Source organism: Intrasporangium sp. (genome assembly GCF_035280925.1).
Taxonomy (GTDB): Bacteria; Actinomycetota; Actinomycetes; order Actinomycetales; family Dermatophilaceae; genus Intrasporangium.
Map to the genome: position 1 here is coordinate 1 of NZ_DATEEY010000029.1, position 112,792 is coordinate 112,792.

Consider the following 112,792-nt stretch of genomic DNA (forward strand, 5'->3'; position numbering starts at 1 on the left):
GGCGGCGAGGGTCCGTGGGGCGGCATGGGACGCGGCCGGCCCGGCCCGCCGCCGTGGGTGCACGACCTCATCCGCAGCTTCGGCGGTCCGTCGTTCGGGCCGGAGCAGCCCCAGAAGCCGCGACGGCCGCGCGCGCGCCGCGGTGACGTCCGCACCGCAATCCTCGACGTCCTCGCCGGCGATGAGATGAACGGCTACCAGATCATCCAGGAGATCGCCGACCGCAGCGGCGGCGCATGGAAGCCGAGCCCTGGTTCCGTCTACCCGACCGTGCAGCAGCTCGAGGACGAGGGCCTCGTCGAGGGACGCGAGGTCGACGGCCGTCGGCTCCTCCGGCTCACCGACGAGGGCCGCAGCTACGTCGAGGAGCACCCCGACGAGATGGCCGCCACGTGGGCTGCCTTCGAGTCCGGCGAGGAGGAGCCCGAGGACGAGGGCGGCTCGTCCGGCTCGGGTGGTGGCGGCGGAGACGGGATCATGCCCGTCGTCGGCCAGGTCATGGGCGCGATGTGGCAGGTCGTCACGACCGGCACCTCGCAGCAGCGGGCCGAGGCGACGGAGATCCTCTCCGAGACCCGGCGCCGGCTCTACCAGCTGCTGGCTGACGGCGATCCCGAGTGATCCGAACGCATCACGCGTAGGTGACTCCCCCAGGACCTCGTGCGAAGGTCCTGGGGGTTTCTTCTTCTCGTGCCGGGCGGGAATGCTCCACCCCTGGTTCGTGTTGCATACCCCATGGGGGTATAGTTGAGCAGAGCGAGAGGAGCGAACATGTCTGACCAGTCCGAGCGGGCCACTCGACCCGCCCACGAGACGACGTCGCACGACGGCCACCACGGGCACGGCACACTCCAGCAGGACGGCGGTCACGACGCGCACGGCGGTCACGACGCGCATGGGGCGATGGGCCATGCCGGCCATGGCGACCACGTGGCGATGTACCGGCGACTCTTCTGGATCATGCTCGCCCTGGCGGTGCCGACGGTCCTGCTGAGTGAGATGTTTGCCTCGATCGTCGGCTACTCACTCCCCCATGTCGGTGGCCTCACCTGGATCCCACCGATCCTCGGGACGATCATGTACGTCTGGGGCGGCAGGCCGTTCCTGACCGGCGCCGTGGGTGAGGTGAAGGCCCGCAAGCCCGGGATGATGCTGCTCATCGGCATGGCGATCACCGTCGCGTTCGTCGCCTCCTGGGGTGCAACCCTGGGCGTCTTCTCGCACGAGCTCGACTTCTGGTGGGAGCTCGCGCTCCTCATCGTCATCATGCTGCTGGGCCACTGGCTCGAGATGCGGTCGCTGGCGGCCACCTCGTCCGCCCTCGACTCCCTCGCCGCGCTCCTGCCCGACCAGGCCGAGCGGGTCGACGGCGACACCGTGACCACGGTCTCCCCGAGCGAGCTCCGCGTCGGGGATGTCGTCATCGTCCGGCCGGGCGGCCGCATCCCCGCGGACGGCGACGTCGTGGACGGCTCGGCGGACATCGACGAGTCGATGATCACGGGCGAGTCCCGCGCCGTCCGTCGAGAGGTCGGCGACCAGGTCGTCGCCGGCACGGTCGCAACCGACAACGCCCTCCGTGTGCGAGTGGATGCCGTAGGCGATGACACGGCCCTGGCCGGCATCCAACGGCTCGTCGCCGAGGCGCAGTCCTCGTCGACCCGGGCGCAGCTGCTCGCCGACAAGGCGGCGGCGTGGCTCTTCTGGTTCGCACTCGGGGTCGCCGTGATCACCGTCGTCGTCTGGAGCGCCTTCGGCACTCCGGAGGACGCCCTGACCCGGGCCATCACCGTCCTCGTCATCGCCTGCCCCCACGCCCTCGGGCTGGCCATCCCGCTCGTCGTCTCCATCTCGACGGAGCGCGCGGCGCGCGGCGGCGTCCTGGTCAAGGACCGCGGCGCGCTCGAGCGCATGCGACTCGTGGACACGGTGCTCTTCGACAAGACCGGGACGCTGACCAAGGGCGAGCCGGCCGTGCACGACATCCTCGCCACGTCGCTGGCCGAGGACGAGCTGCTCACGCTGGCCGCCTCGGCTGAAGGCCCGAGCGAGCACCCCCTGGCCCGAGCGATCGTTGGCGCGGCACAGAAGGGCGGGCTTCCGCTGGCCCGGGCGGCTGACTTCAGGTCGTCGAGCGCGGTCGGAGTCACGGCGACGATCGACGGACGGACGGTCAGCGTCGGTGGGCCGCACCTGCTCACCGAGCACGGCGTGGCACCCCTCGACCAGACGCGGGCATGGGCCGACGCCGGATCAACGGTCCTCCACGTCCTGGTCGACGGTGAGGTCGCCGGCGCACTGGCGCTGGCGGACGAGATCCGCGAGGAGTCGCGACAGGCCGTCGACGCCCTGCACCGCCTCGGCATCCGGGTGGTCATGATCACCGGCGATGCGGAGCCCGTTGCGCGCGCGGTGGCCGCAGAGCTCGGGATCGACCAGGTCTTCGCGGGCGTCCGCCCCGAGCACAAGAGCGACAAGGTGACCGAGCTCCAGCGGGAGGGACGCACCGTCGTCATGGTCGGCGACGGCGTCAACGACGCGCCCGCGCTCGCCCAGGCGGATGTCGGGCTCGCGATCGGTGCCGGCACCGACGTCGCCATCGCCTCCGCGGGGGTCGTCCTCGCCTCCGACGACCCGCGCTCCGTCCTGTCGGTGATCGAGCTGTCCAAGGCCGGCTACCGCAAGATGAAGCAGAACCTCTGGTGGGCCGCCGGCTACAACCTCGTCTCCGTGCCGCTCGCGGCGGGCGTCCTGGCGCCGATCGGGTTCGTGCTGCCCATGGAGGTCGGTGCCCTGCTCATGTCGCTGTCGACCGTCGTCGTCGCCCTCAACGCACAGCTGCTGCGCCGTCTCGACCTGCGCCCGGAGGCGAGCGCCGCAGCGGTGCAGTCGGAGTCGCCACCCGTGCCCGTGGACGCCTGACCCGCGCCGTTCGGGAACCTCCCGGGCTGCCGGTCAGAGGTCGCGGTGCTCAATCATCTCCTCCGTGTCGCCGCGGCGCAGGTTGAGGATGGCGACGACGAGGCCGCCCCACACCACGAGGATGGCGATCGCCATCATCACGATGGCTCCGGTGCTCATGCTTCCTCCCTCTCTTGACCGTGGACAGGTGTGTCAGGGCGCCAGGGGATCCGCGCCAGCAGGAAGCCGGCGACGAGTACCAGCAGGGCCGCCAGCCAGCCGAAGACGAGGACCATCCACCCCGGGTAGTCGCCGTAGGTCTCGTCGAGGACCGCGAGCAGCTCGGTGATGAGCACGTAGCCGAGGACAACCGGGGTGATGACCGACATGAGCACGATCCACCACCCGCGGACCGGCACGGATCCGTCCCTGTTGAGGTGGTCGCGCAGCTGCGGCAGCCCACGGACGACCCAGGCGACGACGAGCATGCTGACGACCGCGACGAGGAGGATCCCGAAGCGGTTGATGAAGTGGTCGACGATGTCGAGGACGTAGATCCCGCTCGTGGTGCTGAAACCGACGAGGCTGATGATCGCGCAGGGGATCGTCACGACCAGGGTGGCCCTGAGACGGGACGTCTCGAACTTGTCCCGCACCGCGGAGATGACGACCTCGAGGACACTGACGAGCGAGGTGAAGCCTGCGAGCACCAGGGAGAAGAAGAACAGGAAGCCGAGCAGGGCTCCTGCAGGCGCCTCGTTGACGATCGCCGGGAACGCGACGAAGGCGAGCCCGATGCCCGAGGTGGCCACCTCGCCGACGGCGACGCCGGACGCCTGCGCCATGAAGCCCAGGGCTGCGAAGACGCCGATGCCGGCGAGGATCTCGAACCCGGAGTTGGACAGGCCGACGACCATCGCGGAGCCCGTCATGTCGGTGCGCCGCTTCACATAGCTCGAGTACGTGATCATGATGCCGAAGCCGATGGACAGCGAGAAGAAGATTTGCCCGTAGGCCGCCGCCCAGACCGCCGGGTCGCCGAGGGCCGACCAGTTGGGCGCGAACAGGGCATCCAGCCCCGCCGACGCGCCGGTGAGCGTCAGCGCCTGGATGACCAGGGCGACGAACGCCAGAAGGAGGACGGGGATGAAGATCACGGACGTGCGGCCGACGCCCTTCTGGACGCCGAGCGCCATGACGACGATCAGGGCCCCCCACACGGCGAGCAGCGGCAGGATGATCCCCGGGACGAAGTCGAGGGACACCCCGGGGTCGCCCGCCTGGAGGTAGTCGCCGAAGAAGTAGGCGTCCGGGTCGTCGCCCCAGGTCCTGCCGAAGGAGAAGAACGCGTAGCTCAGCGCCCAGGCGATGACGACGGCGTAGTAGACCGCGATCATGAAGCAGACGCCGACCTGCCACCAGCCCAGGCCCTCCGTCCCCCTGGACAGTCGGGCAAAGGAGAGCGGTGCCGACCCGCGGTACTTGTGGCCGAGCGCGTACTCGAGGAAGAGGAACGGGATGCCCGCCGTGAACAGGGCCACGAGGTAGGGCAGCATGAACGCCCCTCCGCCGTTCTCATAGGCCACGTAGGGGAACCGCCAGATGTTCCCCAGACCCACGGCCGAGCCTATGGCGGCGAGGATGAACACCCGCCTGCTCGAGAACATCCCACGATTGGCTTCGCGCACGTCGTCAGCTGCGGTGCTCACGTACCCTCCCGGATCGAACCAGACTGGTTCCACCAGCATGGCTCGAAAGCGTGCTGTTGACCAGCGCCGACGTGACCGGCGCGCCGCAGTCCGCGAAGATGGCCGGGTGAACGTCAACTCTGGCGGTGATTCTGCGTCGGGCCTGCTCATCGCCGGAACCTCCTCGGACGCAGGCAAGTCCGTCATCGCGGCCGGCCTGTGCCGGGCGCTCGCGAGGCGCGGGGTCCGCGTTGCCCCGTTCAAGGCCCAGAACATGTCGAACAACTCGATGGTCTGCGCCGACGGCGAGATCGGGCGCGCCCAGTGGCTCCAGGCCGTGGCCGCGGGGGTCGAGCCGACCACTGCGATGAACCCCGTCCTGCTCAAGCCGGGGACGGACCGGCGCGCCTTCGTCGTCGTCCGTGGCCGTCCCGCCGGGGTGCTCGAAGCCGGGGAGTATGCCGCTGGGCGCGGTCACCTTCGCGAGGCCGCCTTCGCCGCCTACCGGGAGCTGGCCGACGAGTACGAGCTCGTCGTGTGCGAGGGAGCGGGCTCGCCGGCCGAGATCAACCTGCGGAAGGGCGACTACGTCAACCTCGGGCTGGCAAGGGAGTTCGGGTTGCCGGTGGTCGTCGTCGGCGACATCGACCGTGGCGGCGTCCTCGCGGCGCTCCACGGCACCTGGGCCCTGCTCGATGACGCCGACCGTGCGCTGCTCGCGGCGTTCCTCATCAACAAGTTCCGCGGCGACGTGTCGGTCCTGGAACCGGGACTCGACGAGATCACCCGCCGCACCGGGATCCCCTTCCGTGGGGTGATCCCGTGGCTCCTCGACGTGTGGCTCGACAGCGAGGACACCCTGGCCGTGGGGAACTGGCGGGCGCCGACGACGGCCTCACCCACGGCGCGGGACCGGCTCCGGGTCGCGGTCGTGCGCCTGCCTCGGATCTCCAACGCCACCGACGTGGACGCCCTGGCGGCAGAGCCGGGTGTTGACGTGCTGCTCACCGTGGACCCCTCCGTCGTCGAGGCTGCGGACCTCGTGGTGCTGCCCGGGTCGCGTTCCACCGCACGTGATCTCGCCTGGCTTCGTGAGCGCGGCCTGGCCGCGGCGCTCGTGGCGCGGGCGGCAGCCGGGCGGCCCGTGGTCGGCATCTGCGGTGGTTACCAGATGCTGGCGCGCGAGATCCGCGACGACGTCGAGGGCGAGGTCGGGCTCGTGCCGGGGCTGGGGCTGCTGCCGGTCCGCGTCGAGTTCGGCACGGACAAGCTGCTGCGACGGCCCACGGGGACGTGGCGTGGCCACCTCGTGGACAGCGCCTACGAGATCCATCACGGCATCGCCCAGGCCGTTTCCGAAGGGGAGCCCGAAGCGGAGCGCTTCCTCGACGGCTGGAGGGCCGGGGCGGTGTGGGGAACGATGTGGCACGGCACCTTCGAGAGCGACGGCCTCCGGCGCGCCTGGCTCAGCGATGTCGCGGCGCAGGCCGGCTCGGGCTGGCAACCGGCCGCGGACGCACCGGGCTTCCGCGAGCGCCGCGAGCTCATGCTCGACACCCTGGCCGACGCGTTGGAGGCACACGTCGACATCGCGGCCCTGCTCGCGCCGACCCGCGCGGCACGGAAGGAGCTGGCCCGATGATCAAGCGAATTCGAGTCATCGGCCTCGGCGTGGGCCACCCTGACCACCTCACTCGCGCTGCGGTCGCCGCGCTCAACACCGTCGACGTCTTCCTCCTCGCCGAGATCGGCGAGGGTGCGGCCGCCCGGAGGGCTGCGCAGCGTGCCCTCTGCGCCGAGATCGTCCCGGCGAACCATGGCCACCGGTTCGTGGAGGTCACCCGCCAGCGAACTGAGGCCGACAGCGAGACGAGCTCACCGGCATACGACCGCGGTGAAGCAGCGCTGGGAGGTCGCGTGGAGGCGAGTGTGGCCGCGCTCGGGCAGGCCGGCCCGCGCGAGGTGACGCTGGGCCTGCTCACGTGGGGCGATCCCGCGCTGGCCCGTGCGACGCTCGGGCTGGCGAACGGCCTGGCCGCCCACTTCCACGCGGATGTCGAGGTGACCCCGGGTCCCGAGGCACCCCAGCTGCTCGCTGCGGCTCACCGAATTCCTCTGGGGGGTGACGGAGCCGACGTACGCCTCATCTCCGGACAACGCCTCGTCGACTCCTACGAGCCGGCGATGGGCGACGCCGTGGTCGTCGGTGACGACCGCCTGCAGTGCCTTGAGCTCTCGGACCTCTTCCCGGATCTCGAGCTGTACTGGGGCGCGAACTTCGGGACTCCGGACGAAGTGCTCGTCTCCGGGCGGCTGTCGGAAGTCGCGGACGAGCTGCGCGCGGCGCACTCACGGGCGGCGGAAGCGCCCGGGTGGGTGTTGGACGCCTACGTGCTGCGACCGCCCGCGGGAGAGTCGGGGCAGCCGTCACCGTCCTGGCCAACCGTCGACTCGCTCTCGGACGGGGTCCTCACGCTGCGGCCGATGACCACGGCCGACTGGGACCTGCTGCTCGCCGAGAACAACAACGACGAGGCGATGAAGTGGGGGTTCACCGCCGAGCGGATGACGGAGCAGGGCGCACGGCAGGCGGCCGCACGGGCCGTGCGGGACTGGAGGAGCGGTCGGGCCGCACGCTTCGCCATGGTCGACGTGGCGTCGGGGGTCCGCGTGGGCATGATCTCCGTGCTGCGGATGGGACCGCCGGAGGTGGCCGTCATCGGCTACGGCGTGCTCCCCGAGTTCCGCGGCCGGGGGCTGACGGTGCGCGCGCTGGAGCTGCTCGTCGACTGGGCGTTCGCGACGACCTCGATCGCGCGCCTGGAGCTCGGCCACAAGCTCGACAACGTCGCCTCGGGCGTGGTCGCGTCACGGGCGGGCTTCGTGCGCGAGGGCGTGCTCGCCGGGCGGCTCAAGAACCCGGACGGAACCTTCTCCGACGAGGTGTCCTACGCTCGGCTCAGGCCGGGCCGGTCGGTCGGCTCCGCGACATGAGCCGGGCGCGGTGGGTGACGTCGGCAGCGGCTGCGATGACCGCGGACCCGAGGGCAGCCAGGTCGTGGTCGCCGACGAACACGACGGCCACGGCGGCCCGGCAATGGCCGTCGTCGTCGAGCACGGGCGATGCAACCGACTTCATGCCCGGGAGCACCTCGGACTCCGAGTAGGCCCACCCCCGCTCACGGCACTCGGTCACCTCGGGACGCTCGGGCTTGCCGTCGGCGACACCGGTCGCTGCGCCGGCGAGGAGCGCCAGGCCAGGGGCACCCCGGTGCACCGGGTGGCGCTTGCCGGGTCGGTAGGTGACGTGCGCGATGGCGGATCGCGGCTCGACCACCGACACGGTGACGGCCTCGTCGTGGTCCCGGATGACCAGGAACGCGGTCATCCCGGTGTTGTTGGCCAGCGCCTCGAGGACCGGCTGCGCCGCCGACCGGACCTCCGGGACGACGTTCGTGGCGAGGACCGCGAGTCCGGCCCCCGGCAGCCAGGCGCCCGAGGAGTCACGGTCGACGAGTCGGCGGTTCTCGAGCGTGCGAAGCATCCGGTAGGTGATCGAACGGTGCAGGCCGAGGGCCCGTGCGACGCCGGAGGTCGTCATCGGCTCGGCCGCCGCGGCAACCAGCTCGAGGGCGCGCAGGCCCCGGTCAAGGGTTTGCGAGGCGGGAGCGCCGTCGCCCACCACTGCGCCGGCGGTGATGGTAACGGTTGGGGACTCGGGTCTTGTCACCGCTCGCCACCCCTCCTACTTTGGACCTGATATCGAAAACCTCTGTTCGAATATTGAACACGAGGCGCAGAGTCCCCGCCAGATGTCGCACTGCTCTCCGTGCCTGACCAACGCCACAACGACGTGGCAGATGGGATGATTCATGACCCCCCGTATCGCTCCCCCATCCTCCCGGCGCACGCTGATCCGGGTGTCTGCCGTCGTCGCGAGCGCCGCGCTCGTCCTCGCCGGCTGCGCCGAGAGCGACGAGACGCCCACCCCGGCAGGCACCGCCGGGGGCGGCGCCGAGCAGGGCCCCATCAAGATCGGCGCGGTGCTCGACATCACCGGCGCCGGCGCCACCCTCGGCGTACCCGAGCGACAGACCCTCGAGATGCTCGCCGAGCAGGTCAATGCGGACGGCGGCGTCAACGGGCGCCAGATCGAGCTGACCATCGAGGACAACCAGTCGACCGAGGACGGCGCGGCCAAGGCCGTCAACTCCCTCATCTCGAGCGAGCAGGTCGACCTCATCCTCGGCGCGTCGCGCACCGGGCCGAGCCTCGCGATGCGTCCCATCGCCGAGCAGGCCGAGATCCCGATGATCTCGCTGGCGGCGAACCAGGCGATCGTCGACGGCAGCACGTGGGTCTTCAAGACCGCGCAGAACGACCGGGTCGTGATCGAGAAGCTCGTTGACGACATGACGGCCAAGGGCTACAAGCGGATCGCGCTCGCCCGCGACGCCTCCGGCTTCGGCGAGGGGGTGGCCGAGATGCTCGCCGAGATCGGAGAGCCCTCCGGCATCACTGTCGTCGTGACCGAGAAGTTCGCGCCCGACGCGACGGACTTCACCGCGCAGATGGTCAAGATCCGTGACGCGAACCCGGACGCCACCCTCATCTGGGGCATCCCGCCGGCTGCCGGCCTCGCCCAGAAGGCCTACCGCCAGCTCGGGATCGACGCCCCGGTGTACCAGTCCCATGGCATCGGCAACCAGGCCTTCCTCGACACGGCCGGCGACTCGGCCAACGGCCTGCTCGCCCCGCTCGGGCGCATGCTCGTCGCCGACCAGCTGCCGGAGAACGACCCGCAGAAGCCCGTCGTCACGAAGTTCATCGCGGACTACAAGGCCAAGTACGGCCAGAACCCGTCCACCTTCGCCGGACACGCCTACGACGGCTTCATGATCGCGGTCGAGGCACTCAAGACGGCCGGCACCGACAAGGCCAAGCTGCGCGACACGATCGAGAAGATCTCGGACTGGCCCGGCGTCAGTGGCGTGTTCACCATGACGCCCGAGGACCACTCGGGTCTGACGAAGGAGGCCCTCGTCATGGTGGAGGTCAAGGACGGGACCTGGTCGGCCGCCGGTAGCTGATGAGCGACTTCCTCCAGCTCGTCTTCTCGGGCCTGGCCCAAGGGGCGATCTACGGCCTCGTGGCCCTCGGCTTCGTCGCCGTCTTCTCGGTGCGCGAGATTGTCAACCTGGTCCAGGGTGAGTACGCAGCGCTCGCCGGGCTCACGGCCATCAGCGTCGTGGGCACCGGCCTGCCGCTGTTCGTCGCCGCCGCCGTCGCGGTGGTCGTCGTCGTCCTCGTCGCCGTTGCGCTCGAACGGCTGACCATCGCGCCGATCAAGCGGATGACGCCGCTGCTGTCGATCATCCTCACACTCGGCGTCTCCACCGCCGTCAAGGCCGCGATGCTGCTCATCTGGGGCCCCGAGGCGCTTCGCCTCGAGCCCTTCCCCGGGTCCGACTTCACCATCGGCGGCGTGAGCATCCGGGCCCAGGAGCTCTGGATCCTCGGTACGGCCGCGGTCCTCGGCTTCCTCGTCGTGCGGTTCTACGAGCACACCCTGCAGGGCAAGGCGCTGCGGGCGTGCGCGGAACAGCCCACGGCCGCCCGGCTCGTCGGCATCTCACCGCGCACGGCGACGATGGTCGCCTTCGCGATCGCGGGGCTGGTCGGGGCGACGGCCGGCGTCGTCGGGGCGCCGATCTACCTCGCGTCCTGGACCTCCGGTCTGACACTCGGGCTCAAGGGCTTCGTCGCGGCCACCCTCGGCGGACTCGTGTCCTTCCGTGTCGCCATGCTCGGCGGGCTCATGCTCGGTGTCCTCGAGAACCTCGTGGCCGGCTACGTCGCCTCCGGTTACCGCGACGCCGTCGCCTTCGTGGTGCTCCTCCTCGTGCTGCTGATCCGGCCCCAGGGGCTGGCACTCAAGGCGAGTGGGGTGCGCGTGTGACCGCCGTCTCGGGCCGGGGCCAGCTCCGCCGTATGCCGCTCACCTCCTCGCGCTGGGGCCGCTGGGTGCCGTTCGTCCTCCTCACGGTGGCCCTCGTCGTCTTCCCGCTCGTCGCGTCGACCGCCGTCGTCAACGTCGGGGTCTACGCGCTCATCTACGGGCTGGCCGCCATCGGGCTGTCCCTCCTGATGGGCCTCGCCGGGCAGGTCAGCCTCGGCCACGCGGCGTTCTTCGCGGTCGGCGCCTACACGCAGGCGCTGCTCGTGACCAAGGCCGGCTGGTCGATGTGGCCGGCCGCCGTCGTCGCGACCGTCGCGGCGATGGTCGTGGCGCTGCTCGTGGGCCTTCCCCTGCTCCGGCTGCGCGGGCACTTCCTGGCCCTCGCCACGCTGGGTCTCGGGATCATCGTCACGGTCGTCGTGCGGGAGCTCGAGATCACCGGTGGTACGTCAGGGCTCTACGGGATTCCCAAGCCGGAGTTCGGCGGTCGGCTCTACAACTCGGCCCAGGAGTACTTCTGGCTGCTCTCGCCCTTCGTCGTGGTGGGGATGCTGCTTGCCACCAACCTGGTCCGCAGCCGGATGGGGCGGGCGCTCGGGGCGGTGAACGACTCCGAGGTGGCCGCGGAGTGCCTGGGTGTCGACACGTTCGCGCTGCGCCTTCGGGTCTTCGTCCTCGCCGCCGGGTACGCAGGTCTCGCCGGCGTCTTCTACGCCCACTGGCTCGGCGTCGTCTCACCGGAGGCGGCCGGATTCGAGCTGAGCGTCGAGATGCTCCTCATGGTCGTGCTCGGTGGCCTCGGGAGCGTTTGGGGCGCGCTGACGGGCGCCATCGCCGTCAGCGCCATGGACGAGGGGGCGAGGGACCTCATCACGGCCCTCATTCCGGGCGCGAGCGGCGAGGTGCAGCTGCTCGCCTTCGGCGTCGTCCTCGTCCTCGTCATCATCCTCGTGCCCGGGGGTCTCGCCCAGCTGTGGCACCAGCTCACCGCGGCGCGTACTGCACACTCGACTGATGGGGCGGCGGCGGCAGGAACTGCACCATCCACCGAGTCCACCCCTTCCCCGAGCGTGCCGAACGCGGCCCCGTCCGGTAGCCGGCTGGCCGGGCTGCTCGAGGGGGCTGACCTCCCAGAGCGGGGATCGCCCCTGCTTCTTGTGCGGGACCTGACGAAGCGGTACGGCGGCGTCACCGCACTGGACCACGTCGATCTCGACGTCGCAGCGGGCGAGATCGTCGCCCTCATCGGCCCCAACGGCGCGGGCAAGACGACGGCCTTCAACATGATCAGCGGGGTGCTGCCGCCCACGTCGGGCACGGTGACCCTGCGCGGTCGGGAGGTCCAGGGCCAGCGACCGCACGTCGCCGCCTCACTCGGTGCGACCCGCACGTTCCAGAACCTCCAGGTCTTCAGCAGCGCCACCGTTCTCGGCAATGTCAAGGTCGCCCGCCACCTTCGGAGCCGGGCCGGGATCCTTCGCGGGATGGGGGGACTGGCCCGGAGCGAGGAGCGCAGCATCGACGCGGCCGCACGCGAGGCCCTGGAAGCATTGGGCCTCACCGACCACGCGGACCGTCCGGTCGCCGACCTGCCCTTCGGCATGCAGCGCCAGGTCGAGATCGCGCGGGCGCTCGCGCTCGGCCCGGCCCTGGTCATGCTCGACGAGCCGATGGCCGGGCTCTCCGGATCCGAGCGCACCAGCCTGTCGGAGCTCTTGCGCGAGGCGAGCCGGGCCGGGGTCGCGGTCCTCATCGTCGAGCATGACGTCGAGGCGGTCCTCGCGCTCGCCGATCGGGTCGCCGTCCTCGATGACGGCCGGCTCATCGCGCTTGGCGGGCCGGAGGAGATCCGCAACGACCCGGCTGTCATCGCCGCCTACCTCGGCGTCGCCGCCGAGGACGAGAGCCTGGTGCGGCAGGCGGCCGCGCGGGTCGAGGGCGAGGTAGGGGCATGAGCGCCGCCCCGAACCGGGCAGGGATGGCGCAGGACCCGGCTCAGGCGGCCGGTGGCCTGCGTGTGGAAGGGCTGCGAGCGGCATACGACCGGCTTGAAGTGCTCCACGACGTCACGGTCACCGTGGATCGCGGCGAGCTGGTCGCCGTCGTCGGCGCCAACGGGGCCGGCAAGTCGACCCTGCTGCGGTCCGTCTCGGGACTGCTCCGTCCCACTGCCGGCACCGTGACGCTGGGGGGCGAGGACGTCACGCGGCTCGGGGCCGAGCAGATCGCCGCGCGCGGGCTGACGCACGTGCCGGAGAACCGTCTCGTCTTCCCATCGCTCACCGTCGAGGACAACCTCGCCCTGGGTGGGTGGGTGCGGATGCGGGACAAGGGGTATGCCGCTCGGCGGGCTGCCGCTCTGGAGCTCTTCCCCCGCCTCTCGGACCGGATCAGCCTGCCGGCGGGCGCCCTCTCCGGCGGCGAGCAGCAGATGCTGGCCATGGCTCGTGCGCTCATGGCGGATCCGTCTGTCATCGTCCTCGACGAGCCGAGCCTTGGCCTGGCACCGAAGGTCATCGGCGAGATCGTTGCGGCCCTGGCCCACCTGCGCGACGACCGCGGACTTGCCGTGCTCCTCGTCGAGCAGAACGTGCGGGCGGCCTTCCTGGTCGCCGATCGCGTCGTCGTGATGGACCGCGGCAGGGTCGTCGCCGAGGGAACACCGCATGAGCTGGCGAGGGACGACCGAGTCCGGCAGGCCTATCTCGGCGGCGGCACGACGTCCTCGAGCGCCCTTCTCGATGTGGTCGAACCGGAGACCAAGGAGGAGTCATGACAGCGGAGTCCAGCAAGCCGTTCGCCTCGTCCGCCGACCTGGTCGAGAAGGTCGAGACCGTGGAGGTGCTCGGCGAAGGCGTCTATGCCCTGACCGCAGAAGGGGACCCCAACGTCGGCGCGATCGAGGGCGAGGACTTCCTCGTCTGCTTCGACGTCCGGGCCACGCCGGCCGCGGCGCGTGAGTGGCTGGCCAAGCTGCGCGAGCACACCGACAAGCCGGTGCGCCATGTCGTGCTGTCCCACTACCACGCCGTGCGAGTGCTCGGGGCCAGCGCCTTCGAGGCAGAGGAGATCATCGCCCATGAGTCGACGCGGCGCCTCATCGACGAACGGGGCGAACAGGACTGGCAGAGCGAGTTCGGCAGGATGCCGAGGCTCTTCAAGCAGCCGGAGGAGATCCCTGGACTGACCCACCCCACGATCACCTTCGCCGATGAGCTGTGGATTCCCCTCGGGGGAAACCGTGGCGACCTCATCCTGCGCTGGTGCGGCCGTGGCCACACGGAGGGTGACGTGGTCGCGTGGTTGCCCAAGCAGGGCGTGCTCTTCGCCGGCGATCTCGTCGAGTCACAGGCCGCGCTCTACACGGGTGACGCCTTCCATCGCGACTGGGCGACCCACACCCTCGATGCAGTCGCGTCGTTCCGGGCCGAGGCGCTCGTCGGTGGCCGCGGTGCCGTCGCTCGCGGACGGGAGGCGGTCGACGCCGCTGTCGCCCAGACGCGGCACTTCCTCGAGGTGCTCATGGAGCAGGTCACGGCGGTGCACCGCGGGGGCGGTTCGCTCAAGGACGCCTTCGACGCCGCCCACGCCGCGCTCGTCGACGAGTACGGCCGCTGGCCGATCTTCGAGCACTCGCTCCCCTTCGACGTCTCCCGCTACTGGGACGAGCTGAACGGGATCGAACGACCGGTGATCTGGACGGCGGAGCGTGACCGCGAGGTGTGGGACCAGCTGCAGCCATGAGCGTCCTCGTCCTCGGGGCCGGGCCGGTCGGCCAGACCGCGGCCCTGGCCCTGGCCCGATGGGGCATCCCGGTCGTGGTCCTCGACCAGCGACCGGGACGGGACCTCGTGGGGTCGAAGGCGATCTGCCAACAGCGCGACGTCCTGGACTTCTGGGCCGAGCTCGGCGCCCGGGCGATCGCCGACGAGGGCCTGACGTGGTCGCGAGCCCGCACCTTCCACCGGGACGAGGAGCTCTTCGTCGTCGAGCTGAGCGATCCGGGGCGATCGCCGTTCCCGCCATTCGTCAACATCTCCCAGGCCCGGACGGAGGAGGTGCTTGACGAGGCGATCGCCTGCCAGCCGCTCATCGAGGTGCGGTGGTCGCATCGCATCGCGGCGATCTCCCAGTCCCCCACCTCGGTGACGGTGCACTGCGAGACTCCCGACGGCGAGGTCGAGGTGACGGGTGACTACGCGATCGCCTGCGCCGGGGCCCGAGCCTCCGACATCCGGACCATGCTCGGTGTCGACTTCGAGGGGACGTCGTTCAGCGACGCCTTTCTCATCTGCGACATCGAGGCGACCTTGCCCGGCTGGGAACAGGAGCGCCGGTTCTACTTCGACCCGGTGTGGAATCCCGGTCGGCAGGTGCTGATCCACCCGTGCCCCAAGGGCCTCTACCGGATCGACTGGCAGGTGGAACCGGACTTCGACCTCGACGCCGAGCGCTCCTCGGGGCGGCTCGATCACCGCATCCGGCAGATCATCGGCGAGTCGCCGTACCGTGTCGACTGGTCGTCGGTCTACCACTTCCACGCGCGGATCGCGTCGCGCTTCCGGGTGGGCCGGGTCCTCCTGGCCGGAGACCTGGCCCACCTCGTGGCACCCTTCGGGGCCCGCGGCCTCAACTCCGGCGTGCCCGATGTCGAGAACGCTGCCTGGAAGATCGCGTGGACGCTGCGGGGCTGGGCTGGCCCGGAGCTGCTCGAGAGCTACGCGACGGAGCGGCGCGCTGCGGCGGTCGAGAACCTCGAGGTCACGACGGCGACGATGGACTTCCTCGTGCCGCACTCGCCCGAGGCCAGGGCACGGCGTGCCGACGTGCTCAAGGCTGCCCGTCACGACGTGACTGCGCGGGCCCACGTCGACTCCGGCCGCCTCTCCGAGCCCTTCTGGTACGTCGACTCGCCGCTGACCACAGCCGCTCCCGACCGCACGTGGCCGGGGCGGCCCGCACGCGGCGCGCCGCCAGAACCGGTGCCCGGGGTGATCCTGCCCGACGCTCCGGTGGACCGGGCCAGCCGGACCGGCAGCACCCACGTCCGACAGCTGGCCCGAACCGGTCTGCTCGCCCTGGCCGGCCCTCGAGCCGACCTCGCGGCTGTGACAGCAGCCCTGCGCGAGGGCGCGGGAACGGCACCACACACGGTTCTGGCCCTGGGGGAGGCCGAGCCAAGCGGCATACTGCTCGATTCGCTGAAGGCGCACCCTGCGGACGTCTGGCTCGTGCGGCCTGACGCGCACACCTGCGCCGTCGTGCGCGAGCCGAGTGAGCTGACAGCCGCTGCTCGCCGCGCCCTCGGCCATCCTGGCTGACTCAGCCGGCCCGCTCGACCCAGGCGAAGGGCACCGAAAGGACGCCATCGGGCACCCGGACTCGATAGCGCGTGCGCCCGCGCTCGACGATGTGCCCCACCACTCCGTCGAACTGGCCGGGTGCGGCGACCCGGACCACGGCGCCGGGACGCAGACGACCGGGCAGGAGCTGGGGCAGCCCCAGCTGAAGGGCATCCAGCTCGGCCACGTAGTTGGGGTGCATCGGGACCCGCTGCCCGAGGTACGTCCAGTCGAGGACGCGCGCCTGCTCCAGGCCGGCACACCGGGTGCAGATGGCCACCCTCGTCGGCATCCGGTGTCGGGTCGTCTCGTGCCCGTTGGCGCACCTGCCCAGCCAGGCACCGGTGACTCCGGGGGCCTCCACGGAGGAGCAGCGCTGGCCGGAGCAGCCGATCTCGAGCGCTTTGGCGCGCCAGACCGCGTCGTGGCCGTGGCCCGGGCCGACCAGCGCATGGGCGATCTCGTGCAGGATGGTGTCCCGGACCTCGGTCTCGGGATGGAGGCGGGTCAGGTGCGTGCTCAGCGAGATCTCCCGTCTCGCCGGACGGCACGCGCCCGCTCTCGTCCTCGCCCGGTCCAGGTTGAGGACCCAGTCGCTCAGCCCGTGTGAGGCCATGAGCTCTCGGCCCAGTTTCAGTGCAGCGCTCAACTCCATCGTCATCCCAACTGGTCGGTGCCCCGGCCAGAAACCTAGGGGACGGCGCCGACAGCGTCTGAGCCCCCCTGCCGCACCCCGCTCCGCAGATGCGGTTCGGAAGCGAGCCGTGGGTGTTTGTGCAGCGAGAGAAACCGCTCCGGCGCAGGGAGATCGGTCCCGCCATCCTCGATCCACGTCAGGGTGGAGCGTCGGGCACGGCCGATGAGCTCCGCCGCCCGACCGAAGTCGATCGCCGAGACGGCGAGAGGGCAGAGCGGCGGCAGCACCCGAACGGCAACCTGGCCGGCCATCGCGACGACGTCGTGGATGGCGCGCTGCTCCAGCAGCAGGGTCAGGGCGTGCAGGGCCATCGCGGCCGCCGACCGTGGTGGCTCGGCGAGTGCGCACGGCGTGCCGGTCGGGAGCAGGTAGACGACCTCCGCTCCCAGCGCCACGGCCTGCGTCACGCCGGCATGTGGTGCGAGGGCACCGTCGACGAGCAGCCGATCACCGAGCCTCACCGGAGGAAAGACCCCCGGGATCGCGGCACTGGCGAGCACCCCGGTGACGACCGACCCCTCGCTGATGAGCACGTCGCGACCGCTCATCAGGTCGGTGGCGACGAAATGCACCGGGATGCTCGCATCGGCAAGGACGTCGAACCCTGCGTGGCGGCGGACCAGGTCGCCCAGCCGATCGGGAGACGACACCGCCGCGTCCCGGCCGAGCAGGGCGCCGAGCACCCGACGCAGGTCGACGGGGAACGCGTCAGCTCGCCGCAGGGAGCGCCAGACGTCGGCCAGCGCCTCGAGCGACGCCGAGGAGGTCCCGTTTCCCGCGACCCAGGCCGCGTTCATCGCTCCCGCCGAGGTTCCCACGAGCAGGTCAGGCCGGATGCCCTGCTCGGCCAGGGCCTGGAGCATCCCCACCTGGACGGCGCCCAGGCTGCCCCCACCGGAGAGGACGAAGGCGGTGGTCCTGGCGCTCATGTCCGTTGGTGGCGGCCGGGAGGCAGGCCCTTACCGTGAACCACGCCACACCGGTGGCTCCCACCCCCGTGTCTCCGACTGGCGCTCGGCACCGAGGCTTCCCGCGCACGGACGTACGGCGCGTGGCGTGGTGACCACGTCAGCGATACTCCTCCTCGTCGATGCCGGCGAGGCGCGAGGGATGCACCTCGGCCCCCAGGGTGAAGAAGCGTTGGAAGCTCATGATGAGCGGACGCCAGCGGGTCGGGTCGATGCGCCGGTCGCTGCCAGCCGTACGGATCGACGGGTGCACGTGCACGTGCTCGACGTTGACCTGGACGACGGCGTGGTCAGTCAGGGTGACGGCCTCGAGTGTGGCCTCCATGGCCACCGGGCACTCAGCGGCCAGGGGCGCGGCGACCCGCCGACCAGGCAGCGGCGTCAGCCCGGCACGGGCGAACTTGTCGCGCGAGTGGACGTAGCCGTTGGCGGCCTTCCACGGCGGGACGGGATCCGCGCCCGTCGTCAGCGCCAGGCGATCGACGGCCCCGACCTGGTCGGGACCCGGGAGGTTGAGGACGCACTCGCCGGTGCGCTGCAGGTTCGCCAGGGAGTGCGACGTGAGGCCGAAGCCGAGGGTGGCCGTGTGTCCGAGCCAGAAGGCGGACGAGATCGGGGCCAGGTTGGCGCTGCCGTCCTCGTTGAGCGTCGAGACCAGGACGACAGGCGTGCCCCAGTAGAGGATCGCCGGATCGACGAGGTCGTGGGAGTGAGTCGGGGCTGCATCAGGCGCGGGCACCAGCTCTGCCGCCATCACCGCAGTCGTGGTGGGGTATGTCATGCCCTGAAGACGCCGGAGGTGCCGGGGCCGTGAGGTCGCCCCTCTCACGGGTCGAGGCGGGCTGCCGTGCAGTGATCCGCGGGACGGCGTGGCCCGTACGCCCGAGCGTTGACGACGTGGTCGCTGGGTGCACCGATGCCGTCCGCATGGCGAGAGCCATGGGACGTCCGACCCCTGACCGGCTCGGTCGCGTCGAGGTGTGCCAGACGCCCCAGCACGTGCGGAGGCCCGGTCGATGGCCGAGGGGCGCTGTCGACGCGGCACGATGGAGGCCATGACGACCGCAGAACCACGGCGCGCATCGCCGAGCGACCGGCCGCTGCCGCCATACCTCACCGCCACCGCTGACGAGCTCACCGCGGAGCGGGTCGCAGGGGCCGACGAGGACGTCCACTTCACCGAACGCGTTGCGGCCGCAGTGATCGAGCGCCTCACCAGTCCGGGCGACCTCGTGCTGGACCCGTTCGCCGGGTTCGGCACCACCTTGGCCGTGGCAAACCGCCTGGGTCGCAGAGCAGTCGGCGTCGAGCTGCTACCCGAGCGCGTGGCGCTGATCCGCGACCGGGCACCGGGTTGCACCGTCATCGAGGGAGATGCCCGCGGCCTGCATGAGCTGGTCGCCGAGCCCGTCGACCTGTGCCTCACCTCACCGCCATACATGACGGCCAATGCGCACCCGCACAATCCGTTGACCGCGTACGAGACCATCGACGGCGAATACGGCACGTACCTCGAGCACCTCGCCCGGCTCGCTCGAACCGTTCGCGAACTGCTTCGGCCCGGCGGGCACCTGGTCGTCAACGCGGCCAACATCCGGTACGTCGGTCAGACGACAGCGCTGGCGTGGGACGTCGCTCGGGCGGTCGGCCGCGTCCTGCCGTTCCTCGGCGAGACGGTCATCGTCTGGGACGCGCTCCCCCACGACCTGACCGGTGACTACCTGCTCACCTTCCGCCGCGACGCGTGAGCGAGCTTCCCCTGGAAGCCGGCTCAGCGGCATACGGCCGATTCCGTATGCCGCTGAGCTGGGACCGCGCGTTCGCCGCCTTGGGCGCTTGGCTCAGCGCGCGTGCTTGGCGAGCTGGAGCCAGGTGTCCACGACCGTGTCGGGGTTGAGGGACATCGACTCGATCCCCTCGTCGAGGAGCCACTCGGCGAGGTCCACGTGGTCGGACGGACCTTGGCCGCAGATGCCGACGTACTTGCCCTGCGCCTTGCAGGCCTGGATTGCCAGGCTGAGCATGCGCTTGACGGCAGGGTCACGCTCGTCGAACGATCCGGCCACGAGCGCCGAGTCGCGGTCGAGGCCGAGGGTCAGCTGTGTCATGTCGTTGGAGCCGATGGAGAAGCCGTCGAAGTGCTCGAGGAAGGCGTCCGCGTCGACCGCGTTGGACGGCACCTCGCACATCATGATCACCTGCAGGTCGTTCTCGCCGCGGCGCAGTCCGTGCTGGCCGAGCAGGTTGATGACGCCCTCCGCCTCGGCGACGGTGCGCACGAAGGGAATCATGAGCTTGACGTTCGTCAGGCCCATGTCGTCGCGGACCAGCTTCATCGCCTCGCACTCCATCGCGAAGCACTCGGCGAAGTCGGGCGAGAGGTACCGCGAGGCGCCCCGGTAGCCGATCATCGGGTTCTCCTCGTGCGGCTCGTAGCGCTCGCCGCCGATGAGGTTGGCGTACTCGTTCGACTTGAAGTCGGACAGGCGGACGATGACCGGCTCGGGAGCGAAGGCGGCAGCGAGCATCGCGACCCCCTCCGCGAGCCGCCTGACGAAGAAGTCGCGCGGGCTGTCGTACGCGGCGATGAGCTCGGTGATCTCTTCGCGGAGCGCGGGCTCCTGGTCGTCGAGCTCGAGCAGCGCCCGCGGGTGGATGCCGATCTGGCGGTTGATGATGAACTCCAGCCGGGCGAGGCCGATTCCCTTGTGCGGCAGGCGAGAGAACTCGAAGGCCTGCTCGGGGGTGCCGACGTTCATCATGATGTTGACCGGGATCTCGGGCATCTCGTCAAGGGCCGTCTCGGTGACGGTGAAGTCACGCAGCCCGTCGTAGACGAAGCCGGTGTCGCCCTCGGCGCAGGAGACGGTGACCTCGCGGCCGTCTGTGAGCTCGGCCGTGGCCGCGCCCGTGCCGACGACCGCCGGGATGCCGAGCTCGCGGGCGATGATCGCGGCGTGGCAGGTGCGCCCGCCGCGGTTGGTGACGATGGCGCTGGCGCGCTTCATGATCGGCTCCCAGTCGGGATCGGTCATGTCGGCGACCAGCACCTCGCCGGGCTGGAACTCGTGCATCGTGGAGACATCGGTCAGCACGCGGACGGCGCCGGCGCCGACCTTCTGTCCGATCGCCCGGCCCTCGACGACGACCGGACCGCGCTCGTTGATCCGGAAGCGCTGCAGCGTGGAGGAGCTGACGCGGGACTTCACCGTCTCGGGGCGCGCCTGGAGGATGTAGAGCCTGCCGTCGACTCCGTCGCGGGCCCACTCGATGTCCATCGGGCGGCCGTAGTGCTCCTCGATCTTGACGGCGTGGCGGGCGAGCTCGGTGACCTCGTCGTCGGAGAGGCTGAACCGACGCTGGTCGGCGGCGTCGACGGGCACGAACTCCGTCGTGCGGCCGACCGACGCGTCGTGCGTGTAGACCATCTTCGTCGCCTTGGCGCCGATGCCGCGCTTGAGGATGGCGGGACGGTCCGCGGCGAGGGCCGGCTTGTAGACGTAGAACTCGTCCGGGTTGACGGCCCCCTGGACGACACCCTCACCCAAGCCGTAGGCGCTCGTGATGAAGACGGCGTCGGGGAAGCCGGACTCCGTGTCGATGGTGAACAGGACGCCGGAGGCACCGATGTCGGAGCGGACCATGCGCTGGACGCCCGCGGAGAGCGCGACGACCGAGTGGTCGAAGTTGCTGTGCACGCGGTAGGCGATCGCGCGGTCGTTGTAGAGGGAGGCGAAGACGAGCTTGATGGCGTGCAGGATGTTGTCGATTCCGCTGATGTTGAGGAAGGTCTCCTGCTGGCCCGCGAACGAGGCGTCGGGCAGGTCCTCGGCGGTCGCGCTGGACCGGACCGCCCAGCTCACCTCCTCGCTGCCGGCCGAGCCGACGAGCTCGGCATAGGCGCCGCGGATGTCCTGCTCGAGGTCCGCGGGGAACTGCTGGGCCTCGACCGCGTCACGGATCTCCTTGCCGACCTCGGCCAGACGCCGGACGTCGTCGACGTCCAGCTCGGCGAGCAGCCCGTTGATCCGGTCGGCGAGGCCGTGGTTGGCGAGGAAGCGGCGGTAGGCGTCCGCCGTCGTCGCGAAACCGTCCGGGACCGACACACCCGCTTTGGACAGGTGCTGGACCATCTCGCCGAGGGACGCGTTCTTGCCTCCGACTGACTCGACGTCGTCGAGGCCGAGCTCGCGGAACCAGAGGATGTTGGCGGTCATGGGTTGTCCTTTCGTGGCGGAGACGGTGGCGGTGCCGCCCCTCAGGCGAGGTTGTTCATTCGTCTGGTCTGCATGATCACGGCTGCCATCTCCTCGACCGACATCGACGCGGAGTTGATCGAGGGGATGCGGTGGTGGTGGTAGAGAGCCTCCGCCCGTCTCAGCTCATAGCTGCACTGGGCGAGCGAGGCATAGGTCGAGCCGGGTCGGCGCTCGCCGCGGACCTGGCTCAGCCGGGCGGCGGTGGAGACGAGGCCGAAGCATCGCTCCGCATAGGCACGGATCGGCCGCGGTAGGTCGCTCGAGCGGAAGTCCTCCTCGACGAGCGGGTAGTTGGCGACCTTGATGCCGTGCTGGAGGGCGAGATACATCGAGGTGGGCGTCTTGCCGCAGCGTGATGGGGCGATGAGGATCAGCTCGGCCTGGGCGAGGTTCCGCAGGCTCTGACCGTCGTCGTGCTCCATGGCGAACTCGACCGCCTTCATCCGCTGCTCGTAGCGTCGCGGGTCACCGAGCCCGTGCAGTCCGGCGCGGTTGTGGCTGGCGTTGACGTGCAGCACGCGCTCGATCGCGTCGAGGTGCGAGCCGAAGAGGTCGATGAAGGCGCACCTGGTCTGCTGCAGCTCGGTGCGTACCTCCTCGTCCGCCACCGTGGAGAAGACCAATGGCGTGACGGAGTCCGTCATCGCGGCGTCCACCTCGGCCACGACCTGGCGCGCCACCTCCACGGTCGTGATGAAGGGAATCTTGCGCCGCAGGAAGCGGACGGTGGGGAACTGGTTGAGCATGAGGTTGCCCAGCGTCTCGGCAGAGATCCCCGTCCCACCAGCGAGGAAGAACACCGGTGTATCGGCGACGCGGTCGGGTGCGCTCACTTCGCCACTGTGCCACAGCGGACGAGCACGATGGTGCTGCGTCCGCGCCTGCGGAACGGTGGGGAGTGCTCCCCATCGCCGTCGCCCCCGGCCGCGGCTGGGGTCGCGGGGAACGAAAGGGGGACGAAGGTGGCGATCTACAGGAAGGGCGCGGATCCCGAGGCGCTCGACCGGTCGAGGTGCTCGGCTGCCACGGCCCCACCGTCTCACGGCATCGGCGCGGTCACGGCAGCGGAGTTGCCGTCCCGGGGCGAAATGGACTGGCCACGTTGAGCGCGAGCGGCAAAGGTGGCCGGGTGCGACTTCATGCGGACCAGCTCGAGCTGAGTGACGAGACCGTGGCTGCCCTCGTCGCCGAGCAGCTACCAGACCTGCGCGGCGCGCGTCTCTCCCGCGTGCCGTCCAACGGCACGGTCAACCTGCTCCATCGGCTGGGCGAGGAGCTCGTCCTGCGCTTCCCGATGCAGGGCGACGACCCCGACACGGTGTGGGCCGAGCTCACCGAGGAGGCGGACAACGCGCGGCGGCTCCTCGGCCGGCTGCCCGTGAGCTCGCCCGAGCCCGTGTCGATCGGCGAGCCGGGTCACGGTTACCCCCTGCCGTGGGCGGTCTACCGATGGTTGCCGGGGTTGCCGGCTTCGCAGGCCGACCTGGCGGGCTCGGTCCCCTTTGCCGAGCAGCTCGCCAGCCTCGTCCTCGCCCTGCGAGAGATCGACACCGAGGGCCGGGCGTTCATGGGCGAGAGACGCGGCGGCCGGCTCAGCGACCATGACGCGGGCGTGAGGCGTTGGCTCGGCCAGTCGCATGGACTGATCGACGTGCCGGAGGTAGAGGCGCTCTGGGCGAGGCTGGCTCGCACGCCCCGGGACGACGCGCCCGACACGTGGACGCACGGTGACCTCATGCCCGACAACCTCCTCGTGCAGGGCGGTCGTCTGTCGGCTGTCATCGACGTCGGACTCGCCGGTCCCGCTGACCCAGCCCTCGACCTCCAGCCGGCCTGGAATCTGCTCGGCCGAACTGCCCGGCGAGCATTTCGCGAGGCGCTCGCGGTCGGGGACGCCGAGTGGGACCGTGGCAAGGCGTGGGCGCTGGCCCAGGCGAGCGGCTGCCTGCCGTACTACCGGGTCACGAATCCTCCGATGTCGCGCCTCGCGCACCGCACCCTGACGGCCCTCCTCGAGGACTCCTAGCACGGCAGTCCCATCCGGACAGGCAATGTCGATGGTCCTGCCAAGAAGTTGTGGAAGGCAATGACCCCAAGTCGTGCCTGAAACGCTCAGACGCACACGTCCAGACGGCCGGCACTCTCGACGTTGGGCCGGGGGCCGGAACCCGCCGTGGGCAGGTGGTCAGCTCAGCGGCATACGGCATGGCCTCGACACGGGGAGCTAGCCGGCATCCGTCCCCCGCTCCTGCCGACGATCGGAGAGGTCAGGTAACGGAGGGACCGGCGGGACCTGGAAGCCCTCGATCGGTCGTCCGTGCGTGTGCTCGTACCACCTGGCGTAGGCCGCCACCGCGGTTGGCAGCGTCGCAAAGATCAGCTCCGGTCCGACCTTGTCGATGAAACCCGCGGCGTCGAGCGAGTCGCGCATGTCCTGCTTCACTCGCGCCATGGCAAACCGGATACCGTCGCCCTCCAAGGTGATCCGCAAGGTGTCGAGCGCATCCACGGCCGTGAGGTCGACCTCCGTGTTCGCCTCGGCGTTGAGCAGGAGCCACTCCACCGACCCGACCCGTTGTGCGTCGGCCACGGCTTGGAGAGCGCGCTTCACGAAGTCGTGGGAGTTGGCGAAGAACAGCGGCGAGTCGTAGCGGTAGACGACGAGCCCCGGCACCTGCACGGCGTTCGAGTAGTCGTCGATGTCGTGCATCCCAGCGACGTTGTGGACGTAGCCCAGCACGCCGTCGTGCGGGTGCACGATCCGGCGCAGCAGGTCGAGCACGGAGAGGCCGACGGCGACACCGATGCCCGGCAGGACCCCCAGGACGAGGACCGCGGCGGTGGTCGACAGCGACAGGACGAGCTCGCTGCGCCGGAAGGCGGTGATCCGGCGCAGCTCCGCGATGTCGATGAGTCGCAGTGCCGCGTACACGACCACGCCGCCGAGGGCTGCGGCGGGAAAGGTGGCCAGGACCGGGCCGAGCCAGAGTAGCGTCGCAACGATCACGACGACCGAAACGAGGGAGTGGAGCTGCGTGCGCGCACCCATGGAGTCGGCGAGGGCGGTGCGGCTACCGCTCGAGCTGACCGGGAACCCCGACACCAGGCTCGACGCGACGTTGCCCGCGCCGAGGGCGAGGAACTCCTGGTTGCTGTCGATCGTCTCGCGACGCTTCAGCGCGAAGGCGCGCCCCTCGAGCACGTTGTCGCTGTACGCCACGGCAGCGACTCCGAGGGCGGCCGGGAGCAGCGTCCAGATCTCGACGTCCCCGAGACGGGGCACGCTGACCGGCGGCAGCCCACGGGGCACCGCGCCCACGACCGCGACGCCTTGCTCGACGAGCCCGAAGACCTGCACGACGGCCGCTGCGGCAAGCATCGCGATGAGCGGCCCGGGCCATCGTTTCGCCCATCGCCCGAAGGCGAGCAGCGCAATGAGGACGGCCATCGCAAGGGCGAAGGTCGGCCAGTGCAGCTCGTCCAGACGCGTCACCGTGTCCCAGAGCTGCTCGAGGAAGGACTCACCAGCGACGTCGATGCCGGTGATCTTGCCGAGCTGACTGACGATCATGAGCGCTGCGATGCCGGCCATGTAGCCGACGAGGACGGGCTTGGACAGCAGCTCTGCGAGGAACCCGAGGCGAGCGAGCCAGGCGAGCACGCAGACGATCCCGACGGCCAGGGCCAGCAGGGCCGCGATCTCGGCGTGACGACCGCCGGCCGCTCCCGCGATGGCGCCGACCCCGGCGGCGGTCATCAGGGCCGTCGTCGACTCGGGACCCACGGACAGCTGCCGCGACGAGCCGAGCACGGCGTAGACGACCAGTGCTGGGGCCGATGCCCACAGCCCCGTGATGGCCGGCAGGCCGGCCACCTCGGCGTAGGCCATCACCTGCGGAATGAGGTAGGCCGAGACGGTGACGCCCGCGAGGATGTCGCCACGGAGCCAGACCCGGTCATAGGACAGGAGCACGCCCAGCCCCGGAGCGAACCGCACCCACCGGGCCTTCCGTCCCTCGGTCACCTGCCGAACCTACCGGGCCACAACCGGTGTGACGCAGCAGACGCGTGCGTTGGGCCACAAGTCGCCGCCGCCGACGCCGCCGTGGAGTGGACTGGGACCAAAGGAAGAAGGCGTCATGAGCACCACCTGCGAGCCCAGGATCCGCTGGCTTGCCACGCGGGCCGCCAGGCGCGTGCCGACAACCTACTTCGTCATCGGGGACTTCGGCGGGGACTTCGACGGGGACTTCGTCGACGACGTCCCGCCGAGCGCCCGCTCCATGGCGGCCAACCCGATCGGCACCACGCACACGACTGCGATCGTCAACGCGGAGTGTGACGTACCGTTCCGGTGGACCGCCGACACCCTCGGCTGGAAGGGCACCTCGGAGGGCCGGGCGGTCACCATGGTGGTGACGCGCGTTCGCGACACGGCGACTCCCGGGCAGCTCGTGCCCTTGCACGTCGGCACCCATCCCAGGGACCACTCGACCCACGACGACGACGCGCTGCCCCAGGTCATCGATGGGCTGTGGCAGCGGAGTCCAGGCTTCATCACCCGTGACACCGCCCTCGGATCGGCTCCGTTAGGTGACGACGATGCGTGAGTGCCAGTGCCCCCTCGACCTTCCCCCCGACGGGACCTGGAGGGCGGGACGCGAGGACCGCGTCGACCCGCCGGTCCCCCATGACGCCCGCCCAGCGGTGGACGAGTACGGTCCCAGCGCCACGAGCCCTCAGGCGCCTGGACCCCACGATCCCGATGGGTCGATGACCCGCGCACCAACGGCACTGTCGGCCGGGTGCGCACGGGTCTCCAGCCGTCGACCCGTCGTTGACATCGGCCGTATGCCGCTGGGCTGGGCGATCCCTCATCGCCCTGGGCCTTGGGTTGAGTGGACCAACCTTTGACGAACACTTGACAAACCTTGTCGTTCTCGTCGCACAATGGGGACCCGCCGGCTCGTCCGAGTCTGGCCACCACGTCAGAGGAGTTCCCATGAAGAAGCTCTGCGCCACCCTTGCCGCCGCCGCCCTCGGCACCCTCGCGACCCTGGCGGTCGCGGGGCCGGCCGCCGCCGCCGCGGACACCGCCTGCCAGAAGGCAGGCCTCAAGACGCTCATCGGAGCCGGGCTCATCGACGATGTCGCGCGCGACGGCCTGCCGGTCGCGACCGCGGTGTCCCTCGGAGTCGCGCCCCGGGCCACGACCGATGTCGCGGCGCTGCCTGACCCGCTCCCGTTGTCCGTCGTGCTCGCCGACCACCGAGCCGGCGCCTCGAGCCTGTTCGTCTACCCGTGGTGCTGAGCCGACCCTGACCCACCGGCGCCCGGCCGCTCACTGCGGTCCGGGCGCCGTTGTGCGAGCCGCGCATCCATACGGTCCACGCCGGCAGCGATGCTGTGACCCAGCGGCACGGACTGTCCGCCGACCTCGTGCTGGCAGGAGCCGCCGACGAAGACGACGAGCTGGGGGTGGCTGGCGGCGAGGCGCTCGCTGAGCTGTCGGGCCGGGGCGACATCGGCCGGCCGCGGGACGGCCAGCACGACCGCAGCAGCATCCCTTGCCCCCAGGGAGAGCTCCCAGTCATCGTGCGGCAGGTCCGCACCCACGTAGGCGGTCGAGAACCCGGCGCGGCGGGCGGCCACGGCGAACGCGAGGATGCCCAGCTCGTGCCGGGCGCCTGACGGCAGTCCCACGGTCACCACCGGACCGTGGGCTCGCGCGGCGGCCGCCTCGTAGGCGGCTGCGAGGCGGCGCTGCACCGCGTAGCTGAGCAGGTGCTCACCCGCAACGGAGATCCGCCCGTCTGCCCAGGCGTCCCCGATGGCGACGAGCGCGGGCATGAGCCATTCGTCGACGACCCGCTCGAAGCCGGCACGCGAGAAGGCCTCGTCGAGTACGTCCGAGACGAGAACGGGGTCCAGCCGCTGACCCGCCTCGACGAGCCGGTCCAGTCCGGGCAGTCCCGACGGCTCGGCAGGCTGGCGCGAGAGCTCAGGCCCCTGCCGGGAGGCCGGCCCGGAGACCCGCGCCTTGGTCTCGGCGGCGGCCTCGCGGGCCGACCATCCCTCGTTGACCAGGCTGGACATGATGCCGAGGGCTCGGAGGTCGGCGTCCGAGTAGAGGCGGTAGCGGCCATCCGACCGGGCGGGCCTGACCACGCCGTACCGACGCTCCCAGGCGCGCAGGGTGGACAGGCTGATGCCGGTCAGCTCTGCTGCTCTCTTGATGGTGTACATGGTTTGTCCAGTCTATGTGGTGGCCCCGCTCCGTGGGCTCAGAGCCGCTGCAACGCCCGGCGCAGTCCCTCGGCCCCGTTGTCGACGAGCCGCCGCAGGGCCGGCGCCAGGACGACGGCGGCGATCTTGCGGAAGCCCTTGAGCTCGAAGGACGCCGAGTAGGTGACGGTCGTTCCGGCCCCATCACCCCGGACGGTCATCTCGTCCTGGGCAACCAGGGTGGCGTTCTCGCCGCGCAGGGCGAACCGCCTACCCGGGTCGAGCTCGGTGACGACGTAGTCAACGGTCGCCTCCCGTCCCATGAAGCTCGAGACGTTCCGATAGCGGGTGCCGGGACCGCCTGCGCCGGAGATGCGCTCGGTTCTGACGGTGGCGGGGTCCCACTCGTTCGTGGTCGTGAAGTCGGAGAGGTAGGCGAAGACCTGCTCCGACGATGCCGGGACGGTGAGCTGACGAACGAACTGCATGGCTTCCTCCTTGGGACTAACCTTTGACAAGCCTTATACAGACACTATACATTGATCGACATGAACCAGTCCAGACAGCCCACTGCCGCCGTCATCGGGTCGGGGGTCGCCGGGTTGACCGCGGCCCACGCCCTGTCCCGGTCCCATGCGATCACGCTCTTCGAGGCGGACAGCCGGGTCGGTGGTCACGCACACACGCACACGGTTCCCGGGAGGAACGGGCCGATGCGGATCGACACCGGCTTCATCGTCCACAACGAGCGGACCTACCCGCACCTGCTGCGCCTCTTCCGCGAGCTCGGCGTCGAGACCCGGCCGACGGAGATGAGCATGAGCATCACGTGCGCCGGATGCGGCCTGTCCTACTCGGGCGGCCGGGGCAGCACCGGAATCCTGGCCCAGCCGTGGCGCGCCGCCGACCCCCGGTTCGTGCGGATGCTCACCGAGGTGCCCCGCTTCCACCGGGCCGCCAAGGCGCTGTTGACGGACCCTGCCACCGATCCGACGTGGGGCGACTTCCTGCGCGACGGCGGCTTCTCGAGCTACTTCATCCGCCACTTCGCCATCCCGCTCGTCTCGTGTGTCTGGTCATGCGGTGACCTCGACGCAGCGACCTATCCCGCCCGGCACCTCTTCCAGTTCCTCGACCACCACGGCATGCTCAGCGTCACCGGTGCTCCGCAGTGGCGCACCGTCGTCGGAGGCTCCGCCACCTATGTCGACCAACTCGTCGCCCGCCTGCCCGACGTGCGACGCCTGGCCCCGGTGACAGCGGTCGAACGTCACCACGACGGCGTCGACGTGCGGGTGGGCGACGCCACGCCCGAGCGCTTCGACCGGGTCGTCGTCGCGACCCATGCCAACCAGGCGCTCGACCTCCTCGCGGACGCCACCCCGGAGGAGAAGGAGGACCTGGCTGCGATCCGCTACTCCAGGAACACCGTCTGGCTGCATCGGGACTCATCCGTCCTGCCGAAGGCGCGTCGGGCGCGTGCCGCCTGGAACTACCGGATGCACTCGTGCGACGCCTCGAGCCCGCAGGTCACCGTGAGCTACTGGATGAACCGGCTGCAGGGGCTGAGCGACGCGGAGGACCACATCGTCACCCTGGATCCGGCCGGTCTGGTGGACCCGGGCACCACGACGGCGGAGCTGTCCTATGAGCACCCGATCTTCACCGGCGAGGCGGTCGCTGCAGCCGGGCGCCTGCGGGCCGCCGGAGGCGAGCGCCTCGCCTTCGCCGGGGCCCACCTCGGTTGGGGCTTCCACGAGGACGGCTGCCGCTCCGGGGTCGAGGCCGCCGAGTCGTTCGGGGTGCGGTGGTGACCATGCACATCGCTCCACCACCGGTGCCGAGCCTGGTCGAGGGTGTCGTGACCCACACGCGCCGAGCTCCCCTGGTCCACCGCTTCCGGTACCGCCACTTCCAGTGGCTCGTCGACCTCGACGACCTGCCGCGCCCGCGCTGGCCGCTGTCCCTTCTCGCCCGCTTCGACGCCGCCGACCACTTCGAGGGCGGGCTGCAGGGCGGGGGCATCAGAGGGGACCTGGACCGCTTCCTCGCGGAGCAGGGAGTCCAGCTCCCGTCCGGCAGCAAGGTCCTCATGCTCGCCCACGCTCGCTCGCTCGGACACGTCTTCAACCCCCTGAGCGTCTTCTGGTGCATCGCTCCGGACGGGCAGCTGGCCGCAGCGGTCCTCGAGGTGCACAACACCTACCAGGGGCGGCACGCCTACCTCGTCGACGTGGACGACGCAGGGCGCGCCCAGGTCGACAAGACCTTCTACGTGTCGCCGTTCAACGACGTCTCCGGCTCGTACTCGGTGCGCCTCGTTCTCGACCAGCGGCGCGTGGCGGTCGCGATCCGGCTGATCCGCGACGGCCACACCGTCCTGGACGCGGTCGTGTCAGGGAGACCGACGGCGGCTACGAGCCGCTCCCTCGTCTCGACCGCCGCCCGCCACCTGTCCATGACACATCGGGTCACGGCCCTCATCCGAGTGCACGGCGTGCGGCTGTGGACGAGACGCCTGCCCGTTGTTCCCCGACCACGACGCCTCGAGGAGGCCGTGCGATGACGACGACTCAGGCCCTACCCCTTGCCCCAGCCCGGGCGCCGATCCGGCTCAGGGCAACGCTGGCCCGCACCATCCTCGAGCAGGTTCTCGACCGGGTCCCGGTCGACGCCGTCCTACCCGACGGCTCTCGGCTGGGCCGGTCACGGACGAGCGAGAGCGAGCCCAACGGCATCCGGCCGACGGTTGAGCTCCGGCGCCCAGGAGCCTTCTTCGAGCGCCTCGCGCACCACCCGAAGATCGGGATCGGCGAGGGCTACATGGCGGGCGACTGGCGGGCCGCCCCCGGCACCGACCTTGCAGACGTGCTGCTCCCCTTCGCCGAACGGCTCGCGACCGCGATCCCCCGCCCGTGGCTCGCCCTCCGTCAGTTCGTCGACCGGGCCATCCCGCCGGAGCAGCGCAACACCGAGACCGGCTCACGTCGCAACATCGAGGCCCACTACGACCTGTCCAACGACCTCTTCGCCGCCTTCCTGGACGAGACGCTGATGTACAGCTCAGCGCTCTTCGACCGCACCAGGCCGGTGCAGGGGCAGTCGCTCGAGGAGGCACAGCTGCGCAAGGTGCACGCGATTCTCGACGAGGCGCGCGTCGGCGCGGGGACGAGCGTGCTCGAGATCGGCACCGGCTGGGGCACGCTGGCCATCGAGGCCGCGAGGCGTGGTGCCCACGTCACCACCGTGACGCTCTCGCGCGAGCAGGCCGAGCTGGCCCGCGACCGCGTGGAGGCTGCCGGCCTGGTGGACCGGGTGGACATCCGGGTCGAGGACTACCGCGAGGTCCGGGGCAGCTACGACGCGATCGTCTCGGTCGAGATGATCGAGGCGGTCGGCGAGGAGTACTGGCCCGCGTACTTCCGCGGTCTCGACCGGCTTCTCGCCCCCGGCGGCACGGTCGCCCTCCAGGCGATCCTCATGTCGCACGACCGCTTTCTCGCGACCCGCCGCTCCTTCGGCTGGATCCAGAAGCACATCTTCCCGGGTGGCCTCATCCCCAGCCTTCGAGCGATCGGTGAGGTGACACAGCAGGAGACCGGGTTGCGCGTCACCCATGTGCACGCCTTCGGTCACGACTACGCGGAGACCCTGCGACGCTGGCGTGCGACCTTCCTCGCGGCCTGGCCGCAGGTGCAGCGCCTCGGCTTCGACGAGACCTTCCGGCGCAAGTGGGAGTTCTACCTGGCCTACTGCGAGGCGGGCTTCGCCGCCGGTTACCTCGACGTCGCCCAGATCCGAATCGAGCGGGCAGCATGAGCGCGCCACTGCGGGGCCGCAAGGTGTGGGTCGTCGGGGCGTCGAGCGGCATCGGCGCCGAGCTGGCCCGTGAGCTGGTGCGGCGCGGCGCCGAGGTCGCGATCAGCGGCCGCCGGGCCGTGCAGCTCGAGGAGGTGGCCGGTGGGACGATGACGACGATCCCGCTCGACATCACCGAGGCCCAGTCGGTCGACGACGCAGCAGCCGCCGTCCGCCAAGGGCTGGGTGGGCTCGACACCGTCGTCCACAGCGCCGGCCACTGGAAGCAGTTCAACGCGGCGGCGTGGGACCGCGAGTCCTTTGCCCGACATGTCGAGGTCAACCTGCTCGGTCTCAACAACGTGCTCGCAGCGGTCGTTCCGTCGTTCGTCGCCGACGGCCGCGGGCACATCGTCGGCGTCGCCTCAGTCGCCGGCTACCGAGGGCTCCCCGGGTCCGAGGCGTACGGCGCGACCAAGGCCGCCCAGCTCAACCTTCTTGAGGCGATGCGAGCGTCGCTGTCGCCCAAAGGGATCAGAGTCACCACCGTCGCTCCGGGCTTCGTGCGCACGGAGATGACGTCGGAGAACGAGTTCCCGATGCCGTTCATCATCGAGGCGAACGAGGCGGGGCGGACCATCGCTGACGGTCTCGAGCGCGGCGACGAGAACATCGTCTTCCCGAAGCGCATGGCCGTGGCCATGGTCCTCGCACGGCTCGTGCCGGGGCGGCTGTGGACCGCGGCCACCTCGCGACGGGCCCGCGCGTGACGGTGTCGCTCCTCTGGTTCCGACGGGACCTGCGGATCTCCGACCATCCCGCGCTGCTCGCTGCGTGCGAGGTGGCGACCTCCGTGCTGCCCGTCTTCGTCCTCGACCCACGACTGCTCAGGGTCGATCGGCCACGGTCGCGGCGACTCGTGGCGTCGGTCCGGGCCCTGGCCGACGCGCTGGAGGGCCGCCTCGTCGTGCGGGCCGGGGATCCCGTCGAGGTCATCCCGGATCTCGCCCGCGAGGTCGGTGCGGACACGGTCCACGTGACCCGGGAGACGACGCCCTTCGGTCGCCGGCGGGACGCTGTCGTCGAGGCGGCGCTCGGCCGCGACCACCGTCGCCTCATCGCAACGGGGACGCCGTATGCCGCTGGGCCCGGTCTCGTGGTCACCCGGGGTGGTGCGCCCCACCGGGTCTTCACCCCCTTCGCCAAGGCCTGGCGCGCGCACGGCTCGCCACCGCCGGCTCCGCCGCCACAGCGGATCCCGTGGTTCGACGGCGACGTGGGCGGGGTGGCGCTTCCTGCCGTCCCGCCCAGCGGCAGGTCGGGCGGCGTGGCCGGTGAGCTGGCGGCGCGGCAGTCGTGGCTCGACTTCCTCGCCGGGGGGCGGCTCGGGCACTACAGCCGCGACCGCGACCGCCCCGACCTCGATGCCACGAGCCGGATGTCGATCCCGCTGAAGTACGGGGAGATCCATCCGCGAACGCTCCTCACCGACATTGCGTCCCACCCGGACGGAGGGACGACCGGCGCGGCGACCTTCGTCACCCAGCTCGCGTGGCGCGAGTTCTACGCAGACGTGCTCTGGCACTGGCCGGACTCGGCGTGGCAGGACCTGCGCCCGGAGCTGACCCGCATGGCCTACGACTCCGGCCCGGAGACCGACCGCCTCGTCGAGGCCTGGCGCCAGGGGCGAACCGGCTATCCCATCGTCGACGCGGGGATGCGGCAGCTGCTCGCAGAGGGCTGGATGCACAACCGGCTGCGCATGGTCACGGCAAGCTTCCTCACCAAGGACCTGCACGTGTGGTGGCCCGTCGGTGCGCGCCACTTCCTCGACCACCTCCTCGACGGCGACATCGCCTCGAACAACCACGGGTGGCAGTGGCTGGCCGGCACGGGCACCGACGCCGCGCCGTACGTCCGGGTCTTCAACCCGGTGCGACAGGGGCGCCGCTTCGACCCAGACGGTGACCACGTCCGCCGGTGGGTTCCGGAGCTCGCGCACGTGCCCGGAGCGGCGGTCCACGAGCCTTGGGACCACGAGAACGGGTATGACCACGGGTATCCGAGGCGGGTCGTCGACCACGACGACGAGCGCAGGGAAGCCCTGGCCCGCTACGAGCTGGTCAGGAGGTGAGCCGATGCGTGGCCCCGTGGCCGAGCTGCGCGCCTTCGTCGACGCGGCCCTCGTCCGACCTGTGTCGGACTCGATGGCCGACCCCCCGGGCACCCGAACCAGACGGCGCGTCGTCGTCGGCGTCACGCTGGTCGTCGGAGCGCTGGTGCTGGCGTGGGCGCTGCGTATCCATCCCGGCGACCCGCTGTTCTATGCCGCGACGCTTGCCCTGGCCGCCGTATGGGCGGCGGGCGCCGTCCTGTCCGGGCCCCTGCGCCTCGGCCGAGGGCACACGAGGAAGGGGTCCACACCGGGACGCCCCGTCGTCCAGTCGCTTGCCCTGGGAGCGCTGCTGCTGGCCGTGTTCCTCGCCGGCGCCCTGGTCGTGGCGCGCCTGCCGGGGCTGCGTGAGCCTGTCGACGACCTGCTCGACCACGCTCGGTTCGGCTCCCTCCCCGTGGTCCTGCTCATCACCGTCCTCAACGGCGTTGCCGAGGAGCTCTACTTCCGGGGAGCCCTCTACGCGGCCCTGCCGCGGCACGCCGTCGCGGTGACGACGGTGCTCTACGCATTGACCACCGTCGGCAGCGGCGTGCCACTCCTCGTGCTCGCGGCCACCGTCGTGGGGCTGGTCACCGCCCTCCAGCGCCGCGTCACCGGCGGCATCCTGGGACCGGTCATCACCCACATCACGTGGTCGATCGGAATGCTCCTGCTCCTGCCACCCGTCCTCGACCTCGTGAGGTGAGATCCATGACCCCGACCGACCACCATCCCGTGGAGGCCTCCGCTCCCACAGCGACCACCCCCACCACAACCCCGGACCGGCTCGCTCTCGTGACCGGCGCATCCGGCTACGTCGGCGGGCAGCTGGTCCCCCACCTACTCGCGGACGGGTGGCGTGTCCGGGTGCTGACCCGGTGGGCCGGCTCGCTCGACGACCGGCCGTGGCGCGACGAGGTTGACGTCGTCGTGGGGGACGTCGGGAACCGCGCGGACCTCGGGAAGGCACTCAGCGGCATACGGACTGCGTACTACCTCGTCCACTCGATGGACGACCGTCCGGGCTTCGCCGAGCGCGACCGGGAGGCGGCAACCGCATTCGGTGAGGTGGCTCGCGAGCTCGGGGTGCGACGTATCGTCTACCTCGGCGGGCTGCATCCCGACGGCGAGGAGCTGTCTCCGCACCTGGCGTCCAGGGTCGAGGTCGGCCGCATCCTGCTCTCGTCCGGCGTGCCGACCGCCGTGCTGCAGGCCGCTGTCGTGCTCGGTGACGGCTCGGCGTCCTTCGACATGCTGCGCCACCTGACGACCCGGCTGCCCGCCATGGTCGCTCCGAAGTGGCTCGACAACCGGATCCAGCCCATCGCCGTCGACGACGTGATGACTCTCCTCGTCGGAGCCGCCGACCTGCCGACGGACGTGAACCGGACCTTCGACATCGGCGGACCGGAGGTGCTGACCTACCGGGAGATGATCCAGCGCTTCGCCTCCGGGACGGGCCTGCGACGGCGGCTCGTCGTGACGGTCCCCGTGCTCACGCCGCGGCTCGCCAGCCACTGGGTCGGACTGGTCACCCCCATCGGCGCCGGGATCGCGAAGCCGCTCGTCGGCAGTCTCGTCCATGAGGTCGTTGCCAAGGAGTCCGACCTGCTCGACATCGTCGACGTCCCGGCCGGCCTCACCGGGTTCGACGAGGCGGTTCGACGGGCGATGGACGGAGCGGCTCCGGACACGGCGCTGCGCAACCTGGCCATCACGGGCGCTGCCGTGGCGGCGACCGCAGTCGTCGGGTCCGTGGCGACCAAGCCCGACTCACGGTGGTATCGCAGCCTCGACCTGCCTGCGTGGCAACCCCCCAAGGCGGCCTTCCCGATCGTCTGGACGCTGCTGTACGCGGACATCGCCGCCAGCGCTGCGGCGGCCCTGACGGGGATCGACCGCCACGCCGACGCCGAGCCGGGGCCATCCTCGGGCCCACGGCGGCGATATCTCGCGGCCCTCGGCACCAACCTGGCGCTCAACGCGGGCTGGAGCATGCTCTTCTGGCGAGGGCGCAGTCCCGGCCTGGCAGCGCTGGAGTCGGCGGCGCTGACCGCGAGCGGCGGGCAGCTCGCCAGGCAGACGGCGCGGGTCAACCGGCCCGCCGGTGCCGCCCTGGCGCCCTACGTCGCGTGGTGCGGCTTCGCGACCGTGCTGAGTGCCGAGATCCATCGGCGCAACCGTCGATGACGTCTTCTACGGCCCTCTAGTGCTAGCCCAATACCGGTCTAGATCCTGCGATCCCTCTGGAGCGATGCGTGGCCGCTCAGAGCACGGCCGGCTCAGGTGAGCGGGCCATCGTGCCGGCAAAGGTCTTGCGGTACTGCAGCGGTGGCAGCCCGAGCTCCTTCTGGAAATGGCTGCGCAGAACGGCCGCCGTGGCGAAGCCACAGGCGTGGGCAATGGCCTCGACGTCAAGGGTGGTTGTCTCGAGCAGATGCCGGGCACGACGGATGCGCTGCGTGGTGAGCCACCTGTGTGGCGTCGTGCCGACCTCCTGGCCGAACCGGCGCGCGAAGGTGCGCTCGGACATGTTGGCGCGCGCGGCGAGGCTCGGGACTGAGTGGTCCTCGTCGAGGTGCTCTGACAGCCAGTCGAGGACATCCTGCAGGCTGTCGGAGGGCTCGACCGGCATCGGGGTCTCGACGTACTGGCGCTGTCCGCCTGCGCGGTGGGGAGGCACCACCATCCGGCGGGCGATCCGGTTCGCGACATCGGTGCCGAGCTCCTGAGCCACCAGGTGGAGACAGGCGTCGATCCCTGCCGCCGTCCCCGCGCTGGTGAGGACCGGGCCGTCCTCGACGTAGATCGCATCGATGTCGACCCGGGCCTCTGGGAAGCGCTGCCCGAGCAGCTCGGCGTACTTCCAGTGGGTCCCGCAGTCGCGCCCGTCGAGAAGGCCGGCCTCGCCGAGCCAGAAGGCGCCACTGCAGACCGAGAGCACGCGGGCGCCGCGGTCCACGGCGTCCCGGAGGATCTCGAGCGCCTCCGGCCGGAACGGCCCGTTCACCGAGCCACCCGGAATGGCAATGAGATCCGCATCTCGCGCCGCCTCGAGCGGGTGCGTGGCGACGATCCCCATCCCGGTCTTCGTGGCGAGTACGCGGGTCGGGTCCTCGGCGCAGACCCGGAAGTCGAACGCTGGCACGCCGTCCTCGGTCCGGTCGATCCCGAACACCTCGCAGAGGACGGCGAGCTCGAACGGTGCGACAGGTTCCTCGACGAGCACGGCGACGGTACGAAGCATGTTTCCCAGTGTGGCACAAAGTTGGCAGGAAAACCACGCACATCGTCTGTTCTGCCACTCGTGGCGAGATTCAAACGAGCGCACTATTTCTGCCATGAACTCTCTCACTCCGCTCCTGTTCATCGCCCTGCTCTATCTCGCCCTCGAGCTGCGGCATCGTCGCTCCATCGGCGGCCCACGTTGGCGCCCCGGCCAGGACCTGCGGTCCGACCGCGACGAGGCGAGGCGGGTTGCCGACCTCACCGCCGGGAAAACTCGGCAGACACCGAAGCGTCGGATCCCTACCGTCGTGTCGTGACGATGTCCAACCCCTCGAGCACCACCGAGACCCTGGCACCGAGTCGGCGAGCCGACCGGCAGCAGGCGCCGGGCCCGCCCACCATTCGGGCCGCCTCACGGTGGCTCGTGCTCGGCGCCATGGCGGCGACGCTCGTCCTGTGGGCGTCGGCCTTCGTCGCCATCAGGCACCTCGGCCAGGACGTGCCACCAGGGGCGCTCTCCCTGGGGCGCCTGCTCGTCGCGTCCGTCGCGCTCGGCTTCCTCGTCTTCCGGCGCCGGCCGACGTGGCCGCGACGAACTGACTGGGCCCTGCTCCTGCTCTGCGGGGTGGCCTGGTTCGGGATCTACAACCTCGCCCTCAACGACGCCGAGCGGCGTATCGATGCCGGGACCGCGGCCCTGCTCGTCCAGATCGGGCCGATCATCGTCGCCGTGCTCGCCACGGTGTTCCTCGGCGAGCGCATGACGCCCTGGCTGGTCATCGGGATGGTCGTCGGCTTCGGTGGTGTCGCGATCATTGCCCGTGGCTTCGGTGGCGGCGGCTCCGGCGACCGCGTCGGCGTCTGGCTCGCGGTCCTGGCTGCGGTGACCTACGCCATCGGAGTCCTCGCCCAGAAACCGTTGCTCCGGCGCCTCCCTGGCCCCGAGGTGAACTTCCTGGCCTGCATCATCGGCGTCGTGAGCCTGCTGCCCTGGTCGGGCGAGCTCGTCACCGTCGTGCGGGAGGCCGAGGTCAGCTCTCTGCTGTGGATCGCCTACCTCGGGATCTTCCCGACTGCGGTCGCCTTCTCGCTGTGGGCCTTCGCGCTCGCTCGCAGCGACGCCGGGAAGCTGACCCTGACGACCTTCCTCGTCCCGTTCATCGCGACCCTGATCGCCTGGGTCCTGCTCGGGGAGATCCCCGCCGTCCTGACGTTCGTGGGCGGTGCGCTCTGCATCGCGGGGGTCCTGCTCACCCGAGGGAAGTCACGCCAGCGGCGATCGAGTGAACGGCTTTCGGGCTGATCGCTCAGCGCCTGAGACGAAACGGGAACCCCACTGACGAGCGTTGACCTGCAGCTGCGCGCTGCACAGGGCCGTTCGCCCCTCCACGGCCGCGCATGACACCTGTCACCCCGGATCCCGGACATCTGCACCATGGCGCCCGGTTCGCCGGCCGCGACAGTGGTTGCATGAACACCGACGCGGCACCCGCCATCCACCTGCGCGATCTCGTCAAGACGTTTCCGGGACCCGGCGAAGCTCTGGTCCGAGCCGTCGACGGGATCAACCTGACCATCAACCCCGGCGAGATCGTCGCGTTCCTGGGCCCGAACGGCGCCGGCAAGACGACGACGCTGGACGTGATCCTCGGCCTCACCGAGCCGACGAGCGGCACCGTCCGCGTCCTCGGACAGGCCCCACGCCAGGCGGTCCTCGCCGGGCGGGTCTCGGCCGTTCTCCAGACCGGCGGGCTCCTCCGGGACGTGACGGTTCGCGAGACCCTCCGGATGATTGCGTCGACGTATGCCGCTCACACCCCACTCGACGAGGTGATCGACCGCGCGGGGCTGGGTTCCATCGTCGACCGGCGCGTGTCCAAGTGCTCAGGCGGCGAACAGCAACGGCTGCGCTTCGCCCTCGCCCTCCTGCCGGACCCGGACCTGCTGATCCTCGACGAACCGACTGCGGGCATGGACGTCACCGCTCGGCACGAGTTCTGGGAGACCATGCGGGCCGACGCGAGCTGCGGCCGTACCGTTCTCTTCGCGACGCACTACCTCGAGGAGGCCGACTCCTTCGCGGACCGGATCGTCCTCGTTGCCGGGGGTCACCTGGTCGCCGACGGCACGACCGCGCAGATCCGCGGCCGGACGACCGGCGGCCGCCAGCTCAGCGCGCGGATCCCGGAAGGCCGGTGGGGGGCCGTGCGGGCAAGGCTGTTGGCCGCCCCTGGTGTCATCGAGGTCTCGCAGCGCGGCGACCGAGTCGTCGTCGCGGCATCCGACTCCGATGCGATCGCCCTGCTGCTGCTCACCGAGCTCGGCGGGACCGCCCTCGAGGTGTCCGCGGCCAGCCTCGATCGCGCGTTCATGGCACTCACCGCGGAGGACCGCGGGACCGAGCTCAGCGGCATACCACAGGCTCATGAAACGGACCACGTAGCAAAGGAACTCGTGCGATGAACGCCACCTACACCCTCCTCGAGATGAAGCGCATCACTCGGGACTACATGGGCATGTTCTTCACGGCGGTCCTTCCCGCGTTCTTCTATGTCATCTTCGGCTCGACCGTGGACGCCAAGGAGACGGTGATCGGCAACGGGAACGTCGCGATGTACGTGATGATCAGCATGGCCGCGTACGGCGCCGTCACCGCGACGACCAGCATCGGCGGCCAGGCCGCCACGGAGCGGCTGCAGGGCTGGGGCCGCCAGCTCGGCATCACGCCGATGAGAGACTCCCAGTACGTCGCGGCCAAGGCCGCGGTCGCCATGGTCGTGGCCGCCATCCCGATCCTGCTGGTCTTCGTGCTCGGCGTGTGGACCGGCGCACGCGGGTCGATCGGTGCGTGGCTCCTCAGCGGGCTGCTCTGCCTTGGCGGCTCGGCCGTCTTCGCCCTCTACGGCATCCTCGTCGGCACGGCGTTTCGCAGCGAGTCGGCAACCGGCGTGGCCAGCGGATCCGTCGTGATCTTCGCCTTCCTCGGCAACGTCTTCATCCCCCTGTCCGGCACGATGCTGACGATCGGCAAGTTCACGCCGCTCTACGGTTACGTCGGCCTCGCCAGGTACCCCCTGACCGAGGGTCACCTCGCGGACGGCACCTGGGAGCCGCTCTGGATGCCGCTCGCCAACGTTGTCGGTTGGACGGTCGTGTTTGCGATGCTGGCCACATGGTTCGTCAAGCGAGGTCGCGACCGCCAGTGACCGGTGGGCCCGGCGCGGGGACGGCCGGGGCGCCCGTGAGGCGGCCCGGCCTGAGCCCGTGGAGCCGCTACGGCTGGATCATCCAGTCGGTCTGGCTCATCTTCCTCATCTTCCCCACCATCGCCCTCGTGGACCGCCACGGCGCCGGCTGGCAGGTCACGCTCGGAGTCGTCCTGATCCTCGCCTTCGGTCTGTCGTTCAGCCTCGCCGTCCGCCACCTCGACCGGCTCGAGAAGGCACGCCTGCCGAGGCACCGCGCCGGGGCCCGCTGGCTGCTCGCGCTCGTCGGGTGCGCCCTGGTCACGGTGCCACTCATCGGCTTCGCCGCGACGTCGTTCCTGCCGTTCATCGTCGCCTTCGCGATGTTCGGGCTGCCCTTGGCCGTCGCCATCGCCATCGCCATCGCGGCCTTCGCGGCCAGCGCCTTGGCCACGCTCTCCCTCGAGGTCGGCCAGGACGGCTGGGTCGTGGCCTTCATCGTGCTGTCTGTCGGGGTCATGGCGGCGGGCATCCGGGTCCTGGCCGGCCGTGGCGCGCAGTACGAGGCCATGTCGCGCCAGCTCGAGCTCGTTGCCGAACGAGAGCGGGTCGCACGCGACGTCCACGACGTGCTGGGCCATTCGCTCACGGTCGTCACGGTCAAGGCCGAGCTGGCCGAACGGCTCGTCGATGCCGACCCGGAGCGGGCGCGTGCCGAGCTCGCCGCCATCCAGCAGCTGAGCCGCCAGGCGCTCGCAGAGATCCGGGCAACGGTCGGTGGGCTGCGCGCGGCCCGGCTGGACGACGAGCTGGAGGCGGCGCGGTCGGCCCTCGCTGGCGCCGGGATCCGTGCAGAGCTGCCCGAAGGGCCCGAGGACGTGGACCCGCGCCATCGGACGGTTCTCGCCTGGGTGCTGCGCGAGGCGGTGACCAACGTCGTGCGACACAGCGAAGCCTCTTCATGCCGGGTCGAGCTCGCGTCGAACGCCCTCCGGGTCGTCGACGACGGTCGAGGCCTGGGCACCAACCCCGTCGGCAACGGGCTGCGCGGCGTGCGAGAGCGGGTGGAGGGGGCGGGGGGCACCCTTCGGGTCGCCACGCCGGCCGACGGCCGCGGGACCGAGCTGGAGGTGACGTTGTGAGCGAACCGGTCAAGATCCTGCTCGCCGATGACCAGGCCCTCGTGCGTGGTGCGCTCGCCGCGCTGCTCGGGCTCGAGCACGACCTCGAGGTCGTCGCGGAGGTGGGCCGCGGGGACGAGGTGGTGGCTGCTGCCCGACGCAGCGGAGCGCAGGTCTGCCTGCTCGACATCGAGATGCCCGGCGCGGACGGGATCGAGGTGGTCGGAGCGCTGCGCCGTGAGCTGCCCGGATGTCGGTCCCTCATCGTCACGACCTTCGGCCGACCGGGCTACCTGCGTCGAGCCCTCGAAGCGGGGGCGGCCGGCTTCGTCGTCAAGGACACGCCGGCCCGGCAGCTCGCGGAAGCGGTCCGGCGCGTCCATGCGGGGTTGCGCGTGGTCGACCCGGAGCTGGCGGCCGAGTCCTTGGTGGAGGGACTCAATCCCCTCACCGAACGGGAGCGAGACGTGCTCCGCGTCGCGCTCTCCGGCGGCACCGTGGCCGCGATCGCCTCCCGCGTGCACCTGTCTGCGGGGACCGTCCGCAACCACCTGAGCTCCGCGATCGGCAAGACGGGCACGGCCACCCGCGCCGAGGCTGCCAGGATCGCCCACGAGCGCGGCTGGCTCTAGCGGCCGGCTGCTGGGCGTCAGTCCGTTCGCGCGATGCCGGCGACGAGAGCCCGCGTCGCGGTGTGGCTGGGCCGAGCCCGGCGGAGAGCGCGAAGCGCCACCGGCCCGCCCCGGCTCCAGAGCCACCAGTAGGCGACGCCCACGGCGAGCGACGCCGCGAGGGCAGGGACCGGACTGCCCCAGAGGTGCTCGAGCACCTGCCAGTGGATGACGTAGATGTAGAGGGAGCTCGCCGCGAGGACCTGAACCACCGGCACGAGGGCAGCCGGGATCCGGGACATCGGTTTCCAGACGAGCAGCAGGACGAAGGCGAGCGAGAGCAGGTCGCGAGCTGGGTTGCCCGAGAAGGTGCCGACCGCTCCGACAGCCACGACCGTCACGATCCACTGCTGGCGACGCGTGCCGGCGCGAGCGATCGACCAACCGAGGAAGAAGAGGAAGAGGACGACGAGGGCGGACCCCTGCATCCGCGGACCGGGCAGCGGATACAGGTCGAGTCGCAGGGTGAAGGCCGCAGCGGTCAGGACGAGCGGGACCGCGAACGGCCAGCGCTTCTCGGCCCGAGCGAAGGCCGGCACGGCGACGAGGGCGATGGTGACGACGAGGGCGACCACCAAGGCCTCGATGAACCAGAACCGCCATGGCGGGCCGAGCCGCTGCTCACCGAGCAGCCAGTTGGCGAGGATGAGGTTGCGAGGCTCGTAGTAGTCCCAGATGACGTGGGCAGGGACGACCACGGCCAGCGTCGGCAGCACCACTCGAGTGGCTCCACGCGCCAAGGACCGGACGCGGTCCCAGTGCCCGTCGGAGGCGAGTGCGAAGCGGACCGCGTTGAAGCCGACGAGCACCAGCAGGGCGTGGGCGGTGCCCTGGAGCGAGAAGAGGTCGGCGTGCGTTCCGACGATGAGCACGATCGCCAGGGCGCGCAGCCACACGTTCGTCTCGATGGTGCGGCGCCGCTGAGCCGGCTGTGGAGGGCCGGAACCCGGGGATGGCCTCGAGGCCGCCGGGTCAGCCCGCCGAGCCGGGTCGGCAGGCTCGTCAGCCAGCTCTTGGAGCTGCGCGACCGGCGTGACATGCCACGAGGCCGGCAGCGTGCCGAGCAGGCCCTCCAGGCGGATCGACACCTCGACATAGGACAGCGAGTCGCCACCCAGCGAGACGAACGTCGAGCCGCCCTCGACGTCGGCCCGGCCCAGTGCTGTCGCGTAGACCTGCGCCACGCTCACGGCGCGACCGGGCTCGGCTCCATCGTCCCCGAGCCGGTCAACGAGCCGGTCAACGAGCCGGAGGATGGCGGCGTGGTCCGTCTTCCCGCTGGCCAGCCGGGGATGCTCCCCGACCCCGACGACCTGGATGGCCGAGGCCGGCGCCCCGGACAGGCGGCTCGCGAGCCGGCGCACCGCTCCGTGGTCCACCCCGCGGCCGGCGGCATCACACACGGCCACGGCGAGGAGCCCCTCCCGGCCGGCGCAACGTGCGTCGTGCCCGGCGGCCCGCAGGCTCGCCTCGACCCGGTCCAGGTCGATCCGGTGCCCCAGCACCTTGGTGAAGCGGCTCCGCCGACCCGTGACCTCATAGAGTCCCGCCTCGGTCAGCTGGCCCAGGTCCCCGGTTCGGAGGCGGTCGACGGTGCGACCGAGTGCCAGGTCAGCCGGGTTCTCCGCGTATCCGAGCATGACATTGGGACCGGAGTAGACCAGCTCGCCGTCGACGACCTCGAAGGCGCCGCCGGAGACCGGCAGTCCGATGCTCGCCGGGTGGTCGTGAGCGAGGGCTGGTGGCAGGTACGCCATCCGCGCCGTCGCCTCGGTCTGGCCGTACATGACGAAGAGGTCCCAGCCACGGGCTCGTCCCACCGAGGCCCAGTGGCGCACGCGGTCGGGTTCGAGCCGACCGCCCGCCTGCGTCACACAGCGCAGCCGGGGCAGGTCCATCGACGCGAACCCGACCCGCTCGAGCAGCTCGAAGGTGTAGGGCACCCCGGCCAGGGTCGTGGCGCCTGCCTCCCGGAAGACGGTCCAGAAGCACTCGTCGACGACGGAGAGATCCGTCAGGGCGATGCTCGCGCCGCGGCTCAGGTGGCTGTGGACGACCGAGAGCCCGTAGCAGTAGTGGAGCGGGAGCGTGGTCGCCGCGCAGTCAGATTCACGAATGTCGAGGTAGGTCGCGATCTGTTCCGCGTTGGCGGCAAGGTTCTCCCACGACAGTCGGACGAGCTTGGGGGAGCCGGTGGATCCGCTGGTGCTGAGCAGGAGCGCAAGGTCGGGATGCAGGTGGTGCGCAGAGCCTTCGCGCAGCAGCGTGAGGGTGCCGTCGGCCGCCAGGACGACATCGGGGTCGTATGCCGCCAGCATCGTCTCGCGTGCTGGCTCGCTCTCGCCCGGGACGAGCAGGACGACGTGACCGCCGAGGAGGGCGCCGAGGTAGCCGACCAGGCTGTCCAGTCGGTTGGCGCCCTCCACGAGCACGAGTCGCCGCGTGCCGACAAGACGGTCGGCGACGGCTGTGACGCGTGCGGCCAGGTCGGCGTACGTCACGGTCACGTCGGGTGTGACGACGGCTGGCAGCGAGCCGCGTCCCGCGAGACCCACCAGCCAGGGCAGCCCACAGGGCGCCCGGGTCGTCGGGTCAGCGGTCATGGTCACGGACGCCATTGAATAGGTAAGGCTTACCTAAATGCAACCACCGTTCCCAAGGGCGGTACGTCGCCGCCGCCTGCCTGAGGGGGCTTTGAGGCGCCTCTGAGGGCTCTCTGAGGTGCTCTGAGGTAGTGCGTGCGCCCTCGCCTCAGCCGTCTGAGGTAGTGGCCCGTTCGAGGGTTCACGGGAGATAGGGAGGACGTCCGATGTGGCCGCCTACCTCATCAGCCGACGCTGGAGGAGTCAGCAGAACGGCACGACAAGACAGACAGGGAAAACCATGACCACGTCAATCACCTTGATGACGCCGGAGTTCCTCAAGGCCGAGATCGAGTCCCGCTACGGCTTGCCTCGGCGCAGGGGCTGGCGTCAGCGGACGGACGCGTCGCTCAGGATCGCGGAGCGAGCCCACCGCCGCCGCACCGACGAGGTGCCGCGGCTGGCGAGGCCGGCCCGGGCGCACTGACCCGGGCTCCCCGCCCTGGAACGTTCGCCCGTGACCACTGCACAGAGACAATCCGTGACTGGCGCCGCCATCACCTCCACGGTCCCCGGACCCCACGAGACGCTGTCAGACCCATCCCGGATAATTCGGCGTATGCCGTTCACAACCGGGGCGATGGTCGGACGCGACTCGGACCTGGCCCGCCTCGCGGGAGCCGTCGGGCTCGTCGACTCGCCCGAGGGCTCCCGCGGTGGCGTCGCCGTCCTGTCCGGGGACGCCGGCATCGGCAAGTCCCGTCTCCTCATGCAGCTGACGTCCGATGCGGACCAGGCCGGATGGCTCACCGTCACCGGCCACTGTGTCGGGCAGGCCGGCAGCGCTCTCGCGTATCTCCCTTTCGTAGAGCTCATCGGCCTGCTCGACAGCATGGCGCCCGATGTCGTCACCCAGGTGCTCGGTTCCCACCCGAGCCTGTCCCGGCTCCTCCCACGCAGGGACGGCGACACCGCGGGCATCGCCGACTCGGCGAAAGAGGCCAACCCGGGCCTCGTCGCCGAGTCGGTCCATGCGCTCCTCACCGCGCTCGGCGCGGACCGGCCGACGCTGATCGTCATCGAGGACGTGCACTGGGCCGACCACTCGTCCCGCGACCTGCTGACACTTCTGCTGACCCGGGCATTCACGACCCCGGTCGGCCTCGTGGCGAGCTACCGGACGGACGACCTCCATCGGAAGCACCCACTGCACGAGACGCTCGCCGTCTGGGATCGCATTCCGCACGTGACGCACGTCAGCCTGCCGCCGCTACAGGACGCAGCCGTGGACGAGATCGTCGGCAGCATCGAGGGCATCCCCAGCGATGCACGCACCCTGCGCGAGATCACCCACCGCGCCGAGGGCAACCCGTTCTTCGCGGAGGAGCTCGCCGCCAGTGCGGTGGCCGGTCAGCAGATCAGTGGTGGGCTCGGCCGGGTCCTCCGCGCGCGCATCGAGCGGCTCGACGAGACGGCCCAGTCCGTCGTCCGTGCCGTGTCGCTCAAGGGTGGCCGGTACATCGGCCATGAGCTCCTGGCCCGGGTCACGGGCCTGTCGGAGGCAGAGCTCGAGGCCGCGATCGCCCAAGCCGTGGAGCACCACGTCCTCGAGACCAAGTGGCCGCCCGCGTACACGTTCCGCCACGCGCTCCTCGGTGAGACAGCTGCCGAGGGGATGCTGCCGGGCGAGCGCCTACGGCTTCACAAGTCGTATGCCGCTGTGCTCGCTGAGTGCCCAGAGCTCGCTCCCGCCTCCGAGCTGGCGCGTCACGCAGCCGCGAGCGGCGACCTCCCTGCCGCTGTGGCCGCCAGCCGGGCGGCCGCCGAGTCTGCGATGGAGGTCGGTGGGCCGCAGGATGCCCTCTTCCACCTCGAGCAGGCGCTGAGCTGGCTCGAGGACGATGATCCGGAGCGGGACGAGGTGGGCATCCGTGCGGCCGAGGCCGCGACGGCTGCCGGCGACACCCTGCGTGCGGTGCGGCTCCTCAAGGACAGCATCGACCACCCCGGCCCTCGGCAGCGACCCGAGATGAGGGCAGAGCTCCTCGCCCGTTACGCCACCCGGTCGCGAATGCTCGACCTACCGGTCGACGGGCTGGGCCTGACCACCCAAGCCGTGGACCTGTTGCCACCTGACGAGACTCCTCGTCGAGTCCTCGTCCTCATCGCCCACGTGCAGCAGCTCGTCGACGAGGGCGCGTTCGTCGCCGCGGTGCGCACCGGCGACGAGGTCATCGCGATGGCCGACAACCTGGGAATGCGCGACTCGCTCCTCGAGATCCGCACGATCCTGACGCGGGTCATCGAGGCACAGCAAGACCTCGATGCCGTCGAGACCTACCTGCGCGGCCTGCTCGAGGACGTTGCCGGCACGGACAATCCGATCCAGCTGCGCCTCGCGCATCAGCTGGCCGCGGTGGCGCACCGTCGGGGCGATCTGGGCGCGGCCCTGAACCACTACGACGAAGGCACCCGGATCGCACGCCGGCTCCATCTGGAGTGGGCGCCCTGGGGACTCGACTGCCGCCTCCTCAGCGGACTGACCGCGTATGAGCTGGGCGACTGGGACTCCGTGGCCGACCGGTTGGGCCTCGCCTCCCAGCTGACTCCCCAGCCGGCTCGGGCTCTCTTTGAGGCCGCCGGTCTCGCCGTCCCGGTTGGCCGGGGTGAGCCGGTTCCACCCAACCGCCTGTCAGCGCTGCGCGAGTGGTGGTACGTCGACGGGATGATCGTCGTCCTCAGCGTGATGCCGGGGATCGACCTGCTCGGCGATTCGGGCAACTTGGCGGGGACCCTCGAGATGACGTGCGAGGCAGCGCAGGCCCTTGACAAGGTCTGGGTCAAGTACCACGCCAGCGTGCGCATGGCCGCCCTGCTGGCGGGGCAGGTGGCCACGCTCGCTCCCCGTGCCGACACCGAGCTGCGCGACCGCGCCGTGCGGACCGTCGAGGACCTGCGGGCTCGCGCCGACCACCTCATAGCGAAGGTGGTGCGCAAGTCCAAGGGTGCGGACTGGGATCCCAAGGACGTCGACGTGCTCCGTGACTCGAGCACCGAGACGTGGGCCTGGGCCAAGCGGCTCGACGCGGAGCGGCTTCGCCTCGCGTGGGCGCTGGGTCAGGAGCCGCTTCCCCCGGCGGACGACATGGTCCGCTCGTGGCGCACGGCGGTCGATGGGTTCGACCGGCTTGGCCACGTCTTCGAGGCGGCCCGGTCGCGCGCCCGCCTGGCCGCTGCCCTCCGCGCAGCGGGGTCCGACGCAGAGTCGCGGCGGGTCGCCGAGGCCGCCCGCGAGGTCGCCGTCCAGCTCCGGGCCCGCCCACTCCTGACGGAGCTCGACGCACTGTCGCCGCACGCTCCGCTCGGCGCGGCGGATGTCGACCTGACCCCTCGCGAGCTGGAGGTTCTGACGCTGGTCGCCAGAGGCCTGTCCAACGGCCAGATCGGCAAGCAGCTCTACATCAGCACCAAGACGGTCAGCGTTCATGTGTCCAACCTGCTCGCGAAGCTCGGCGCGTCCGGGCGTACGGAGGCGGCCGCCATCGCGCGTGACAAGGCTTTGCTGCCGTGAGCGACATCCAGGAATATTGGACACTCTGCTCCGTCAAATCCAGGTTCTACTGCGCACGTTGGACACTCTGAACAAGGTCCATTGGACCGTTTGCGCACTGGTCCGGGTGAGGAGCACTCTGGCGGCAGACGACCTGGCGACCAGGCCGGTCCCGTACAGAGAGGGCGCCATGCCAGCCATTGCCGAGCCGTACCGGATCAAGATGGTCGAGCCCATCACCATGACGACCCGCGCCGAGCGTGAGGCCGCCATACGTACCGCGGGTTACAACACCTTCCTGCTGCGCAGCGACGACGTCTACATCGACCTGCTCACCGACTCCGGCACCTCCGCCATGAGCGATCGGCAATGGAGCGCCCTGATGCTCGGGGACGAGGCCTATGCGGGCGCGCGCTCCTTCGACCACCTCGTCGAGTCGGTGCGCGAGAGCTACGGCTTCCCCTTCGTCTGCCCGACCCACCAAGGTCGCGGAGCCGAGCACCTCATCTCAAAGATCCTCATCGCGCCCGGGCAGCACGTCCCCGGCAACATGTACTTCACGACGACGCGGGTCCACCAGGAGCTCGCCGGCGGCACGTTCCACGACGTCATCATCGACGAGGCACATGACCCGGCCTCGCGCCACCCGTTCAAGGGTAACGTCGACCTCGACAAGTTCCAGGCCCTCATCGACGAGGTCGGCGCCGACAACATCGCCTACATCAACGTGGCAGTCACCGTGAACATGGCCGGCGGCCAGCCCGTGTCCATGGCAAACATCCGCGCCGTCCGCGAGATCTGCGACCGCCACGCCATCATCATGTGGTCCGACGCGACCCGCCTGGCCGAGAACGCCTGGTTCATCAAGGAACGCGAGGACGGCTACGCGGACACTCCGGTCGCCGACATCGCGAAGGAGATGCTCTCCCACTTCGACGGCATCACGATGTCCGGCAAGAAGGACTGCCTCGTCAACATCGGCGGGTTCCTCGCGATGCGAAACGAGCGCATCCTCATCAAGGCGCGAGAGCTCGTCGTCGTCTACGAGGGCATGCCGACCTACGGTGGCCTGGCCGGCCGTGACCTCGATGCGATGGCGGTCGGCCTGCGCGAGGCCCTCGACGACGACTACCTGACGCACCGCATCGGCCAGGTGCGCTACCTGGGCGAGCGCCTACGCGAGGCAGGGGTGCCGATCGTCGAGCCGATCGGAGGCCACGCCGTCTTCATCGACGCGGGCGCCTTCCTCGACCACCTGTCCCAGGACGAGCTGCCCGCACAGACGCTCGCGGCCGAGATCTTCCTCAACTCCGGAGTCCGCACGATGGAGCGGGGCATCGTCTCAGCGGGACGAGACGTCGACGGCAGCAACAGACACCCGAAGCTCGAGCTCGTGCGGCTCACCATCCCGCGCCGTGTGTACACGAACTCGCACATGGACGTCGTGGCCGAATCGGTCATCGAGGTCTTCCAGCGGCGCCGCGAGATCCGCGGTCTGCGGTTCATCTACGAGCCGCCCACCCTGCGGTTCTTCACGTCCCGCTTCGAGCCGCTCGCGGCAGCCACCGACGAGACGGCCACCACGGTGGATGTCGAGCAGGAGCTCGCGACTGCCGCGCTGTGACACCCACGCAGCATGGCGCCGCATGCCGTTGAGCTGGGTCCGGGATGCGGCGCCTCGCTCGCGGGGCGTCCTGGATCTTCCTGCCCGGCAAGGGTTCCCGCGTCAGGGAGTCAGCTCAGCGGCATACGGCCGCATCCCGTGGGCGCCGGCTCAGCGGAGGGGTTCGAACGCAGCCGTGAAGTGGCGCAGGGCGGGCGGCTCTGACGTGATCCGGTAGCCCGGTAGCGACGGCGCCTCGGCCGCGAGCCGGTCGCAGACCTCGATGACGTAGTCGATGTGGCTCTGCGTGTAGGTGCGTCGCGGGATCGCGAGGCGCACGAGGTCCATCGACGAGGCAACCTCTGACCCATCGGGCTGGCGGCCGAACATCACCGTCCCGATCTCGCAGGAGCGGATGCCACCGAGCTCATAGAGCGCGACGGCGACGGCCTGGCCCGGGTACTCGAGCGGCGAGAGGTGCGAGGCCAGCGCCCGGGCGTCGATGTAGACCGCGTGGCCGCCGATGGGCGTGAGGACGGGGATGCCGCGCTTCTGCAGCGCCTCCCCCAGGTAGGCGGTCGACCGGATCCGGTAGCGCAGGTAGTCGTGCTGGACCACCTCGTGCAGTCCCTGCGCGAGGGCCTCGAGGTCCCGCCCAGCGAGCCCACCGTAGGTCGGGAACCCCTCGGTGAGGATGAGCATGTTGCGGCAGGTCTGGGCCAGGTCGTCGTCGTTCATCGCGAGCCACCCGCCGATGTTGCCCATCGGGTCCTTCTTCGCGCTCATCGTCATCCCGTCGGCGAGCGCTGCGATCTCCCGGACGATGTCGGCAACCTCGCGGTCGCCCTGGCCCTCCTCTCGCTCGCGGATGAACCACGCGTTCTCGGCGAAGCGGCAGGCATCGAGGAAGAGCGGCTTGCCGTGGCGGTCGCAGATCTCGCGCACGGCCCGAAGGTTGGCGAGGGACACCGGCTGACCACCACCGCTGTTGTTGGTGATCGTCATCATGACGCAGGGGACGTCGTGGGCGTGCTCCTCCAGCAGCGCCTCGAGCGCACCAAGATCCATGTTGCCCTTGAACGGGTGCTCGCTCGTCGCCTCCCGGCCCTCCGGGATGACGAGGTCGATCGCGCGGGCGCCGGTGGCCTCGACGTTGGCTCGGGTCGTGTCGAAGTGCGTGTTGTTGGGCACGACCTTGCCCGGACCGCCGAGTGCGGAGAAGAGGATCTTCTCGGCCGCGCGACCCTGGTGGACCGGGATGACGTGCTCGAAGGGGAACAGCTCGCGGACCGCGTCGACGAAGACGTAGTACGACGGCGAGCCAGCGTAGGACTCGTCCCCGCGCTGGATCGCGGCCCACTGATCGCGGCTCATGGCGCCGGTCCCGGAGTCGGTGAGCAGGTCAATGAGCACGTGCTCGGCGCGGAGCTGGAAGAGGTTGTAGCCGGCCGCTTCCACGTGCTCGCGGCGCTCGGCTCGGGTCGTCATGGTGAGCGGCTCGACGGAGTGGATCCGGAACGGCTCGATGATCGTGCTGAAGGGAGTTTCGGTCATACCCCCAGATTGGCGGTATGCCGCTGCGCTTGGAATGCCTGTCACGCATCGATCGCGCGCGGTGGGCTTCCAAACGTGACGCGCTTCGGATCCTTGCGTCATGAACGCAAAGTCCGCGCTCCGGGGCCTCTCCGGGGCCTCTCCGGCCCCTTGTGGGCAGCGTCGAAGCATTGGGGTACGCTCCAGGCGTTTAATACGGGGGAAGCCGTCGTTATTGTGAGGAGGGCCATGGCCGACCAGACCGATTCGAGCGCGGACGCGCAGGACGCGCTCGGCGAGACGACGGATGTCCTCGTGAAGACGCTGCGGGCGCTGGGCCGGGCCGGACACCCTGACGCGGCCAGCCGGCTGGCCGCCAAGGCGTGGTGGGCCCTCCGCGGCACCCGACCACGCGAGGCGGAGCGGGTCAACGGCGCCATGCACTACCTCGCCCGCCTGCCTGCAGAACCTGGCGCCCTGCCGACCGAAGCACCTGCAGTCACGCCCGCCAACACCGGAAACACACCCGGAAACAAGGAGGAAGCATGACCACCGACCCCCAGCTGGACGTCCGCTCGGAGCCCCCGGCCCGACGCCACACCCTCATCCTCGACACGTATCACGCTCTCGCGCCCGGGGCAGGGTTCGAGCTCGTCAACGACCACGATCCGAAGCCGCTCTTCTACCAGTTCGACGCCGAGTACAAGGAGCAGTTCACCTGGGACTACCTCGAGGAGGGGCCCGAGGTCTGGCGGGTGCGCATCGGCCGCCCCACGGCCTGATCACGATCCGTCCCAGCTGATCGAAAGAACAGCTTCCGGGCTCGTCAGGACCGAGACCGGCAATCGAGTGAACGAGAACTGCGCATTTCTCGTTCACTCGATTGGTTCCGGGGCGCGCCATGATGAGTGGCGTGGACCGCGTCGACTGGCACATCCTCACCGAGCTGCAGGCGGATGCCCGGCTGTCCTTCAACGAGCTGTCCCGCCGGGTGAAGCTGTCCGCGCCAGCGGTGGCCGACCGGGTCCGGCGCCTCGAGGACGCGGGTGTCGTCACGGGATACCACGCACACGTCGACCTCGAGCGCGTTGGCAGGCCGGTCCGGGCGGTCGTCGTCATGGACTGCTACGGGCCGACCTGCCTCCTTCGCGACCCTGACGTGGCCAGGTGGCCGGAGGTGCAGCAGTTCTTTCGCGTGACCGGTCAGGGCTGTTCCGTCCTCGTCGTCGCGACGGCGTCGATGGAGGCGTTCGAGGAGCTGATCGACCGGCTGGCGAGCTACGGACGACCGAGCAGCAGCATGATCCTCGCCGACCAGCTGCCCTGGGCACCGGCCCAACCACCGCCGTCCTGATCGAGAGAACAAGAAGCGGCCCGAAAGCTGTTCACTCGATTGGAGTCGGCGGGGCCCGCTCGTGCCGGGCGGCTCCTTCGATTTGGGCAGATCGCGGGGGATGCGGGAGGGTTGGGCGGGTGATCTCGACCAGCTCCACGCCGATGTCCACCCGCAGTGTCGTCGACGTGAGCCGCGAGCTCGCCTACACGAGCTACCTCCGGGTCGCGGCCATGGTCGGTGTCGTGCTCATCCACGTCGCGGGCCTGACGTACGCGGCAGCGCCCGAGAACTCGGCAGCCTGGCTCGTCGCGGCGTTCCTCATCACGGTGACGAAATGGTGCGTGCCCATGTTCGTCCTCGTGAGCGGCGCGCTGGTCCTGCGGCCGCCGCAGCATCCCTCGCCCATGGCGTTCTACCGTCGGCGGCTGTCCCGCATCGGCATCCCGCTGCTCTTCTGGCACGGCGTCTACCTCGTGCTCAGCGAGGTGCGCGCTCCGTCACTGACGTGGCAGGAACACGTCACCCGGTTCATCGGGGGCAACACGTACACGGCGCTCTACTTCTTCTGGCTCATCCTCGGGCTCTACCTCATCGCCCCGTTCCTCTGGCCGGTCGTCCAGGCGTACTCCCGGCGCGTCCTCCTGCTGGCCGGGGCGGCTCTCACGGCCGTGCCGGTCATGGACCTCGTCCTGCGCAAATGGGCCGGAGCGCTCGGTGAGCCCATGCCGGTCTTCGAGCCCACGATCGTCACACACTTCGTGCCCTACGTCGGCTTCTTCCTGCTGGGCTACGCCCTCAAGGACGTCGTCCTGCGGGGCGCACGACTGCACGTGACCGGTCTGCTCGCCCTGCTCGCAATCATCCAGCTGCCCGTCCAGATCACGCGCGGCGACGCGATCACGGCGGCGATCCGCGTCGACGTGGAAGTGCTCAACCCGCTCTCCTACCAAGGACCCATCGTGGGCCTGAGTGCGCTGTTGCTGTTCGTCTACGTCCGGGGGCTCGTCCACCCGGGCTCGCGGCTTGCCGCCCCGCCACTGGCGCGGTGGTGTCGTGCCCTCGGTGACCTGTCCTTCGGGGTGTTCGCCTGCCACCTCCTCGTCCTCTACGTCCTCTCCCGACTCCTGGGCCTGCCCGACCAGACCGGTGCGACGACGGTGCCGGGCCTGCTCGTGCAGAACGGCGCGGTGGTCGTCCTCGCGTTCGTCGTCAGCTGGCTTCTGAGCAGGACGCCACTCCTGCGGCGAACCATCTGAGCCGGCAACGGGGCGGAGCGTCGGGCGCACGAGCAGGCCCAGCGGCATACGGCATTGCATTTGTTCCGAGGTTGTACTCGCCGGTCACCGGCAGGTAGTGGAAGGCTGCCAGTGTGGCGTGACGCGTGTCACGCGCCCGACCGGGGTGACCGAAGGAGACCGCTCGATGATCTCGCGCATCGCGATCGTCAACCGTGGCGAGGCCGCCATGCGCCTCATCCACGCCGTCCGCGACCTCAACGCGGAGGCCGGCCCGGGGGGCCATCGGATCGAGACGATCGCCCTGCACACCGAGGGCGAGCGGCGGGCGATGTTCGTCCGCGAGAGCGACCACGCCTACGACCTCGGCCCGGCCGCGAACCGCCCCTACCTCGACCATGAGGTTCTCGAGCGTGCACTGCGGGAAACGGGTGCGGACGCCGCCTGGGTGGGCTGGGGCTTCGTGGCCGAGGACCCGGCGTTCGCGGAGCTGTGCGAGCGGATCGGCGTCACCTTCATCGGCCCGAGTGCCGAGGCGATGCGCAAGCTCGGCGACAAGATCGGCAGCAAGCTCATCGCAGAGGAGGTCGGCGTCCCGGTCGCGCCGTGGTCGCGCGGTGAGGTCGCCACCCTCGAAGGGGCGAAGGAAGCCGCCGCCGCGATCGGCTATCCGCTCATGCTCAAGGCCACGGCGGGCGGCGGCGGCCGCGGCATCCGCGTCGTGACGAGCGCCGATGACCTGACCGACGCGTACGAGCGGACGCGGGACGAGGCGGCCCGCGCCTTCGGCTCCGGTGTCGTCTTCCTCGAGCGGCTCGTGACGGGCGCCCGACACATCGAGGTCCAGGTGATCGCCGACGGCCAGGGCACGGCGTGGGCCATCGGCGTGCGGGACTGCTCGATCCAGCGGCGCAACCAGAAGATCATCGAGGAGTCGGCGTCCCCGGTGCTGTCGGCTGACGAGGCGCAGGAGGTTCGCACTGCAGCCGAGCGGCTGGCCGTCGCCGTGGGCTACGCCGGCGCCGGCACCGTGGAGTTCCTCTACCACCCGGGTGAGAAGTTCTTCGCGTTCCTCGAGGTCAACACGCGCCTGCAGGTCGAGCACCCGATCACCGAGGTGACGACCGACACCGACCTCGTCAAGCTCCAGATCCACGTCGCCAACGGCCGGCGCCTCGGTGATCTCAACGGTGACCTCAACGGTGACGCCAATCGTGACGAGCGGCCGGCCGAGCGCGGGCACGCGATCGAGGCCCGGCTCAACGCCGAGGACCCGGATCGCGATTTCGCTCCCGCGCCGGGGCGCATCGCGCTGTTCGACATGCCGTCCGGCCCTGGGATCCGCGTCGACACCGGGGTCGGCGAGGGCGACTCCATCCCGGCCGACTTCGACTCGATGATCGCCAAGATCATCGCCTACGGCCGCACCCGTGACGAGGCGCTCGGGCGCCTGCGCCGGGCCATGGCGGAGACGACCGTCGTGATCGAGGGCGGCTCGACGAACAAGAGCTTCATCCTCGACCTGCTCGACCAACCCGAGGTCATCGACGGGAGCGCCGACACCGGCTGGATCGACCGCGTCCGCGCCGAGGGACGGCTCGTGTCCCACCGCCATTCGGGGATCGCCCTCGTCGCGGCGGGGATCGAGGCGTACGAGGAGGCCGAGGCGCTCGAGCGCGCCCGTCTCTTCGAGACGGCACGGGGAGGCCGGCCCCAGGTGCACCACCAGGTGGGCCGCGGCGTCGATCTCAAGCTTCGGGGGGTGGCCCACAAGGTCACCGTCATGCGGACGGCGCCCCACCGCTTCCGCGTCACCATCTCGGCCGGCACATCCGGCGGCACGTCGGGCGCGAACGGCACGGCGAACGGCACGGCGAACGGCACGGCGAACGGCGTGCGGAACGGTGTCGGGAGCGGTGGCAGCAACGGCACCGATGGGCAGGTCGTGGAGGCCGACCTCGACCGGATCGACCAGTACCAGAGCCGCATCGTCATCGGCGGCCGGAACCACCGCCTCATCACGGCCCTGCACGGCCCGGTCCTGCTCGTCGAGGTCGACGGCGTGACCCACCGGGTGTCCCGCGACGAGGGTGGGGTGCTCCGCTCTCCCGCCCCCGCCCTGGTCGTCGCCACGCCCATCGAGGTGGGCGCCGAGGTCGCCGCCGGCACGCCGGTGCTCGTCCTCGAGTCCATGAAGATGGAGACGGTGGTCGCTGCTCCGTTCCCGGCACGCGTCAAGGAGATTCTCGTCGGCGTCGGGGGGCAGGTCGAGACCGGTGCGGCGCTGGTCCGGCTCGAGCCGACAGGCGACGCCGACGAGGGCGGCGCGGGCGAGAGTGGCGACGCGACGGTCGACCTCGATCTGCCGGTTTGCGACGTGGACGACGGCACCCTGTCGGACCGCTTGGCGCGTGGGGTGGCCGATCTGTCTGCGGGGGTGCTCGGGTTCGACGGTGACGACAACGGCAAGCACCTGAGCCTGAGCTCCTACCTGGCCGCGCGTGACGAGACCGTTGCCACCGGCCCGGCGCCGATCGCCGACGAGATCTTCCTGCTCGAGCTCGTCGCCGACTTCGCCGAGCTGAGCCGCAACCGTCCGGTGGAGGAGGAGCGCCACACCGAGCTGCTCGTGCACAGCCCGAAGGAGCACTTCCACACCTACCTCCAGAGCCTCGATGCCGATCGGGCCGGTCTACCGGCAGCCTTCCGGGACAAGCTCGCTCGCGTGCTGCGCCACTACGGGGTGACCGAGCTCGACCGGACCCCCGATCTGGAGCAGGCCGTCTTCCGCGTCTTCCTGGCCCAGCAGCGCACCTCCCCTGAGATCATGCTCGCGACCTCGCTCCTGCAGCGCTGGCTCGGCGAGCCCGTGCCAGCAGCGCCACACGACGCTGCGGCCCGAGAGATGCTCGACCGGCTCGTCGTCGCCACCCAGCTGCGGTTCCCCGTCGTCGGCGACCTGGCCCGGAGCGTCCGCTTCCGCTGGTTCGAGCAGCCGCTCGTCGACGCAGAACGGCAGAGCGTCCTTGCCGGAGTGGGCGACCAGCTCGCCACCCTCGCCGAGGAGGCCGAGCGGGCCGGGGACGACGGCGCGGTCAGCCCCGAGTACACCGCCGGCATCGACCAGCTCGCCGCGATCCCGGAGCAGATCGTCCGCTTCCTGGCCGAGCGGCTCGACCGGCCGGATGACAGCCTTCCGGAGCACGAGCCGATGCTCGAGGTGCTCATCAAGCGGCACTACCTCGAGCACGAGCTGCACGGGCCGCACCACTTCCGGGCCAACGGCAGGCCGTTCGCGATCGCGGACTACACCCTCGACAACCGGCCCACCCACCTGACCTCGACGATCGGTGACGTCGCCGAGCTGACTCCCGGCAGCGACCTCGACCTCTCGGTCGCCAACGACGCGTGGAGCCGGGTGGAAGGTCGCGACTCCGTCGTCGACCTCTACCTGCGGTGGCGGGACCAGCCGTCGGACGCCGAGGAGGCCAGCGCCGCCCTGGTCGAGCGCCTCGACGCCCTCGACTGGGCCAAGGACGTGCGCCGGGTCGCCGTCGCCGTGACCGGCACGGGGGACCGCCCGGTCGGCTACTTCACCTACCGTCCACACGAGGGGCGCCTCGTCGAGGACCGTCTGGTGCGCGGCGTCCATCCGATGGTCGGTCGTCGTCTCCAGCTGTGGCGACTGCGCGACTTCGACGTGTCCCGCCTCGATGCGCCGGAGGACGTCTTCCTCTACGAATGCGTCGCCCGGGACAACCGGGAGGACCGGCGACTGGTCGCGACTGCTCAGGTCCGTCAGCTCGTCGTCGTCCGCGACGAAGCGGGCCGCGTCACGGGGCTCCCACAGGTCGAGCGGGCCATCGCCAACTGTCTCGATGCCGTCCGCCGTGTCCGCGCCTCGCGCGGCTCGGCCGGCTCCCGGCTCGACCTGAACTACGTCTGGGTGACGATCTGGCCCCTCATCGATGCCGACCTCGACCAGCTCACGGCCCTCCAGGCCGAGATCGCGCCGCTCACCGTGGGCGCCGGACTCGAGGAGGTCCTCGTCCAGGCTCGGGTGGTCCTGGAGCCGGAGGAGGGGCCGATCACGATCGCGGGTCGGTTCTACTACCAGCCGGGGTCTGGCGTCGTCGGCACCGTCGGCCAGCCGCCCAGCGAGCCACTGAAGCCTCTCGACGACTATGCGAACAAGGTCGTCCGGGCCAGGCGCCGTGGTCTCGTCTACCCCTACGAGCTGCAGGCCGTGATCGCCGGCGAGGGAGGCACGGTCGTCGAGCACGACCTCGACGACACCGGCCGGCTCGTCCCCGTCGACCGGCCCTTCGGCCACAACAAGGCCGGCATCATCGTCGCCGTCGTGACCTCCCCCACCGACCGCCATCCCGAGGGCGTGACTCGCGTCGTCCTCGCCGGCGACCCCCTGCGGTCCCTGGGGTCGGTGGCCGAGGCGGAGTGCGCCCGCATCATCGCCGCGCTCGACCTAGCCGAGGAGCGCCGCATCCCCGTCGAGTGGTACTCCCTCTCGGCCGGCGCGCGGATCTCGATGGACTCGGGCACGGAGAACATGGACTGGGTCGCTCGGGCTCTCAAGCGCATCGTCGAGTTCACCCAGGCCGGTCACGAGATCAACGTCGTCGTTGCCGGCATCAACGTCGGCGCCCAGCCGTACTGGAACGCCGAGGCGACGATGCTCATGCACACCAGGGGCATCCTCGTGATGACGCCGGACAGCGCCATGGTGCTCACGGGCAAGCAGTCGCTCGACTTCTCGGGCGGCGTCTCGGCCGAGGACAACTTCGGGATCGGCGGCTATGACCGGGTCATGGGTCCGAACGGCCAGGCACAGTACTGGGCCAGGGACCTCGCCGCGGCCCGGGAGGTCCTCATGGCGCACTACGCCCACGCGTACGTCGCTCCCGGTGAGCGGGGCCCGCGCCGGGTGGCGACCAGTGACCCCACTGATCGAGATGTGTCGACCTTCCCACACTCGATGCCGGACTCCGGCTTCACGACGGTCGGCGACATCTTCTCCGCCGAGAAGAACCCGGACCGCAAGAAACCCTTCGACATCCGCACCGTCATGAGGGCGCTCGCCGACCAGGACCACACGACGCTCGAGCGGTGGGCGGGGATGGCCGACGCCGAGACCGCGGTCGTGCAGGATGCCCATCTTGGCGGCATCCCCGTCTGCCTGATCGGCATCGAGTCGAAGTCGGTGCCCCGGCGCGGCTTCCCGCCCACCGACGGGCCCGACACCTACACGGCGGGAACGCTCTTCCCCCGCTCGTCGAAGAAGGTGGCCCGGGCGATCAACGCCGCCAGCGGGAACCGGCCCGTCGTCATCCTGGCGAACCTGTCCGGGTTCGACGGCTCGCCCGAGTCGATGCGCAACCTGCAGCTGGAGTACGGCGCAGAGATCGGCCGGGCCATCGTCAACTTCGACGGCCCAGTCGTCTTCACGGTCATCTCCAGGTACCACGGCGGCGCGTTCGTCGTCTTCTCCAAGGCGCTCAACCCGCGCATGACGGTCCTCGCGATCGAGGGTTCCTTCGCCTCCGTCATCGGTGGCGCACCGGCCGCAGCCGTGGTCTTCTCGCGCGATGTCGACGCCCGCACGGCCGCCGACCCGCGGCTCGTCGACCTTGCGGCCCGGGTGGACGCCACAGAGGGAGTCGAGCGAGCACAGCTCGCGACCGACCTCGCGGAACTGCGAGCCACGGTTCGCGCCGAGAAGCTCGGATCGGTCGCGGCGGAGTTCGACAGGGTCCACAGCATCCACCGTGCAGTCGAGGTGGGCTCGGTCGACGAGGTCATCGAGGCCGCGGAGCTGCGACCGCGGATCATCTCCGCGCTGGAGGCCGGTCTGGCAGGCTGACTGGATTTTCCTCACACCAGAAGACACCAGCCGTATGCCGCTGAGCTCGCTCAGCGGCATACGGCTGGGTTGACGCGGTGCTGGCCACCGCGTCGTCACGACCGCCGGGTGGGGTGGGAGGGGGAGGCGGTCGGAACGGTGTCCGGCTTTGCGTCCGGAACGGTGGGGGCGGAGTCGGGCGCGTGGTTGGTCGGGAGGTCCGAGGGCATGCCGGTCGGGACCGTCTCGGGCTTACCGGTGGGCGCGTCTTCCGGCTTGCCCGTGGCCCGGTCCCCGGACTTGCCGGGAGCGTCGACCTCGGCACAGAAGGCCTCGACCTCGTCCTCGCCGCCCGCCGTCTCGACGAGGTTCTGGAAGGCGACCGAGTCCATGGCCTTGCCGTTCCCGCCGACGTTCTCCCACGCGGTGCACAGGCCGTGGGCGGCGGGCCCGCTGGCATCCGGCCCGGCCGGGGTGGCCTTCGCCTTCTTGTCCTGCTTCGCCTGGTCGCCGGTCTGTTGCCCTGCATTGGAGGCGGCGGAGGCCTGGGTCTGGGACGCGGGGGCGGTGACCCGGGCTTCCGGTGCTGCCGGCGTGTTGGCCGATACGTAGGCGACGGTGGCGGCGCCACCAATGCCCACGGCGATTCCGGCGATGGTGGCACCGAGCTTTGCCCCGGCGAGCGTTGCGATCATGGAGGGTCTCCGTCGTTTGGTGTGGAGGGCGGGGACATGGGCGCGGAACGTGTCAAGGGCTCCCTCGAGCCCAGTGAGCTCTCGCTCGCTCGGCGGAGTGGCAAGCAGGAAGGCCACTCGTGCGAGGTCGGGGTGGGCAGCGACCTGGTCGAGGAAGTCGTCGTCGCGCGACCTCACGCTGTCCTCGAGGTCGCCAGTTGGCCTGTCGTTGCTCATGTCACCCCCGAAGCGCCCGAACATCGCCATCTGTTACGTGCTTCCTGTCCAGGATCCGTGCAAGGTTCTCGAGGCCACGGTGACAGGCGACCCGGACTGCTCCGGGACTGCGGCCGAGCAGCTCGGCGACCTCGGCGACGGGGAGCCCGGCGACGACGCGAAGCAGCACGACCTCTGCCTGGGTGGCCGGGAGGCCGCGGACCAGGCGCAGGGCGTCCTCGGTGCTCGCCGCCTCCACCACCGCGTCGGCGCTGTCCGGTGACGTGTCCGCCGCCCACGTGCTCGCGCGCCATCCAAGACCAGCCTCTCGGGCGCGTTTGCGGCCGGCGTCGATGGCGCGTCGTCGAGCGGTGGTGAAGACCCACGCACGCCAAGCGGTCTCGTCGCCCCTGAATCGCCTCAGGCCGCGCACCACCGTGGTCCAGGTCTCGGCGGCCACCTCCTCGGCCATCTCGCCGCCGAGGGACAGGTAGCGCAGGAGAGCCGGATTCAGGTCGCGCCAGAGGCGCGCGAACGCGTACTCATCACCAGCCTGTGCGTCAGCGAGGACCCCGTCGAAGTCCGCGCCGATCACCCGGGACAGTCTGGCCGGTATCCGCCCACCGCGCCACCGCTTCCGGCGAGTCGCCTCGGTGTACGCCGATCGAGTGAACGAGTTCCGGGCCCCGAATCTCGTTCACTCGATCGTGGGAGGGGGTGGTTGGCTGGGCGGGCGATATGGTCGGGTTCGTCCCTGACGCGCTGGCCCAGAAGGCCTCCATGACGACATCGCAGGAGCTCATCGCCCGAGTCCGGGCAGCAGCCGAGGGCACGCCGCATGTGGTCGACGAGCGGCCGTACGGCTTCGACCTGACGATCGATGTCGTCGACGCGAGGTGGTGGACGTTGCTCCGCAAGAACTCCGTCGAGCGCGCCTTCACCCATGAGGTGCACCTTGACGAGCCGAGACGCCGGATGACGATCACGGACATCTCCAACGAGGTGCGCTGGGATGCGGAGTACCGCTCGGCTGGTCGGAAGGGATGGGCCGCGAGCAGAAGATCGGTCTGGCCGCGGCCCTCTTCGCGCTCGCCCTCGTCGTCGCCATCGGTGTCGTCGCGGGCGTCATCCTGCTGGTGAGCTGACGACGACCGGCACTCGTGGCCGTGCGAGCCACAGCGCCCACACCGAGCCCAGCACGGCAACCATGGCGGTCAGGGCGAAGGCGAAGGGAATCCCACGGACCTCCGCTCCGAAGCCAAGGGCGATCGGCCCGGCAGCGACACCCACGTCGATGAACGCCGTCGCCGTGCCCGCTGCGACGCCACGCTCGGCAGGGTCGGTGCGGGCGAAGATCGCGGCGAAGAAGGCCGGCGTGCTGAAGACCATCCCGGTCGCCATGACCCCGGCGCCGATGAGCAGACCCTGTGGAGCGGTCCATGTGGCGATGACCGCCGCGCCCGTACCCATGGCGGCCAGGGCCGCCGCCCCGAGGCCAAGCGGCGGCACGCGGTCGGCGACGCGGGCGAAGGCGACGCGGCCCACGACGACGACCGTTCCGTAGACGACGAGCGGGAGGCTCGCGTTGCGCAGGCCGACCTCGGTCGCATGAAGGGCGGAGAAGGCCAGGAGCGACCCCATCGCGACGATGGATGCGAGGAAGGCGAGGCAGATCGGCACCGAGGCCCAGTGGATCAGCTGCCGCGGCCGCACCACGTCGGGGGTCGACGGCCGCATCGAGGGCAGAGTCCACACCAGGGCTGCAGCGAGGACGGCGAGCGCGGCTGCCCCGAGCCAGGCCGTCCGGAAGTCACCGAGGCGCACGAGGACTTCGCCCAGAAGCGGACCGAGGGCCAGGCCGAGGTAGAGACCGAGCGAGTTGTAGCTGATCGCCTCGCCAAGGCGGCTTGCCGGCGCCAGGTCCGCCACCGCGGCGAAGGCGGCGACCATGAAGGCGGCTTCTGCCACGCCGAGCACGAGCCGGAGGGTGATGACGCCACCCAGCCCAGCGGCATACGGCATCAGGAAGAGACCCAGCCCCGCGATCACGGCACCGAGGAGCAGGAGGGAGCGACGCCCCCACCTGTCCGCGCACCAACCGGCGACCGGCCGCAGGAGCAGTGCCGAGACGGCGAAGGCGCCGAAGGCGATGCCGGCGCCCGCCGTGTCCGACCCGATCGGGCCGGTCACGTAGAGCGGCAGCGTGTAGATCGCGACGCCGTTCGCGGAGAAGTACGCGAGCTCGGCGACAGTGAGCAGCACGAACGCTCGGGTGAAGAGGCGTTCGCTGGTCGGCCGCGTGGGCAGGGTCGTGGTGTGCATGCCTCCGAGGGTGGCCGGTCGCGGCCTCCCCCACATGGGTAGGACTACGCAGGGGGACGGGCGAGCCCGTGCTCCATGGCGAAGAGGGCCGCGGCCGCGCGAGAGCGGACGCCGATGCGCTCGTAGACGTCCTGCACATGGTGCTCCGCCGTGCGCGTCGAGATGCCGAGGCGGGCGCCGATCTGCCGGTTGGACAGGCCGGTCGTGACGAGTCGGAGCACCTCCAGCTGCCGATCGGTCAGCCCGCCCACGGCGTGGCTCCGCCGTCGTGCGACGTCACCGGTCACGTGGAGGACCGCATCGACCGCCTCCCGGTCGAGCGCCCCGCCGCGAACGGCGCTGGCGAGCCCCGAGGCCGCCTCGCGCGCCGACAGGGGCGCACGACGCGGCCCGCCCTCGACATCGCGCTGGTAGCGGTCCGCCGCTGCGAGGACCCGGGAGGCGAGCGGCAGATCCGGGCCGCGCAGCCCTCGGTGGTAGCCGCTGCCGTCGCAGCGCTCGTGGTGCTGGCCGGCGAGCCGGGCGACATCCTCGAGCGCCGGGACCCTGGCCAGGACCCGCTCGGTGAAGTACGGGTGCAGCCGGGCCTGGTCTCGCTCTGAGCGGGTCAGGGCGCTCGGCTTCGACCAGATCCGGCTCGAGACACCCGCGCGGCCGAGGTCGTGCAGGTGCCCCGCCACCCGGACGCGCTCGGCCTCCGCCAGGCCCAGCACCGTCGCCGCGTCGCCCGCGAGCCCCGCAACCGCGCGCGAGTGCCCGTGGAGCGAGGGGCTCTTGAGGTCGACGAGGTCGCCGAAGGTGGCCGCGACGTCGGGCAGCTGGGTGGCGCTCACGAGCAGGACCGGGTCGGGCTCGAGCTCGAGTGACAGCTCCAGCGCATCGGCCTCCTCCAGCCCGTCGAGCAGACCCACCGAGAACGCGCCGGCCAGCTCGGGGTCGAGCCACGTGCCTGCGCGCCTGGAGACCTCCTCCGCCGCGGACGCGATCCCCGTGTGCTCCGCGAAGAGGACGGCAGCGCCAGCGACGTGGGCGACTCGCAACGGCCGGGGAATCGCGCTTCCCCCGTGCCGTGGCCAGCCCTTGCCGTTCCACATCGCCGTCATCTGACCCAGTGACGCCACGACCGTGTCCCCGAGCCCGAGTCGCCGCGCCGCCCGCTCACCGACATCGCACGTTGCCTCCATCCCGGCCGAGTCCCGGACCGTCCTCAACGCCGTCAGGAGAGTGGCCGCCCGGCTGCGGCCAGCGGCCGCAGCGACTCCCGGGACGAAGGTGCGCATGGCCACGCCAGGACGCGACGGGTCCATGAGGAAGCTGAGGCGGACGACGGAGATGTCGTCGCCGAAGAGCTGGCCCGACTCGTACGACACCGCGGTGCAGCCGAGGTGCTCGAGCAGGGAGGTGTACATGACGTCCCGCACCTCTGCGTCGGTCGCCCCGATGGCGCGGGCCAGGCGAGCGCCGACCACGCACCGCTTGAGGGACTCGTCGAGCCCGGCTCCCGAGCCGAGATCCATGGCGCCGGAGAGCCCGCCGAGGAGGCCGAGGAGTCGGAACACCTCAGGTCAGTGGTGTCAGTGGGTCGCCCGCCACCAGCGCTGGCCGCCGACGAAGGCCAGGAGGACGCCGAGCCCTCCGATGACGAGGCCGACGATGAGCCACACGCCCAGGGCGTTCTCGCGAGCGACGGCGCCGGTGCTGCTGCCACCGAGGAACCCGGCAAGCGGCGCCAGGACCGCGACGACCAACCCAAGTATGGTCATCCACTGGCCCGGGGCGATCGGCGCGGAAACCTCGTTGACCTCGGCGTTCATGACAACTCCTTCAGCGAGTCGACAGTGCGCTCCCAGCGTAGCCATCCAGAACGGCGACGACTCCATGAGGGAGCTGGACATACCCCGGGTCGTAGGCTGCCGACATGAGCGACAACCCTGGGGCCGTCCCCGATATCGACCCGACGGTGCCTCCGAGCGGAACCGGCTGCGCGGAGTGCGCCGCCGATGAAGGGTGGTGGGTCCACCTGCGGCGATGCGCCGCCTGCGGCCACATCGGCTGCTGCGACACGTCGCCCAGCCAGCACGCCTCCGCGCATCATCGCGCCACTGGACATCCGATCATCCGCAGCTTCGAGCCGGGTGAGGTCTGGTTCTACGACTACCGGACGGGTGACTTCGTCGAGGGACAGGAGCTCGCGCCGCCGACGAGCCGGCCCCGGGACCAGGGGTCTCCCGCGCCGCGCGACCGGGTCCCGGGCAACTGGCGCGACCTGATTCACAAGTGACGCCCCGGCTCCAGGCTTCGGTCGAGGTGACCGTGGAGGTGGTCCCAGCGAACGAGGTCGCCTGTGCGGACCTCCAGACCATCTTCGGCAGCAGAGGCCAGGGCTCGCGGTGCCAGTGCCAGCGCTACAAGCTGCAGCGCGGGGAGTCCTTCGCCGGCTTCCCCGTGGAGGAGCGAGTGCACCGGCTCCGCGAGCAGACCGACTGTGGCAGCCCGGGATCCGGCGCGACCAGCGGCCTGGTCGCCCTGCTCGACGGCGAACCCGTGGGTTGGTGCGCCGTCGAGCCGCGCACGGCCTATGAGGGACTGATCCGCAACCAACGCGTGCCCTGGCAGGGACGCGCCGAGGACAAGGACGACTCCGGGATCTGGGCCGTGACGTGCGTCTTCGTCCGTGCCGGCCACCGGCGCCGTGGGATCAGCCGCGCCCTCGCCTGCGCGGGGGTGGACTTCGCGCGCCGGTCGGGTGCCCGCGCCCTCGAGGCCTACCCCATGACGACGACGAACGCCATTGAGGAGGAGCTCCACGTCGGCACCGTCGGGATCTTCGCCGAGGCGGGCCTCGTCGAGATCGGTCGACCAACGCTGCGTCGGGCCGTCATGCGGATCGACTTCTGACGAAGCGCTGCTTCGTCATTACACTGCCTCGGTGACCCGGCTCCTGCAGCGCGCTCCATCGTGGCTGCCGTGGGTGCTCCTGCTGGTCGCCGTGGTCGGCCTGCTCCTGCCGTGGCTGCTGGCGCCCGTCGCGTCCGACGAGAGATACCACTACCCCGCCGCCCCGCGGCGCATGGACGACAACCTCCTCAACGTCCTGCCCTGGACGATGAACGACGCCAAGTGGCGGATGCGGTCCGGACGGATCGCTCCGATCGGCGTGCTCATCCAGCACGTCTTCTACCTGCTCGGTATGCAGTTCGCCTTCGCGACCGGCGTCCCGCTCTTCGTCGTGCACGGCATCGTCAAGGTCGTGCTCCTGGCCGCGGTCGTCGGTTCGTTCGCCCTCCTCGTCGCGCAGCTGCGGCGCCGCGACGGCGAGCGCATCGACCGGCCCACTCGCACCACGGCGGTCCTCCTGTTCGCCGCGCTGCTGGTCATCGGCATCACAACGACCTCACCGGGTCGCAACGGGTGGACGACCTTCGTCGTCCTCTGCATCGGCGGCATCGTCCTGATGTTCCTGGCGGGAGCCGCCTCGCTCGTGGCCCTGGACGGGTGGGGCCGCTGGGGCCCGCGCGGCAAGGCGCTCTCTGCTGCCGGGATCGTCCTGCTCGGCGTCGTCATCATGCTCAGCTATGAGATGCACTGGGCCGCGATACCGTTCGCCGTGGTGCTGCTGGCGCTCGCCGGGCGCTCTCGGCCGCTGCACCGCCTGGCGCTCTGCGTCGCCCTCGGCGGCGGCTGGCTCGGCGCCGTCCTCGTGACCCGTCAGGTCATCGCATCAGCTGCGACCGGTGAGATCTACACCGGCCTGAAGCCTGACCTGGGTGGCCCGGTCATCAAGGTCATCGGGCTCCAGCTCGTCAATGCCGTGCCGGGCAGCGGGATCCCCTACGCCCTCTACGACGCCGGTGAGGGGCTCGCCGAACCAATGCCCTTCGATGGGACGGGTTGGCTCTGGGGCGCGCTCCTCGCCCTCGCGGTCGTGCTGCTGCTGCGGCGGCGACGTCTCACCACGGATGCCGGCGCCGACCGCGCCGGTCCGGACCGCCAGCCATTGCTCGCCCTCGCGCTCGCCCTGGCCACCTCGGCCCTCGCCGTCGCCGTGATCCTCTCGGTCTCCGAGCAGGCCCACCGGATCGTCAGGTTCGTCGGCGCCACCTACCGCGGCACGCCGTGGATCTGGGCCTGCCTGGCCGGCATCCTCGCGATCGTCCTCGTGGTCCTGCCACGGACGGACTGGGGCCGGCGCGTGACGACGGCCACCGTCACGGCCACCTGCGCGGTCGCCGTCGGGGTGCTCGTCTGGCCCACCACCGTCAGCGCGATACAGACGCAGCGAGCAGCCGCCGACTATCTCATCTGGGAGCGCGCCCAGACCGAGCTCATCGGCGGCAGCACGGACCCGGTGTCGGCCCAGCACCGGTGCCTCCTCGCGGACCAGGCGACCGACTGGGCCGGGGACAGCAGCTACCGCTCGGCCTACCTGGACGAGTACGAACAGTCCTATGCGCACCAGTGGGGTCGCCCCTGGTGCCCGTGAGGCCGCACCACGTGTGCTGGCGGGTCCTCGAACCGCCGCGCGGCTAGGGTGCGCTCATGGGGGAAGTCCCGGGGGGCACCTTCGCGGCGCGAGCGGGCGGCCGGCTGCCGCAATTGGCTGCTGTCACGCTCGGGATCGTGGCGTCCGTGGTCGGGCTCGTCCTCGCGACGCGACCGCCCCGTTCGCTCGCCGTGCTGGTCATCGTGGTCGTCCTCGCCCTCACCGTGTCCGGGGTCGTCGACGTACCACGGACGTGACCACGTCGGGCTGATGCACGCGGACTCGCCGGCCATCGCGGATCTGCTCGCCTGGACGGACGAGCGCTTCTCGCTGGTGGCACCGACCGACACCTGCGCGTGAGCGCGTCCTCGTCGAGGGCGGCGGGCGCCATCCGCGCCCTCGGTGAGATGGGCGGCAGGGCTGGGGAGGCGAGCCTGGGCCGGGAGCGAGCTCAGCGGCATACGGCAGAGACAACCGAGGCGCCCACCGACAACCCCGCCGTGGCGCAGTGACGACGAGCCCCCCAAGTACCCTTTCAACCCAGCCGCGGCTGGGTTGTCGGAGACTCAGCCACGGGGATCGGCCGTCGCCGGAGGACCCGGCGACGGCCGACCAGTGGAACCCGGGCTGGCCCTTACAGGTCAGCGCGCTCCTGCACCTTGAGGGTGTTGATGACCGGGCTGTCCATCGCCTTGCGCTGGACCAGCTCGACCGTGAGGTCACCACCGCCGTGCTCGACGACGACCGTGTCGAGGTTGGCCGTCAGGACCGGCACCTCGGCGATGATGTCCTTGCCGACGATGGCGTAGGCACCGTTCACCTTGACGTCGAAGACACGCTTGCCTGCCTTCGTGTTGGTCCACTCCGAGAAGCCCAGCTCGATCTGGTACGTACCGGCGGGTGCGTCGTCGAACTGGTAGGTGAGGCCGCCGACCCGGCGCGACTGGAACAGCGTCTGGTCCGGCGTGCCGGCGATCGCCTTGTTCGTCGTCTCGGCCTTGCTGCTGGTGCCCAGGTAGCCCCAGCCGCCGTCGACATGTGCCTGGTCGGCCTTCCACTTGAACAGGTCGGAGGCGTTGACGGCCCTGCCGCCCGCGTTGACACCGACCTGGTAGGCGGAGATGACGACCTTCGCCGGGACGTTGACCGCCGGGACCCGGCCCGCGCCCGTGCTGATCACGAGAGCGCCCTCCCAGACCCCCGGCTCACCGAGGGAGGCGTCGACGTTGACCGTGAAGGTCTTCGTCTCGCCGACCGCGATGGTCGCCTCGGTCGGGTCGACCGAGAGCCACGGGAGGTCGGTGTTCTCCGGGTCGCCCACGTCGACGAGGTAGGCCTTGCCGTCGACCTGGTTCGCCGTCCAAAGGTGGCCGGAGACGTCGGACTCGAGCCCGGAACCCGGGAAGGAGTCGTTCGTCGGGTAGGCCACCGACTTGAGGGTCGAGCAGTCCGCCGGCGACAGCTGGTAGAAGACCGTCGTCGCGGCGCTCGGCACCATCCAGATCGTGTCGGACGTGTTGTTGTAGGCCAGACCGGCGATGCCCGGCTCGGACGGCTCACAGCTCGAGAGGGTCGCACCCGGCGTCGAGTGGGTCGTGCCCGCCACCGTGTAGATGATCCCCTCGTTCCAGCCGCCGATGTAGAAGACGTCGGCGGCGGCGTTGTAGGCCAGACCGCGCTGCGAGATGCCCGACCACGGCGACCCCGAGATGCGGCTGCTCTCGGCCCCGGTCGCGGGGTCGAAGCAGACGATCGCGTTGTCACCGCCGACGTTCACCTGGCACATCTCCCCAGTCCGGCCGTTGAGGGCGAGGTCGCCGCTCCACGAGCCGCCCCACCCTGCCGGGTAGCTGCCCTGCAGGGCACCCGCCGTGGTGAACCGGTTGTTGGTGATCGCCGTGGCATCGGAGAGCCAGACGTCGCCGTCGTAGCCGACGCCCCAGGCCACGTCGAGCCCGGTCGCCCACGACGCGAGGACGTCGCCGTCGGCGTTCGGAGCCGCTGCAAGGCTCTTCTGCGCCGCCACCTGGTCCTTCGTGTAGAGGCCCTTGGCCGAGGTGGCACTGCGGTCGTCCTTCGTCGCGGCCTTGACCGTCCTGCCGCTCAGGACGGCCGGGCGTACTGCCGAGGACGCGGTCTTGCGACCGGACTCGGCGACCGAGAACTCGAGCGGCGCCGAGCCGGTGTTCTTCACCGTGAACGTCTCCGTCCGCGTGTCGCCGGCTCCGAGGACTCCCCAGTCGTAGCTCGTCGCACCGGTGATCTCGGCGATCCCGGTCTTGAGAGCAGGACTGAACTCCGCGGTGTCACCGTCCTCGTCGAACGTGACCTCTGTGGACTCGCCGACGTAGTTCGTTGCCGTGACCGCGACGTCATAGGTGCCGAGGAAGAGCACCTTCGAGAACGTGCCGTCGGCCGCGGTGGTCACCGTCACGGGCGGGCCTGTGGACGGGGTCACCGTGACCTTGGCGCCCGAGATCGGCTCGTGGTCGTTGAAGTCCGTCACCGTGCCCGAGAGCGTGCCGCTGGGCGGTGGGCTGAAGGTGATCGACTTCTGCGGAGCCACCGCGCCCGCGGTGTTGAAGGAGTACTGCCAGGCCACGGTGCCCGTTGCGTTCTCGATGCCGACCGTCGCCGAGCTGCCGGTGAGGGCCGGCTTGCCGTCGGTCTGCGGACCGTAGCCGAGGATGACCTTGCCGTTGCGCAGCAGCGTGGCCGAGAAGTTCGTCCGCGCGTTCGCGTCGGAGAAGAGCCGGACGTTGCGCCACTCGATGACGAACGCGTCCTGTCCACCGACCGTCGTCGTCCCGGTGTAGACCCCGGCCGACGCATCGACGTTGAGGTCGTCCCAGAACGGGTAGATGGCGGCGTTCGGCGTCGTCGTGCTGGGGATGGCCCGGTTGGAGAAGGCGGACACCGTGGCCAGGAAGTTGACGTGGCCGTTGGTGGACAGGAATGCGCGGTCATAGGACTCCCCGTAGAAGCTGAAGGCCCAGGGGAGGTCGATCGCCAGCGTGGAGTCGTCACCCGCGAGGGTCGTCTTCGTCGAGCCCTGCAGGTAGTCGCCCGTGCCGACGACACAGGTGTAGCCGTAGCCGTCGGCCCGGCCCGCCAGCGCCACCGCCACGGTCTCGTCGCCGTCGACGGCGAGGCTCTGGGAGTATGGTGCTGCGCAGCCGCCCGCGGTCACGGACAAGGTGTAGGTGCCCTCCGGAACGTCGGGCACGGAGAACGTGCCGTCCGCTGCGGTCGTTGCCGGTGGCAGTGCCGAGGTGAGCGTCACCGTCGCTCCGGCCACCGGAGCACCGTTGCCCTGGAGGGTCACCGTGCCGGAGACCGTGTGCCGTGCCGCTGCCACCAGCTCCACGTCGACGATGGCCGTTGCGCCGGCCGTCACGGTGGCGTTCCGCGTCGCAGTGACGTAGCCGAACGCGCGGACGGTGATGGTGTAGGCACCCGCGGACACCGCGGCGTCGTACGTGCCGTCGGCACCGGTCGTGACGGAGCGCGGGGTCGGACCCGCGATCTCGACCGTGGCACCTGCGACCGGGCTGCCGCCAGCCGTGACGGTGCCGGCTACGTGACCCACGTCGCCTCGCGGTGTGGACTGGTACAGCGCGAACGCGTCGAGCTTGCCCTCCCCCCACACATTGTTGTCGTCCGCCGTGCCGCCACAGGTGAGGTCGCTGGTGTCCACAGCGGTCTCGTCGAGCAGCGCGCGAGTGGCGGTGATGTCGCGCTCGAGCGAGGGCGCAGCACTCCAGGCGAGAGCCACTGCGCCTGCGACGTGTGGCGATGCCATCGACGTGCCGCTGATGTTGCCGTAGCCGCCACCAGGCAGTGACGATCGCACTGCCACGCCGGGAGCGGCGATGTTGGGCTTGGTCTCGCCATCCTGACCGGGACCACGCGCCGAGAAGCTCGCGATGTTGCCGGTCGAGTCATAGGCGCCGGCCGAGTAGTTGATGGTGCGCGAGCCGGGCGAGCCACTCGTCTGGCAGCTCGGGCCGCTGTTGCCGTTGGACCACTGGCCCCAGATGCCGGACGCTGCCCAGGCGAGCTGGATGTCCTCCAGGAACGGGGCGGTCGACGGGGTGCGCGAGCCCCACGAGTTGTTGATGATGTGCGGGCGCTTCGAAGGGTCCGGAGCGGTCCCGTCGAGCCGGGTCGGCGCGAGCATCCACTGACTGGCGTCGCCGAGGTCCGCGTCGGCACACGTGTGGCAGCCGTTGGCCTCGATCCACCGGGCGCCGGGGGCGACACCGATCTGGTTGGCGCCGTCGGCGCCGACCATCGTGCCCATCGTGTGCGTCCCGTGGCCATCGGAGTCACAGGGGTCGCCTGCCGCGTTGCAGTTGCCCGCGACGTCGAAGAAGTTGTAGTTGTTGTCCAGCGTTCCGTCCGGCAGCAGGCCGCGGTACTTCGACCGAAGCGCCGGGTGGTTGACGTCCGTGCCACTGTCGATGCTGGCGACGACGATCCCCTCACCGGTGGTGCCGGCTCCCCAGACGTCGTCGGCGTTGATCGCAGCGATCCCCCACTCGACGGCGTCGGGAGCCATGCCGCTCTTGTCCGGCTTCACCTCGACGGGCTTGATCAGCTCGAGGACAGTCGTCTCGACGATCTGCTTCACCTCGGGCTTCGCTGCCAGCGACGTGGCGAGGCTCAGCGTCCCGCCGCGTACGAGCACTGCGTTGGTGATCCAGTACGGCGTGAAGTCGGCGTTCGCCGCCTTGAGCTGCGCGACGACCCCGGCCTGCGAGCCCTGCGCATGCTTGCGCAGCGTGTCGTAGACAGCCTGGCCGCGCTGGTCCCAGTCCTTGATGGCGCTGGCCTTGGACAGGTCCGCGCGATCCGCGAGGCGAACCCAGAAGTCAGCGGTCTTGCTGGTCGTCAGCTCCTTCTCGGCAGCTGCCGTGAACTTGGTGGTCGGGTCGGGTGGGGCGGCCTGGGCGGCTTGGGCCGACGGTGCGACCAGGCCTGCCATGGCGATCAGGGTGGCGACCGCGGCTATGACGGCCAGGAGCGTTCTCCGAAGCCGCGCCGAGCGTTCTCGTGCTCTCATGTGTCCTCCGTGGTGAGGGTGTCCCGCCGTCGGGTGGCGAGATACACGGGAGCCCCCAGGGGTCTGAGGGTGCTCCCTACGCTGGCCGGTAGGCACGACCCCAACAAGGACGGCGGGCGGGCAGTCCTTGGGCACGAAATGGGCAGAAATGGGTCAAATCTCCACAAGTGCGGTGGACACCCTGTTGCGCCGAGCGGTAGGCAAGGCGTCGGGCGTGTGCGGTCGACAAAGGGGTATCGGCAGGCTGAACAACCCGGCTTGGTCCAGGACTGATGCTGTGTGTGGGCCTGTCCCTCAACGAGATTGCAGGCGTCATGCGCCTTCTCCAGGAGCGAGCCGTCGTCCTCGGCGCTGTCGATGTCGAGGCCGCGCGGACGCTCCTAAGCCGGCCGAGCCCACGGCCACGAGCCCACGGCCACGAGCCCACGATCCCAACGGCAAGAGAGGCGACCGATCGAACCGGCGCCCCTGACCGTGGGGGCTCTCCAGATCGAGATCCGGGCCCGGGCGCTAGGCGTCAGTAACGCGCGACGTGTCAACGCGGCCGCGGCCGAAGGCGTCGATCCGCCCCCACCGGCCCGGGATGTCGAGCAACTCCAGCCGGCCGATGGTCTTCGGAAGCGCGGGGTCCACGATCAGGTGCCCGTCCATCGGCTCGAGGCCGAGCATCGTGCGCAGCAGCAGCAGCGGCGCGCCGGTTGACCACGCCTGCGGACTGCACGCGGTGGGGTACTGCACCGGGAACTTGGTCATCGACTTCGGGTAGCCGCCGAATGCTTCTGGCAACCGGCCGTCGAAGAAGCGAGACGCCTCGAGGATGCCTGCTGCCACCAGCGCCGCCTCATCCTTGTAGCCGTAGCGCCGCAGGCCCCACGCGACGAACGAGCTGTCGAAGGGCCAGATGGTGCCGTTGTGGTAGCCGATCGGGTTGTACCGGGCCTCCCCGACAGCAAGGGTGCGGATGCCCCAGCCGGAGAACAACCGGTCGCTCATGAGGTGGTCGACGACGGCCTGGGCCTTCGAGTCGTCGACGATGCCGCTCCACAGCAGGTGGCCCATGTTCGAGGTGAGCGTATCCACCTGCCGCCCGTCCGGATCGAGGGCGAGCGCGAAGTACTCGCCGTCGGCGACCCAGAAGTCCTGGTTGAAGCGTCGTTTGAGGTCCGCGGCCTGCTTCTCCAACTCGGCCGCGAACTCTGGGTCGCCCCACACCTCGCGAGCGAGTCGTGCTGCGCGTACTTTGGCGTCGTAGGCGTACCCCTGCAGCTCGCAGGTGGCCCGCGGGAAGCCGGGCAGGGTGCCGTTGTGGAACGAGATGGAGTCCCACGAGTCCTTCCAGCACTGGTTCTCCAGCCCGGTGTCGGCGTTGCGGCGCTCATACGACACGTAACCGTTGCCCTGCAGGTCCGCGTAGGTGTCGATCCAGTGCAACGCGGCCCGAGCCTCGAACTCGAACTCCTTCACTAGCTCCGTGTCGCCCGTCCACCGTTCGTACTCGTCGAGCAGGATCACGTACAGCTGGGTGGCGTCGGCGGAGCCGTAGTAGGGAGAGTGCGGGCGCTCCTCGAACGCGGTCATCTCACCGAAACGCACCTCGTGCAGGATGCGGCCCGGGTCCTCGTCTCGGAAGTCGTCGATCCGGGTGCCCTGTCGCAGCCCCAGTTGCCGCAGCGTCGTGGCCGCCAGCTCGGAACTGAACGGCAGCACCTGCAGGCTGGTGAAGATGCTGTCTCGGCCGAACATCGTCATGAACCACGGCAGCCCGGCCGCCGGCAGGCTGTTCCGTCCCGCAGTCAGCGGCGAGAAGCGCAGTGCCGCCAGATCGACGAGACTGCGCTGGTAGGTCCTGTTCAGGGTCTCCCAGTCACAACCGAGTCGCGGTGTCTCCTCCAGCCAGCGGCTGAGGCCCAGCGCCATGTCCGGGATGGGCCGCCTAGCCTGCTCCGCGAGCGAGCGCCCCTGCCCCTCGACCTGGTGTGCGCTCACTCCGATCGCGACATCGAGCTCGGTCTTCCAGGTCTCGTGTGGGCCGATCGTGATCGTGAACGTCAACCCGTCCTCGTCCACCGTGCACTCCTGGGACGACGAAATGGCCGTCGATCGGCGGTAGGTGTCGCGTTCGTAGGCCAGGTGCAGCCCGTCCCCCTCCACCCGCTTGGAGTACGACCCCTTCTTCCTCAGCGCGTCTTTCACCTCGAAGAGGTCGGCAAAATCGGCATCCGCGTCGATGCGCACGGTGAGCTCGACCGCCTCGTCATCATGGTTCAGGATCGACAGCACCTCGGTGAAGCCGTTGCCAACCGAACGCTGCCGGATGACCGACATGGTCGCGTTCACATAAACACTGCCGACCCCAGGCACGAGAAAGAACCGGGCCTCGAAATATTGGAGGTTGTCGGTGGACAGCGAGGTGAGTCGATCCTCGTTGACCGTGAGTACCCACTTCGACAGGAACCGGGTGTCGAAGGAGAACAACCCCGTCGGGTCGGTTGGCGACGCCTCGACGTCGCCGACCTCATCGCTGACCACGAAGGTGTTGCCGTTCAGGATGCTGACCAGCTCGCTCATGAGCCGCCCCTCGTTCCTGCAGTCCGATCCCATCCGGGAGGCGGGCTGGGGAAGATGCGTTGGATCGTCACGAGCAGCTCGACGTCGCCTCGCGCGGCCAGCGCACCACGCAGGATCGCCGCGTTGGCGTTGGTGCGGCCGGCGACCAAGTCTTCGAAGGTCGACCGATCGCCGCGGATGGTGCAGTCCGCCGACCCGGGCTGCCGGGTAACCGTCAGCTGACCGTGATCAACGACCACCATCCACGAGTCCGCGTTCTCACCATCGACGATCTCAAACCGGATGCTCCCGGCAACCTTGCGCAACAGCGGCTCGTTCCCGCGTGCCCCGAGTTCTTCGAAGAATCGGGCGGGATCGTCGGAGGTAACCGGAGACGATGACGCATTGTTCACCCGGTCAGGATGCGCGCCGGTCAGTCCTCAATCGTCACCCGGTGTGGATGATCCTTGGGCAGAAATTGGTCAGGAATGGGTCAAATCTCTCCAATTGCCGTGGACACGCTGCGACGCCGAGCGGTAGGCAGGGTGGTGGGCGTATGCGGTCGACAAAGGGGTATCGGCATGCTGAACAACCCAGCTGGTCCAGGACTGGTGCTGTGTGTGGGCCTGTCCCTCACGGAGATTGCAGGCGTCGCGCGCCTTCTCCAGGAGCGAGCCGTCGTCCTCGGCGCCGTCGATGTCGAGGCCGCCCGGACGCTCCTGGAGCCTACCGAGGCCACGGCCACCAGCGCCCAACCCCAACCGTCGGCGAGCCGACCGATCGATCCATCCCCCCTGACCGTCGGGGCTCTCCGGATCGACATTCGGGCCCGCGAGGTTGCCATGAAGGGCAGGCCAGTCCACCTGTCGGCTCGCGAGTTCGACCTGCTGACCCTGCTCGCGTCGGACCTCGGTCGGGTATGGTCCTTCTCCGCGTTGACCCGACAGGTCTGGGGCAGCGACTACGGCGGCGACCGCGAACGGCTCACCTCTACCGTCAAACGGCTCCGCAAGCGTCTGGGCTCCATGGCCGGCTGTGAGGTCCGGTCGGTGCATGGGGTTGGTTACCGACTGAGCATCCTGCCCGCCGCACGATGAGCGCGGCGGGCTCGCCTGAGCCACCGAGAATCTGTCGTATGCCGCTGAGTTCGTCCCAGCCCAACGCCGAGTGGGCGGCCAGTACCCACATTCGACGAAGGCGGTGAGTGCGCGGGGTCGTCGACGCAGGCGAGCTGGCTGGACGAAGACGACTCCGCGCCGAGCACATTCACATCGTGAGGGTGAGCCAGCACTCAACGGGTCACTCGCGCCTCGTCGTCGGCTGCGTGCCCCGAACGATGGGCGAAGAGGAACCACGAGACGACGGCGCTGGCCAGCGCGATGCCGGCCGCCACGGTGTACCCGCGGCGGAAGCCGTCGGCGCCGCCCACGGTCAGACTGGCTGCCGCGACCCCGGACATCACCGCCGCGCCCAGCGAGGCGCCGAGCTCGTGGAACGTGCTGAGCAAGCCCGAGGCGACGCCCGCCTCGTGGTGTTCGACGGACCCCAGGGCCGTGGCGGACGCGACGACGAACAGGGCCCCCAGCCCTGCCGAGGCCAGGCTGACTGCGGTCACCGTGGCAGCCGTGCTGCCTCCGATCGCCGCACCGAGCAGGCCCGCGGCGGCGACCAGCAGGCCGGACACGGCCAGCGTGCGCGCACCCAGTCGACCGATGGTCCGGCCCGCCGCCTGCGCGCCGATCATCGTCGCGACGGCCACGGGCAGGAACAGCAGTCCGGTCGTCAGCGGCCCGTGTCCCGCAGCCTCCTGCAGGAAGAACGTCCCCAGGAAGAAGACGGCAACCATGATGGCGGTTCCCACGAAGAGGACGAACGCTCCAGCGAGCACCGGTCGACGCACCACGAGCCTCGGGTCGACCAAGGGATGCGTCGCCCGGTTGAGCCAGAGGGCCAGGCACAGGAACAGCACGAGGCTGAGGGAGAGCAGCCCGAGCAGTCGCGGCGAGGCCCAACCGCTGTCGCCCGCCTCGATGAACGCGTAGATCAGCACACCGGACGCCGCCGTGACAAGAGCAGCGCCAACGAGGTCGAGGCGTCCACCGGTCGCTGGGGCAGGCATCGACGGCAGCACCCGGGGCAGTGCGACGAGCACCACTGCTCCAACGGGCAGGTTGACGAGGAACACCCACTCCCAGCCGGGGCCGGCGGTGATGAGCCCTCCGAGCAGGACGCCGAGCGCGGCCCCGACTCCACCGAGAGCCGACCAGATGCCCAGGGCCCGGTTCCGCTCCTCACCGTCGAAGAGACGCACGACCAGGGAGAGTGCGGCGGGTGACATCAGCGCCGCTCCGAGGCCCTGGCCGACCCGGGCAGCGATGATCATGCCGGGTCCCGTGGCGAGGCCGGCGACGAGCGAGGCGATGGTGAACACGCCCAGCCCGGTGAGGACGATCCGTCGCGGACCGACGAGGTCGGCGAGCCGACCGCCAGTCAGCATCAGGCCCCCGAAGGCCAACGTGTACCCGCTCATCACCCAGGTCAGAGCGTCGCGGCTCATGCCCAGGTCTGCACCGAGCTGCGGCATCGCGACGGCGACCACGGTGATGTCGAGGATGAGCATGAGGTTGGCCACGGCCAGCAGGCCAAGGGCTCGCCAACGCCGAGGGTGCGGGGATGTTGCTGGAGTGTCGAGGGTTTCGCTGGTCATTGACATGCGTATCTCCATAACTCGAACTCGGGTGTTCAAGTTGTACCGTAGAAAACATGTACACTTCTGTTCAACTTATTTGCCGAGGAGACTGCAGCGATGACAGACAGAGCGGCCACGGTGGTGGCGGCACGTCGAGCGGACGCGGTGCGCAACCGCGCAGCGATACTCGAGGCGGCCACAGAATCCCTGGCACGCGACCCCGACGTGAGCATCAAGGACATCGCCGGCGCCGCGGGGGTGGGCCGGGTGACGCTGTACGGGCACTTCGAGTCCCGGGCATCACTGATCGAGGCCGTGGTCGATCGGGCGATACGCCAGACGGATGCCGACCTGCGCGAGGTGGACCTCTCCGGCGATGTCCGCGAGGCGATGACTCGCCTCATGTCGGTGACCTGGGACCTGACGCACCGCTTCGGCGCTCTCGTCGTCGCGGCCCAGCGAGACCTCCCGGCAGAGACGTTCCGGGCACTCCACGAGGCACCCTCGGCGCGGGTCAAGCAGCTGCTGCTCAAGGGCCGCAAGCAAGGTGCATTCCGGACGGACGCGCCGGTGTCCTGGCAGGTGATGGCGATGCAGAGCCTGCTCCACGGCGCCGTCGACGCTGTCTACCGCGGAGAGCTCCCTGCCGACCAGGGCCGCGAGCTCGTGACGTCGACGGTGCTGGCCGTGCTCGACCCGCCCCGCTGACCGACCCAACGCCAGCGTGAGGGCGAGTCCGAGCGCGGCCCAGCTCAGCGGCATACGGCCACAATGATTGTCGTATGCCGCTGGGCTGGTTCCGCGCGTCAGGCGCTGCGTCCCCGGACGGCTAGGTTGAGTGCATGCTCATCGCCGAGGACCTGTTGCTGCTGCTGACCAACGACGACACCGGCAGGCTGGCCTCATCGAAGACCGAGGTGGACGTGGCGCTCGGTGGCGCGTTGCTGGTCGACCTGACCCTGATGGGGCGCGTCGATGTCGCGGGTCCCGGCGAGCCGGTGCGCGAAGGGCGACTTGTCGTCAGGGATCCCAGCCCCACCGGCGATGCCGTGCTCGACGGGGCGCTGGCAACCATCGGCGAGAAGGAGGGCAAGAAGCCCCAGAGCGCCGTGGCGCGACTCGGCAAGGGTGTGCGGGCCAAGCTCTACGCGCGGCTCGTCGAGAGTGGTCTCGTGCGCGCGGAGACGGGTCGGGTCCTCGGCATCTTCCCGACGGACCGGTGGCCGGCAGAGGACGCCAACCACGAGTCGTCGGTCCGTGCCGGCATCGCTTCGGCCCTCCGCGCGGGCAGGACGTCGGATGCGAGGACTGGTGCCCTCATCTCGGTCCTGCTCGCACTGAGGGCGGTGCACAAGGTCATGGAACCGGCCTCGGTCGGGCTGTCCAGGCAGGAGATGAAGGCGAGCGCCAAGCGGATCTCCCAGGGGGACTGGGCGGCGAAGGCGGTCCGGCAGGCGATCGACAGCACCAACGCGGCCATCATCGCGGCCACCTCCTCCGCCGCGGCGGCCGGGGGCGGTGGCGGTTCCTGACCCAGCACGGTGTCGGATCGGCGCGGTGGTGTTCGTAGTAGAGGTGAGAGGCCGCCCGCGAGGGGCGCGCCCCGGAACCAGGAGATGTCAGCGATGCAGTACTTCGTTTCCGTGATCTACGACCAGACCAGCTTGGCCACCCCGGAAGAGATGGCGGCCATCGATGAGTTCAACGGCCGACTGGAGGCCGAGGGTCACTGGGTCTTCGCCGGTGGGTTGGCGGGCCCAAGCTCTGCCACCGTCATCGACAACCGGGGCGATGAGGCGATGGTCACCGACGGGCCATTTCTGGAGTCGAAGGAGTACGTTGCCGGCTTCTGGATCATGGAGGCCCCTGACCTGGACGTGGCGCTCAAGCTCGCCGCCGACGGGTCGAGGGCCTGCAACCGGAAGGTCGAGGTCCGACCGTTCCTGTGAGCTCGGTCGACGTGCACGAGGCGATCACCCGGGCCCACCACGAGGAGTGGGCTCGTGTGGTCGCGACGCTGACGCGGCGTTTCGGTGACCTCGACATCGCCGAGGACGCAGCGGCGGAGGCGTTCGCGGTCGCGGTCCAGCGGTGGCCGGCCGACGGGGTTCCCCCCAACCCGGGCGCCTGGCTGACCACCACCGCCAACCACAAGGCCATCGACCGCATCCGGCGCGAGAGGAAGCGGGACGACAAGCAGTGGGAGGCTCGGATGTTGTCCGACGACGACCCGCCTGAGCCTCTCGGCGCCATCGACGACGAGCGGCTTCGGCTGATCTTCACCTGCTGTCACCCGGCGCTCGGGATGGAGGCCCGCGTGGCCCTCACGCTGCGCCTGGTCGGCGGGCTGAGCGTGGCCGAGATCGCCCGGGCCTTCCTCGCCCAGGAGAGCACCGTGGGCCAGCGGATCACCCGCGCCAAGGCCAAGATCAAAGCGACCCGGATCCCGTACCGGGTGCCATCCGCGGAGGACCTCCCGGTGCGCGTGTCAGGCGTGCTCGCCGTCCTCTTCCTCGTCTTCAACGAGGGCTACCTGGCGACCGGGCCGGACACCGATCCCGTCCGCCACGACCTGACCGCCGAGTCGATCCGGCTCACTCGACTGATCCGTGCGCTGCTGCCGGACGACGGTGAGGTGTCCGGGCTGCTGGCGCTGATGCTGATGACCGAGGCCCGCCGGACCGCCCGGATCTCGGGGAGCGGCGAGCTCGTACCTCTCGCCGAACAGGATCGTGGGGCCTGGGACGCGGCGCTGGTCGCGGAAGGTCACCGCCTGGTTCGGGAGCGCCTGGCCACTGGGGTGGCTCCGGGCCGCTACCAGATCCTCGCGGCGATCAACGCGGTGCACACCTCCGCCCGCGACGTACGTGACACCGACTGGTCGCAGGTCGCGGCGCTCTACGACCAGCTCCTCCGCCTCGACCCCTCGCCGATCGTCGCCCTCAACCGGGCCATCGCGGTCGCCGAGCTCGACGGCCCGGAGGTGGCCCTGGCGACGGTCGACGGTCTCGAGGACAGGCTGGTCGGATACCACGCCTACCACGCGACCCGAGCCGACCTGCTGCGCAGGCTGGGCCGCAGTCAGGAGTCACGCGCCGCGTACGACCGGGCCATCGAGCTGGCCGGCAACACCGCCGAGACCGCCTACCTGACACGCCGCCGCGACCAGCTCGGCGCTGTACAGGGCGGCGACCAGCGCGCGGAGACCGACGTACGGCTGCACGGCCCGGCTGAGTGATTCGTCGGTCACGTCATGAATGTGAACAGCGCAGGCGCACAGCCATGCACACGTTCTTTCCTCTCCGGCCGGCGTCGCCTCCTCCCGTCCGTCCGGAGCAGTCGGCAGCCGACTACCGGGCCGGTGGGAGAAGTTGACTCAGAGCGTTGGACATCCCGTCCCGGGCCGCGCCCTTGCGACCCCAGAGCGTCAGACCGAACTGGAGGTTCGAGGACAGCGTCACCTGCACGGTCCCCGGCGCGACCTCGCGGATCCGTGCGGTGACCTTCTCGCCCGAGGCCAGCACCGTCCTCCCGGCGGTGAACACCAGGACGCCAGCCGCCCGATCCGCGGAGAGGTGCTGCATCCCCGTACGCCGTGCCGCCTCCTCGAGCGCCCCGATCGCCTCCCCGGTGCTCGCCAGGAAGCTCATCGATGTCTCGTCAGTTGCGCTCATCTCACCCCTCCATCACGCCGACGCCTTCCGCGGGTTCCGCAGAGACCGACTCGATGGCCGATGCTTCGGGCGCACGACGAGATTAGCGAGCCGACGGCGGGTAGCGGAACATGGCGCCGCATCGTCGAAACCGCGTCATCCAGCTCGTTGTGTGGGTGAGGGACCGTAGTGCATCGGTCCACCGAGGACGCATCCCGCTGCGTGGACGAGCGGGCGTCGCGCTCTGTGAGAGGAGTCCCCACATGACCAGACCATTTCGTTTCGGGGTCGTTGCCCCCGTGATGACTGACGTGTCCACCTGGCGGGACCGGGTGCGCCGCATCGCCGACAACGGCTATTCGACGCTGCTGATGCCCGACGTGCCGCAATGGCAGCCTGCGCCCGCCCCCACTCTCGCGGTTGCCGCGGCTCAGACAGACCTGCGCGTCGGCACGTGGGTGTATGCCTCCCCGCTGCGTCCGCCCTGGAGCACTGCGTGGGAGGCGCACTCGCTGTCGGTCCTCACTGAGGGCCGCTTCGAGATGGGCATCGGCACCGGCCGCCCAGGGATCGAGGACGAACTGCGCGAGCGCGGTCTGCCGGTGGCCCCACCGAGGGAGCGGCTGGCCCAGGTGCGTGAGACCGTGGCGGCGTTGCGAGATCTGGACGGTCCCGATGTCCACACGCCGGTCGTCATGGCCGTTCGTGGGCCGAAAGCCCAAGCGCTGGCCGTCGAAGTCGCCGACACGGTCACCTTCGCAATGCTGTCGAGCGACACACGTGCACACGTCGCGGCGCTCGCACGCGACCTCAGCGCCGTGCGGGACGTCGAGCTCGCACTCCATGTCCCGGTCATTGGCGACACCGTCGCGCCGTTCATGGCGTCCGCACGGGACACCGATCCGGCGGCGTTGCGGGAGGCGGACTCGCTGGCAATACTTCCCGTCGACCCAGGCGCCGCCGCCGAGGAGATCCAGCGGCGACGCGAGGAAATCGGCTACTCGTACTTCGTCTTTGGCGCCGACTTCGCCGGAGTGTTGGCCCCGGTGGTAGCCAGGCTGGCCGGCCAGTAGCCCGGGCCGCCCCTTGGGCCGTCAGCGGTGGTCCAGCACGGCCCCGACAGTGGCCGGGGGAGGGCAACCACTGCTGACCGCCTCGGGGCGCAGCTCGTAGTGCCAGGGCTCGTTGCCGTAGATCTGGCACAGTCCATGGCTGGCGCCGTGCTCGGACAACCACACCGTGGCGTCGTCGTACCCGATGTCGACGGCGGCCCCGGACACATGGGCGGACGTGTCCGCGGCGGCGACCCATCGGTCAGCTTCCGCTTCGGACCCGTACGCGGCGACTGCCTCGTCAAGAAGCTGGTTCTGGTACACCGGGGAACGCCATCCACTGTTGACGTAGAGCGCGATGCCGTCGTCAGCGGCATCCCTCGCCGCGTCGAGCAGGGCTCGGAGCAGACCAGGGTCGAGGTTGGCCACGCCGGGGAAGTGGTCATCGAAAGCCGTCGTGCCGTCGGGGAGGACACCATCGTCCTCGGTGACTGTCGATGACGACACCGACTGACAGGCGAGGGTCACGATGATCGCGACGACGACCATGCCGACAGCGGTGGACGTGAGAGCCCTGCGCCGCCTCGTTCGTGCACGTGGGCTTCGACTCATGCTGCCAGTCCAGGCGGCGTGGCGTTGTCAGCGCGTATGCGGTTTTCGGTATGCCGACGATATGGGCGGGCTCCTAGCATCGAGGGCATGCGCGTCTTGGTCGTCGAGGACGAGCCCTACCTGGCAGAGGCCATCCGCGATGGGCTGCGCTTGGCGGCGATCGCGGCCGACATCGCCGGTGACGGCCACACTGCGCTGGACCTGCTGCGCCTCAACGCCTACGACATCGCCGTCCTCGATCGCGACATTCCCGGGCCCTCGGGTGACGAGGTCGCCGCGAGCATCGTCGCCTCCGGTAGCGGAATGCCGATCCTCATGCTGACCGCTGCCGACCGGATCGACGAGAAGGCCACGGGATTCGAGCTGGGTGCCGACGACTACCTCACCAAGCCGTTCGACCTGCAAGAGCTCGTGCTGAGGCTGCGAGCACTCGACCGCAGGCGCGCGCACAACCGACCGCCGGTGTGGGAGATCGCAGGGCTGCGGCTCGATCCGTTTCGCCGCGAGGTCTACCGGGACGGTCGGTACGTCGCGCTGACCAGGAAGCAGTTCGCCGTGCTCGAGGTGCTGGTCGCCGCCGAAGGTGGTGTCGTCAGCGCCGAGGAGCTCTTGGAACGAGCCTGGGACGAGAACGCCGACCCGTTCACCAATGCCGTGCGCATCACCGTCTCGGCCCTGCGCAAGCGCCTCGGCGAACCCTGGGTCATCGCCACGGTCGCCGGTGTCGGCTATCGGATCGACACGGGACCGGACCCGAGACGAGTGGGGGGCGAACGTGGATAGGTCGCCCGGGCTGAGCGTTCGCCTCAAGCTCACCCTCAGCTATGCAGGTTTCCTCATGCTCGCGGGTGGCTTGCTCCTCGCCACCGTGTGGCTGTTCCTCCTTCGCTACGTCCCCGACCGCGCGCGCTTCGGACCGGGGCCCTTCGCCCCCACCCGATCCGACCTCCTGGATGCGTTCGCTCCGAGGGCCGGTCAGGCGCTGGCGTTCCTGCTCGTGCTCGGCCTCCTCGGAGGGTGGTTCCTGGCTGGACGGATGCTCGCTCCTCTGACCAGGATCACCGATGCCACCCGCATGGCTGCCAGCGGGTCGCTCTCCCACCGGATCCGGTTGGAGGGACGTCAGGACGAGTTCCGCGAGCTGGCCGACAGCTTCGACGCCATGCTCGCACGGCTCGAAGCACAGGTCGCCGAACAGCGCAGGTTCGCCGCCAACGCGTCCCACGAGCTGCGCACCCCGCTGGCGATCACGCAGACCCTTCTCGACGTCGCACGCAACGATCCGAACGGCGACACCGGCGAGCTCGTCAGGCGCCTCCTGACCGTCAACGCTCGAGCGATAGACCTCACGGAAGCACTGCTGTTGCTCAGCCGCACCGACCAGCGATCGTTCACCCGAGAACCGGTCGACCTGTCCCTCATCGCGGAAGAGGCCACCGAGGCCCTCCTTCCCCTAGCTGCGAAGCAGCGCGTCACCATCGATACCTCCGGGGACATCACTCCGACCGTGGGCTCACCCGCTCTCCTGCGGCAGTTGGCCACAAACCTCGTGCACAACGCGATCGTGCACAACCTGCCTCAGGACGGCCGGGTCTGGGTCACCACGAGCGTTCACCACAACACCGCCGTGCTCACGGTCGAGAACACCGGCGACCGGCTCACCCGGCAGCTGGTTTCGACGCTTGCCGAGCCGTTTCAACGCGGCACCAAACGCGTCCGCGCTGACCACGCCGGGGTCGGTCTCGGACTCGCGATCGTCAAGAGCATCACCCAAGCACACGATGGAGAACTCGCCATCGTCCCCCGCCCTGAGGGCGGGATCTGCGTCACGGTGCGGTTGCCCGCCGGGAGTCCGTGACCCGGACGGTGCCTTCCCGGCTGCCAGACGCGGCCGCGCCCCCTCCGGGTGGGCAGCAGCACGAAGACCCCGGCAGTCTGAAAGTTCATGCGCGGCGGATGTCGAGAACGCCTGGACGGCTCCGCTCCAAGGGTATGAGCAGCCGAAGAGGCCCTGACCACGACACCGAGTGAGGAGCGACCACCATGCAACCGAACGAGATCACCGCGATCCTCAACCGCCCGATCAGCCAGGAGCTCCTGGCTCGCGACCTGCTCCGCATGGCCTACGTCGCCAAGGACGGCACCCCCCGCAACATCCCGATCGCGTTCGTCTGGAACGGCTCGGAGATCGTCGTCTGCACCACGAAGAACGCCCCGAAGCTACCCTCGCTGCGGCACAACCCCGACGTGGCGCTGACGATCGACACCGAGGTGCATCCGCCGAAGATCCTCCTCATCCGTGGTCGAGCGGAGCTGGACGTCGTGGACGGCATTCCTGACGAGTACCTGCAGGCGAACGGCACCTACCAGATGACCCCCGAGCAGCGCGTCGAGTGGGAGGCCGAGGTCCGCTCCCTCTACGACGGCATGGTGCGGATCGTCATCACCCCGACCTGGGCCAAGCTGATCGACTTCGAGACCACCCTGCCCACGGCGGTCGAGGAGCTGGTCCGGAGGCGGGCCGAGCGTCAGCACACCTGACCCCCGGTGCACTCTCGTGGGGACGGTCACGCCTGCGTGCGCAGGTAGCGCCCGAAGTGCGGCACCGTGAACGCGATCTGCCCTCTTTCACCTGAGTAGATCAGGCCCTTCTTGATGAGGGCATCCCTTGCGGGAGAAAGGGATTGGGGCTTACGCCCCAAGATGTCAGCCACCGCTGAGGTGGCGACGGCGTCCATCTCGTTGACGATGCCGTATGCCGCTGAGCTCGCTCCCAGCCCGTCCTGGCCCGAGTCGACGGGCTGGGTGCCGGTCGACCGGATCAGGGCGGCATCGGCCATCGCCCGGAGGTACTCGCGCTCGGCGGGCGTGGCGCGCTCGAAACGTGACCCGAAGAAACCGACGGCCAGCTCCGACTCGGCTTCGGGCGCCGCGACCTGAATGTCCTCGGCCGAGATGGGGGACGTGGGGGCGACGTCCCACACGGCCTTGCCGTAGGCCTGGATGAAGTAGGGGTAGCCAGCGGTGACGGCGTACATCGCCTCGAGGGCCTCCGGAGCGAACGAACACCCCTCGTCGGCAGCCGGCCCGACCAGCGCCTGGTCGGCCGCCTCGCGAGGGAGTCGGTCGATGCGTTGGTAGCGAAACAGCCTCTCGGAGTAGGACTTCGATGCCGAAAGGACCGCCGGCAGATGGGGCAACCCAGCGCCGACGACGATGACGGGCAGGCCCGACTGCGAGATCTCGTGGCAGGAAGCGCAGAGCGCGGAGACGTCCTCCGGGTCGAGGTCCTGCATCTCGTCGATGAAGAAGGCCACTCCCTTGCCGACGTCGGCGGCGAGCCCACCGATGTCGGTGAAGAGCTCCACGAGGTCGATCTCGATGTCGCCGGAGTCCGCACGGCCGGGCACGGCGGGCACGTCGATGCCCGGCTGCCATCTGTCCCGCAGCTTGGCGCCCGGCGGGACGTCGCGCAGTGCGAACGACTTGATGATGCCGAGCACGTGGTCGACCTCGTCGCCTCGCGGGTGACCCAGCTCGCGGATGGCCTGGTGCGCCGCGGCCGCCAGCGGCCGTCGCAGCCGCTGCTCGGGCCTCGCCTCGAACTTTCCTGTGCCCCAGTCTGCCCGCACCGCTGAGGACCGCAGGGCGTTGAGCAGGACCGTCTTGCCGACACCGCGAAGACCGGTCAGGACGATCGACCGCTCCGACCGACCCCGCGAGACCCGCTCCAGGACGACGTCGAACGTCCGCAGCTGCTCGTCACGTCCGGCCAGCTCGGGTGGGCGCTGACCCGCACCCGGCGCGTACGGGTTGGTGATGGGGTCCACGATCGGAGGCTATACGCGCGTCTAGGGAAAACCTGAGACATTCGCATACGCGCCAATTCGTGTCGCTTGCACCCGACCACCCACGAAGCGCAGCAGCCCACGAAAGCGAGCCCAGCGGCATACGACATCGTCTTGGGCACGAAACGCCGTTCCGCACGGTCAGGGGTGGTCATGCGGAACGGCGCGAAGCAACAATAACGTGCTTTGTCAGCGCGACGTCAACGGATCTGGGAAACGTGCACGCTCGTGTCGGGTGAGGCTATGGCCGCCTGCTCCTGGACGAGGAGCATCTCCTCGCTTCCCGCGGCGTGAGTGCGCTCCAGGATCGTGTACGTCGTCGCCGCGGTGCGAGCCAGTCCAACGCTCGGGCCATCGGTCAGGTAGTGCGCGAGGAAGAGCGCCGAGACGACGTCGCCCCCGCCCTTGAACGTCGTCGGGAGAAGGGGAGTCGTCGCCACCCAGGCACCCTCGGAGGTCACGCAGGTCATCTGGATCGCGCCCTCGGGAGTGTCTCGGGTGAGCGTCGAGGTGACGAGGACGACCTCGGGCCCGCGGCTGCGCAGCTCGTCGGCGGCCTCGACCACGTCGTGCGCGGACGCGAGCGAGCGCCCGACGAGGAACTCGAGCTCGAACTGGTTGGGCGTGATGATGTCGGCCAGCGGCACCACCTCGTCGCGCAGGAACTCTGGGATCCCCGGGCGGACGAAGAAACCTCGCCCGACGTCGCCCATCACCGGATCACAGCAGTAGAGCGCGGACGGGTTGGCCGCCTTGACCCGGGTCACCGCGTCGAGGATGACCTCGCCCACGGCCTCGGCACCCTGGTAGCCCGAGAGGACCGCGTCGATGTGCGGGAAGGCGCCTCGTTCCTCGATGCCCCGGATGACGTCGGCGATCTCGCTCGGGGCGATGAGGGGGCCCCGACTCGAGCCGTAACCAGTGTGGTTGGAGAACGTCACCGTCAGCACCGGATAGACCTCGTGCCCCAGCCGCTGCAGCGGGAACACCGCCGCCGAGTTGCCGGCATGGCCGTAGGCGACGTGGGACTGGATCGACAGGATCTTCACCCCGAAACGATAGCGAGGGGCGCTCGGCACGGCGTTGACGTCGACTCGCCGGAGTCGCCGTCTCAGAAGTCGGCGTAGCGGGCGATCCTTCCGGCGAGGTCGGGATCGGCGCGGAGGGCTCGACCGTCGAGGGCGGTGACGAGCGCCGGCCCTCGGCCAGACGACACGAGCCACAGGCCGTCCGCGGTGTAGAGGTCCACGACGGGGACGAGCTCGTAGCGGGTCTGGACCCCGTCCGCTCGTGCTGCCTCGAAGATGGCCTCGACGGTGACCGACTCGAGAATCCCCGTCGCCCCGGTCGGCGTGCTGAGCAGGGCCCCGCCTCGTGCTACGAGGAGTCCCGAGGTCGGCCCGTCGAGGGCGTAGCCGTCGGTCGTCGTGAAGATCACGTCGTCCGCGCCCCGCCGCCTGGCCTCGCGGACCGCTGCAACGTTGGCGACGTAGGCGAGGGTCTTGACGCCCCCGAGCAGCCACGGAGCATCTGCGAAGGCGTCCGACGGATGGCCCTTGGTCAGGGTGACCGCGGTGATCGGCCGTGGGGCGCCCGGGGGGAGTGCCGGCCCGCGGTGGGAGATGGTGGCGAGGGCCGTGGGCCCCGGGCCTCTCCACTCGCGGCCACGCGTGAGGACGAGCTTGAGGACCGCCTCTCCTGGGGTCGACCACTCGTCCAGGGTCTCCTCGACCAGTTGCCGCCACTGCGCATGGGACGGGTTGTCGATGTCCATCGCCCGAGCGGAGCGGTCCAGCCGGTCGAGATGCTCTTCGAGGTCGACAGCCGTGGCTCGTCCGCTGTCGTCGGTGAAGACCCGGAGCGAGTCGAAGCAGCCGTCGCCCCGGGTCAGGCCGAGATCGTCCGCCGTGACGACGGGTTCGTCGGGGTCGACGACACCTCGGCCGAGGACGGCGACGGCGTGTGGCATCTCGGTCATGGCCAAAGGCTCCCACCCGGAGCCGTGCGGTCGCGAACTGCCTGTTCGAGTGTGGCTGGTGCACGTGTCAGGATGGCCGTCATGAGCATTCCGTCCGACCGCCAGAGCGAGGTGCCGGTCACCACCGTCGAGCACCTCGCCGACGACGCCGTCATCGTCGACATCCGGGAGCCGAACGAGTGGGCGGCAGGGCATGCCCCGAACGCCATCCACATCCCGCTCGGCGAGCTGCCCTCGCGCCTCGACGAGCTGCCCGACACCGACGACACCGTTGGGATCGTCTGCCGCAGCGGCGGCCGGTCCTCACGCGCGGTGGCGTGGTTGACGCAGCAGGGCTTCGATGTCGCCAACGTCGAGGGCGGCATGCGGGCGTGGCAGAGCGCCGGCAAGCCGCTCGAGGGAGAGCACGGGGACGCCTTCGTCCTCTGAGGGCCGCCAGCCGCGGGCGCGTGGCACTGGTGGCGTGGTCGTCGCCCGGGCACATCACATCCTGCTCCGCCACGCGGAGCAGGATGCGAGCGCGTTCCCGGTCTCGACGGTGCCGACAGCCCGGATCTGTTCACTCGAAAGGGACCGCCGAACCGTTCACCGAGGTCACTTGAGCAGCTTGGACATCCGGCGATCGGCGAGCGGCTTGCCACCGGTCTGGCAGGTGGCGCAGTACTGGAGGGACGTGTCGGCGAAGCTCACCTCGCGCACCACGTCGCCGCACTCGGGGCACGCCTCGCCAGTCCGTGCATGGACCCGCATCCCGGCGCGCTTGGCGTCCTTGAGCTCCTTCGCCGGCTTTCCCGAGGCGGCCTCCACGGCACTCGACAGCGTCTCCCGCAGCGCAGCGTAGAGCCGGTCGACGACGTCGGGCGCGAGGTTCCCCGCGATGGCGAAGGGGCTGACCTTCGCCACGTGCAGGATCTCGTCGCTGTAGGCATTGCCCACGCCCGCGATGACCTCCTGGTCGCGCAGCAGCCCCTTGATCTGCGTGCGGCGCCCGTCGAGCAGCTCCCGGAAGCGCTCGACCGTGAAGCCGACCGCCAGCGGGTCCGGCCCCAGCCTCGCGATCCCGGGCACCTCGCTCGGGTCCATGACGATGTAGGCGGCGAGCGACTTCTTGGTCCCCGCCTCCGTCAGGTCGAAACCCGAGCCGTCAGAGAGCCTGATCCGCAAGGCGATCGGCGACTTGCCCGGCCGTAGCACCGTCGTCGGCAGCTGGTCGCTCCAGCGCAGCCATCCGGCTCGCGCAAGGTGGAAGATCAGATGGGTCCCGTCGCAGTCGAGGTCGAGGAACTTGCCGTGCCGGTACACCCCGTCGATGGGCGCCCCCTCGAGCGCCTGCGGGGGCGGGTTGAAGGTCTTGAGGACACTGATCGAGGCGAGCTCGACCTTGGTCACGGCGAGACCGGCCGTCCGCTCGCCGAGGAAGTCGACGAGCGCCTGCACCTCGGGCAGCTCGGGCATGCGCCCATCCTGCCAAACGAACCCCGCCCGCTTCGTCGAGTGTGCAGTACGTGCCGATGTTTGCTGCACCCCGGACGGAGGGGTCACGGCGCGTACTGCACACTCGACGTCGGGGTCAGGGAGTGGGCGGGCGCGAGGGCTGCTGATCGGCCGCGATGGGCTCGCCGGTCATCCCGGCCTGCTCGAGCAGCCGCAACAGGCCGTGCCCGTCCGGGGCCAGGAGGGTCGGGACCGTCCGGCTGGCCCAGCCACGCTGCGGACCCTCCGCGCGACCGACCGGGTGCGAGAGAACCTGCTCGGCCGGCGAGAGCTGCCGGATGCAGATGGCCCTGACCTTGTCGGGACGCGCCTCGGCGAACTCGGCGTACAGCTGCGGGTCATGCTGTCCGTCGTCGCCGACGAGCAGCCACGAGATGTTCGGGAAGTCGCGAGCGAGACGGTGCAGCGAGCTGCGCTTGTGCTCCTGACCGCTGCGGAACCAGCCGGTGTTGGTCGCACCCCAGTCGGTCATGAGCAGCGGGCCCAGCGGGTAGCCGCTCTCGACGAGGAACCTCGTCAGGGTCGGGATGACGTTCCAGGCACCTGTCGACAGGTAGACGATGGGCGCACCCGGGTGGGCGGAGAGCAGCCGACGGTACATCGGCGCCATCCCCGACACCGCACGCCGCGTCTTGCCGCTGCGGACGAGGGTGTTCCACGCCGCGACCATCGGCCGCGGCAGCATGGTGGTGATGACGGTGTCGTCGATGTCGCTGACGATGCCGTAGGTGACGTCGTCGCCGACGATGTAGACATCGGCGGGCACCGGGTCGGTGCCCTGAGCCGCGACGACGACCTGGCGCCACCCCGGTTCGAGGCCGTGGTCGTGGGCCACCACGTCGATGTAGCCGCCCCGGTCGGACCGGCCGTAGACCTCGCGCTCGCCGATGGTGACGACCACGGGGACCCCGGCCGCCGGAGCGGTGACGAAGACTCGCCAGCCGCGGTTGTAGCGGCGGGGGGCAAGCGCGCCGGTCGCGTCCTGGCGCTCGGGTGGCCCAGCGTGGCCGCGGCGGCCGAGCACGATCCGGGCGAACACCCGGACGTAGCTGCCCGTGCCATAGCCGATGTGGGTGATGACCCGGTTCCCCCAGCCCCGCCCGCGAAGGACCCGCTCGATCTGCTCGTTGAAGGCGTCCTCGATGATGGCGGCCGCGTGCGGTCGGGACATGTCGCCAAACCTACTTCACGGCTCCGCCTCGCACGCGCCCCATTCCGGTCCACTCGATCACGGGTAGGTGTCGCGTCGTACGGTGGTGGGCATGCGCAGGGGACCCTCGACACACCGCTCGATCTCCGTCAGCTCGGCGGCCCTCGTCCTCGTCCTCACGACGACCCTGACGGCAGGCTGCTCGCTCTTCGAGTCCGACCCCGACCCGGCCGAAGCCGCGCGCTCGCTTGCGGCCGGGCTCGCCAAGGCCGACCTCTCCGGGCTCGCCCTCGCGGGGAGCACCCCGGAGCAGGCAACCGCGTTCGTCGCCAAGGCCTACGAGGACATGGGCGAGCTCCGTCCCGCCGTGACGGTCAAGAGCGTCGCTACCGACGAGCAGGGCACCGGGGCGACCGCGACGCTGCAGACGACCTGGGACGTCCCCCAGACGGACGAGGACTGGACCTACGCAACCGAGGTGAGCCTGGGCCGCGTCGACGACGTCTGGCAGGTCCGGTGGAGCCCCGCGCTCGTCGCCCCGGAACTGAGCGCCGACGAGACGCTCGACCTGGCGAAGAAGTGGCCGCAGCGGGCGGACATCGTCGACCGGTCCGGCAACAAGCTCATGACCGAACGGGAGGTCGCCTACGTCGGCATCGACAAGACGAAGGTCTCGGGCGGTGCCGCTACGCGTTCTGCCAGGCAGCTCGCCGAGATCGTCGGGATCGACAGCGCGGCGTTCGCGGACCGGGTCGCCGCGGCGGGCCCGAAAGCCTTCGTCGACGCGATCACACTGCGCGTCTCCGATCCGGCACTCGCCGACAACATCGACCGCATCGACGCGATCAAGGGTGCGCTACGGGTGCCCGCCATGCAGGTGCTGGGGCCGACCCGGACCTGGGCCGCGCCGATTCTCGGCCGCGTGTCCGAGGCGACGGCAGAGCAGATCGAGAAATCGGCGGGCGCGCTCGAGGTGGGCGACATGGTTGGCCAGAGCGGTCTCCAGCTCCGCTACGACGAGCGGCTCCGGGGGCGCGCCGGAATCGCGGTACACGCGGTCGAGCACGGCGCCGACGGCTCCGTCATCGACAAGCGGGAGCTCTTCGCCCAGCCCTCGGAGGAGGCCGAGCCGCTCCAGCTGACCCTGGACGAGCGTGCGCAGACCGCTGCCGAGGCGGCGCTCGCGGACCAGACGAAGCACCCGACCGCCCTCGTCGTCGTCAAGGCCTCGACGGGCGAGGTGCTCGCCGCCGCGGTCGGCCCCGGTGCCGAGGGTGCTCCGCTCGCCCTCGCCGGCAAGGAGGCGCCCGGCTCGACGTTCAAGATCGCCAGCGCACTGGCGCTGGTCCGCAAGGGTGCGACGGCAGGGACCACGCTGCCCTGCACCGACACTCTCACGGTCACCGGCCGCGGCTTCGGCAACTACAGCAAGTACCCGTCGTCGCAGCTCGGCGACATCTCGCTCGAGCGAGCCATGGCGCACTCGTGCAACACCGCCTTCATCAGCCAGCACGGCAAGGTCTCACAGGACGACCTCACCCGGGCAGCGGAGTCGCTGGGGATGGGCGAGGACCTCGACCTGCCGTTCACCGGCTTCCTCGGGTCCGTGCCGGCCACGGACGACGCCGTCGAGCACGCCGCGTCGTTCATCGGCCAGGGCCGGGTCGAGGCCTCGCCGCTGACCATGGCCCTCGTCGTCGCGTCGGTCATCAAGGGCGAGACCGTCCGGCCCCAGCTCATCGCCTCCAAGGAGCCGCTTCCAGCGCCCGCGACCCCGCTCCAGCGTGACGAGGCGGAGGTGCTGCGACAGACGCTGCGCGCCGTCGTCACGGAGGGGAGCGGCAGGGTGCTCCAGTCGGTCGGTGTCGATTACGCCAAGACCGGCACCGCCGAGTTCGGGACGACGAACCCACCCAAGACGCACGCCTGGATGGTCGCGGGCGTCGGCGACCTCGCCATCGCTGCCTACAACGAGGAGGGACCGAGCGGTTCGACGCATGCTGCGCCGTTCATCGTCGACTTCCTCAAGGCCTACGCCCCCGAATGACCCCGCCGACCAGACGAACGCGGACCGGGCACACGAGAAAATTCACCGTAGCGTTGCATTCCACACTGCGACTTGACGCGCGCGTGGCGCAGCGATGGCGCATAGTGGTCCACATGGGGAGGACGCGTCTTGCTGCCGCGATGTCGGCGCTGGTGGTGGCGCTCAGCGGCTGCGCGGCCGGCGCGCCCGCCAACAACGGCACACCGACTCCGATCGACTCACGGCTGCCCACCCAAACCTTCGCCGGAGGTGCCATCGGCGATGCGACCGACCCCATCATCGGTCCCGTCTTCCCCCTCACACTCCGTCGCACCGGGGGCGTCGCCGGCTACGACGACACCGTCATCCTCCAGGCCGACGGCACGGTGCTGGTGACCACTCGGTCGATCCACGGCCGCGAGTGCCAGCTGAGCGGAGCCCAGCAGAAGCACCTGCTGTCCCTGCTCAGCACGCTCCGGCTCGTCGATGCCACGGAGACCCCCACAGCGGGCGGTCTTGGGGGCACGGTTGGCGGGTCGGCTCCCGAGGGCGACGACGAGACGACCAACGACGCGATCGTCATCGACATCACCGACCACAAGCTGCGGCCGCTCGACCTGAGCGACCCATCGCTGGGGGAGGTGGCCGGCCTGGTCGGGTCCCTCGTGGCCGACGTGACGTTGTCCACCCCTGCCGCGACCGAGTGCACGACCCCGACCAGCACAGTCTCCAACTGACCGAAGGTGGCGCGCCGCCACCTTCGCGCCCCGGTCCCACCTGGCGGGAAGATCCGTCCGGACCTCGCCAGATCAGGACCCCGGTCCCCACCTGGCGGCAAGATCCGTCTCGACCCCGCCAGATCAGGACCCCCGGTCCCCACCTGGCGGGGAGCGTCACGACTCGTCCGCGCGGCGCCGAGCCGCCTCGAGCTCTTCGGGGGTGTCCACGTCGACCGCGACATCGGCCACGTCCGTGACCTCGATCCTCGGCACCTCACCCAGGAGGCGCCGCACGCTGACCCCCGCAGGACCACCCACCGCGACGAGCCGGTCGCGCAGCAGCTCGGCCGGCCAGGCACTGCAGAGCCAGTTCGGGCCCGAGGACGACCTCGTGACGGCAACCCGGTCGTCCAGTGCGGCCACCGCGGCCACCAGGTCCGCCAGGTGTTCACGCGTCAGGAGCGGGAGGTCGCCAGCGAGCACGACGACGACATCAGGGGCGCTGGGAGCGAGCTCAGCGGCATACGGCCCAGTGGTGAGGGCGGCCCAGCCGGCGGCGATCCCGGCGACGGGGCCCCCGCCCGGCGGCTCCTCCGAGAGGACGCGTATCCCCGGGGGCACTCCCTCGGCGCGGCCCACCACGACGACCGGCCAGCCGGCGACGGCGCCGAGCACCCGCTCGATGATGGGTCGCCCGCCCACGACGAGGGCCGGCTTGTGCCGACCCATCCGCGACGAGGCCCCGCCGGTCAGGACGATCGCAGCGGCTCGGGGCGAGGATGGCGGCACGCTCGGAGTCTGGCACGCTAGACGTATGGGTCGTGTCACGCAGCGGACCAGGGTCACCGTCGTCGACGTGTCGGCCGACGGCGCGGGGGTCCGGACGCGCGCCGACACCGTCACCGTCGAGGAGCCGCTCGAATTGCGCGTCAACGGCACCCCGCTCACCGTGACGATGCGGACCCCGGGCAGCGACATCGAGCTCGTGCACGGCTTCCTCCTGTCCGAAGGCATCATCCGCGACGTCTCGGACGTGACGCTGGCGCGCTACTGCGAGGGCGCCGTCGTCTCGGGGCAGAGCGGCTTCGAGGAGAACACGTACAACGTCATCGACGTGACGCTCGCGCCCGGCGTCGCGCCCCCGTCGGACGAGATGGCGCGCAACTTCTTCACGTCGTCGTCGTGTGGGGTGTGCGGCAAGGCCTCGATCGAGCAGCTGCGGGCCCGGACCAGCTGGCCGGTGCGGGACGACGCGACGCAGTGGCCGGCCGCGCTCATCGCGGCGTTGCCGGACAAGCTGCGCACCGAGCAGCGCTCGTTCGAGAGGACCGGGGGTTTGCACGCGGCGGGCCTCTACGGGCCGGGCGGTGAGGTGCTCGTGGTGCGCGAGGACGTCGGCCGCCACAACGCGGTCGACAAGGTGCTCGGCTGGGCGCTCCTGGCGGGGCGGCTGCCGGCAGCGGGCTGTGTGTTGATGGTGTCGGGGCGCGCCTCGTTCGAGCTGACCCAGAAGGCGCTGATGGCCGGAGTGCCCTGTCTCGCCGCGGTGTCCGCGCCCTCGTCCCTCGCCGTGGAGACGGCAGCCGATGCGGGGATGACGCTCGTGGGATTCGTCCGGGGCACGAGGCTCAATGTCTACTCACGGCCTGACCGCGTGCTGACCGCCTGACTACTCTCGGCGCATGGGCATCTTCGCGATCCACTACACCTACCCGGCGGACATGACCGAGGCGTTCAAGATCCGCGCCGAGCACCGCGACTGGCTGACGGGGCTGCCCGGACTGCGCGTCGCGGGGATGTACCACGAGGGCCACGACGAGTTCTCGGAGGGGGAGGAGACCGTCGAGGAGCCACCGAACGGCGCCCTCATCGTCGTCGAGGCGGACTCCCTCGACGACGTGGTCGAGGCGTTCGACGAGGACCCGTACTGGCTGGGCGGCCACGTGCTGCGCCGGGTCGTGCGCGAGTGGAACCCTCCGCTCGGCCCGTGGGTGGCCGACGCGAGCCAGGGCAACGCCTGAGTCAGAGCGGGTGGACCACGACGACGTCGCCGTCGACGAGCTGGTCGACCGCTTCGGGCACCTCGATGAGCGCGTTGGCCCGCGCGAGGCCGCACAGCTGACGACCGTCCGTGACGGTGACCGTACCGTCGTCCGCGAGCACAGCAGAGAGGAACTGCACCTTCCCTGCCCGGGTGTGCCGGCTTCTTCCGGTGTATGCCGCTGAGCTCGCTCCCCGGGTCGGCGCGCCGTGCCGCTCGTCCAAGGCCGGTCGCACGAGCATCGCGAAGGACACGAAGGCGCCGACCGGTGTCCCGGGCAGGCAGACGACCGGCGTGTCGCCCCACCGGCCCAGGCCCTGCGGCCCACCCGGCTGCATGGCGAGGTGGACGAAGCTGAACGACTCGCGCGGCTCACAGACCTGGCGGACCACTTCGTACGCGCCCGCGCTGACGCCGCCGGTGGTGATGATGAGGTCGACGTCCGGTGCCGCGGCAAGCTGGTCGAGCATGGTGCGGAGCAGGTCCGGGTCGTCGGTGCACGTCTCGACGTGTGTCGAGACGCAGCCGGCGGCCGTGGCGAGCGCCGCGACCATGTCGGAGTTGGACTCGTGGATCCCGCCGCGTCCGGGGTCCTCGCCGGGAACGGTGAGCTCGGCGCCCGTCGCGACGACCGCCACCCGGGTCGGCACGTGGACGGTGGCGTCGATGCAGCCGGCAGAGCGGGCAAGGGCGATGAGGGCGGGTGAGAGCAGATCGCCCGCGTGTGCGACCGGCATCCCCGCTGCGATGTCCTCGGCGCGGTGCCTGACGTGCCGGTCGGGCTCGACCGATGTGGTGAAGGTGATGGTCTGCGGGGCGGGGCCGGTGCGTGCGGCGTCGGTCTGCTCGACGGGCACGACCCCCACGGTGCCGGCGGGCAGACGGGCGCCCGTCATGACCCTCGCGGCCTGGCCCGGCTCGAGCTCGAAGCGCGCCGGGTCACCCGCCGCGACGTCCCCGACGACCGGGAAGGTGAGCTGGCCGGGACGGGCGGGAGCGGCCGCGTAGCCATCCATGGCCGAGCTGTCGAAGCGGGGCAGGTCGTCAACCGCGAGGAGTGGCGCGGCGAGGCGCCGGTGGTGGGCGTGCCGATCCACGGGAATCTTCTCGGTGGCCGCCTGACCGATGACCGCACTGAGGGCGATGCGGTGCTCGGCGACGGGCGGATGGGTCACGGAGCCAGTCTGGCGCACGCCGATCCGGCCGATGACTCGCCTGCCCCGGCGCGGCGTAAGGGCACTCGTGATGGGCGCATCGCATCCTGCTCCGCGCAGCGGAGCAGGATGCGATGCCTCGTCCCGTCATCTGAGCCGGCTGGGTGGGCCGGCCGCGCTGGGAGCGCGCTCAGCGGCATACGGCATCAATGGGTGTGGCCGCGGGTGTCCCCGCTCAGGAGGCCCCTCGTCCGTCGAGGTGGAGAAGGCAGGCATCGGGCTCGGCGAAGGCCTCGAGGTCCACTCCCTCGGGGTCGCCGCCGGCTGCCTCGATGACGCCTTCGACCAGCCCGAGGTGGACGCGGCAGACGACCTCGGGGTGACGGCGGGCCACGTCGAGCATCGGGCACTGACGCAGGCGAACCACCGGGGGGCGCTCCTCGGGGTCGAAGCCGAGGGTGTCGAGCACCTCGACGACGGTCCGCTCCGGGTCCGGCTCGCCGTCCTTGTCCGCGGCGCGCGAACCGACGAGGCCGCGACCCCAGCCACGGCCCAGGCGGGCCATGTCACCTGCCACGTCGCCACCTTGCGCGGCAGCGTGCTCAGCGAGCACTGTTGCAAGAGAGGCGTACTCACCCACCGAGGAGGCGCCGACGCCGGGCCGCACCGCATAGCCCCAGCCGGGGCGGCCCCGTCCGTTCGGGGTGAGGCGGGACCGCAGGGCCAGACCCGCATCGACGAGGCCGTCGAGATGCTCGCGGGCCGTGTTGACGTGGAGCCCGAGCGCCTGTGCGACGGCGGCGATCGACCGCGGCTCCTCGTCGAGCGCATCGAGGACTCGTCGACGCTGCGCCGACAGCGAGGCCACCGCATCGGCCATGCCGGTGCGAGACGGCCGCGGGCCCCAGCCCTCGTTCTTTTCCACGATCATCACCGTCTAAAATGTAGTTCGAGGTCGGCCCCATCGGCAAACCTCGGGCCATCCGGCCCGTCGAACCAGCCCAGTGAAAGTCCCTACCTTGAGGAGTATCCCGTGACCGAACTGTCCCTGACGGAGAAGACCCAGCACGCGTGTGGCTGCGGCTGCAGCGACGAGGGTGTGCCGACTCTCGATGTCACGGTCGTCCCCCATGCGATCCGCCACGCGACGGTCTTCGGGGCCTTCAGCGCGATCCCCGCTGGTGGCGCCATGGACCTCGTCGCGCCGCACAACCCGCTGCCCCTCCTCGCACAGCTGCAGCAGCAGTTCGGCGACATCGGCATCGAGTACCTTGTGGAGGGGCCGGAGGCCTGGACCCTGCGTCTCACCCGCCCGGCCTGAGCTGACCCCGATACCGACCCGGAACCAACACACGACGCGACGGAGGGTCCTGGCGATGTGCAGCTACTGCGGATGCCGGTCGATCTCGCTGGTCGGGCGGTTCATGGACGAGCACGAGGACATCGTCAACGCCGCCGGGATCCTCCACCGCGCCGCAGACGGGACCGATGCGCACGGCGTGCGCGAGTCGCTCGAGGAGACCGTCGCGCTGCTCCATCCGCACACGACCGCCGAGGAGCAGGGCATGTTCGCCGTGCTCCGTCGCAACCCCGACTTCACCGACCACGTGGACATCCTGTGCGCGGAGCACGCTGCGCTCGACGTGATGGCGGAGCGGATCCGGTCGGGTGAGACGGGGTTGATCGACCGCTTCGTCAGTGAGCTGCGCGACCACATCAACAAGGAGGAGAACGGCCTGTTCCCCGCCGCGGCCATCGAGATGGACGGCCCCGACTGGGAGGAGGCCATCACGCTCACACCCGGCGGGGTCGCCCATCCCCACGGCGGCCCCGACCACGCACACGCGGCTGACCACCCGCACGACCCTGACCACGCCTACGGCGCGGACCATGACCACCCGGCCCACACCAACTGACGTCCGGCTGACCCGGAGCGAGCGGCTCGACCGGCTGCCCTTCAACGCGCAGCACCGGCGACTGCTGGTCGGGTCGGGCATCGGCTGGGCGCTCGACGCGATGGACGTCGGGCTCATCTCGTTCGTCATGGCGGCGCTCGCGCAGCAGTGGGCGATGACGCCCACCCAGCTCTCGTGGATCGGCTCCATCGGCTTCGTCGGCATGGCGATCGGCGCCTCTCTCGGCGGCCTGCTCGCCGACCGGATCGGCCGCCGCAACGTCTTCGCAGCGACGCTGCTCATCTACGGCCTGGCGACGGGTGCCGCCGGGCTGTCGACCGGGCTGGCCATGCTCATCGCGCTGCGCTTCGTGGTCGGCCTCGGCCTCGGTGCCGAGCTGCCCGTGGCGTCCACGCTCGTCAGTGAGTACGCACCGACACGCATCCGCGGCCGGGTCGTGGTCCTCCTCGAGGCCTTCTGGGCGGTCGGCTGGGTGCTGGCCGCGCTCATCGGCTACTTCGTCGTGCCGGCCTCGGACGACGGCTGGCGGTGGGCCCTGTTCATCGGGATCGTGCCGGCCGCCTACGCGTTCTATGTGCGAGCCAAGCTGCCCGAGTCAGTCCGCTTCCTCGAGAACAAGGGGCGATCTGCCGAGGCGGAGGAGGCGGTGCGCGCCTTCGAGTCCGCCTCGGGCATCGCGCCGGTCGAGTCACCCGCTGCTGCTCCCGCGCCCGCGGCGCGATGGTCGGAGCTCTGGTCGGGTGGCCTGCGCGGGCGGACCGTGGCGCTGTGGGCCGCGTGGTTCGGCGTCAACTTCTCCTACTACGGGGCGTTCATCTGGATCCCGAGCCTGCTCGTCAGCCAGGGCTTCTCGCTGACCAGGTCATTCGGGTTCACGCTCATCATCACCTTGGCGCAGCTGCCCGGCTACGCAGCCGCGGCGTTCCTCATCGAGGCCTGGGGACGCCGCGCCACGCTCGCCACGTTCCTCGCCGGCTCCGCCATCTCGGCGTACGCCTTCGGGCAGGCCGGTAGCGAGGCCGCGATCATCGCCGCCGGCTGCGCGCTCTCCTTCTTCAACCTCGGTGCCTGGGGTGCGCTCTACGCCGTCACGCCGGAGGTCTATCCCACATCGTTGCGCGGCACTGGGTCGGGCTCGGCGGCCGCCTTCGGACGAATCGCCTCCATTCTTGCGCCGCTGTCGGTCCCGTGGCTGCTCGACCTGGGCGGCACCGGACTCGTGTTCACCGTCTTCGGCGTCTCGTTCGCGCTCGCCGCAGTGGCGGCCCTCGCGCTTCCCGAGTGGAGGGGACGGGCCCTCGCCCCCTGACGGGGTCGGACGAATGTCCGTTCGAGGTAATCGGGTCGAGGTAAGGATCGACGACCAGGAGTCGACGGATACCTCCAATCGATACGTTGACAGCCCACCCATAGGGTGGTCGCGGAGGCGCAGCCCGGAGCGAGGCATCCCAGGGGGGACCAATGACGAGTTCGCAGGACGTTGTGACCGGATCGAACACCGGCGATGTGCTGGTCGCGGAGGCGTTGGTGCGCCGGTTCGGGGACCTGACCGCGGTCGACGGGGTCTCCTTCCGGATCGAACGAGGCGAGACCTACGGCCTGCTCGGTCCCAACGGCGCCGGCAAGACGACGACGATCAACATGGTCGCCGGTCTGATCGCTGCTGACGAGGGCACCGTCACCGTTGCCGGGGAGCGGATGAACCCGTCCTCGGTGGCCCCGAAGCGGCACATCGGCCTCGTGCCTCAGGACCTCGCCATCTATCCCGAGCTCACCGCGCGCGAGAACCTCACGCTCTTCGGCCGACTCCAGGGGATGACCGGCCCGGAGCTGCGCAAGCGCGTGGACGAAGTCATCGAGCTCATCGGCCTCACCGAGCGTGCCAAGGACCTGACCAAGGAGTTCTCCGGCGGGATGAAGCGCCGGCTCAACATCGGCATCGGCCTGCTCCACCAGCCGACGCTGCTCATCCTCGACGAGCCGACCGTGGGCGTGGATCCACAGTCGCGCAACCAGATCCTCGAGTCGGTGGAGCGGCTCTCCGTCGAGGGCATGGCCGTCCTCTACACGACTCACTACATGGAGGAGGCCGAGCGGCTCTGCGACCGGGTCGGCATCATCGACTCGGGCAAGCTCCAGGCCGAGGGGACCCAGGACGAGCTGATTCGGCTCACCGAGGGTGCCGACCACATCCGGCTCGCCGGCAGCGGTGACACCAGCGCCGCGGCGGACGCCCTACGGGCGTTGTCCTCCGTGCAGCAGGTCGTCGTGGACCGTCACTCGCTCCAGCTGACCGTGACCGATGCACCGGCTGCCGTTGCCCAGATCGTGACGAGCGCGACTGGTGCCGGGATGGGCCTCGCCGACGTGGAGATCACCAGGCCGGACCTCGAGTCCGTCTTTCTCCATCTCACCGGCAAGGCCCTGCGGGACTGAGGGGGACCCGTGCGAGAGCTGTGGACCATGACGCAGTACGACCTGCGTCAGCGCATCCGTGACAAGTCCGTCATCATCTTCGGGATCATCGTGCCCCTCGCGCTGATGTTCGTCCTCGATCTCGTCCTCGGCGACCTGACCGATCCGGAGCTCCAGCCGACGACCGTGGCGGCCTCCGTGCCCGCGGACGACCAGCTCGCGGCAGCGCTCGTCGACGTCGTCCGGTCGCTCGATGGGGTCGAGGGCCTTGACATCACGGTGCAGGATGCCGCAGCCGACGAGGTGCACGACCTCACCCGGGACGGTCGCGTGCAGATCGGTCTCATCGTGCCGGAAGGTTTCGGCACCGCGCTGCAGCAGGGCCAGGCCACGGAGGTCACCGTGGTGTCCGGTGAGGGCTCGGGCATCGAGCAGTCCATCGTCACCTCTGCCGTCGAGTCGACGGTCAACCGCTTCTCGGCCGGGGCGCTCGCAGCAGCGGCGGGAGCCCAGTCCGGCCTCGGACCAGCGGATCTCGCGGCCATCGGGCAGGAGGTCGCCACGGTCGAGTCGACGGTCACGCTGGCCCAGGGCACCGCCTCAGACCAGCAGCTCTCACCCACCGGAGCGCTCGTCGCGGGCCAGGCTGGGCTGTTCCTCCTCTTCACCGTCGGCTTCGGCGTCACCGCCCTGGTCGCCGAGCGGGAGCAGGGCACGCTGGCCCGGCTCAAGTCCATGCCGATGCCGTCGTGGACCATCGTCACGGCCAAGGCTCTCGTCAGCTTCATCCTCGGGGTCGTCGCGACGGCCATCCTGCTGACCTTGGGTGGCCGGCTGTTCAACGTCAGCTTCGGCTCCCCTGTTGCGGTTGCCGTCCTCATCGTCGCGGCGGTGGTCGCCGCGACGTCTCTGATGTTCGTCATCGTCCGGGTGGCCCGAACGGCCGAGCAGGCCAACATCGCCCAGTCGATCATTGCCCTGGTCCTCGGCATCGCCGGTGGCGCGTTCTTCACGATCACGGCGAGCGGCTGGGTCGGCACGCTGATGGACCTCAACCCGGTGTCGGCTTTCATCCGCGGGCTCGGCATCACCTCGGGCGGCGGCGGTCTGGGCGACATCGGCCCTCCGTTGCTCACGCTGCTCGGCTTCACGGCCGTCGTGCTCGTCATCGCCCGGCTGATCCCCGATCGGGGGGCCGCCCAGTGAGGGCCGTGCTCACCATCACCGGCGCGGAGCTGCGTCGCTTCCTGCGCGACCGGTCCAACATCTTCTTCGTCTTCATCTTCCCCTTGCTGCTGGTCGTCGTGATCGGCTCCCAGTTCGGCAGCTCTGCCACCACCGGGCGGGTCAGCATCGCCGGGGAGGACGGGCCGCTCCGTCAGGCCATCGTCACCGAGCTGGAGGCCAGCCAGTCGGCCGTGGCCTTCGGCGACTGGGACGACATCGTCGAGGAGGTCTCGCGGGGGCGCACGACGGTCGGCCTGCGCTTCCCCGACGGCTCCAACGCGGCCTTCACGGCTGGCCAACCGGTCGAGCTCGAGATGCTCCCGAGCTCCCAGTCGGCGTCCATCGCCGTGCAGCAGATCATCCGAGCAGCGGTCGACAAGGTCGAGCTCGACCGGGCGCAGGTCACGGCGCTCGTGACGCGCGGTGTGACCGCACCGGCGGCCCAGAGTGCAATCGAAACGGCCCGAACGCAGGTCACCGCGCCGACGGTCCAGGTCGAGGACGTCGACGAGCTGGCCCAGGAGTTCTCCGGTCTGGGGCAGTTCGACCTCGGCGCGTCGTCGATGGTGCTGCTCTTCACCTTCCTCTCGTCGCTCGCCGGATCGGCGACCCTCATCCAGGCGCGCCGTCAGGGCGTCATCGCGCGCGCGTTGGCGGCGCCAGTCTCGAACACGCAGGTCCTGCTCGGCCAGGCGGGCGGTCGTTTCACCATCGCCCTCTTCCAGGCGCTCTACATCGCCGTGGCGACCGCCCTGCTCTTCGGGGTCGACTGGGGCAACCTGTGGCTGACGGCACTGGTCCTCGTGGCCTTCTCGGCCGTGTCGGCGGGGGCGGCGATGGTGCTCGGCTCGCTCATCGACAACGAGGGCGCCGCCTCCGGAGTCGGCGTCGGCCTCGGCCTGGTCATGGCGGGTCTCGGTGGCGGGATGGTCCCCCTCGAGCTGTTCAGCGACACGCTGCGCACCGTGTCGAAGCTGACTCCGCACGCGTGGGCCTACGAGGCCTTCGCCGAGATCCAGCGACACAACGGGACGTTGGTGGACATCCTCCCGCAGCTCGCCGCCCTCACCGTCATGGCCGTCGTCGCCCTGGTCGTTGGCGCATGGCTGCTGCGCCGCAGCCTTGCCCGCGCCATGTGATGGTGCCCTTGGGCACGGGGCCAGCTCAGCGGCATACCCCATCCGCTGACTCAATCGAGTGAACAGCTTTCGGGTCCCAAAACCCGTTCACTCGATTGAATGAGGGCGTATGCCGCTGAGCCGGCTTCCGTGCGGAAGCCGGCTCAGCGCTGGGTGACCGTGTCGTCGGGTCAGGCCCGGGGCAGGCGGTGGTGGACGTCCTCGCTCATCCGCACGATCGAGAGGTAGAACTCCAGAGTCATGCGGATGACGGCGAGGTAGATGATGAACAGCACAGGTCCGAGGATGAGGACTGCGAGTCCCGTGCCTGCGCCTCGCGCGAAGCCGACGAAGACCCAGAAGAGCCAGACGACCCCGAGTGCGATCGTCGCAAGCAGGTAGACGAAGCGGACCAGCTTCGGCGTGACGAAGTGGGTGAACGTGAAATCGAAGAGCGCCGGCAGAAAGCCCGTCGTGTCGCGGGCCACACCCAGAGCACCGTCCATCGGCGAGCCCTCCTGCTGTCGTGTCGCGGACCGTGTCGGTTCGGGCGACGGCGAGGACGGGATGGGTGTGGTGGGGTCCGCGGGCTGGCCGTACGACGGTTGGGACCCCTCTCGGTCGAACGAACCCTGCCCGTGCTGATCACTCATGCTGATTCCCTCCATTGGGACTCAATCGAATTCGAGTACTGACAGTCGACGAGCCTAGGGGCTCAGCGCCGCGTCCAGTCGCTACAGCCGCTCGATTCGAAGAACTGGGCCCAGTAGCACCGGACGACGGTCGGCCCATCGTCGCCCTGATCGAGCTGTGACTGCCGCGCCCGTGGACAAACGCAGCACCCAGCAGACCGCAGCGTCCTGATGAAGCCGGTCGGCTCTCGAATCACGACGCTGGGTCAGCCTTGCGCTGGAACCAAGCTCAGCGGCATACCTCTTGTGCCGGAACAAGCTCAGAGCCGGCCCTGGATGCCGGCGGTTCGGATGGCGCAGCGCGCACGAACCGATTGGTTGTGACGGCACCAGCCTTGGAGCGGTCGAGCGTTGCGAGATGTGGCCTTCGGCTGGTGCATTTCCACGGAAATGGGTAGGAATGTCACGTCCGGCCCGGCCGCCGGGCGCAACACGTGCGGGCGGCCGTGGCGACCGGTGCCATCGGGGGTGCCGAGAGGCGCCGATACGAGTAAGGGGAAGAACTGTCATGACGACAACCATTGGCATGCGTCGGCGGACTGTCTCGCTCATCACTGCTGCAGCGTTTGCGGGATCAGGGGCCTTCGTGCTCGCGACCGGACCGGCGGCCAGCGCGACTCCGGGCGACCCACACAAGGTCTGGGTCTGCAAGTACGTCCAGAAGCCCGGTGAGAACGAGGTCCTCAAGCCCGGCAAGAACCCGATCTTTGTCGACTGGGCTTCGATCACCGGCAAGCCGGACGCGCCGACCGTGGGCGCGACGTTCTCTGACGGCCAGTTCCTGTCCGTCGTTGTCCAGGTCGGTGGCGACAATCCTGGCCCCGAGGCGTGCGAGCCGGAGACCCCGCCGACCACCACGACGACGCAGCCGCCGACGGAAACGACGCCACCGACGGAGACCACGAAGCCGCCGACCACGACAACAACTACGGCAACGACCACGACGACGCAGCCGCCGACGGAGACCACGAAGCCGCCGACGGAGACGACGCCCCCGATGGAGACCACGAAGCCGGAGCCGACCAAGACCGAGCCGACCAAGACCTCGACCCCGCCGGCTCCGACGCAGCCCGGTGGCGGTGGCGGGGTCACGCCTGGTGTCGGCGCCCCCGACACCGGTGGCGAGGGTGAGTTCAGCCCCGTCAACGGCCTCATCGGCTCGGGTCTGCTCCTGGCCGCCGCCGGCCTGCTCGGGGCGGAGACGCTACGTCGCCGTCGCGAGTCCACAGAGTCCTGAGTAGGGCTGCTCTGACCTCAACCTGAGATAATGCGAATCGGCCGCCGGCCCGTGCCGGCGGCCGATTCGTTGCAGCATCGAACCTGAATGACACCCGTGTCCCCCAAGCGCCGCACTCTCGTCTCCTACGCACTGGTGGTCGCCCTCGTGGCGGTTGCCGTCTGGTTCATGGTGTCCAGACCCGTGCCGACCCAGCCGGTCGCCGCGCCGCCAGCGCCGACGGCACCGACGAAACCGACGAAACCGACGACTCCGACGACACGGAAGGCACCGACGGCACCGACGACTCCGACGGCACCGACGACACCGACGGCCAAGACCGGTCAGGCCACAGCGGGCAGGACCACAGCGGCCAGACCAGCCCAGCCCACGCCACGAGCCGACGGAACCTGCCTCGCCGGCGAGCCGACCCGGCTCGTCATTCCCTCGCTCGGCGTCGACGCACCGTTCGAGGAGATCGGCCTGGACCAGGAGGCCCCGCCCGACCACGAGGGCCGCCAGCCGCTCGGCAATCCCAAGGACCGCACCAAGGCCGGGTGGTACGAAGACGGCCCGCGTCCCGGCGAGGGCCGCGGCACGGTGCTGACCAATGGCCACACCTACCGGAACAACTCCGCCATCTTCCGGGAGGACTTCTCGTCGCGCATCGACACCGGCCAGCTGATCCACCTCGAGCAGGACAACGGCTCAACCTGTTCCTACCGGATCCAGCGCGTCTGGCGCGAGGTCGACGCCGCCGACGACTACCCCCGCATCGTCCAGTCCGAGCACCTCTACGACTTCGAGGGCCCGGAGCGGCTATTCCTCGCAACGTGCGGGGGCAGCTGGAACTCCGCCGCTCAGGACTACGACCAGATCAGCATGCTCATCGCCACTCCAGTCGGCCGCGACTGACGGCATAGGCTCGGTCCATGCCGCAGGTCAGCGCCGACACCTACGTGGCCGTGCCCCCGGACGCGGCACGCACGCTCGCCGACTCCCTGCCCGCACCGCGGTTGCGCGTGCCACCGCATGTCCGCAATCTCCACTCCTCATGGCGCTTTCGCGCTGAGGGTGACGGCACACGCGCCATCCACGTCATCTCGTATGCCGCTGGGCTCGGTCTTCTTGCAACGCTCGCTCACGAGCCCACTCAGTGGGTGCTCCGACGGCAGGCGGCTGGCTGCGTGGAACGTCTGGCAGAGGCAGCGCATTCGCGAAGAAAGGCTGGTTCCGCGTGATGGAGGCGCCACGCTGGATCGACGCAACGGAGGTCCGTCGAGCCGTGCCCCCGGATCGCGCCCGCCGGCTGGTCCGACAGGTCCTCGCCGACGGGTTCGACCCGGCCGACGACCCGGCTCGACTCTCACCCGTCGTGCCGGGAGGGCAGCTGCTCATCATGCCCTCGTCGACGCCCCGCGCCAGCGGGGTCAAGGTGCTGTCGGTGGCACCCGACAACCCCGACCGAGGCCTCGAGCGGATCCAGGCGCTCTACGTGCTGTTCGACCCCGACACCCTCGCGCCGTCCGTCATCCTGGACGGCACGGCCATCACCGCGCTCCGCACGCCCGCCGTCTCCGCGGTGGCCATCGACGTTCTCGCTCCGGCTGACATATCGTCCGTGGTGGTCTTCGGCAGCGGTCGCCAGGCCGTGGGTCACGTCGAGGCGATCCTCGAGATCCGCCGGCCGGAGCAGGTGACGATCGTCGGGCGCGGACTGGAACGGGCCAGAGCGGCGGCCCAGCAGGTGTCCGCGCTCGGCGTGGCGGCAAGCGCCCTTCCCGCGGATGACGCCCACGTGGCGGAGGTGGTTGCCGACTCCGCCGTCGTCATCACGGCGACCTCCTCGGCGAGCCCGGTCCTCGACGGTGAGTGGGTCGCCGACGGAGGGTGTGTCGTCGCGATCGGCTCCCACGAACCAGATCGGCGCGAGCTCGACTCACGGCTGGTCGGACGCTCACTCGTCGTCGTCGAGGACGTCGCCACCGCCCTGCGTGAGGCTGGCGATGTCGTCATGGCGATCAGTGAGGGAACCATGGCCGCGGAGTCCCTGCATCCCATGACGCACCTCGTCACCGGGCAGGTGACCCGCGCGACCGACCGGCCGAACGTCTTCAAGAGCGTCGGCATGTCCTGGGAGGACCTCGTCATCGCCGCCGGCGCGGCTCATCCCTGACCGAGTCCTCTGCGACGGCGCGTACTGCACACTCGACGAAGGTGGGTGTCCCCCTCCCGGTCGAGTGTGCAGTTCGCGCTGTCACCTTCTGCACACTCGACGAGGTGGGTGTCCCCCTCCCGGTCGAGTGTGCAGTTCGCGCTGCCATCTTCTGCACACTCGACGAGTTGGGTGTTCCCCGTCCACGTCGAGTGTGCAGTTCGCGCCGTCAGCTTCTGCACCCTCGACGAGGTGTGGGCTGGGTCAGGAGGACCTCCCTCTGCCGATGAGCCAGCCGATGACGACGCCGACCACGGCGGCGACGGCGTAGCCGGCGTACCGCTGGACCAGCACCGGCAGGACTGCCGAGCCGAGGTCGAGGGCGTCCTCCTCACGGGCGACAGTCGGCGACGGGCGCCGCCGGGCGGCCGCCGCAGCCGCGGCAGCCTCCGCCTTGGAACGGTCGACCCTGTCGGCGAGCGACAGCGGAGTACCCGTCTCGTGGACCGCCTGGGGCACCGCTTCGGTCACGATCTCGGGGTGGCGGGCTGCCTCGGCGGCGTCCTGGACCGTGGCCTCTGGCAGCGGGGCACCGGGCGGCTCGGCAGCCCCGGCACCGGAGAGCTGCTGCTCGATGCAGGCGATGAACTGCCCGAGCAGCTTGTCGGAGACATCCTGCATGACACCACGGCCGAACTGCGCGGGCTTGCCCGTCACGGCGAGATCGGTGACGACGTCCGCTCGGGCGCCGGTTCCGTCCGGCGAGAGCTGGATCGTCACCGTCGCGCCGGCGGTGCCGTTGCCCCGCTTGTCCTTGCCCTTGGCCTCGATCACCGCCCGGTGGCCCTGGTCGTCCTTGGCGACGAATGACCCGGACCCGGTGTAGAGGAGCGAGATCGGGCCAACCTTGACCTTGACCGTGCCGGAGAAGCCGTCGTCGGTCACCTCGGTCACGGTGGCACCGGGGAAGCAGCCTCCGACGCGCTCGAGGTCCATGAACAGCTCCCAGGCGGCGTCGACGGACGTCGGCACGGTGAACGAGTGCGTCAGCTCCATCCGGTGATCATCCTCCTGCTGCGGCCAGCACGGCGCGGCGGGTCAGGACCGTGGCCAGGTGCTTCCGGTAGTCCGCCGCACCGTTGAGGTCGGAGGGTGGGTTGGTGCCCTCGGCAACGCCCGCCACGGCCTCACGCACCGCCTGGTCCGTCGGCGCCCTTCCGACCAGGGCCGCTTCAACGGCCTTGGCGCGCAGGGGGGTCGAGCCCATGTTCGTCAACCCGACCCGCGCCTCGGCAATCGAGCCCCCATCCACGCGGACGGCCGCGGCGACCGCGACGATCGACCACTGGTGGCTGACCCGCACGAACTTCTCGTAGTGCGAGCCCCAGCCGGTGTGCTTCGGGATCCGGATCTGCGTCAGCAGCTCGCCATCGCCCACAGCGGTCGTGAAGAGATCCTCGAAGAAGTCGTCGGCCGCCACCGTGCGGGTCGTCCCGCCGGCGCCTGCGATGACGAGCTCCGCACCCAGCGCCAGCACCGGCGCGCCGACGTCACCTGCCGGGTCGGCGTGCACGAGGGCACCACCGACGGTCCCACGGTGCCTGATCTGCGGGTCTGCCACGGTCGCAACTGCCTTGGACAGCAGCCCAGCGTGAGTGGACACGACCTCGGAAGCGAGCACAGCGGCATACGGCGTCATGGCGCCGATGACGATCGTGTCGCCCTCCTCGGTGATCCCGGCCAACTCAGCGATCCGGCCGAGGTCGACGACGACGCTCGGCGTGTTGAGCCGCATGCGCAGGATCGGCAACAGGGACTGCCCACCGGCCAGCACCTTGGCGTCGTCGCCGTGTTCGGCCAGCGCCGCCAGCGCATCGGCAACGGTCGTCGGAGCCACGTAGTCGAACGATGCGGGGATCACCGGGCACCGCCTTCCTGGTCGGGGGTGTCCTGGTTGGGCGTGCCCGCCTCGAAGTGGGGCTGGGCGTCGCCCGCCGAGTCGACCTGTCGCTCAGCGCCTCCGGACTGGATGGCCCTCCAGACGCGCTCGGGCGTGCACGGCATCGGGACGTCCTGGACGCCCATCGGGCGCAGGGCGTCGACGATGGCGTTGACCACCGCCGGCGTGGACGCGATCGTGCCCGCCTCGCCGACTCCCTTGGTGCCCAAGGTGTTCGTCGTCGAGGGGGACACCGTCCGGTCAGTGACGAAGCTGATCGTGTCGGCGGCGGTCGGCAGGGTGTAGTCCACGAAGGACCCCGTCACGAGGGTGCCGTTCTCGTCGTACTCGGCGCCCTCCCAGAGCGCCTGGGCAATGCCCTGGACGAGGCCGCCGTGGACCTGGCCCTCGGCGATGAGCGGGTTGACCACGACGCCGATGTCGTCGACACAGACGTAGGAGCGCATCGTCGTCGCGCCGGTCTCCGTGTCGACCTCCATCGCGCACAGGTGGGTGCCGTGCGGGAAGGAGAAGTTGACCGGGTCGTACGTCGCCTCGGCGTCGAGTCCGGGCTCGACGTCCTCGGGCAGGTTGTGCCCCGTGAAGCACGCCGTCGAGATCTCGGCCAGGGTCATGCCCTTGTCCGTGCCCTTGACCCCGAAGCGCCCGCTCGAGAACTCGAGGTCCTCCTCGCTCGCCTCGAGCAGGTGCGATGCGAAGACCTTCGCCTTCTCGATCACCTTGTCCGCCGCGAGGACGAGCGCCTCACCGCCGACGACGAGGGATCGCGAGCCGTAGGTGTCGAGGCCCTTGTGGCTGATCTGGGTGTCTCCATGGAGGACCTCGACGTCCTCGAACGGCACGCCGAGCCGATCGGCGATGATCTGGCTCCACGCCGTCTCGTGGCCCTGGCCGTGGGGCGAGGTGCCCGTCACGACCTCGACCTTGCCGGTCGGCAGCATACGGATCGTCGCGTGCTCCCAACCGCCGGCGCCGTAGCTGAGCTGGCCGAGGACTCGGGACGGCGCGAGGCCACACATCTCCGTGAAGGTGGACACCCCGATGCCGAGCTGGACGGGGTCGTTGCTCTCGCGGCGGCGCTGCTGCTCGGCCCGGAGCTCGTCATAGCCGAAGAGCTCCTTGGCCCGGGCCGTCGCGGCCTCGTAGTTGCCGGAGTCGTAGGTCATCCCCGCCACGGTCGTGAAGGGGAACTCCTCGTGCTTGATCCAGTTCTTCTCACGCAGCTCGAGCGGGTCCATGCCGAGCTCGTTGGCGAGCTCGTTCATCATCCGCTCGACACCGAAGGTCGCCTCCGGCCGTCCGGCACCACGGTAGGCGTCGACCCACGTCTTGTTCGTCAATACCGTCTGGACGGTGAACCGGTAGGCGGGGAACTTGTAGATCGAGTTGAACATCCACGCGCCGAGGACCGGGACGCCGCCACCGACGAGCGCGACGTAGGCGCCGAGGTCGGCGAGCAGCTCGACCTTGAACCCGGTGACGGTGCCGTCCTTCCTCGCCGACAGGGTCAGCTTCTGCCACTGGTCGCGTCCGTGGTGACCCGACAGGAGCGACTCGGAGCGGGTCTCGGAGTACTTGACCGGCTTGCCGAGCTGCCGCGCCACCGCGAAGGCGATGAACTCCTCGGGCGTCGTCTGGAGCTTGCCGCCGAAGCCGCCTCCCACGTCGGGGGCGACGACGCGGATCTTCGACTCGGCGACGCCCGTGGTGAGCGCGAGCAAGAAGCGGAGGATGTGCGGGATCTGCGTCGCCGACCACATCGTGATCTGCTCCCCAGTCGGGTCGACGACGACGGACCGGGGCTCCATGAACGCCGGGATGAGCCGCTGCTGGCGGTACTCGCGCTCGATCACGACGCCGTCGGAGCGGGCCGCGTCGATGGCCGCGTCGACGTCGTCGCCGGTGCCGGCCTCCTGCGAGTCGAGCGTCCACAGCGCGGACCTGTTGGTGCCGAGGTCGGGGTGGACGAGCACCTCGTCCTTCATGGCCTCCTTCATGTCGAGGACGGCGGGGAGCTCCTCGAGGTCCACGTCGACGAGCTCGGCCGCGTCGCGTGCCTCGGCGGCCGAGCGGGCCACGACGCAGGCCACGATCTCACCGGCGCACGCCACCCGCTCGACCGCCATCGGCAGGTGCGTCGGGGTGACCTGGTCGGCGGTGATCGGCCAGGCGTTGGCGTTGACGCCTTGGATGTCCTTGAGGTCCTCACCGGTGAAGACAGCCACGACGTTGCGCGCCGCCTTGGCCTCATCGGTGTTGATCGCGGCGATCCGCGCATGGGCGAAGGGACTGCGCACCATCGCGATGTGGAGCATGCCGGGGAGCGTGATGTTGTCGGTCCAGCGGGTGCGGCCGGTGATGAGGCGCTGGTCCTCCTTGCGGCGCCGCGCCCTGCCGAGCTCGGCGTTGCCGTTCCCGTCGGCCACGGTGGGCGTGTCCTCGGTGATCGTCATGACGCCACCCCCTCACGGTCGGCG

General features: G+C 70.2%; 103 protein-coding genes (1 of these 103 cut by a window edge). 65 read left to right on the forward strand and 38 right to left on the reverse strand.

Going from position 1 to position 112,792, the window contains the following annotated elements:
- Positions 1-621: PadR family transcriptional regulator (locus VJN29_RS02805; protein WP_324142050.1), on the forward strand; the 621-nt coding region annotated here is incomplete at its 5' end.
- A gap of 150 nt (positions 622-771) precedes the next feature.
- On the forward strand, positions 772-2,922 hold the full coding sequence (locus VJN29_RS02810) for a heavy metal translocating P-type ATPase (protein WP_324142051.1): 2,151 nt from the start codon (positions 772-774) through the stop codon (positions 2,920-2,922).
- A gap of 33 nt (positions 2,923-2,955) precedes the next feature.
- Here VJN29_RS02810 and VJN29_RS02815 read toward each other — a convergent pair whose 3' ends face one another.
- Both VJN29_RS02815 and VJN29_RS02820 read right to left on the reverse strand, forming a co-directional pair.
- Positions 2,956-3,081 (reverse strand): methionine/alanine import family NSS transporter small subunit, encoded by a 126-nt coding sequence (locus VJN29_RS02815; protein WP_324142052.1) that lies wholly within the window; start codon positions 3,079-3,081, stop codon positions 2,956-2,958.
- The gene (locus VJN29_RS02820; RefSeq protein WP_324142053.1) at positions 3,078-4,610 is read right to left on the reverse strand and encodes a sodium-dependent transporter; all 1,533 of its coding nucleotides are present in this window, start codon (positions 4,608-4,610) and stop codon (positions 3,078-3,080) included. The genes VJN29_RS02815 and VJN29_RS02820 overlap by 4 nt, the downstream gene beginning before the upstream one ends.
- 106 nt (positions 4,611-4,716) lie before the next feature.
- Here VJN29_RS02820 and VJN29_RS02825 point away from each other — a divergent pair, with 106 nt between their 5' ends.
- A complete protein-coding gene (locus VJN29_RS02825; protein WP_324142054.1) occupies positions 4,717-6,231 on the forward strand; it encodes a cobyric acid synthase in 1,515 nt (504 codons plus the stop codon).
- Positions 6,228-7,583 (forward strand): GNAT family N-acetyltransferase, encoded by a 1,356-nt coding sequence (locus tag VJN29_RS02830; protein ID WP_324142055.1) that lies wholly within the window; start codon positions 6,228-6,230, stop codon positions 7,581-7,583. The genes VJN29_RS02825 and VJN29_RS02830 overlap by 4 nt, the downstream gene beginning before the upstream one ends.
- Here VJN29_RS02830 and VJN29_RS02835 read toward each other — a convergent pair.
- Complete coding sequence (locus tag VJN29_RS02835) at positions 7,549-8,319, reverse strand: IclR family transcriptional regulator (RefSeq protein WP_324142056.1); 771 nt, start codon at positions 8,317-8,319, stop codon at positions 7,549-7,551. The genes VJN29_RS02830 and VJN29_RS02835 overlap by 35 nt on opposite strands.
- Positions 8,320-8,461: 142 nt before the next feature.
- Between VJN29_RS02835 and VJN29_RS02840 the strand changes: the two genes are divergently transcribed.
- From VJN29_RS02840 to VJN29_RS02865, 6 genes are read left to right on the forward strand one after another with little or no spacing between them, the layout of a single operon-like run.
- On the forward strand, positions 8,462-9,679 hold the full coding sequence (locus tag VJN29_RS02840) for an ABC transporter substrate-binding protein (RefSeq protein ID WP_324142057.1): 1,218 nt from the start codon (positions 8,462-8,464) through the stop codon (positions 9,677-9,679).
- Positions 9,679-10,548 (forward strand): branched-chain amino acid ABC transporter permease, encoded by an 870-nt coding sequence (locus VJN29_RS02845; RefSeq protein WP_324142058.1) that lies wholly within the window; start codon positions 9,679-9,681, stop codon positions 10,546-10,548. Before VJN29_RS02840 ends, VJN29_RS02845 begins: the two co-directional genes overlap by 1 nt.
- Complete coding sequence (locus VJN29_RS02850; RefSeq protein WP_324142059.1) at positions 10,545-12,503, forward strand: branched-chain amino acid ABC transporter ATP-binding protein/permease; 1,959 nt, start codon at positions 10,545-10,547, stop codon at positions 12,501-12,503. Before VJN29_RS02845 ends, VJN29_RS02850 begins: the two co-directional genes overlap by 4 nt.
- Positions 12,500-13,324, forward strand: a complete 825-nt coding sequence (locus VJN29_RS02855; RefSeq protein WP_324142060.1) for an ABC transporter ATP-binding protein — start codon at positions 12,500-12,502, stop codon at positions 13,322-13,324. Before VJN29_RS02850 ends, VJN29_RS02855 begins: the two co-directional genes overlap by 4 nt.
- On the forward strand, positions 13,321-14,292 hold the full coding sequence (locus VJN29_RS02860; protein WP_324142061.1) for an MBL fold metallo-hydrolase: 972 nt from the start codon (positions 13,321-13,323) through the stop codon (positions 14,290-14,292). Before VJN29_RS02855 ends, VJN29_RS02860 begins: the two co-directional genes overlap by 4 nt.
- The gene (locus VJN29_RS02865; protein ID WP_324142062.1) at positions 14,289-15,869 is read left to right on the forward strand and encodes an FAD-dependent monooxygenase; all 1,581 of its coding nucleotides are present in this window, start codon (positions 14,289-14,291) and stop codon (positions 15,867-15,869) included. The genes VJN29_RS02860 and VJN29_RS02865 overlap by 4 nt, the downstream gene beginning before the upstream one ends.
- A gap of 1 nt (position 15,870) precedes the next feature.
- Here VJN29_RS02865 and VJN29_RS02870 read toward each other — a convergent pair whose 3' ends face one another.
- The 3 genes from VJN29_RS02870 to VJN29_RS02880 all read right to left on the reverse strand — a co-directional run bounded on the left by VJN29_RS02870 (position 15,871) and on the right by VJN29_RS02880 (position 18,336).
- Complete coding sequence (locus tag VJN29_RS02870) at positions 15,871-16,551, reverse strand: SprT-like domain-containing protein (protein ID WP_324142063.1); 681 nt, start codon at positions 16,549-16,551, stop codon at positions 15,871-15,873.
- A gap of 29 nt (positions 16,552-16,580) precedes the next feature.
- On the reverse strand, positions 16,581-17,516 hold the full coding sequence (locus VJN29_RS02875) for a patatin-like phospholipase family protein (RefSeq protein ID WP_324142064.1): 936 nt from the start codon (positions 17,514-17,516) through the stop codon (positions 16,581-16,583).
- Positions 17,517-17,655: 139 nt separating this feature from the next.
- Entirely contained in the window at positions 17,656-18,336 is a 681-nt protein-coding gene (locus tag VJN29_RS02880) for a flavin reductase family protein (RefSeq protein WP_324142065.1), read from the reverse strand.
- A gap of 274 nt (positions 18,337-18,610) precedes the next feature.
- Between VJN29_RS02880 and VJN29_RS02885 the strand changes: the two genes are divergently transcribed.
- Positions 18,611-19,303: a TRM11 family SAM-dependent methyltransferase gene (locus tag VJN29_RS02885; RefSeq protein WP_324142067.1), complete on the forward strand. Its 693-nt coding sequence runs from the start codon at positions 18,611-18,613 to the stop codon at positions 19,301-19,303.
- Between the two features lie 93 nt (positions 19,304-19,396).
- On the opposite strand, the gene ppsA is transcribed toward VJN29_RS02885, so the two are convergent.
- Positions 19,397-21,772, reverse strand: coding sequence for a phosphoenolpyruvate synthase (gene ppsA, locus VJN29_RS02890; RefSeq protein WP_324142068.1), 2,376 nt, complete (start codon positions 21,770-21,772; stop codon positions 19,397-19,399).
- A 41-nt stretch (positions 21,773-21,813) separates the two neighbouring features.
- On the reverse strand, positions 21,814-22,647 hold the full coding sequence (locus tag VJN29_RS02895) for a pyruvate, water dikinase regulatory protein (protein ID WP_324142069.1): 834 nt from the start codon (positions 22,645-22,647) through the stop codon (positions 21,814-21,816).
- A 296-nt stretch (positions 22,648-22,943) separates the two neighbouring features.
- Here VJN29_RS02895 and VJN29_RS02900 point away from each other — a divergent pair, with 296 nt between their 5' ends.
- The gene (locus VJN29_RS02900) at positions 22,944-23,840 is read left to right on the forward strand and encodes an aminoglycoside phosphotransferase family protein (RefSeq protein WP_324142070.1); all 897 of its coding nucleotides are present in this window, start codon (positions 22,944-22,946) and stop codon (positions 23,838-23,840) included.
- 198 nt (positions 23,841-24,038) lie between these two features.
- Here VJN29_RS02900 and VJN29_RS02905 read toward each other — a convergent pair whose 3' ends face one another.
- A complete protein-coding gene (locus tag VJN29_RS02905) occupies positions 24,039-25,838 on the reverse strand; it encodes a SulP family inorganic anion transporter (RefSeq protein ID WP_324142071.1) in 1,800 nt (599 codons plus the stop codon).
- Positions 25,839-25,953: 115 nt separating this feature from the next.
- On the opposite strand from VJN29_RS02905, the gene VJN29_RS02910 reads away from it, so the two are divergent.
- Positions 25,954-26,424 (forward strand): hypothetical protein, encoded by a 471-nt coding sequence (locus VJN29_RS02910; protein WP_324142072.1) that lies wholly within the window; start codon positions 25,954-25,956, stop codon positions 26,422-26,424.
- A gap of 392 nt (positions 26,425-26,816) precedes the next feature.
- Positions 26,817-27,125, forward strand: a complete 309-nt coding sequence (locus tag VJN29_RS02915) for a hypothetical protein (protein WP_324142073.1) — start codon at positions 26,817-26,819, stop codon at positions 27,123-27,125.
- Here VJN29_RS02915 and VJN29_RS02920 read toward each other — a convergent pair.
- On the reverse strand, positions 27,110-28,060 hold the full coding sequence (locus VJN29_RS02920) for a MerR family transcriptional regulator (RefSeq protein WP_324142074.1): 951 nt from the start codon (positions 28,058-28,060) through the stop codon (positions 27,110-27,112). The two genes, VJN29_RS02915 and VJN29_RS02920, sit on opposite strands and share 16 nt — an antisense overlap.
- A gap of 38 nt (positions 28,061-28,098) precedes the next feature.
- Positions 28,099-28,527: an SRPBCC family protein gene (locus VJN29_RS02925; RefSeq protein WP_324142075.1), complete on the reverse strand. Its 429-nt coding sequence runs from the start codon at positions 28,525-28,527 to the stop codon at positions 28,099-28,101.
- A gap of 60 nt (positions 28,528-28,587) precedes the next feature.
- Here VJN29_RS02925 and VJN29_RS02930 point away from each other — a divergent pair, with 60 nt between their 5' ends.
- From VJN29_RS02930 to VJN29_RS02960, 7 genes are read left to right on the forward strand one after another with little or no spacing between them, the layout of a single operon-like run.
- Positions 28,588-29,853: an NAD(P)/FAD-dependent oxidoreductase gene (locus VJN29_RS02930; RefSeq protein WP_324142076.1), complete on the forward strand. Its 1,266-nt coding sequence runs from the start codon at positions 28,588-28,590 to the stop codon at positions 29,851-29,853.
- A 2-nt stretch (positions 29,854-29,855) separates the two neighbouring features.
- On the forward strand, positions 29,856-30,605 hold the full coding sequence (locus tag VJN29_RS02935; protein ID WP_324142077.1) for a DUF1365 domain-containing protein: 750 nt from the start codon (positions 29,856-29,858) through the stop codon (positions 30,603-30,605).
- Positions 30,602-31,858 carry a cyclopropane-fatty-acyl-phospholipid synthase family protein gene (locus VJN29_RS02940; protein WP_324142078.1) on the forward strand — a complete coding sequence of 419 codons (1,257 nt, stop codon included), beginning with the start codon at positions 30,602-30,604 and terminating at the stop codon, positions 31,856-31,858. The genes VJN29_RS02935 and VJN29_RS02940 overlap by 4 nt, the downstream gene beginning before the upstream one ends.
- Positions 31,855-32,607: an SDR family NAD(P)-dependent oxidoreductase gene (locus tag VJN29_RS02945; protein WP_324142079.1), complete on the forward strand. Its 753-nt coding sequence runs from the start codon at positions 31,855-31,857 to the stop codon at positions 32,605-32,607. Before VJN29_RS02940 ends, VJN29_RS02945 begins: the two co-directional genes overlap by 4 nt.
- Positions 32,604-33,971, forward strand: a complete 1,368-nt coding sequence (locus VJN29_RS02950) for a deoxyribodipyrimidine photo-lyase (RefSeq protein WP_324142081.1) — start codon at positions 32,604-32,606, stop codon at positions 33,969-33,971. Before VJN29_RS02945 ends, VJN29_RS02950 begins: the two co-directional genes overlap by 4 nt.
- A 4-nt stretch (positions 33,972-33,975) precedes the next feature.
- On the forward strand, positions 33,976-34,698 hold the full coding sequence (locus VJN29_RS02955) for a CPBP family intramembrane glutamic endopeptidase (RefSeq protein WP_324142082.1): 723 nt from the start codon (positions 33,976-33,978) through the stop codon (positions 34,696-34,698).
- Between the two features lie 5 nt (positions 34,699-34,703).
- Entirely contained in the window at positions 34,704-36,182 is a 1,479-nt protein-coding gene (locus VJN29_RS02960) for a tryptophan-rich sensory protein (protein ID WP_324142084.1), read from the forward strand.
- Positions 36,183-36,258: 76 nt separating this feature from the next.
- Here the strand turns inward: VJN29_RS02960 and VJN29_RS02965 are convergent, their stop codons facing one another.
- Positions 36,259-37,239 (reverse strand): GlxA family transcriptional regulator, encoded by a 981-nt coding sequence (locus VJN29_RS02965; protein WP_324142085.1) that lies wholly within the window; start codon positions 37,237-37,239, stop codon positions 36,259-36,261.
- Positions 37,240-37,333: 94 nt separating this feature from the next.
- On the opposite strand from VJN29_RS02965, the gene VJN29_RS02970 reads away from it, so the two are divergent.
- The 6 genes from VJN29_RS02970 to VJN29_RS02995 all read left to right on the forward strand — a co-directional run bounded on the left by VJN29_RS02970 (position 37,334) and on the right by VJN29_RS02995 (position 42,158).
- On the forward strand, positions 37,334-37,537 hold the full coding sequence (locus VJN29_RS02970; protein WP_324142086.1) for a hypothetical protein: 204 nt from the start codon (positions 37,334-37,336) through the stop codon (positions 37,535-37,537).
- 2 nt (positions 37,538-37,539) lie between these two features.
- Positions 37,540-38,523 (forward strand): DMT family transporter, encoded by a 984-nt coding sequence (locus VJN29_RS02975; RefSeq protein ID WP_324142165.1) that lies wholly within the window; start codon positions 37,540-37,542, stop codon positions 38,521-38,523.
- Between the two features lie 167 nt (positions 38,524-38,690).
- Positions 38,691-39,683: an ABC transporter ATP-binding protein gene (locus tag VJN29_RS02980; RefSeq protein WP_324142087.1), complete on the forward strand. Its 993-nt coding sequence runs from the start codon at positions 38,691-38,693 to the stop codon at positions 39,681-39,683.
- On the forward strand, positions 39,680-40,426 hold the full coding sequence (locus VJN29_RS02985; protein WP_324142088.1) for an ABC transporter permease: 747 nt from the start codon (positions 39,680-39,682) through the stop codon (positions 40,424-40,426). The genes VJN29_RS02980 and VJN29_RS02985 overlap by 4 nt, the downstream gene beginning before the upstream one ends.
- Complete coding sequence (locus VJN29_RS02990) at positions 40,423-41,547, forward strand: sensor histidine kinase (protein ID WP_324142089.1); 1,125 nt, start codon at positions 40,423-40,425, stop codon at positions 41,545-41,547. Before VJN29_RS02985 ends, VJN29_RS02990 begins: the two co-directional genes overlap by 4 nt.
- Positions 41,544-42,158 (forward strand): response regulator transcription factor, encoded by a 615-nt coding sequence (locus tag VJN29_RS02995; protein WP_324142090.1) that lies wholly within the window; start codon positions 41,544-41,546, stop codon positions 42,156-42,158. Before VJN29_RS02990 ends, VJN29_RS02995 begins: the two co-directional genes overlap by 4 nt.
- A 17-nt stretch (positions 42,159-42,175) precedes the next feature.
- Here the strand turns inward: VJN29_RS02995 and VJN29_RS03000 are convergent, their stop codons facing one another.
- Entirely contained in the window at positions 42,176-44,800 is a 2,625-nt protein-coding gene (locus VJN29_RS03000; protein WP_324142166.1) for an AMP-binding protein, read from the reverse strand.
- Between the two features lie 280 nt (positions 44,801-45,080).
- Here VJN29_RS03000 and VJN29_RS03005 point away from each other — a divergent pair, with 280 nt between their 5' ends.
- From VJN29_RS03005 to VJN29_RS03015, 3 genes are all read left to right on the forward strand, one after another.
- Positions 45,081-45,266, forward strand: a complete 186-nt coding sequence (locus tag VJN29_RS03005; protein WP_324142091.1) for a hypothetical protein — start codon at positions 45,081-45,083, stop codon at positions 45,264-45,266.
- Between the two features lie 132 nt (positions 45,267-45,398).
- Positions 45,399-48,350 (forward strand): helix-turn-helix transcriptional regulator, encoded by a 2,952-nt coding sequence (locus VJN29_RS03010; protein ID WP_324142092.1) that lies wholly within the window; start codon positions 45,399-45,401, stop codon positions 48,348-48,350.
- A gap of 169 nt (positions 48,351-48,519) precedes the next feature.
- Positions 48,520-49,953 (forward strand): tyrosine phenol-lyase, encoded by a 1,434-nt coding sequence (locus VJN29_RS03015; RefSeq protein ID WP_324142093.1) that lies wholly within the window; start codon positions 48,520-48,522, stop codon positions 49,951-49,953.
- A gap of 150 nt (positions 49,954-50,103) precedes the next feature.
- Here VJN29_RS03015 and VJN29_RS03020 read toward each other — a convergent pair whose 3' ends face one another.
- Positions 50,104-51,486 carry a tryptophanase gene (locus VJN29_RS03020; RefSeq protein WP_324142094.1) on the reverse strand — a complete coding sequence of 461 codons (1,383 nt, stop codon included), beginning with the start codon at positions 51,484-51,486 and terminating at the stop codon, positions 50,104-50,106.
- Between the two features lie 228 nt (positions 51,487-51,714).
- Here VJN29_RS03020 and VJN29_RS03025 point away from each other — a divergent pair, with 228 nt between their 5' ends.
- The 5 genes from VJN29_RS03025 to VJN29_RS03045 all read left to right on the forward strand — a co-directional run bounded on the left by VJN29_RS03025 (position 51,715) and on the right by VJN29_RS03045 (position 59,914).
- The gene (locus tag VJN29_RS03025; RefSeq protein WP_324142095.1) at positions 51,715-52,014 is read left to right on the forward strand and encodes a hypothetical protein; all 300 of its coding nucleotides are present in this window, start codon (positions 51,715-51,717) and stop codon (positions 52,012-52,014) included.
- Positions 52,011-52,247, forward strand: coding sequence for a DUF2249 domain-containing protein (locus VJN29_RS03030; protein WP_324142096.1), 237 nt, complete (start codon positions 52,011-52,013; stop codon positions 52,245-52,247). Before VJN29_RS03025 ends, VJN29_RS03030 begins: the two co-directional genes overlap by 4 nt.
- A gap of 122 nt (positions 52,248-52,369) precedes the next feature.
- Positions 52,370-52,819: an Lrp/AsnC family transcriptional regulator gene (locus VJN29_RS03035; protein ID WP_324142167.1), complete on the forward strand. Its 450-nt coding sequence runs from the start codon at positions 52,370-52,372 to the stop codon at positions 52,817-52,819.
- A gap of 119 nt (positions 52,820-52,938) precedes the next feature.
- Positions 52,939-54,057, forward strand: coding sequence for an acyltransferase (locus tag VJN29_RS03040; protein ID WP_324142097.1), 1,119 nt, complete (start codon positions 52,939-52,941; stop codon positions 54,055-54,057).
- Positions 54,058-54,223: 166 nt separating this feature from the next.
- Positions 54,224-59,914 (forward strand): carboxyl transferase domain-containing protein, encoded by a 5,691-nt coding sequence (locus tag VJN29_RS03045; protein ID WP_324142098.1) that lies wholly within the window; start codon positions 54,224-54,226, stop codon positions 59,912-59,914.
- Positions 59,915-60,009: 95 nt separating this feature from the next.
- Here the strand turns inward: VJN29_RS03045 and VJN29_RS03050 are convergent, their stop codons facing one another.
- Positions 60,010-60,804, reverse strand: coding sequence for a hypothetical protein (locus tag VJN29_RS03050; protein WP_324142099.1), 795 nt, complete (start codon positions 60,802-60,804; stop codon positions 60,010-60,012).
- Position 60,805: 1 nt separating this feature from the next.
- Positions 60,806-61,378 carry an RNA polymerase sigma factor gene (locus tag VJN29_RS03055; protein WP_324142100.1) on the reverse strand — a complete coding sequence of 191 codons (573 nt, stop codon included), beginning with the start codon at positions 61,376-61,378 and terminating at the stop codon, positions 60,806-60,808.
- A gap of 185 nt (positions 61,379-61,563) precedes the next feature.
- On the opposite strand from VJN29_RS03055, the gene VJN29_RS03060 reads away from it, so the two are divergent.
- On the forward strand, positions 61,564-61,923 hold the full coding sequence (locus VJN29_RS03060) for a hypothetical protein (RefSeq protein WP_324142101.1): 360 nt from the start codon (positions 61,564-61,566) through the stop codon (positions 61,921-61,923).
- Here VJN29_RS03060 and VJN29_RS03065 read toward each other — a convergent pair.
- From VJN29_RS03065 to VJN29_RS03075, 3 genes are read right to left on the reverse strand one after another with little or no spacing between them, the layout of a single operon-like run.
- Positions 61,909-63,105 carry an MFS transporter gene (locus tag VJN29_RS03065; RefSeq protein ID WP_324142102.1) on the reverse strand — a complete coding sequence of 399 codons (1,197 nt, stop codon included), beginning with the start codon at positions 63,103-63,105 and terminating at the stop codon, positions 61,909-61,911. The genes VJN29_RS03060 and VJN29_RS03065 overlap by 15 nt on opposite strands.
- A gap of 44 nt (positions 63,106-63,149) precedes the next feature.
- A complete protein-coding gene (locus tag VJN29_RS03070) occupies positions 63,150-64,664 on the reverse strand; it encodes an HD domain-containing phosphohydrolase (RefSeq protein ID WP_324142103.1) in 1,515 nt (504 codons plus the stop codon).
- 15 nt (positions 64,665-64,679) lie between these two features.
- The gene (locus VJN29_RS03075; protein WP_324142104.1) at positions 64,680-64,919 is read right to left on the reverse strand and encodes a hypothetical protein; all 240 of its coding nucleotides are present in this window, start codon (positions 64,917-64,919) and stop codon (positions 64,680-64,682) included.
- A 104-nt stretch (positions 64,920-65,023) separates the two neighbouring features.
- Here VJN29_RS03075 and VJN29_RS03080 point away from each other — a divergent pair, with 104 nt between their 5' ends.
- The 5 genes from VJN29_RS03080 to VJN29_RS03100 all read left to right on the forward strand — a co-directional run bounded on the left by VJN29_RS03080 (position 65,024) and on the right by VJN29_RS03100 (position 68,100).
- Positions 65,024-65,386 carry a UBP-type zinc finger domain-containing protein gene (locus VJN29_RS03080; RefSeq protein WP_324142105.1) on the forward strand — a complete coding sequence of 121 codons (363 nt, stop codon included), beginning with the start codon at positions 65,024-65,026 and terminating at the stop codon, positions 65,384-65,386.
- A 32-nt stretch (positions 65,387-65,418) separates the two neighbouring features.
- Complete coding sequence (locus tag VJN29_RS03085; protein ID WP_324142106.1) at positions 65,419-66,003, forward strand: GNAT family N-acetyltransferase; 585 nt, start codon at positions 65,419-65,421, stop codon at positions 66,001-66,003.
- Positions 66,004-66,034: 31 nt separating this feature from the next.
- Complete coding sequence (locus VJN29_RS03090; RefSeq protein WP_324142107.1) at positions 66,035-67,588, forward strand: hypothetical protein; 1,554 nt, start codon at positions 66,035-66,037, stop codon at positions 67,586-67,588.
- Positions 67,589-67,644: 56 nt separating this feature from the next.
- Positions 67,645-67,845 carry a hypothetical protein gene (locus tag VJN29_RS03095; protein WP_324142108.1) on the forward strand — a complete coding sequence of 67 codons (201 nt, stop codon included), beginning with the start codon at positions 67,645-67,647 and terminating at the stop codon, positions 67,843-67,845.
- A gap of 99 nt (positions 67,846-67,944) precedes the next feature.
- Complete coding sequence (locus VJN29_RS03100; RefSeq protein ID WP_324142109.1) at positions 67,945-68,100, forward strand: hypothetical protein; 156 nt, start codon at positions 67,945-67,947, stop codon at positions 68,098-68,100.
- 122 nt (positions 68,101-68,222) lie between these two features.
- On the opposite strand, the gene VJN29_RS03105 is transcribed toward VJN29_RS03100, so the two are convergent.
- The 3 genes from VJN29_RS03105 to VJN29_RS20345 form a co-directional block, all read right to left on the reverse strand.
- Positions 68,223-72,575: a S8 family serine peptidase gene (locus VJN29_RS03105; protein WP_324142110.1), complete on the reverse strand. Its 4,353-nt coding sequence runs from the start codon at positions 72,573-72,575 to the stop codon at positions 68,223-68,225.
- Between the two features lie 588 nt (positions 72,576-73,163).
- Complete coding sequence (locus VJN29_RS03110) at positions 73,164-75,221, reverse strand: glycogen debranching N-terminal domain-containing protein (RefSeq protein WP_324142111.1); 2,058 nt, start codon at positions 75,219-75,221, stop codon at positions 73,164-73,166.
- A complete protein-coding gene (locus tag VJN29_RS20345; protein WP_414654318.1) occupies positions 75,218-75,613 on the reverse strand; it encodes an SCP2 sterol-binding domain-containing protein in 396 nt (131 codons plus the stop codon). Before VJN29_RS20345 ends, VJN29_RS03110 begins: the two co-directional genes overlap by 4 nt.
- 168 nt (positions 75,614-75,781) lie before the next feature.
- Here VJN29_RS20345 and VJN29_RS03120 point away from each other — a divergent pair, with 168 nt between their 5' ends.
- Positions 75,782-76,297, forward strand: a complete 516-nt coding sequence (locus tag VJN29_RS03120; RefSeq protein WP_324142113.1) for a winged helix-turn-helix domain-containing protein — start codon at positions 75,782-75,784, stop codon at positions 76,295-76,297.
- A 194-nt stretch (positions 76,298-76,491) separates the two neighbouring features.
- Here VJN29_RS03120 and VJN29_RS03125 read toward each other — a convergent pair whose 3' ends face one another.
- Positions 76,492-77,913, reverse strand: a complete 1,422-nt coding sequence (locus VJN29_RS03125) for an MFS transporter (protein WP_324142114.1) — start codon at positions 77,911-77,913, stop codon at positions 76,492-76,494.
- 93 nt (positions 77,914-78,006) lie between these two features.
- On the opposite strand from VJN29_RS03125, the gene VJN29_RS03130 reads away from it, so the two are divergent.
- The 4 genes from VJN29_RS03130 to VJN29_RS03145 all read left to right on the forward strand — a co-directional run bounded on the left by VJN29_RS03130 (position 78,007) and on the right by VJN29_RS03145 (position 81,127).
- Entirely contained in the window at positions 78,007-78,597 is a 591-nt protein-coding gene (locus VJN29_RS03130) for a TetR/AcrR family transcriptional regulator (protein ID WP_324142115.1), read from the forward strand.
- 134 nt (positions 78,598-78,731) lie between these two features.
- Positions 78,732-79,421 (forward strand): GOLPH3/VPS74 family protein, encoded by a 690-nt coding sequence (locus tag VJN29_RS03135; protein WP_324142116.1) that lies wholly within the window; start codon positions 78,732-78,734, stop codon positions 79,419-79,421.
- A 93-nt stretch (positions 79,422-79,514) separates the two neighbouring features.
- Positions 79,515-79,838 carry a YciI family protein gene (locus VJN29_RS03140; RefSeq protein WP_324142117.1) on the forward strand — a complete coding sequence of 108 codons (324 nt, stop codon included), beginning with the start codon at positions 79,515-79,517 and terminating at the stop codon, positions 79,836-79,838.
- Positions 79,835-81,127, forward strand: a complete 1,293-nt coding sequence (locus VJN29_RS03145; RefSeq protein ID WP_324142118.1) for an RNA polymerase sigma factor — start codon at positions 79,835-79,837, stop codon at positions 81,125-81,127. Before VJN29_RS03140 ends, VJN29_RS03145 begins: the two co-directional genes overlap by 4 nt.
- A gap of 112 nt (positions 81,128-81,239) precedes the next feature.
- Here VJN29_RS03145 and VJN29_RS03150 read toward each other — a convergent pair whose 3' ends face one another.
- Complete coding sequence (locus VJN29_RS03150) at positions 81,240-81,563, reverse strand: hypothetical protein (RefSeq protein WP_324142119.1); 324 nt, start codon at positions 81,561-81,563, stop codon at positions 81,240-81,242.
- Positions 81,564-81,805: 242 nt separating this feature from the next.
- Here VJN29_RS03150 and VJN29_RS03155 point away from each other — a divergent pair, with 242 nt between their 5' ends.
- Positions 81,806-82,615, forward strand: a complete 810-nt coding sequence (locus VJN29_RS03155) for an LLM class flavin-dependent oxidoreductase (protein WP_324142120.1) — start codon at positions 81,806-81,808, stop codon at positions 82,613-82,615.
- Between the two features lie 21 nt (positions 82,616-82,636).
- Here VJN29_RS03155 and VJN29_RS03160 read toward each other — a convergent pair whose 3' ends face one another.
- Positions 82,637-83,206 (reverse strand): D-alanyl-D-alanine carboxypeptidase family protein, encoded by a 570-nt coding sequence (locus tag VJN29_RS03160; RefSeq protein ID WP_324142121.1) that lies wholly within the window; start codon positions 83,204-83,206, stop codon positions 82,637-82,639.
- A gap of 87 nt (positions 83,207-83,293) precedes the next feature.
- Here VJN29_RS03160 and VJN29_RS03165 point away from each other — a divergent pair, with 87 nt between their 5' ends.
- From VJN29_RS03165 to VJN29_RS03175, 3 genes are all read left to right on the forward strand, one after another.
- Positions 83,294-83,989, forward strand: coding sequence for a response regulator transcription factor (locus VJN29_RS03165; protein WP_324142122.1), 696 nt, complete (start codon positions 83,294-83,296; stop codon positions 83,987-83,989).
- Positions 83,982-85,064: a HAMP domain-containing sensor histidine kinase gene (locus VJN29_RS03170; RefSeq protein ID WP_324142123.1), complete on the forward strand. Its 1,083-nt coding sequence runs from the start codon at positions 83,982-83,984 to the stop codon at positions 85,062-85,064. Before VJN29_RS03165 ends, VJN29_RS03170 begins: the two co-directional genes overlap by 8 nt.
- Before the next feature lie 185 nt (positions 85,065-85,249).
- Positions 85,250-85,747, forward strand: coding sequence for a pyridoxamine 5'-phosphate oxidase family protein (locus VJN29_RS03175; protein WP_324142124.1), 498 nt, complete (start codon positions 85,250-85,252; stop codon positions 85,745-85,747).
- Positions 85,748-85,773: 26 nt separating this feature from the next.
- Here the strand turns inward: VJN29_RS03175 and VJN29_RS03180 are convergent, their stop codons facing one another.
- From VJN29_RS03180 to VJN29_RS03190, 3 genes are all read right to left on the reverse strand, one after another.
- The gene (locus VJN29_RS03180) at positions 85,774-87,036 is read right to left on the reverse strand and encodes an ATP-binding protein (RefSeq protein WP_324142125.1); all 1,263 of its coding nucleotides are present in this window, start codon (positions 87,034-87,036) and stop codon (positions 85,774-85,776) included.
- Positions 87,037-87,254: 218 nt separating this feature from the next.
- A complete protein-coding gene (gene pdxY, locus VJN29_RS03185; RefSeq protein WP_324142126.1) occupies positions 87,255-88,103 on the reverse strand; it encodes a pyridoxal kinase PdxY in 849 nt (282 codons plus the stop codon).
- Positions 88,104-88,165: 62 nt separating this feature from the next.
- On the reverse strand, positions 88,166-89,032 hold the full coding sequence (locus tag VJN29_RS03190; protein ID WP_324142127.1) for an aminodeoxychorismate lyase: 867 nt from the start codon (positions 89,030-89,032) through the stop codon (positions 88,166-88,168).
- A gap of 81 nt (positions 89,033-89,113) precedes the next feature.
- Between VJN29_RS03190 and VJN29_RS03195 the strand changes: the two genes are divergently transcribed.
- Positions 89,114-89,461, forward strand: coding sequence for a rhodanese-like domain-containing protein (locus VJN29_RS03195; protein WP_324142128.1), 348 nt, complete (start codon positions 89,114-89,116; stop codon positions 89,459-89,461).
- 165 nt (positions 89,462-89,626) lie between these two features.
- Here VJN29_RS03195 and VJN29_RS03200 read toward each other — a convergent pair whose 3' ends face one another.
- Positions 89,627-90,487, reverse strand: a complete 861-nt coding sequence (locus tag VJN29_RS03200; protein WP_324142129.1) for an Fpg/Nei family DNA glycosylase — start codon at positions 90,485-90,487, stop codon at positions 89,627-89,629.
- A gap of 115 nt (positions 90,488-90,602) precedes the next feature.
- Positions 90,603-91,697: an App1 family protein gene (locus VJN29_RS03205; RefSeq protein WP_324142130.1), complete on the reverse strand. Its 1,095-nt coding sequence runs from the start codon at positions 91,695-91,697 to the stop codon at positions 90,603-90,605.
- A 91-nt stretch (positions 91,698-91,788) separates the two neighbouring features.
- Here VJN29_RS03205 and VJN29_RS03210 point away from each other — a divergent pair, with 91 nt between their 5' ends.
- Positions 91,789-93,723, forward strand: coding sequence for a penicillin-binding transpeptidase domain-containing protein (locus tag VJN29_RS03210; RefSeq protein ID WP_324142131.1), 1,935 nt, complete (start codon positions 91,789-91,791; stop codon positions 93,721-93,723).
- A 113-nt stretch (positions 93,724-93,836) separates the two neighbouring features.
- The gene (locus VJN29_RS03215) at positions 93,837-94,439 is read left to right on the forward strand and encodes a hypothetical protein (protein ID WP_324142132.1); all 603 of its coding nucleotides are present in this window, start codon (positions 93,837-93,839) and stop codon (positions 94,437-94,439) included.
- 156 nt (positions 94,440-94,595) lie between these two features.
- Here VJN29_RS03215 and mobA read toward each other — a convergent pair whose 3' ends face one another.
- Positions 94,596-95,210 (reverse strand): molybdenum cofactor guanylyltransferase, encoded by a 615-nt coding sequence (mobA, locus tag VJN29_RS03220; protein ID WP_324142133.1) that lies wholly within the window; start codon positions 95,208-95,210, stop codon positions 94,596-94,598.
- A gap of 25 nt (positions 95,211-95,235) precedes the next feature.
- Between mobA and fdhD the strand changes: the two genes are divergently transcribed.
- Positions 95,236-96,090, forward strand: coding sequence for a formate dehydrogenase accessory sulfurtransferase FdhD (gene fdhD, locus VJN29_RS03225; RefSeq protein ID WP_324142134.1), 855 nt, complete (start codon positions 95,236-95,238; stop codon positions 96,088-96,090).
- Positions 96,091-96,103: 13 nt separating this feature from the next.
- A complete protein-coding gene (locus tag VJN29_RS03230) occupies positions 96,104-96,442 on the forward strand; it encodes a YciI family protein (protein ID WP_324142136.1) in 339 nt (112 codons plus the stop codon).
- Between the two features lies 1 nt (position 96,443).
- Here the strand turns inward: VJN29_RS03230 and glp are convergent, their stop codons facing one another.
- Positions 96,444-97,637: a gephyrin-like molybdotransferase Glp gene (gene glp / locus VJN29_RS03235; RefSeq protein WP_324142137.1), complete on the reverse strand. Its 1,194-nt coding sequence runs from the start codon at positions 97,635-97,637 to the stop codon at positions 96,444-96,446.
- Positions 97,638-97,851: 214 nt separating this feature from the next.
- Complete coding sequence (locus VJN29_RS03240) at positions 97,852-98,547, reverse strand: helix-turn-helix transcriptional regulator (RefSeq protein WP_324142168.1); 696 nt, start codon at positions 98,545-98,547, stop codon at positions 97,852-97,854.
- A 102-nt stretch (positions 98,548-98,649) separates the two neighbouring features.
- Between VJN29_RS03240 and VJN29_RS03245 the strand changes: the two genes are divergently transcribed.
- The 6 genes from VJN29_RS03245 to VJN29_RS03270 all read left to right on the forward strand — a co-directional run bounded on the left by VJN29_RS03245 (position 98,650) and on the right by VJN29_RS03270 (position 104,313).
- Positions 98,650-98,937 carry a DUF2249 domain-containing protein gene (locus VJN29_RS03245; protein ID WP_324142138.1) on the forward strand — a complete coding sequence of 96 codons (288 nt, stop codon included), beginning with the start codon at positions 98,650-98,652 and terminating at the stop codon, positions 98,935-98,937.
- 55 nt (positions 98,938-98,992) lie between these two features.
- Positions 98,993-99,532: a hemerythrin domain-containing protein gene (locus VJN29_RS03250; protein WP_324142139.1), complete on the forward strand. Its 540-nt coding sequence runs from the start codon at positions 98,993-98,995 to the stop codon at positions 99,530-99,532.
- Positions 99,507-100,841 (forward strand): MFS transporter, encoded by a 1,335-nt coding sequence (locus tag VJN29_RS03255; protein ID WP_324142140.1) that lies wholly within the window; start codon positions 99,507-99,509, stop codon positions 100,839-100,841. The genes VJN29_RS03250 and VJN29_RS03255 overlap by 26 nt, the downstream gene beginning before the upstream one ends.
- 152 nt (positions 100,842-100,993) lie before the next feature.
- Positions 100,994-101,968 (forward strand): ABC transporter ATP-binding protein, encoded by a 975-nt coding sequence (locus VJN29_RS03260; RefSeq protein ID WP_324142141.1) that lies wholly within the window; start codon positions 100,994-100,996, stop codon positions 101,966-101,968.
- A gap of 27 nt (positions 101,969-101,995) precedes the next feature.
- A complete protein-coding gene (locus VJN29_RS03265; RefSeq protein WP_324142142.1) occupies positions 101,996-103,153 on the forward strand; it encodes an ABC transporter permease in 1,158 nt (385 codons plus the stop codon).
- Between the two features lie 5 nt (positions 103,154-103,158).
- A complete protein-coding gene (locus VJN29_RS03270; RefSeq protein ID WP_324142143.1) occupies positions 103,159-104,313 on the forward strand; it encodes an ABC transporter permease in 1,155 nt (384 codons plus the stop codon).
- A 170-nt stretch (positions 104,314-104,483) separates the two neighbouring features.
- On the opposite strand, the gene VJN29_RS03275 is transcribed toward VJN29_RS03270, so the two are convergent.
- Positions 104,484-104,798, reverse strand: a complete 315-nt coding sequence (locus tag VJN29_RS03275) for a DUF4282 domain-containing protein (protein ID WP_324142144.1) — start codon at positions 104,796-104,798, stop codon at positions 104,484-104,486.
- Between the two features lie 694 nt (positions 104,799-105,492).
- On the opposite strand from VJN29_RS03275, the gene VJN29_RS03280 reads away from it, so the two are divergent.
- The 4 genes from VJN29_RS03280 to VJN29_RS03295 all read left to right on the forward strand — a co-directional run bounded on the left by VJN29_RS03280 (position 105,493) and on the right by VJN29_RS03295 (position 108,376).
- Entirely contained in the window at positions 105,493-106,221 is a 729-nt protein-coding gene (locus VJN29_RS03280; RefSeq protein ID WP_324142145.1) for a hypothetical protein, read from the forward strand.
- 87 nt (positions 106,222-106,308) lie between these two features.
- Positions 106,309-107,115 (forward strand): class F sortase, encoded by an 807-nt coding sequence (locus VJN29_RS03285; RefSeq protein ID WP_324142146.1) that lies wholly within the window; start codon positions 106,309-106,311, stop codon positions 107,113-107,115.
- A gap of 17 nt (positions 107,116-107,132) precedes the next feature.
- The gene (locus tag VJN29_RS03290) at positions 107,133-107,441 is read left to right on the forward strand and encodes a hypothetical protein (protein WP_324142147.1); all 309 of its coding nucleotides are present in this window, start codon (positions 107,133-107,135) and stop codon (positions 107,439-107,441) included.
- On the forward strand, positions 107,441-108,376 hold the full coding sequence (locus tag VJN29_RS03295; protein WP_324142169.1) for an ornithine cyclodeaminase family protein: 936 nt from the start codon (positions 107,441-107,443) through the stop codon (positions 108,374-108,376). Before VJN29_RS03290 ends, VJN29_RS03295 begins: the two co-directional genes overlap by 1 nt.
- Before the next feature lie 243 nt (positions 108,377-108,619).
- Here VJN29_RS03295 and VJN29_RS03300 read toward each other — a convergent pair whose 3' ends face one another.
- The 4 genes in view from VJN29_RS03300 to VJN29_RS03315 are tightly spaced (at most 7 nt apart) and all read right to left on the reverse strand, a layout consistent with a single transcriptional unit that may run on beyond the window.
- Positions 108,620-109,411, reverse strand: a complete 792-nt coding sequence (locus VJN29_RS03300) for an SRPBCC family protein (protein WP_324142148.1) — start codon at positions 109,409-109,411, stop codon at positions 108,620-108,622.
- Positions 109,412-109,418: 7 nt separating this feature from the next.
- Positions 109,419-110,276 (reverse strand): xanthine dehydrogenase family protein subunit M, encoded by an 858-nt coding sequence (locus VJN29_RS03305; RefSeq protein ID WP_324142149.1) that lies wholly within the window; start codon positions 110,274-110,276, stop codon positions 109,419-109,421.
- Positions 110,273-112,768 (reverse strand): xanthine dehydrogenase family protein molybdopterin-binding subunit, encoded by a 2,496-nt coding sequence (locus tag VJN29_RS03310; RefSeq protein WP_324142150.1) that lies wholly within the window; start codon positions 112,766-112,768, stop codon positions 110,273-110,275. The genes VJN29_RS03305 and VJN29_RS03310 overlap by 4 nt, the downstream gene beginning before the upstream one ends.
- On the reverse strand, positions 112,765-112,792 hold the final stretch of the coding sequence (locus VJN29_RS03315) for a (2Fe-2S)-binding protein (protein ID WP_324142151.1). 491 nt of this gene lie beyond the right edge of the window; only the last 28 of its 519 coding nucleotides appear in the window; its start codon lies beyond the right edge, outside the window; the stop codon is at positions 112,765-112,767. Before VJN29_RS03315 ends, VJN29_RS03310 begins: the two co-directional genes overlap by 4 nt.

What these genes read in the sequence shown, in the direction of transcription:
- VJN29_RS02810 (WP_324142051.1), top strand. Translation starts at nt 772, where the DNA reads ATGTCTGACCAGTCCGAGCGGGCCACTCGACCCGCCCACGAGACGACG.
- VJN29_RS02815 (WP_324142052.1), bottom strand. Translation starts at nt 3,081, where the DNA reads ATGAGCACCGGAGCCATCGTGATGATGGCGATCGCCATCCTCGTGGTG.
- VJN29_RS02830 (WP_324142055.1), top strand. Translation starts at nt 6,228, where the DNA reads ATGATCAAGCGAATTCGAGTCATCGGCCTCGGCGTGGGCCACCCTGAC.
- VJN29_RS02840 (WP_324142057.1), top strand. Translation starts at nt 8,462, where the DNA reads ATGACCCCCCGTATCGCTCCCCCATCCTCCCGGCGCACGCTGATCCGG.
- VJN29_RS02845 (WP_324142058.1), top strand. Translation starts at nt 9,679, where the DNA reads ATGAGCGACTTCCTCCAGCTCGTCTTCTCGGGCCTGGCCCAAGGGGCG.
- VJN29_RS02855 (WP_324142060.1), top strand. Translation starts at nt 12,500, where the DNA reads ATGAGCGCCGCCCCGAACCGGGCAGGGATGGCGCAGGACCCGGCTCAG.
- VJN29_RS02860 (WP_324142061.1), top strand. Translation starts at nt 13,321, where the DNA reads ATGACAGCGGAGTCCAGCAAGCCGTTCGCCTCGTCCGCCGACCTGGTC.
- VJN29_RS02865 (WP_324142062.1), top strand. Translation starts at nt 14,289, where the DNA reads ATGAGCGTCCTCGTCCTCGGGGCCGGGCCGGTCGGCCAGACCGCGGCC.
- VJN29_RS02870 (WP_324142063.1), bottom strand. Translation starts at nt 16,551, where the DNA reads ATGACGATGGAGTTGAGCGCTGCACTGAAACTGGGCCGAGAGCTCATG.
- VJN29_RS02875 (WP_324142064.1), bottom strand. Translation starts at nt 17,516, where the DNA reads ATGAGCGCCAGGACCACCGCCTTCGTCCTCTCCGGTGGGGGCAGCCTG.
- VJN29_RS02880 (WP_324142065.1), bottom strand. Translation starts at nt 18,336, where the DNA reads ATGACATACCCCACCACGACTGCGGTGATGGCGGCAGAGCTGGTGCCC.
- VJN29_RS02885 (WP_324142067.1), top strand. Translation starts at nt 18,611, where the DNA reads ATGACGACCGCAGAACCACGGCGCGCATCGCCGAGCGACCGGCCGCTG.
- ppsA (WP_324142068.1), bottom strand. Translation starts at nt 21,772, where the DNA reads ATGACCGCCAACATCCTCTGGTTCCGCGAGCTCGGCCTCGACGACGTC.
- VJN29_RS02910 (WP_324142072.1), top strand. Translation starts at nt 25,954, where the DNA reads ATGAGCACCACCTGCGAGCCCAGGATCCGCTGGCTTGCCACGCGGGCC.
- VJN29_RS02915 (WP_324142073.1), top strand. Translation starts at nt 26,817, where the DNA reads ATGAAGAAGCTCTGCGCCACCCTTGCCGCCGCCGCCCTCGGCACCCTC.
- VJN29_RS02920 (WP_324142074.1), bottom strand. Translation starts at nt 28,060, where the DNA reads ATGTACACCATCAAGAGAGCAGCAGAGCTGACCGGCATCAGCCTGTCC.
- VJN29_RS02925 (WP_324142075.1), bottom strand. Translation starts at nt 28,527, where the DNA reads ATGCAGTTCGTTCGTCAGCTCACCGTCCCGGCATCGTCGGAGCAGGTC.
- VJN29_RS02930 (WP_324142076.1), top strand. Translation starts at nt 28,588, where the DNA reads ATGAACCAGTCCAGACAGCCCACTGCCGCCGTCATCGGGTCGGGGGTC.
- VJN29_RS02935 (WP_324142077.1), top strand. Translation starts at nt 29,856, where the DNA reads ATGCACATCGCTCCACCACCGGTGCCGAGCCTGGTCGAGGGTGTCGTG.
- VJN29_RS02940 (WP_324142078.1), top strand. Translation starts at nt 30,602, where the DNA reads ATGACGACGACTCAGGCCCTACCCCTTGCCCCAGCCCGGGCGCCGATC.
- VJN29_RS02945 (WP_324142079.1), top strand. Translation starts at nt 31,855, where the DNA reads ATGAGCGCGCCACTGCGGGGCCGCAAGGTGTGGGTCGTCGGGGCGTCG.
- VJN29_RS02955 (WP_324142082.1), top strand. Translation starts at nt 33,976, where the DNA reads ATGCGTGGCCCCGTGGCCGAGCTGCGCGCCTTCGTCGACGCGGCCCTC.
- VJN29_RS02960 (WP_324142084.1), top strand. Translation starts at nt 34,704, where the DNA reads ATGACCCCGACCGACCACCATCCCGTGGAGGCCTCCGCTCCCACAGCG.
- VJN29_RS02965 (WP_324142085.1), bottom strand. Translation starts at nt 37,239, where the DNA reads ATGCTTCGTACCGTCGCCGTGCTCGTCGAGGAACCTGTCGCACCGTTC.
- VJN29_RS02970 (WP_324142086.1), top strand. Translation starts at nt 37,334, where the DNA reads ATGAACTCTCTCACTCCGCTCCTGTTCATCGCCCTGCTCTATCTCGCC.
- VJN29_RS02975 (WP_324142165.1), top strand. Translation starts at nt 37,540, where the DNA reads ATGTCCAACCCCTCGAGCACCACCGAGACCCTGGCACCGAGTCGGCGA.
- VJN29_RS02980 (WP_324142087.1), top strand. Translation starts at nt 38,691, where the DNA reads ATGAACACCGACGCGGCACCCGCCATCCACCTGCGCGATCTCGTCAAG.
- VJN29_RS02985 (WP_324142088.1), top strand. Translation starts at nt 39,680, where the DNA reads ATGAACGCCACCTACACCCTCCTCGAGATGAAGCGCATCACTCGGGAC.
- VJN29_RS03000 (WP_324142166.1), bottom strand. Translation starts at nt 44,800, where the DNA reads ATGACCGCTGACCCGACGACCCGGGCGCCCTGTGGGCTGCCCTGGCTG.
- VJN29_RS03005 (WP_324142091.1), top strand. Translation starts at nt 45,081, where the DNA reads ATGACCACGTCAATCACCTTGATGACGCCGGAGTTCCTCAAGGCCGAG.
- VJN29_RS03010 (WP_324142092.1), top strand. Translation starts at nt 45,399, where the DNA reads ATGCCGTTCACAACCGGGGCGATGGTCGGACGCGACTCGGACCTGGCC.
- VJN29_RS03015 (WP_324142093.1), top strand. Translation starts at nt 48,520, where the DNA reads ATGCCAGCCATTGCCGAGCCGTACCGGATCAAGATGGTCGAGCCCATC.
- VJN29_RS03020 (WP_324142094.1), bottom strand. Translation starts at nt 51,486, where the DNA reads ATGACCGAAACTCCCTTCAGCACGATCATCGAGCCGTTCCGGATCCAC.
- VJN29_RS03025 (WP_324142095.1), top strand. Translation starts at nt 51,715, where the DNA reads ATGGCCGACCAGACCGATTCGAGCGCGGACGCGCAGGACGCGCTCGGC.
- VJN29_RS03030 (WP_324142096.1), top strand. Translation starts at nt 52,011, where the DNA reads ATGACCACCGACCCCCAGCTGGACGTCCGCTCGGAGCCCCCGGCCCGA.
- VJN29_RS03035 (WP_324142167.1), top strand. Translation starts at nt 52,370, where the DNA reads ATGAGTGGCGTGGACCGCGTCGACTGGCACATCCTCACCGAGCTGCAG.
- VJN29_RS03045 (WP_324142098.1), top strand. Translation starts at nt 54,224, where the DNA reads ATGATCTCGCGCATCGCGATCGTCAACCGTGGCGAGGCCGCCATGCGC.
- VJN29_RS03050 (WP_324142099.1), bottom strand. Translation starts at nt 60,804, where the DNA reads ATGAGCAACGACAGGCCAACTGGCGACCTCGAGGACAGCGTGAGGTCG.
- VJN29_RS03060 (WP_324142101.1), top strand. Translation starts at nt 61,564, where the DNA reads ATGACGACATCGCAGGAGCTCATCGCCCGAGTCCGGGCAGCAGCCGAG.
- VJN29_RS03065 (WP_324142102.1), bottom strand. Translation starts at nt 63,105, where the DNA reads ATGCACACCACGACCCTGCCCACGCGGCCGACCAGCGAACGCCTCTTC.
- VJN29_RS03075 (WP_324142104.1), bottom strand. Translation starts at nt 64,919, where the DNA reads ATGAACGCCGAGGTCAACGAGGTTTCCGCGCCGATCGCCCCGGGCCAG.
- VJN29_RS03080 (WP_324142105.1), top strand. Translation starts at nt 65,024, where the DNA reads ATGAGCGACAACCCTGGGGCCGTCCCCGATATCGACCCGACGGTGCCT.
- VJN29_RS03095 (WP_324142108.1), top strand. Translation starts at nt 67,645, where the DNA reads ATGGGGGAAGTCCCGGGGGGCACCTTCGCGGCGCGAGCGGGCGGCCGG.
- VJN29_RS03105 (WP_324142110.1), bottom strand. Translation starts at nt 72,575, where the DNA reads ATGGCAGGCCTGGTCGCACCGTCGGCCCAAGCCGCCCAGGCCGCCCCA.
- VJN29_RS03110 (WP_324142111.1), bottom strand. Translation starts at nt 75,221, where the DNA reads ATGAGCGAGCTGGTCAGCATCCTGAACGGCAACACCTTCGTGGTCAGC.
- VJN29_RS03120 (WP_324142113.1), top strand. Translation starts at nt 75,782, where the DNA reads ATGCTGAACAACCCAGCTGGTCCAGGACTGGTGCTGTGTGTGGGCCTG.
- VJN29_RS03125 (WP_324142114.1), bottom strand. Translation starts at nt 77,913, where the DNA reads ATGTCAATGACCAGCGAAACCCTCGACACTCCAGCAACATCCCCGCAC.
- VJN29_RS03130 (WP_324142115.1), top strand. Translation starts at nt 78,007, where the DNA reads ATGACAGACAGAGCGGCCACGGTGGTGGCGGCACGTCGAGCGGACGCG.
- VJN29_RS03135 (WP_324142116.1), top strand. Translation starts at nt 78,732, where the DNA reads ATGCTCATCGCCGAGGACCTGTTGCTGCTGCTGACCAACGACGACACC.
- VJN29_RS03140 (WP_324142117.1), top strand. Translation starts at nt 79,515, where the DNA reads ATGCAGTACTTCGTTTCCGTGATCTACGACCAGACCAGCTTGGCCACC.
- VJN29_RS03150 (WP_324142119.1), bottom strand. Translation starts at nt 81,563, where the DNA reads ATGAGCGCAACTGACGAGACATCGATGAGCTTCCTGGCGAGCACCGGG.
- VJN29_RS03155 (WP_324142120.1), top strand. Translation starts at nt 81,806, where the DNA reads ATGACCAGACCATTTCGTTTCGGGGTCGTTGCCCCCGTGATGACTGAC.
- VJN29_RS03160 (WP_324142121.1), bottom strand. Translation starts at nt 83,206, where the DNA reads ATGAGTCGAAGCCCACGTGCACGAACGAGGCGGCGCAGGGCTCTCACG.
- VJN29_RS03165 (WP_324142122.1), top strand. Translation starts at nt 83,294, where the DNA reads ATGCGCGTCTTGGTCGTCGAGGACGAGCCCTACCTGGCAGAGGCCATC.
- VJN29_RS03175 (WP_324142124.1), top strand. Translation starts at nt 85,250, where the DNA reads ATGCAACCGAACGAGATCACCGCGATCCTCAACCGCCCGATCAGCCAG.
- VJN29_RS03190 (WP_324142127.1), bottom strand. Translation starts at nt 89,032, where the DNA reads ATGACCGAGATGCCACACGCCGTCGCCGTCCTCGGCCGAGGTGTCGTC.
- VJN29_RS03195 (WP_324142128.1), top strand. Translation starts at nt 89,114, where the DNA reads ATGAGCATTCCGTCCGACCGCCAGAGCGAGGTGCCGGTCACCACCGTC.
- VJN29_RS03200 (WP_324142129.1), bottom strand. Translation starts at nt 90,487, where the DNA reads ATGCCCGAGCTGCCCGAGGTGCAGGCGCTCGTCGACTTCCTCGGCGAG.
- VJN29_RS03205 (WP_324142130.1), bottom strand. Translation starts at nt 91,697, where the DNA reads ATGTCCCGACCGCACGCGGCCGCCATCATCGAGGACGCCTTCAACGAG.
- VJN29_RS03210 (WP_324142131.1), top strand. Translation starts at nt 91,789, where the DNA reads ATGCGCAGGGGACCCTCGACACACCGCTCGATCTCCGTCAGCTCGGCG.
- VJN29_RS03215 (WP_324142132.1), top strand. Translation starts at nt 93,837, where the DNA reads ATGGGGAGGACGCGTCTTGCTGCCGCGATGTCGGCGCTGGTGGTGGCG.
- fdhD (WP_324142134.1), top strand. Translation starts at nt 95,236, where the DNA reads ATGGGTCGTGTCACGCAGCGGACCAGGGTCACCGTCGTCGACGTGTCG.
- VJN29_RS03230 (WP_324142136.1), top strand. Translation starts at nt 96,104, where the DNA reads ATGGGCATCTTCGCGATCCACTACACCTACCCGGCGGACATGACCGAG.
- VJN29_RS03240 (WP_324142168.1), bottom strand. Translation starts at nt 98,547, where the DNA reads ATGATCGTGGAAAAGAACGAGGGCTGGGGCCCGCGGCCGTCTCGCACC.
- VJN29_RS03250 (WP_324142139.1), top strand. Translation starts at nt 98,993, where the DNA reads ATGTGCAGCTACTGCGGATGCCGGTCGATCTCGCTGGTCGGGCGGTTC.
- VJN29_RS03255 (WP_324142140.1), top strand. Translation starts at nt 99,507, where the DNA reads ATGACCACCCGGCCCACACCAACTGACGTCCGGCTGACCCGGAGCGAG.
- VJN29_RS03260 (WP_324142141.1), top strand. Translation starts at nt 100,994, where the DNA reads ATGACGAGTTCGCAGGACGTTGTGACCGGATCGAACACCGGCGATGTG.
- VJN29_RS03265 (WP_324142142.1), top strand. Translation starts at nt 101,996, where the DNA reads ATGACGCAGTACGACCTGCGTCAGCGCATCCGTGACAAGTCCGTCATC.
- VJN29_RS03275 (WP_324142144.1), bottom strand. Translation starts at nt 104,798, where the DNA reads ATGGACGGTGCTCTGGGTGTGGCCCGCGACACGACGGGCTTTCTGCCG.
- VJN29_RS03280 (WP_324142145.1), top strand. Translation starts at nt 105,493, where the DNA reads ATGACGACAACCATTGGCATGCGTCGGCGGACTGTCTCGCTCATCACT.
- VJN29_RS03285 (WP_324142146.1), top strand. Translation starts at nt 106,309, where the DNA reads ATGACACCCGTGTCCCCCAAGCGCCGCACTCTCGTCTCCTACGCACTG.
- VJN29_RS03290 (WP_324142147.1), top strand. Translation starts at nt 107,133, where the DNA reads ATGCCGCAGGTCAGCGCCGACACCTACGTGGCCGTGCCCCCGGACGCG.
- VJN29_RS03295 (WP_324142169.1), top strand. Translation starts at nt 107,441, where the DNA reads ATGGAGGCGCCACGCTGGATCGACGCAACGGAGGTCCGTCGAGCCGTG.
- VJN29_RS03300 (WP_324142148.1), bottom strand. Translation starts at nt 109,411, where the DNA reads ATGGAGCTGACGCACTCGTTCACCGTGCCGACGTCCGTCGACGCCGCC.
- VJN29_RS03310 (WP_324142150.1), bottom strand. Translation starts at nt 112,768, where the DNA reads ATGACGATCACCGAGGACACGCCCACCGTGGCCGACGGGAACGGCAAC.